Raw genomic sequence first — 115,343 nt, 5'->3', positions numbered from 1 at the left:
AGCAGGCGCGGCTTGACGTGATCGCGTTGCAGCGGTTTGCGCAGCAACGGGTTGTCCTTGAGGTAGATCTGACCCACGGCCAGGTAATTGGATGCGCGCCAATAGGCGTCAATGCCTTCCAATTGGTCGGGGCTGAGAAAATCGCTCATCACGTCCTCCGCAAAAAACAGGGTTGCCATGCCTGATTCTGGAACGCGGGAATAAGGGTGACTTGATTTACATCAGAACCAGGGACGCTAAGGTCATACAAGGTGCTTGCTCGATGCCCTGGCGCCGCTCACTGGCATGGCGAGCGCCCGTTCACACAGGAGAATGCTCATGCGCGCCATGGTCCTGCACACGATTGGCCAGCCCTTGCAACTGGAGGAACGTCCCCAACCGACGCCGGCCGCCGGGCAAATGCTGATCAAGGTGCACGCCTGCGGTGTGTGCCGCACTGACTTGCATCTGTTCGACGGTGAACTGCCCCAGGCCCGGTTGCCTCGCGTGCCGGGCCACGAAATTGTCGGAGAGGTCACCGCCGTTGGCGCGCAAGTAGCCTCGGACTGGATCGGCCAGCGGGTGGGTGTGCCCTGGCTGGGATGGACGTGTGGCGTGTGTGAGTTCTGCCGCTCGGGCCGGGAAAACCTCTGCGACCAGGCGCTGTTCACCGGTTGCCAGCTGGACGGTGGTTATGCCGACTACACCGTCGCCGATGCGCGGTTCTGCTTCCCTCTGCCCGATACACTGGAGGCCGCCGAAGCCGCCCCCCTGCTGTGTGCAGGGCTGATCGGTTTCCGGGCCTTGCAGATGGCGCAGAACGCCCCTCACTTGGGCCTCTATGGCTTCGGCGCCGCTGCGCACCTGGCGATCCAGGTCGCCGTGGGCCGGGGCCAGCAAGTCTATGCCTTCACTCGCCCCGGTGATGACAGCGGCCAGGACTATGCCCGCTCGCTGGGCGCGACCTGGGCCGGGGCATCGGATCGGGCGCCGCCACACCTGCTCGACGCCAGCCTGATCTTCGCCCCCGTCGGCGAACTGGTGCCGCTGGCCTTGCAAGCCACCGCCAAAGGCGGTTGCGTGGTGTGTGCAGGCATTCACATGAGCGATATTCCCACCTTCCCCTATCGCCTGTTGTGGCAGGAGCGCAGCGTGCGTTCAGTGGCCAACCTGACCCGCGCGGACGGCGTGGCATTTTTCGAGCAGATCCAGCGCACGCCCGTGCATTGCAACGTGACCTGCTACCCATTGGTCCAAGCCAACCAGGCCCTGGAGCGACTGAGGAGCGGACAGGTCAACGGGGCTATCGTACTTATCCCTTGACCGCCAGCACACTGCCCGGCACCGAATACAAGGCGCGTTCTGTCGTGCTGCCAATCAAACGCTCAAGGCCGGCGCGGTGCACAGTGCCCATCACCACCACGTCGGCCTCGAATTCGTCGATGAACTCACGGATGACCGGCACCGGCAGGCCAACGATAAAGTGCCGACGTTCCGCCGGTACGCCACAGCGCTCGGCCAGGCTGATAAACGCCGCATGCAGCGATTCGCGCAGGGCGTCGGCAAAGTCATCATCCCAGGCACCGGCCAGCAACGAGGCTTCGCCATTGAAGGCCGGCGACAGGTCGCAGGCGTACAACAGATGCAACGAGGCGTCGCATTGCCGGGCCAGCGCGGTGGCCGTCTGGACGATACGCTCGTTCAAGGCATCGGCCTCGGGGTCCGAGGGGTCCACCGCAGCCACGACCCGCTGCGGCAAGCCGTGTACCGCCTGGTTGACCAGATGCACCGGCACCGGACAGTCGCGCAACAAATGACAGTCAAGGGGCGTGGCGAACACGCGCTTGAGCAAAGGTTCGAGGGTGACGTCCTTGATCAGCAGATCAGGCTGGAACTGCTCGACATAGCGCAGGATGTCCAGCAACGGATGGAGGGTCCACACCACGTGAGTCGTCACATCCAGGCCTTCCTCCTTGAGCAACTCCGCCTCTTCTACCATCCAGCGACGATAGTGGTGCAAATAGCGCTGCACACTCGCTTCGTCGGTTTTTTCACCCCACAAGTGGGTACGCGCCGGCGGCTGGACGAAAGCGCACAAATGCAGCGCCGCGCCGCTGGCCCGGGCCAGGGCACAGGCCCTGCGCATCGCTGCGGAGGGGTGCAGATCAGGTTCGACGATCAATAGCAGACGCTGGTATTGCCCCATCGCACACCTCCATAGGATTGCCTACGCGAAATCCCGAAACTTGCACCGGCCTTTTCCGGCGCGATCTTCAGCGTGCGCCCATCAAGGCCCCGGACGGTTTGATCTGAATCAAAGGCGGGGCAATCGACGGACGGATACGCGGGCACTGATCCAGATCAGAATCGATCACCGTGGCGGGCGTAGAACAGTACCGAATGCGTAGATTTTTATCGCACCGCACGTGCACATCCGAGGGAGGATCGCACCATGCTCACTGTCAAAGACCACAACGAACGCGCCGCAGCGCTGTATGCCAGCATCAGTGGCAAGCACTGGATCCAGGCACTCAAGGACGGCCGGCATGTCTTGATCCGCCCGCTCAGGGAGCAGGACCGCCAGCGCGAATACGACTTCATCATGCGCCTGTCACCGGAGTCCCGGCACATGCGCTTCCTGGCGCAGATCAATGAGCCAGGCGCGGCGCTGCTCGATCAATTGATGGATGTCGACTGCAAGACCCACATGGCCTACATCGCCCTGGTCCATGACAACGGCGAACTGATCGAGATCGGGGTCAGTCGCTATTGCTCGACCCAGGAACACGAATGCGAGTGCGCAGTGACCGTCGCCGACCCTTGGCAACACCTGGGGCTGGGGACGTTATTGATGGAGCACCTGATCGACACCGCGCGTAAAAACGGCTATCGCCAGATGTACTCCGTGGATGCGGCCAGCAATGCCCCGATGCGAGAGCTCGCCCACAGCCTGGGTTTTGAAACCCACAGCGATCCCGACGACACCCGGCAGGTCATCCACCGGCTTTACCTTTAGCCCCGAACGCTGGCGCGAGGCCTTGGTATGGCCTCGCGCAGCGTTGCTCCAATCACGCTTGCGGCTTGATCGCCAACACGCTGCAAGGCGCCCGTTGCAGCAGTAGCTCGGCGGTGGTGCCCAGGCGCTTGTCCAGGCCACGATGCTCCGTGGTGCCCATGACGATGACATCGATCTGGTGATCGCTGGCGAACGTGCAAATGCTGTTCAGCGGCGCCCCTTCGATGAAGTGGCGCTGCTGCGGTGCAACCCCATGCCGCTCGGCCAGGGACTCGAACACCTCATGCTGTGCCTGGCCCAACGCTTCATAGAGCCCGGTGGCCAGGGGCAGCGCACCAATGCCCATGTCCGAAGCGTAGACAGCCGTCCAATCGAAGGCGTGCAGCAACTCGACCTGGGCGTTGCATTGTTCCGCCAGTTTGACCGCGGCGTCGACGATCTGGTCGTTGAATACCAGGTCCTGATCCTCGCTGCGCAGCACATCGACAATCGCCAGGACCCGCCGAGGCCGCGGGTTACGCGAATCCGTGACCAGATGCACCGGCACCGGGCAGTCACGCAGCAAGCGCCAGTCCAGGGGCGTGAAAAACACCCGCTTCATCGCCGGTTCCGGCTGCGCGTCCTTGATGATCAACGCCATCGGCATCTCCTTGACGTATTGCTGCAAGGCTTGGAAGGCATCCTTGCTCCAAACCACCTCGCAGGTCACCTCGATGCCGTGCCGGCGCGCCAGTTCGGCCTGTTGCCACAGCCAGTGCCGATGGGTTTCCAGATAGCCCTCACGCGCTTGCTTGACCTGCTCCGGGGCGAACAGACCGGCCACCGAGAGCAACTCCAGGTAGTCGAACGCCACGATGTGCAGGGGCAAGTCCAGCGCCAGGGCCAACTCGGTGGCGCGGTCGAACGCCGGCGTACGGATCATGGCGTCAGGCGCCACTAGCAATAAACGTTGAGTCTGGGACATGGAACACCTCGGCACGTGGCGATAGCCACTTAAAGGATTGAGGGTTCCAGAATGGACACCTGTCAGATAAAGGACTTGATCTTCATCAAACAGCCATCATTCACTCAGGCTGACAAACTCGGGAGCAACAGCCCCGCCCACATCGCCAGCGTGACCAGCACCTGGCCGGGAATCACATACCCGGCGAACCTTCGCCCGCCACTGAGCCAGGCGACGACGCATTTGCTCAGGGAGTTGCTGCTCAGCGCCATCAGGACCGGCACCGCGACGCCGTCGAAGGGCAACAACCCGCCCTTGGCCAGGGAGGCGATGGAGGCCGTCGAAGCATGGGCGTCGAGCAACCCGCTGAAAATCGCGGTGACGGTTACCCCGGCCTGGCCAAACGCATCGAGCATCGCCGACGAGAGGACGGTGATAGCGGCCATCGCCAGGACCATGGTCAACGCCAGCTTGAGGCTGAAGGCACCGCCATGCTTGATGGGCTCATCGGCCCGCGCCCTTGGCCGGGGAAACATCAGCACGCCGGCGTAGAGCAATACCATCAGCATCCCGCACACCAACGGCCCCCACATCCAACGCAGCAGCGCGGGGTCCACGGCCGTGAGAATCAGGCCCATTTGAACCACCGTCGCCAGGTTGGATAACATCGCCGCGGCGCTCACCACCTTGAGATTGGTCGGCTCCTTGGCCGCGATACCGCCCATGGTCGCGACAGTCGCCGTAGCGGAAGCAAACCCTGAGGCAATCGCACTGAGGGCATAGCCGTAGCGGGTTCCCAGGGTTCGAACCGCCACATGCCCCAGTGCACCCACCGCCATCAGCATGACGGTGAGCGTGCACAGATTACGCAGATTGATGGCGTCATAAGGTCCGAGGAAGCGATCCGGCGCCAGCGGTAGCACGACCAGCGCGGCGATCAACAGCACCAGGCCATCGCGCATCTCGGTGGCCGTCAACTGGTTGCGGGCAAAGTGGTGCAACGCCTGGCGGCTGGCGAGCAGCCCGGCCATCACCACGCCAATCGCGGTCGCCAGGCCCGGGGCGCTGGCACAGAGCGCACCCAGTGCCAATACCGCGAATAACGCCACCTCGCTGGTAATTCCAGGGTCCTTGTCGAGGTTTCGCCAATAGGCCACGGTCACCAAGGCGCCCAGGGCAAGGGTCATGCCCCCCAGCAACAAGGGACCGCCCGCCTGGACCGCCAGGTAGCCGAGCACGGACGTGATGGCGAAGGTACGCAGGCCGGCGAAGTCGCGCCGGTCGCCCTCGCCTTTGCGTCGTTCGCGCTCAAGCCCCACCAGCAGGCCGATTCCCAGCGCGGCGGCGGCATTGGCGAAGGCCAGGGTTTCAGTCATGGTTACGGCTCTCTGGCACTGCCTGCGGTTGTCACTCAATCCAGCGGTCCGAGCCGGCTGCGCTCGTGCCCTTGGGGCGACGGTTCATGCTCAAACATAGCGCGATTGCCTCGCCGCTGCCGCCTTCGATGCAACGCTTTGAAGCGTGTTTGATGCAAATCAAGTTAGCGGGCGCCATGGCGCTCATGATCGATGACAGACACCACGCCGCGCGAAACCTCGCCCGGCGCCAACAGGTCCTTGCCCGGGAGGTTTGTCATGTCTACACAATCACGCTTGATGCTGGTCGTCTCGCCACTGATGGAACACAGCCCGGCGTTCGACCGGGCTGCCGCACTGGCCAAGGCCGAAGGCGCGGCGCTGCACATCGTCGCTTTTGACTACCTCGAAGGCTTGGCCACGGCCGGCCTGGTCAACGAGCAGGCACTGGAGCAGATGCGCCTGGGCTACATAGAGCGCCATCGGCAGTGGCTGGAGGAACAGGCCAGGCCCCTGCGCAACCTCGGTATCGAGGTCACGACGGAAGTGACGTGGGTCGAGCGCCCCTTGCAGGAAATCCTGGTCCACCTCAAGGAAGCACCGATGGATGCGCTGATCAAGTCGGTGGACCCTGAGTCGTGGTTTTCCCGACTGATGTTCACGCCGCTGGACGTGCATCTGTTGCGCGAATGCGAAGTTCCGCTGCACTTCGTCAACAAGGTCACCCACGCCCGCCCGCGCAAGATCCTGGCCGCCATCGACCCGTTCCACCAGGACGGACGCTACGAAGGCCTCAATGATCGGATCCTGAGCGAAGCGAACAAGCTGGCCACCAGCTGCGACGCGACGCTGGACGTCATCTACGCCTATGACCTTTCGTCCATCACCGCCTCTGAATACGGTTTTGGCAACGGCTCGATGTTCTTCTCCTCGACCCTCGCCCGCCAGCTCTACGAGTCCCAGGGCGCCGCCTTCGATGCACTGGCCGAACGCAATGGCATCGCCCCGGACCAGCGACGCATGATCATGGGTGATCCGGCCAAGGTGTTGGCGAGCTACGCCGCGTCCCATGACATTGATGTCATCGTCATGGGGCGCGTGCGCTACGGCAGCCTGGACAAGCTGATCGGCAGCACCGTCGAAGGCCTGCTGTACAAGATGCCCTGCAGCCTGTGGGTGATTGCGCCGCAGCAGATGAGCTGAAGGCAGGCCTGTGCCGATGGCCTGTAGAACAACCGCTCCGTATCCACAGGAACGCGGCTGATGAACCGACCGATCGATGCACCTGCGGCGCACCCGCCAACGCCCTCGCAGGGCCTGGCCTGGCACTCGCTGCCCGCCGACCAGGCGCTCAAATACCTTGGTGTCGATGAGCAAGCCGGGCTGGACATTGCCGAAGTCCAGGCCCGGCTTGGGCATACGGGTTTCAACCGGTTGTCAGCGTCAGCCCGGCGACCAGCGTGGCGGCGATTTCTGCTGCAATTTCATAACATCCTGATTTATGTGCTGCTCGGTTCCGCTGCAATCACCGCAACGCTGCAGCACTTGTGGGACACGGTGGTCATTCTCGCTGTCGTGGTGGCCAATGCGATCATTGGCTATGTCCAGGAAGGCAAGGCCGAACAGGCCATGGACGCCATCCGCAACATGCTCGCGCCCCGCGCAACGGTGGTTCGTGCCGGCGAACGCCTGGGCATCGCCGGCGAGGAACTGGTACCCGGCGATATCGTCTTGCTGGAGGCTGGCGACAAAGTCCCGGCGGATCTGCGCCTGCTGCATGCCAATCGGCTCCAGATCCAGGAAGCCATCCTGACCGGAGAGTCCGCACCGTCTGAAAAAAATACCGAACCGGTGCGCATCGAAGCAGCCCTGGGTGATCGTGCCTGCATGGCCTTCAGTGGCACCCTGGTGACCTGCGGACAAGCGACAGGGGTCGTTGTCGCCACCGCGACATCGACTGAAATCGGGCACATCAGCAACCTGCTGTCGACAGTAGAGTCGCTGACGACGCCCCTGATACAGCAAATGGACGTCTTCGCGCGCTGGCTGACGCTATTGATTTTGCTGATCGCCGGCCTGTTACTCGCCTATGGCCACTTTGTCGGGCATTACGTCTTCACCGAGATATTCATGGTCGTGGTGGGCATGTCAGTCGCGGCCATACCCGAGGGGTTGCCCGCCGTACTCACCATCACCCTGGCGGTGGGCGTGCGGGCGATGGCCCATCGCAACGCCATCGTTCGGCGCCTGCCGGCCATCGAAACCCTGGGCTCGGTATCGGTCATCTGCACCGACAAGACCGGCACCCTCACCCGTAACGAGATGATGGTGGCGTCCGTCGTCACCAGTGACCTGACCTTCACGGTCGACGGTGTCGGCTACCAGCCTTCGGGCAACATGAACCTTGCCGATCAGTTGATCGATACCTCCCATCACCCGGTGCTGGCCGAACTGGGGCGCGCGACCAGCCTTTGCAATGACGCAAGCTTGAGGCAGCACGAAGACACCTGGAAGGTCGAAGGGGACCCCATGGAGGGTGCATTGCTGGTGTTTTGCGCCAAGGCCGGCATCAACGGCGAAGAGGAACGCGGCACCTGGCCGCGCACTGATGCCATTCCATTCGACGCCAAACACCGCTTCATGGCGACGCTGCATCACAACCATGACCGGCAAGCGGCGATTTATGTCAAAGGCGCGCCGGAGCAGATTTTGACCATGTGCACGTGCCAGCGTAGCAGCACGGGGGCAACGGCCCCGCTCGATGCCGACTATTGGCACGCGCAGGCCAATGCCATCGCCCGCAAAGGCCAACGCGTGTTGGCGCTCGCCGTCAGGCCTGTCCCGCCCGAACACGCCATCCTGGAATTTGCCGATGTGCAAGGGACACTGACCTTGCTTGGCCTGGTGGGGATGATCGACCCGCCCCGCCCGGAAACGATCCAGGCGATCAAGCAATGCCAGGCGGCCGGCATTGTCGTGAAGATGATCACAGGGGACCACGCCGGCACCGCCTGCGCCATCGGTGATCAGATCGGCCTGGACAACCCCGACAAGGTATTGACCGGCATTGACCTGGACGCAATGAACGATGCAACCCTCAGGGAATCGCTCAAGCAAGTGAACATCTTCGCGCGTACCAGCCCCGAACATAAGCTGCGGCTGGTGACGTTGCTGCAACTCAACGGCATGACCGTGGCCATGACCGGCGACGGCGTCAACGACGCGCCGGCGCTCAAACGCGCAGATGCCGGCATCGCCATGGGTTGCAAAGGCAGTGAGGCCGCCAAGGAAGCCGCAGACCTGGTACTGGCGGACGATAACTTCGCCTCCATCGTGGCCGCTGTGCGTGAAGGCCGGACGGTCTATGACAACATCAAGAAAGTCCTGAGCTGGACGTTACCCACCAACGCGGGCGAGACAATGACCCTGATTGTCGCGCTGCTGTTTGGCCTTACATTGCCAGTCACGGCGATACAGATTCTGTGGATCAACCTGATTACCGCTATCACGCTGGGTATCGCGCTGGCGTTCGAACCAACCGAAGACAACACCATGCGCAGGCCGCCGCGCTCACGACAGGCGCCGTTGATCAGCGGCGCACTGGTCTGGCACATGGTGCTCGTTTCCATTCTGTTCCTGTGCGGCGTCTACGGCATTTTTACCTATGCCCTGGACCGAGGCTACTCCATCGAACTGGCTCGCACCCTGGCGGTGAACACCTTGGTGGTGATGGAAATTTTCCACCTGTTCTTTATCCGCAATCTCTACGGCACGTCGCTGACCTGGAAGGGCCTTCGGGGTACGAAGGTTGTGTGGGCGACCATCGCGGTGGTGACCGTAGCCCAGTTCGCCATTACCTACGCGCCGCCGCTGCAAGCCGTGTTCGCGACCCAAGCGGTCCCCTTCAAGGACGGACTGCTGATCATCGCGGTGGGCATTGCGCTGTTCGCCATCATCGAAATTGAAAAACAGCTTCGACTGCGTTTAACCGAGTCCGATCGTCAACCGTGACGATCCCACTCCCCGCTCCACCAGCCTGCAAGGAACTGAACCATGAACGCACCCAGACTCGCCGCCCTCGCTCTGACCGCGGTGCTTTTCCCCACGCTGACCTTTGCCCAGCAAGCCACCGACGCCGCGAAGCCGACGCCGCCATCGATGAGCGTTGAGCAATTCGATCAGCAGATGGCGACGGCCCAGGAAAACCTGAAGAAAATGCAGGAGCAGATGACCCAGATCCAGAACACCAGCGATCCGGCGCAACGCCAGAAACTCATGCAAGAGCACCAGGCCTCGATGCGACAAAGCATGCAGATGATGAATGGGATGATGGGGTGTTGCGGGGGTGGCATGATGGGCGGCCACATGAAGGGAAACGGCCCGATGATGGGTTGGAAACAAATGGGCAACCACTATTCCCAGATGACGCCCGAGCAGATGAAGCAGCACCAGTACATGATGGACCGAAACATGGGCATGCAACAGATGATGATGGAGCAGATGATGCAGCACCAGCAGAATATGGGTACGCCAGCTCCCTAGACCTGTCTCCCAGGGCAGCGCCTGGCCTCCAAGTGCTGCCCACCCCACCTGCCGCGTCGGCAGGTGAGGTTTTCGATAACCGTGTAGTCATCGCGGGGCTTGTCATCAGGCCTCAGTGCAAGAACTTCAACCCGCCGGCAAGCGCAAGTGCGCCCAGGCAGGTCCAGCCTGAGAACATCCTTCGCCAGACAAGCCTGCGCGGAATGAACCCGACCCCTCTGACAAAGGCCACGCTCATGGCGATGAACAAGGCCGTTGCCAGCGCATGGTCGGCTTTCCCGTCCGGCGCCGTCATCAGTGGCGGGTAGAGCGAACAGGCCAACATGATCGTCACCGCAACGACCAGGCTCAGCCAGTGAAGCTGTGACGTGGGCTGGACACCCGCGACATTAGGCGTCATGGCTGCGCCTCGTCACGATCGCTCATGGCTCGACCGGCCTCGTTCTCACCCCACATTGCATTGAGTATCGCCAGCAGCAGTGCGAAACCGACTCCCAGCATCCAGGCGAAATACCACATATTGCTTTACTCCTCTGTCGACACTAGTACGCCGAATGTTCGTTGGCCTTGATCTGGGTGGCCGTGACCTTGCCGCGCATGACGCGATACGCCCAAGCGGTATAGATCACGATCAATGGCATGAAGAACAACGTGGCCCAGAACATGATGGCCAGGCTCAGGTGACTGGAAACACTGTCCCACACGGTCAGGCTTGCCGCTGGCATCGATGACGACGGCATGACAAAGGGGAACATCGATACCCCTGCCGTACTGATGACGCCCACCACTGCAAGCGATGACGCGACGAACGCGCAAAGGGTACGGCGCCTCATCAGCAACAGCGCCGCAGCGGCTGCGCCGGCCAGTCCGAGCGCGGGCAACAGCCACAGCCAAGGATAGCGGCCATAGTTGGCCATCCAGGCCCCCGCCTCCCTCACGACCGACTTGCCGAGAATGTCAGGCAACCCGGCGGTATCCACAAGCGAGGTGATGCGATACCCCTCGATCCATTGCAGCCAGATGCCCGCTACGACAAACGAACACACCAGTACGATGGCAGCGCCTACCGCGCCTTTTATCGCACGGGACTGAATGCTGCCCTCGGTGCGATGGGCCAGGTACGTGCCCCCCTGCAGCGTAATCATGGCGCTGCTGACCACGCCGGTCAGCAGCGCGAAAGGGTTGAGCAACTGCCAGAAGCTGCCGGTATACGTTGACACCAGGTACTCATTGAAGTGAAACGGGACGCCCTGCAACAGGTTGCCAAACGCGATGCCGAACACCAGCGGCGGCACGGCCCCCCCCACGAAAAGCCCCCAATCCCAGGTACTGCGCCACGTCGGATTGTGGATTTTGCTGCGGTAGTCGAAACCCACCGGGCGGAAGAACAACGCCCAGAGCACCAGGATCATCGCCCAGTAGAATCCGCTGAATGCCGTGGCATAGACCACCGGCCATGCGGCGAACAACGCGCCACCGGCCGTAATGAACCAGACCTGATTGCCGTCCCAGTGCGGGCCCACGGTGTTGATCACGACGCGGCGCTCCATGTCATTGCGCCCCACGAACGGCAGCAGCGTGCCGACGCCCATGTCGTGGCCGTCCATGATGGCGAAACCTATGAGCAGGACGCCGACCAGCGCCCACCAGATGATCTTGAGCGTGAAGTAATCAAGCATGGTGAAGCTCCTTCAACTTGGCGTCGTGGACATAACGACCGGTACCGAGACTGCCGGGCCCCTGGCGGGCGAACTTGACCATCAGGAACATTTCCACCGCCAGCAGCACGGTGTAGAAAACGACGAACCCAGCCAGCGAGCCGTACAGGTTATCGACGCTGAGGGTGGAAACGCTCATGTGGGTCGGCAACACACCGTAGATGGTCCAGGGTTGGCGGCCGTACTCGGCCACGAACCAGCCCAGTTCGCAGGCAAGCCATGGCGCAGGCAGCATCAACAGTGCGCAGCGCAGTAACCCGCGATGATGTGGGCCGCTCGACTTCAAGGTGCTCCAGAAGGCCAGCCCGAACAGCACGAGCATGGCAAAGCCCAGGCCAACCATGATCCGGAACCCCCAGAACATCGGGGTCACGCGCGGCACGGTATCGTTCACCGCTTTGTCGATGATGGCTGGCGTGGCCTGGTTGACATCCTCGACGTACTTTTTAAGCAGCAGGCCAAAGCCCAGGTCGGCCTTGTACGTTTCGAAGGTATCGAACGCGGCCTTATCGGTGCGATCGGCGCGCAGGGCTTCAAGCGCATTGACCGCAGTAATGCCCCGCAGAATGCGTGCGCGGTTTTTCGCCTTGATGTCATGGATGCCCGGAATCTGCTTGCTGACCGAGCGCGTGCCGATCAAGCCCATCATCCACGGCACATCGAGTTCCCAATTATTCCTGGACTCGGCTTCATTGATGCTGGCCACCAGGGTCAGGCCCGCTGGTGCGGGTTTGGTTTCCCACATGGCCTCCATGGCCGCCAGCTTGGTTTGCTGCGCCTCGCCCACCGTGTAACCCGACTCATCCCCCAGGACGATGACACTCAGCACCGAGGCCAGGCCGAAGGCGGCCGCCACCCGAAAACTACGCTTGGCGAACTCGACATCACGCCCCTTGAGCAAGTACCAACTGGAAATCGACAACACAAACATCGAGCCGGTGACATAGCCTGCAGACACCGTGTGGACAAACTTGGCCTGCGCCACCGGGTTGAAGACCACGGCCCAGAAATCCACCATTTCCATGCGCATGGTGATGTAACTGAATTCCGAGCCCACCGGGTTCTGCATCCAGCCATTGGCGATCAGAATCCACAGCGCCGACAGGTTTGTGCCAATGGCCATCAGCAGCGTGACCAGCAAATGATGTTCTTTCTTCAGGCGATCCCAACCGAAAAAGAATAACCCGATCATGGTCGATTCAAGAAAGAACGCCATCAGGCCCTCGATGGCCAGCGGAGCACCGAAGATGTCTCCTACGTAGTGCGAGTAGTACGCCCAGTTGGTGCCGAACTGAAACTCCAAGGTGATGCCGGTGGTCACGCCCAACGCGAAGTTGATACCGAACAATTTGCCCCAGAAGCGAGTCATGTCTTTCCAGATGACATTGCCGGTCATCACGTAGACGCTTTCCATGATGACCAGCAGCCACACCATCCCCACGGTGAGCGGCACAAATAGAAAGTGGTACAGCGCAGTGGCTGCGAATTGCAGCCGTGACAGATCCACCAGTTGTTCTGAGATCACTTGCTTGCCCCTTGAGCCGAGGTGGGTACGCCGAACCTGTCGCTGATGGTGTTCGAGTCGACGCTGACGCGCGAATCCTTGATGAACAGCCACCACAGCACTGTCAGCACGACCAGTTTGATCAGCACTGCTGTGAGCAGATGGCGACGCAATCGTTTATCGGAAATAGTCATGGGGCAAGCATTAGCACGGCGCATGCCAACGCCTGAATTTATTATTTATGCTTAAAAAACAATGAGTTATTAATAAACCCCAAAGCTCATCGCTTGGTTTGGAGGGAATAGAACCTGCCAAACTGCCAGGGCTGGCAGTCATTGGCAGTCAAGGCTCGATGGGGCTCAGGCCAGGCCTTGTTCTTTCAACCGCCGGTACAACGTGCGTTCACTCACGCCCAGGTGTCTGGCCAGTTCACTGCGGGTGCCTTTGAAAGTGGCCACGAGCTGTTCCAGGTCCCTGCTGTCGGGCGCAGGCGTCAAGGCCGGGGCGAACAACGCCACGGGGGCCGCGGGTAGATGCAAGGCGTGAATGACGCCGTCGTCGGCAAACAGCGCAGCTCTTTCCAGGACATTGCGCAGCTCGCGGATATTGCCCGGCCAGGAAAACCGCTGCAATTGCATCAGCGCCTCGGGATCGATGGTCAGCCGACGCTTACCGATCCCGGAACGTTGCAGGAACGAATCCACCAACAAGCCGATGTCTTCAAGGCGATGCCGCAAGGGCGGTAGATGGATGGGAAAAACGCTGATGCGGTAGTACAAGTCCTGCCTGAACTCGCCTTTCTCGAGCATTTTCTCCAACGGCTTATGGGTCGCGGCCACCAGCCTGAAATCCGCGTGCAGGGTTTCCACACTGCCGACACGGCGATAGGTTCCAGACTCGATCAGTCGCAACAGTTTCACCTGCATGGCCAGGGGAACGTCGCCTATCTCATCGAGAAACAGCGTACCGCCCTGGGCCGTCTCCACCAGGCCCACCTTGCGCACAGTGGCGCCGGTAAACGCGCCCTTTTCGTGGCCGAACAGTTCGCTCTCGAACAAGGTTTCGGTCAACCCGGAGCAATCGACCACGACAAAAGGCCCGGCTGCCCGCTCGCTGGTTTCATGGACGGCGCGGGCAAACAGCTCCTTGCCTGTGCCGGACTCTCCCAGCAGCAGGACCGGTAACATCGAGGGCGCGACCCGCTGCAGTTCCAACAGCGCCTGATTAAAGGCCGGCGAACTGCCCACCAGCCCCTCGTTACTGGGCCGTGCCGATGCGCTACGCACCTGGGTAAGACGTTCCACATAAGCGGTGATGACGCCCTGCTCATTGAGGATCGGGCGCAATTCCACATCGACGTGTTCGGGCCCGCGCGGGGTGTGATGAATGTGCAAGACCCGATCCGGACTGCGCATCTCCCTGGCCTTTTTCATCGGGCAGTTCTCACCGGCCTGGTCACAAGGCACATCGTAGTGGTGGGAAACCCGATAACACTTATGGCCAATGAACGGCTTGTTGGCGCTGCCGAACTGACGCAGGTAAGCCGTGTTCGCCGCCAGGATGTTGTAATCGGGATCGAGGACGATCATCGGCTGGGGCTCGTGCTCCAGAAACGAGACCAGGGACTGCACCTGGTCTGGATGCGGAAGCAGGTCTTGGGTGGGCGGCAGGCTGTGTGTCATCGCGACTCCAGTGATTCATCCAGCAAGGGTGACACTGCCACTATGCCAAAAAACGCTGCCAATGGCAGTTTAATTGTCTGGACATCGGAACAGGCCTTGTCGGCATCTATAAATTTAAATCAATAAAATCATATGGTTAGCGTTTTCAAGCAGCCCAGGATCGACATGGCAGCATTATTGCTGTGTCTGTTCTTCAAGCGGCTGAGAGCCCCGAAGGAGACCGTTCATGACCGTAAAACCGTACGTCGAAGGATTTTTCGATCCTGAGACTCACACTGTCAGCTATCTGGTGCTGGACGAAGCGACCCGCCAGTGCGCGTTGATCGACAGCGTCCTGGATTACGACCCCAAATCAGGCCGAACCACAACCACCTCGGCCGACAAGCTGATGACCCGGGTGATCGAGCTGGAGGCGAAGGTCGAATGGATTCTTGAAACCCACGTCCATGCCGACCACCTCACCGCCGCGCCGTACCTGAAGGAAAAACTCGGCGGCAAAATAGGGATCGGCAGCCAGATTGCGACTGTACAAGAAGTCTTTGGCACGCTGTTCAACACAGGTGGGCAGATGCCCCGCGATGGCAGTCAGTTCGACCACCTGTTCGTCAATGACGAGTCGTTCACAGTCGGCACGCTGCAATGCCGTGCGCTCCACACACCGGGCCACACCCCTGCCTGCATGACGTACGTCATCAGCGACGGCCAGGAAACGGCGGCATTCGTTGGCGACACCTTGTTCATGCCCGACTACGGTACCGCACGGTGTGACTTCCCCGGCGGCGACGCGCATACCTTGTTCCGATCCATCAACAAGGTCTTGAGCCTGCCGGCCAACACCCTCCTCTACACCTGTCACGATTACCAGCCCGGTGGCCGCGAGGTGCAATTTTCCGCCACCGTCGCCGAGCAACGTGCCGACAATGTCCACGTCCGTAACGGCATCAGTGAAGAAGCATTCGTAGCGATGCGCACCCAGCGCGATGCCTCGCTGGACATGCCGACGCTCATCCTGCCATCGGTCCAGGTCAACATGCGGGCCGGGCATTTCCCGGAGCCGGAGTCGAACGGCACGTGCTACCTGAAAATCCCACTCAATCGGCTCTGAAGACCCGCCCCCTCACATAAGAAAAACCGTCATCACGGAGACAGTCATGGACATCCGCCACCTTGCGTCCGGCCTCTCGATCTCAGGGCAGATTCATCCCGACCAAATGAGTGAGATCAAAACCAGCGGCTTTCGCGCCATCATCTGTAACCGCCCTGATGGTGAAGGCAGCGATCAACCTTTGTTTGCCGACATCCAGCGTGCCGCACAAGCGATGGGTATCGAGGCGCATTACCTTGCCGCAGAGTCCGGCAAGGTGACCGACGAACAGGGCGTTGCCTTCGGCAAATTGCTCGAGTCCTTGCCCAAGCCAGTGTTGGCGTATTGCCGCTCCGGCATGCGCTCGACGACGATGTGGGCACTGTCCCAGGCCGGCCAGCAACCCTTGCCAAAAATTGTCGAAGCCGCCAGGAAAGCCGGTTTCGACATGAAAGGCGTCATTCGCAGAATTGCCAACGAGGGACGCACCCCTGTTGCCGTGGCCGAAGCCCGGCATGCCGTGGTCATTGTCGGCGGCGGTGCGGCGGGCATCGCGGCAGCTTCAAGCCTATTGGCACGCGAGCCGGGCCTGGACATTGCCATTATCGACCCGGCGGATGTGCATTATTACCAGCCCGGCTGGACCCTCGTCGGCGGTGGCGTGTTCGAGGCACAGCAAACCGCCCACACGATGGGCGCGACCATTCCCCGGGGCGTGCACTGGATAAAAGCGGCTGTGGCTGCCTTCGAGCCTGAAAACGACGCCATTATTCTCGATGGATGCCGCGTGGTCCGCTACGAGCAGTTGATCGTATGCCCGGGCCTTAAACTGGATTGGCATGCCATTGAAGGCCTGCCGCAGACCCTGGGGCGCAACGGCGTCACCTCGAACTATCTGTACCACCTGGCCCCCTACACCTGGGAACAGGTGCAGCAACTGCGCAGTGGCCGGGCGATTTTCACGCAGCCCCCCATGCCGATCAAATGCGCCGGGGCCCCTCAAAAAGCGATGTACCTGTGCGCCGACCACTGGAGACGCCAAGGCGTACTCGGCGATATCGAAATCGACTTCTGCAGCGCCGGGGCAGTCTTGTTCGGCGTTCCCGACTACGTGCCGGCCCTGATGGAATACGTCCACGCCTATGGGATCGACCTGAATTTCGGCAGCACGCTGACGTCTGTCGATGGACCGGCACAGACGGCGACCTTCAGGTGCGTCAAGGCCGATGGCAGTACTCACCTGGTGACGCACGACTTCGACCTGCTGCATGTGGTACCTCCCCAGGTGGCGCCGGATTTTATCCGCGTAAGCCCTCTGGCCGATGGGGCGGGCTGGATCGATGTCGATCCCGACAGCTTGCGGCATAAGACCTGGGCGAATATTCACGCATTGGGCGATGCGACCAATACCAGCAACGCAAAAACCGCAGCGGCGGCGCGCAAGCAGGCGCCCGTGGTCGCCCATAACGTGCTGGTGGCCATGGGCAAGGCCAAGGGCAGCGCCCATTACGACGGCTACGGTTCCTGCCCGCTGACCGTGGAACGGGGCAAAGTCGTTCTCGCTGAATTCACCTATGGCGGCAAGCTCGCCCCCAGCTTCCCGTCCTGGCTGATCGACGGTACTCGGCCTTCGAGACTCGCCTGGCTACTTAAAGAGCGAATTCTTCCACCGCTGTACTGGAAAGCCATGCTCAAGGGCCGTGAATGGCTGGCAAAACCTGAACTGGCGGACCTATGAAATCAAACCTCTGCTCCAGGAGACCGAGATGATTACCGTCCTGGTACTGGGCTTTTCGGTGGGCGTGATCCTGGCCCTGACCGGCGCCGGCGGCGGCATACTCGCCGTCCCGTTCCTGGTTTTTGGCGTGGGCTTGAGCATGGCCGAAGCCGGGCCCATTGGTTTGCTGGCGGTGGGCCTGGCCGCCACGCTGGGCGCCGTGATGGGCCTGCGCAATGGCATCGTGCGCTACAAGGCTGCATTGCTGACGGCCAGTGCGGGAGTCATCTGCTCGCCGTTGGGCCTTTGGTTGGCGCAGCGCACGCCCAACCGCCCGCTGACGATCCTGTTTGCCTTGTTGCTGATGTACGTGGCGTTCCGGGCCTTGCAAAAATCACTGCCCACTCGCGTCGAGACAAAGGCATCCGCCGCGCGTAAACCACCGCCCTGTGTCCTGGACGAAAATCGCGGCAAGCTGAACTGGACCGGCCCTTGCGCGTGGGCGCTCACGGCTTCGGGCATGGTCGCCGGGGTGCTTTCCGGGCTGCTCGGCGTGGGCGGTGGTTTCGTCATGGTTCCGGCGCTCCAGCGGTACACCAATTTGACCACGCAGTCGGTGCTCGCCACGTCGCTGACCGTCATCGCTTTGGTTTCCATGTCAGGGGTGCTGGCGAGTTCAGCGATGGGCCACCTGCAATGGCCAATAGCGCTACCCTTTTCCATGGGGGCCATCGTCGGCATGCTCGGCGGGCGCCTGGTCGCCACGAGGTTGCCGGAACCCTATCTGCAAAGAGGCTTCGCCCTGGTGTCGACGCTGGTAGCGGTCGCCCTGCTGGTAAAGGTCCTGGGTTGAATAACCGGGTGGAAAATCATCGATGTGTAGCGGAGAACGCTGATGAATATTGACTGGCTCAACTTTACGCCGTGGGCATCCCTGGCCGGCGGCATGTTGATTGGCTTGGCGGCCAGCCTGTTCGTGGTTGCCAACGGCCGGATCGCCGGCATCAGCGGGCTGATCGGCAGCCTGCTGCAGCGTGGCAGTGAAGGGCTGGGCGAGAAGGCTCTGTTTCTCCTGGGCCTGCTCGTCGCGCCGCTGTTATGGGGCGTGTTTGCCACCTTGCCGTCGATCGAGTTCCAGAACGGCTGGTTCGGCCTCACCGTCGCGGGCCTATTGGTGGGGATCGGCACTCGTTACGGTTCGGGCTGCACCAGTGGCCATGGCGTGTGTGGCCTACCACGCCTTTCACCGCGCTCGATGGTCGCCACCGCGTGTTTCATGCTCAGCGGTTTCGCCACGGTATTTGTCCTGCGTCACGTGATAGGGGTTTGAACATGCGCAAACTGACGGCATTCATCGCCGGCCTGCTCTTTGGCCTAGGGCTGCTCCTGGCAGGCATGGCCAACCCGAAAAAAGTGTTGGGCTTCCTGGACCTGGCCGGCACCTGGGACCCATCCCTGGCGTTGGTGATGATCGGCGCGATTGGCACCGCCATTGTCCCGCTGGCCTGGGCGCGCCAACAGACTCAGTCGCTGCTGGGCAGCCCCATGCAGTTGCCGGTCAAGCGCGAACTGGACCCGCGCTTGATCGGTGGCAGCCTGGTGTTCGGCATCGGTTGGGGCATCGCCGGCATCTGCCCTGGCCCTGCCGTGGCCATCCTGCTGACCGGACACTGGCAAGCCTTTGTGTTCATGCTGGCCATGTTGGCGGGCATGTTGTTGTTCACCGCGCTGGAAACCCGGCGCGTCCATTGATCGGGAGATTGTCATGAAAGCCAACATTGGAACCATTGACCGGGGCGCACGTATTGCCGCGGGGCTTGTCCTCATCATCCTGAGCCTGACGGGCTTGATCGGCGCCTGGGGCTGGATCGGCCTGGTGCCATTGGCCACCGGTATCTTTCGCTTCTGCCCGCTCTATTCGTTGTTGGGCATCAAGACCTGCAAACGTTGCTGAGACGCGCAACGGCCCTTCTCCTGGAACGGCCATTGACCTTGCAAGCCCGCCTTGGAGTCTTGCAACAGACTCCCTCGACCCAAGGAGTCACCGCCATGCCCTGCCCACAGCCCGATACGTATGATGTTGTCATCATCGGTGGCGGCCAGGCGGCCTTGGCGGTGGCCTATTTCCTGCGGCGCACGCCTCTGTCGTACGTCATCCTCGACGCCCAGGAAGAACCCGGTGGCGCCTGGCGCCATGGCTGGAACTCGTTGCGACTGTTCTCCCCGGCGACCTGGAGTTCGATCCCCGGCTGGATGATGCCGCCCACACAAAATGGCTATCCGTCACGAGACCACGTGATCGACTACCTCAAGCAGTACGAACAGCGCTATCGACTCCCCGTGGTGCGGCCGGTACAGGTCACCCGCGTGGAACCCACCAAAACGGGCTTGCGCGTACACGCCCCGAACAGGCACTGGGACGCCCGGGTGGTGGTCAGCGCAACGGGCACCTGGAGCAACCCCTACCTCCCTCGCTACCCTGATGCGGCCTTGTTCGCCGGCCAGCAATTGCATTCGGCGGACTATGTCGAGGCGTCCCCGTTCGCCGGCAAGAAAGTCCTGGTGGTGGGCGGCGGCAATTCAGGGGCGCAGATTCTGGCCGAGGTGTCGAAAGTCGCCGAGACCACTTGGGTCACTCCCGTCGAACCGCTGTTCCTTCCTGACGAGGTCGATGGGCGGGTGTTGTTCGAGCGTGCCACCGAACGCTGGAAGGCCCAGCAGGAAGGTCGCGTCATCGACCAACCCGTGGGAGGGTTGGGCGACATCGTCATGGTGCCGCCGGTGGTCGAGGCCCGTGAACGCAACGTCCTTCAGGCCGTCAGGCCTTTCGAGCGCTTTACCCGCAACGGCGTGATCTGGGCCGACGGCCGCGAATCAGCGGTGGACGTGGTGATCTGGTGCACCGGATTCAGGCCCGCCCTGCGGCACCTGGATGCGCTGGGGGTGCTCAACAACGACGGCCGCGTGGAGGTCGAGGGCACTCGCGCGATACAAGAGCCCAGGCTGTGGCTGGTCGGCTACGGCGAGTGGACGGGGTCGGCTTCCGCCACCCTGATCGGCGTTACACGCACGGCACGCAGCACGGTCGACGAGATAGTTGCCTTTCTCGCCGGACAATCCACGGCCGATGCGCCTGCTTGAAGCACCGCATGGGGCCGGCCACCTGTCATGGTGTCGGGAAACCGCTTAGAAGCGCCCTATTTCCAAGGTCGCGCACAGCCCACCCTCGGTGCGATTCTCCAAGCGTATGCGCCCTCCCAGACGATCCGCGATGGTGCGCACGATCGTCAGGCCCAACCCCGCCCCCTGGTCATTGCCGCGGCTGTAGAACCGTTCGAAGAGCCGCTCACGCTCGGTCTCGTCGATACCCGGCCCCTGGTCTTCGACTGACAGCTCGTAGTGATCGCCCTTCCTGGCCAGGCGGACGGTGATCGTGCCGTTGGCCGGCGAAAAATTGGCCGCGTTGGTCACCAGGTTGTTCAAGGCGATGTCGATGGCCACCGGGTCGATTCGAACCGGGCCGATGTCATCGCTGACGTCCAGCACCGGCTCGAGCCCCTTGCTCAATAACCAGGGCGTCAGTTGAACCAGGCTCGCACGAACCGTGGCGGGCAGGTCGATGACCGCAGGCGTCGGAACACCTGCCTGCGGTTCGAGCCGCGCCATGGTGAGCAGTTGATTGACCAAACGCGTGGTGCGATCGACGCCAGCGATCAGGTGTTCCAGGGACTCGCGACGGCTTTGCTCGCTTCCCGCCTCCATCAGGTTCTGTGCATGCACCCGCAGCACAGCCAACGGCGTACGCATTTCATGGGCGGCGTCGGCAATGAAACGCCGCTCACGGCCCATCACCTCCTGGATCTGCGCCAAGACGCGGTTGAGGGCCGCCTGCATGGGCTCAAGCTCCGTAGGGAGCGGCATCATTTGCAGGGGTTCCAGTGAGCCGGGGTGCCTGGCGCGCAACTTCGCCGCCATATCGACCAAGGGCTTGAGGCCCCAGCCGATGGCCAGCCAGATCACTGCGGCAAGCACCACGCTGCCGATCAGGTTGGGCACGACAGTGTGACGAACAATGCGGTCGACCAGGTCGGCACGCACGTCGTCACGCTCCCCCACCCAGATCTTCAAACCGTATTGCGCGTCGTCCAGGACGAACGCCCGCCACTTACGGTTGTTCCGGTCCACGATGTCACTGAAGCCCGGCGCGCCAGGCGGTGAGGTGAACGACGGTGCGCTGGAGGTATGAACCAGCACCGAACCTTGTGAATTCCAGACTTGAAAAGCAATCTTGCTCTCATAAGGATGGCCATTGACCCTGGGAACCGCCTGCCCCAGCGCCGAATTGAACGCCTGATACAGCTCGGCGTGTTCCTTGCTCGCCATCGGCATGCGCATCACGCCCTGCAACAGCCGGGCATTCTGCGCCAACTGGGCATCGTAGACCTCGGCGATTTCGTGGTTGCTGTCATGCAGGTTGAACACGGTGATGATCAACAGGCCCAGGAACAGCAGGCCGAGGATCAACGTGAGGGTACGACGCCGGATCGAACTCATCGACGCTCCTCCACCAGGTAACCGACACCACGAATGGTGCGGATCAGGTCGGTGGAGAATTTCTTGCGCAGGTGATGGATGTGCACTTCCAGGGTGTTGCTCTCGGCCTCCTCGCTCCAGCCGTAGAGCAACTGCATCAGATGATCGCGAGTCATGACCCGGCCCGGCGGCGAGAGCAGTTCGTGGAGCAGCTGATATTCCTTGGGGGTCAGGGCCACCGGCTTGCCCTGGTAACTGACTTGCTGGGTGCCGGGGTTCAGGCTGATGCCGGCATGTTCGATCAACGCCTGGGCGCGGCCGGCGCTGCGGCGCAACAAGGCCCGTAGCCGGGCCTTGAGTTCCGCCAGATCGAAGGGCTTGACCAGATAATCATCGGCCCCGGCGTCCAACCCGGCGATGCGATCCTCGGTGGCGTCGCGGGCGGTGAGGATCAGCACCGGCAGGTTGGAGCCACTGTCACGCAAGCGCCGCAATACTTGCAGGCCGTCCATGCGTGGCAGGCCCAGGTCAAGCACCGCCAGGTCGAAGGTTTCACTGAGCAACGAATGCAAGGCGCTGCTGCCGTCCTGCACCCAGTCGACGGTATAGCCTTCGCGACTCAGGGCCTGATGGATGCCCTCGCCCAAGGCCACGTCATCCTCGATCAGTAATAAACGCACATACGCTCCTGTCAGTTCAGTTGCTTGTTCACATCCACCAGTAAAGCGTCGATCTCCTTGCGGCGCCCGGCATCGGCCGTTTCCCGACCTGGCCGCGGTGCTGCCTGCAAGGCTTTTTGCAACGCTGCCTTGGCTTCGCTATAGCGCTTCTGACGGTAGAGGTGATCGCCCCAAAAGTACAGGCTGTCGATGCCGTTCGGGTTGAGTTGCAACGCCTGTTGGAGCAATTGCTCGGCCTTGTCCGAGTCACCGAAACCCAGGGGCCAGCCCGGCACCCGGTCGTAGAGTGCGCCGAGGCTGGTGTAGGCCGAGCCTTGCAGGGCCTTGGGGTCCAGGGTCAGGGCTTTTTCCAGGTCACCCTTGGCATCCTTGACCTTGCCCAGCGCACCGATCCCACCCTTGGCACCGGCCCAACTGCTGTTGACGATGCCGGACCAGATCCACGCTTCGGCCACCGATTGGCGCTCCTGCTTGAACGCCGATGCCTGGACGGCGAGTTTTTCGAACGCATCGGCGCGTTGGCCTTCGGGCACTTCATATTGAATGTGGGCCCAGCTCTGCTGGATGTCGCTGAGACGTTGCTGGTCGGCCGCTTCCAAGGCCCAGACGCTTTGGCTCAGGGTGCCGATCAATAGGCAAGCGAGGATTTTTTTCATGGCTTGAGGTGCTCGTTTTCAGGTTTGTGACTGAGGCGGCGCACCAGTGGCAACTGCTTGCGCAGGCCACGGTCCACCAGGTTGGGCAGCAGGCTGTTGAGGCCGACAAAAAAGCGTTCGGGCCAGCCCAGATACAACTCGCGTCGGTCGCCGATAATCGCGTGGATCACCGCCGCCGCCACGGTTTTCGGGTCGTCGACGTTGGCCTTGAGGGCTTGGTTGAGCGCATCGGCCGCCGGGCTGTTCATCGAGGTACGGGTAGCCCGGGGCGCTACGTAGAGCACCCCGACACGGGTATCGGCCAACTCCCGGCGCAAGGCTTCGGAAAAACCGCGCAAGGCAAACTTGCTGGCGCAGTAGCTGGCATAGCCCGGGTAGCCGATCGAGCCATAGGTCGAGCCGACGTTGACCACCATCGCGCTGTCAGCCTGCTTGAGCAGTGGCAAGAGCAGTTTGGTCAGGCAGATCGGCGCGCTGATGTTCAGCGCCAGCATGGCGTTGATCTCGCTGTCGTCGAGTTGTTCGAGCATGGCGAAGTGGTTCACGCCGGCGGCATTGATCAGCAGGTTGATGCCGCCCTGGGCCTCGGCGGCGACCAGCACTTTGCGCCGGTCGGCGAGGAAGGTCAGGTCGGCTTCGACCCAGCTCAATTGCTGCGGATACTGCTCCAGCAACGGCTGCAAGGCTTCGCGATGCCTGGCCACGGCCAGCACCCGCGCACCACTGGCGCACAGGGCGGCGGCGATGGCCTGACCGATTCCGCCGCTGGCGCCGGTCAGTACGACACGCGCATCACACAAGCGCATGTTGATGCTCCCCGTCGCGCGGCAGGCCGCGGAACATGTCGGTGTACAACCGGTACACCACCTTGGAGGCATGGATCACCGCAGCCTGGTCCGCCGGATCGTCCAGCCGGTTCATCAAGCCGCGATAGGTCTGCATATGCCCGATGTCGAGCGATCCATGGGAGCTGAGGTAGCTGAACGCCGTGGGCGGCAACTCCAGGCGCTCGCGGATGCTGTCGGCGGCATGGGTCGCCAGGGCGATACTGGTGCCCTCCAGCACATTGACCATGCCGAACAGGCCGACCGGGTTGCCTCGGGCGATCAAGTCATAGAGGTAGCTGACCATCAGCTCGATGGGCAACGACGGCTGGCCGTTGCGCACCGCTTCCTTATCGCCACCGCACACGGCAATGTCATCCAGCACCCATTGCTCGTGGCCGTACTCTTCGTCGATGTATTCGCACACCGCCTTGCGCAGCCATTCCAGGTGCGTTGGCAGACGCGCCCCGCAAGCCATCATCAACGGTACGGTGTGGCGCACGTGGTAATACGCTTGGATCAGGAAGCCCCGGTAACTGGCCAGGCTGACCTGGCCGTCGAGGGCGTCACGAATGATCGGCAGATTGAACAGGGTCTGGCGTTCTTGCTGGGTGGCTTCTTGCAACGTGTCAAAAAAACTCATGATGGGGATTCCTCGGACAAGACAGATGAAGTGAGCTGCGCACGGTAATGCTCGACGATGGCCTCCCGGCGTGGCCGGCCATTAGCGGTGAGCATGCCGTTGGCAGCGCTGAAGGGTTGGTCCAGGCGCGTCCAGCGATGGACCCGTGCGTAATCGGGCAACGTGTCGTTGGCCTTGGCCACGGCCAGTTCCAACGCTTGATCGGTACAGTTGGCGCGGGCGGGCCAGAGCAGTGCATGGTTGTGCGGCATGGCTTCGCCATAAACGAAGGCCTGGGCAATGTCACCGCCCTGGGTGAGTTCGGCTTCAACCCATTCGGGGTTCACGTTGCGACCGAAACTGGTCACGAACTGGTGCTTCTTGCGCCCGCGCAGGTAAAGGAAACCGTCTTCGTCGAATTCACCCAGGTCGCCGCTGGGCCACCATTCGCTGGCGCGCGGAGGCTCACCCAGGTAACCGAGCAGCGTCGAGCCCTTGATCAGGACTTCGCCGTCATCGGCCAAGCGGATCTCCACATGGGGCAGCGGCTGGCCGACACTGCCGGCACGATGAGCCTGTGGCCGGTTAAGGCAGACCACCGAGGCGCACTCCGACAGCCCATAACCTTCAAACACCGGCAGGCCAACCCGCTGGGCCCGTTGCAACAAATCGTGGGACACCCGTGCCCCGCCAACGGCGGCGAAGCGCACGATGTGCGGGTTGAACATCTTCTGTTCGGCAGCCGTGACCAACATCAATAGCAACTGCGGAACCAGGATCAGGCTGTGCGCCCGACGCTCGGCCAGGCATCCCAACAGCCGCGTCGGGTCAACCCCGCTGGCGCCCTGGATGCCGAGGGTCTTCTGGCTGGGCAGGCTCAGCATGGCTCCGGCATACAACGCCGCGTAGCAGCCAAGGTTTTCCAGCAGAATCGCCAGGGGCAGTAACGCCAGGTGATGCCTGGCCTCGACCGGTTGGCTGGCCTGCTCCAGTTCACGGGCCACCCGCAACAAGCTGTCGGCGCTCAGGCAGACGCCTTTGGGCGTGCCGGTGGTGCCGGAGGTGAACGTCAGCTTGGCGGTGCCTGCCGGCAGACGGCTCGGTCCGTCGAAGTGCCGTCGCCAGAATTCGCCACTGTGCTGGTATCCGGCAGCTTGCAGTTCCGCCTCGAACGCGGGCTCGGCAATCACTCGCTCGGCCTGGCTCTGTTCCAGGCAGTGCCGACGTTGAGCCTGGCTGAAAAAACCGGGCAGGATGACGCAGGTCAGCCCTTCGAACAGTGCGGCAAGGTCCCAGAGCATCGCTTCGATGCCATTGTCCAGGGCCAGGGCGACAACGCTGATGTGCTCATCGCGCAGGCGTTGCTGGCGGTACACCACTTCGGAATAAAGTGTCGCGTAGTCGAGCTGCGAGCCATCGCCCCACAGTGCCACCGCATGGCCCCTGCGCTCGGCATGACCGCGCAGGGTGCGCTTGAAGCGTTCCATTTCAGGCGACATGGCTGGTTTCTCCGAGGTCCGTCGGCAGTCCCAGGCGATTGAACAGGCCGGTATTGCGCAGATGAATGAAACCGGCGCGGATGTTCCCGACATGAACCCACGGCTGGCTCTCGTAGTAGCGGCCCCAGAGATGACGGTCCTCGCCGAGGCGCTGCGGGTCGGCCGGGCACAGCGTCACAGGCTTGAGGCCCAGGCGATGGAAGCTGTTGACCAGGCCGATGTTGCCAGTGAACGCAACCCACTCCAGGCCGCCCATGGCCAACAGATAAGTGATCGCGATGATGCTCAGTCGGGCGCTGCCCGTGTCGCTGGCGGCCAGGTTGCCAACCTCGACGATGCCGGCGCGGTCCACCGGACGGTCGGCAGCGGCACTGATCAAGGGCTCGATGGGGCTGTCCAGATAATGTTCGAGGAACAGCGGCCCCTGTGCGGCGCGGCGCACGCCGGCGGCTGCGCAGAGCGTGCCGTGGACATCGTCGAGCCCGAACAGCTCCGGCATGAAGTGACGGATATCGGCACCGTGGACCTGGCGAAAACGCTGCTGGATGAACGCTTCGAACTCAGCTCGCCGAGGTTGTCCCGGCAAAGCCCGGTGCAAGTGGCGAACCGGCGGGTCGGCGTCGCCAAAGGCCAGCGGCAGGTGGATGTTCCAGTCAAAATCGGGCATGGGTCAACGTTCTCCCTCGGGCTATTGAGAGAAAGTATCGAGGCCGTTTCTTAACGAAGTCTGAAGGTGGAAAATTTTTGCCTCGTTCGAGAGACAGTCCGGTCAAACCTGAACTGCCCCTGATCGCGATTCCGTAGTACAGTGCGCAAGTCCGATAAATATCCACTTTGAGATGACCTGAAGTCTCAGGAGCAACTTCAATGGACCCGAACACCCCGCCATCCCTCTGCCGCGGCGCTAACAGCATGATCGAAATCACCGAAGCCTCCATTGCCCAATTGCGCGCTGCGCTGGAGTCGGGCCAGACAACGGCGGTAGCGCTTGTCCAGGCCTACCTCGCCAGGATCGATGCCTACGACGGTCCCGATACGTCCACAGCCCTCAACGCGGTGGTGGTGCGCAACCCCGATGCGTTGAAAGAGGCCCAGGCCTCCGATGCCCGTCGGGCGAGCGGCCAGACCCTGGGGCCGCTCGACGGCATTCCCTATACGGCCAAGGACAGTTACCTGGTCAAGGGGCTCACTGCCGCTTCCGGCAGCCCGGCGTTCAAGGACCTGGTTGCTTATCGCGATGCGTTCACCATCGAGCGGCTTCGCGCCGCCGGGGCGATCTGCCTGGGCAAGACCAACATGCCGCCCATGGCCAACGGCGGCATGCAGCGCGGGGTGTATGGCCGTGCCGAAAGCCCGTACAACGGCGACTACCTCACCGCTCCCTTTGCCTCGGGCTCTTCGAACGGCGCGGGCACGGCAACCGCCGCCAGTTTCGCGGCGTTCGGCCTTGCGGAAGAAACCTGGTCGAGCGGACGCGGTCCGGCGTCGAACAATGGCTTGTGCGCGTATACACCGTCGCGCGGCGTGATCTCGGTGCGTGGCAACTGGCCGTTGACGCCGACGATGGACGTCGTCGTGCCCTACGCCAGGACCATGGCCGACCTGCTCGAAGTGCTGGACGTGGTGGTCGCCGAGGACCTGGACACCCGTGGCGACCTGTGGCGCCTGCAACCCTGGGTGCCGATTCCGAGCGTCGACTCGGTTCGCCCGGCCTCGTATCCGAGCCTTGCCAGCCACCCAAGTGCGCTGGCAGGCGTTCGGTTCGGCGTTCCTCGGATGTACATCAACGCCGACCCTGAAGCAGGCACGGCCCCGGCCCCCGGCATCGGCGGCCCGACGGGGCAGCGAATCATCACCCGCGCCTCGGTGATCGAGCTCTGGGAGCAAGCGCGCAAGGCGCTTGAGGCCTGTGGCGCCGAAGTGGTCGAGGTGGATTTCCCCCTGGTGTCCAACTGCGAGGGTGATCGTCCTGGCGCACCCACGGTCTTCACCCGCGGCCTGGTTTCCAAAGAGTTCCTGCACCATGAGTTGTGGGACCTGTCGGCCTGGGCATTCGATGATTTCCTGCGGGCCAACGGTGATCCTAAGTTGAATCGCCTGGCCGACGTCGACGGACCGAAGATCTTCCCCCACGACCCGGGCACCCTGCCCAACCGAGAGGATGATCTGGCCGCCGGCATGGATGAGTACGTGAAGATGGCCCAGCGCGGCATCACGCCGTGGGACCAGATCCCGACCCTGCCCGACGGCCTGCGTGGGCTTGAAGAGACGCGTCGAATCGACCTGGAAGACTGGATGGCGCGGCTGGGCCTGGACGCGGTGATCTTCCCGACCGTCGCCGACGTCGGGCCGGCCGATGCGGACATCAACCCGGCGTCTGCCGATATCGCCTGGAGCAACGGGGTCTGGGTCGCCAATGGCAACCTCGCCATCCGCCATCTGGGCGTGCCGACTGTCACTGTGCCGATGGGCGTCATGGCGGACATCGGCATGCCCGTCGGGCTGACGTTCGCTGGGCGTGCCTATGATGATTCGACGCTGTTGCGACTGGCTTCGGCGTTTGAATCAATCGGTTCAAAACGCCTGATCCCGCCGCGGACGCCGCCGCTGTCGGCTTGATCGTTTAGCGAGTTTGGTCTTGGCGGCAAGTCTATCGTTCCCACGCTCCAGCGTGGGAACGCCGCCAGGGACGCTCCGCGTTCCGCTTCCGGAAGGTGACGCAGAGCGTCACGGGATGCGTTCCCACGCAGAGCGAGGGAACGATCAACCGTGGCTGGGTTACGCAGCAGCCCCCTGCCCCGGCTCTATAATCGGAAATACTGTTGCATGGCACGGGAAAGCAGGTCCACGGCCTCATCGCCGTGTGACGCCTGCGCTCGCATGAACACCACCTCATGCTCCTGAATAACCGGCAGGCCTTCGAGGATCTGCATGGCGTCCGTCACCCGCGCGCGGTCTATCAGGCTGACCGCCAACCCTGCCTCCACACACGCCTTGACGGCCTGGTTGGAGGGGCTTTCCAGGACGACTCGGGTCCTGCGGCCGCTTTGCCTGAGGGCCTCCATCATCGCTTGCCGATAAGGGCATTGCGCCGCATGAACCGCCAGCGGCAATGGCTCCATAGAGGCCATCGCCACGTGGGCCGGACCGACCCAGACCGGCGTGGTGGAAACCAGCACTTGCCCGCCTGCACTCGCCTGCCCCTTCGGCTGCGCAACCACCGCTGCCTGGAGCTTGCCGCGCTGGACCAGGTCACGTAGCGCGTAGCTGGGCGCGGTCTTGAGCTCCAACACCACGTTGGGCCACTCGGCGGCGAAGGTCGGGAGGATGTCGCGGATGACATGCTCGGCGTATTCATCCGGCACCCCCAAGGTGATGCGTCCCGCCAGCCGGGTTCCGTGCAGATCGGCCAGCACCCGGTCGTGGGTGCTCAGCAGTTCCGTCGTCGCCACGAGCAGACGCTTGCCCAACGCGGTGAGGGATACCGATTGATTGTCCCGATTGAGCAAACGCCCGCCAGCGACCGCTTCCAGGCGCTGAATATGCACGCTGACCGCCGCCGGGCTTTTGTGCAGCTGTTCTGCCGCCGCACTGAATTTGCCGATCCGTGCCACCGCATGAAAGGTACGTATCAAGTCGATATCGAGTATGGCCGTCATGATTCAATCTTCGTGAAGGACTGATGCATTACATTTTGATTTATTAGATTACGCGGGTTTCGTAGCCTGTGGTCATGAACCCGACCAAATCGATGAACTGCCCTTCACTGCCCAAGCCCGACTGGCACTGGCTGATTCCATTGCCAATACTCGAGGCCGCGTTGCTGCTGACGTGGAGCTCCGGTTTCGTCGGCGCACGTTTTTCCATTGATTACGCGCCAGCATTGCTGGTGGTGTTCTGGCGTTGCGTCGTGGTCACGCTCGTCCTGTTGCCCTTCGTCGCCAGAGCGCTGCGCCGAACCTCGCCCGTCGTGTTGTTGAAAAATGCCGGCATCGGCCTTCTGGCGATGGCGGGCTACCTGGCCGGTATCACCCAAGGCATTGCCCTGGGTGTGCCGGCGGGCCTGGCCGCGCTTGTCGCCGACCTGCTGCCGATGGGCCTGGCGCTGTTGGCCGCGGGCGTACTCCGGCAACGACTGGCCTGGCAGGTCTGGGCCGGGCTGCTCATCGGCCTGCTCGGCGTCATGCTAGTGACCCAAGGCGCGCTGGCGTGGGGCAACGCGCCCTGGTGGGCCTATGGCCTGCCGCTGCTTGGCATGCTCTCGCTCGCCGTCGCAACCTTGTGGCAGAAATATCTACCCCCCGCGCAATCACTGGGCCTGTTGCCTAACCTATGGCTGCAATGCTGCGTTTCGGGCCTGGCCTTCGCCCTGGTCGAAGCCGTCCATGGCAGCCTCGCCCCGATACCCAGCGCAGGCTTTGCACTGAGCGTCTTGTGGACCGCGGGCCTGTCGACGATGGGCGGCTATGGGCTCTACTGGCTGTGCCTGCGCCGCGCGACCGCCACCCGGGTCGCCAGCGTCCTGTACCTCAGCCCGCCCATTACGATGCTCTGGGCCTGGGCCATGTTCAACGAGCCGCTTTCATGGCAGATGGTGTCGGGCATGGCGGTGTCCGGGATTGGCATCTGGCTGGTCGTCGGCACCGAAGCCCGGCAGGCCAGGCGCCGAGCGTCTGAGCCGCAGCGCTAAGCGCCCGCACTTGGCAGCGCGATGATTCCTGTGGCAGCGTAGGGAGGAATTTCAAACACTCCTCGCGCCCATAGGCAAAACGGTAGCCATCATGATCTCGCATGTTTTTCTAGGTATCGCCGATTTTGATCGCGCCTTCGGGTTCTATTCAAAGGTCATGGCCGGGCTGGGCCTGACATTGAAATTTAGCGACGCCCGCAAAGGCTGGGCTGGCTGGATTGCCGAACATTCACCGCGCCCGATCTTCGTGATTGGAAAACCCTTTGACGGCAAGGTGCACGAACCCGGCAACGGACAGATGGTGGCTCTGCTTGCCCCCAGCCGGGAAGCCGTGAGGAACAGCTACGCAACAGCACTGGCATTGGGCGGGACGTGTGAGGGAGAACCCGGCTTGAGACCCCACTACCACCCTGATTATTACGGCGCCTACTTTCGGGATCTCGATGGCAACAAGCTTTGCGTCTGCTGCCATGATCCGGTGTTGACTTAGTCGATCGTAATGCATGGCCCGCTTTCGTTTCCTGCCTAGCCAACGTACGAATAAACAGCGAATTCAAACCCATTGAACGGAAAAGAAGCGACCTCTTTCATCCCCATTTTCAAGTGCGTTCGAAGCGACGCTTCATTGTTTGCTCCCTCGCCACGGGTTCTGCGTCAGCCGATCGGCGTTTGCTTCAGCACCTGCCTCACAAAGGCGCCAGTCTTCGCCAGAAATGTGCCGTGGGCGCGTTGCTGACACAGGTCGTTCGAAACGAAACCTGCGGACTCGCTTGCCAAGGCGCCCATCAATTGGGGCAACAGGAATCCGCTTTCGTGCTCCTGGTAAGTCGCAACGGAGGTATCGGGCCGAAAGTTGCCGGGGCAAGTCGTGTCGATCATGGGAATCTCCCGGTGAATGGAGAGCGCTGCGACGACCCGAAACGGTCAATCGCTTCTGGGATCAGTTTCACTGGCGGACGGTTTTTAGAGAATGCCCAGGAATTACATGACTTGATTGCGTAATCTGAAACAATCGCAGCTGACTGAACAAAAAAGGCTTACCGAGGTTTTGATATTTCGTTCCGAGAGGGTGTTTTTTTGGTGTGTATATCCGTTGTTGCGGTAATGGCGGCTGGCGGTTCCGCTCTTACGGCGGGGGCTTTTGGAAGAGCCGGGAGCCGGACCAGCCAACAATATCACTGCAAACTGAACCACCGCTATCGCGAGCAGGCTCGCTCCCACATGGGTTTGCGGGTGTTCATAGCATCTGCGCACAACACAAAAACCTGTGGGAGCGAGCTTGCTCGCGATGAGGCCGGCACATCCAACATCACCGCTCCCACAGGAGAAACGCGATCACCCTAAATCAGGTCGGCTGTTAGGCCGCCTCGCGGTGGACGTTGATCTCGGGCGCCCCGTTAACCACGCTGGCCGAATGCAGGTATTGCGCAGTGGGCACCTCGGCATGGATGCCTAGTGGTGGGGCAGAGCGTTTTTGGTTATTTTTGGCTGGTCCGGCTCCCGGCTCTTCCAAAAGTGACCCGCTGCAAGAGCGGAACCGCCAGCCGCCATTACCGCAGCAACGGATATGCCCCCCATACAAATCACACCGGCGCCTTCAGCATGTCATACGCCTCAAGCGACCGCAGCGAGTAGATATAGGCAGCCCCCGCATTCAACGAAATCGCAGTTGCCAGGGCCGCGGCGACCTCCTCGCGACTCGCGCCGGACTTGATCGCCGCGTCCGTGTGGGCGGCGATACAGCCGTCGCAGCGGGTGGTGACGGCGATGGCGATCGAGATCAGCTCGCGGGTCTTGGCATCGAGTACATTGTTTTCGCTGGCGGCTTCTCCTAGCGCCATATAGGCCTTGACCATTTTCGGGTTGCTGCGGCCCAGCGCGCCAAAGGCTTTCTGAATGGTGGGCAACAATTCGGACCAGTTATTGAACATGGCATTAACTCCTGAGTGGGTTGGGTGTACTGTTTTGACGCCCTCAGTTTTTCACCCTGGCGCCCCTCGGGTTTGCTCAATGCGCTCAGGTTTTTTGGCGAAACGCTCAAATGAATGCGATCGATAAACTCATCAGCCTGGCCAACGTGCGCGGCAGCCTGGACCTGCGCTGTCAGTTCCAGGGCGATTGGGCCCTGGATCACGGGCAGCAAGCCCTGGGCATAGCGCCCTATCACATCGTGTTGGCCGGCGAATGCCGCGTCGAGTTTGCCGATGGGCAGCGCTTGCCCATGCGTGCCGGTGACATCCTGCTGTTGCCGCGCGGTGCCCCTCACGTCATGCACAGCCCTGGCAAAACGGTAACGCCGACCTCCCCCCGGGTCGTGACCGGAGGCACCTTGCCGATTCATCGCATTGGCGGCGCCAGCGCGGAGCTGGACATGCTTTGCGGAGGCTTTCACTTCAACCGGGCTTCGTTGCTGTTCGGTGCCTTGCCCGAATACCTGGTGATTCCCAGCGGCGCATTACCGGCCAATGGGCCGTTGCCGGCGCTGGTGGCGGTCATGCGCGCAGAAGCGGAGGGGGATAAGGTCGGCGCGCGCTTCTTGCTCGATGCCCTGTCACAGGCGCTGTTCACCCTGATTCTGCGTGCGCATCTGGCCAGCCAGGGTCAGGACAGCGGCTCGCTGGCCCTGCTCGGCGATAAGCGTCTGGGCCGGGCCTGGCAGGCCATGTTGGCAGACCCGGCGCACGAATGGACCATCCAAGGCCTGGCGGACATCGCGAGCATGTCCCGGGCCAATTTCATGCGCGCATTCGTCAAGGTGGCCGGCGTCTCGCCGTGGGTGCTGTTGACGCAAGTACGCATGGAATTAGCCTTCAGCCTGCTCAGTCACTCACACTTGGGGCTGAGCGATATTGCCGTACAGGTCGGCTACCAATCCCAGGCCGCGTTCAGCAAGAAATTCAAGGAAGTCTTCGGCGAGGCGCCAGGACGCGTACGCCGCGGGATCCTGGGCCCAAGCGCGAGCTGATACTCAAGAAGCATCCGCTCGCAGCGCCGGGTGCTCGCGCAGGTGCTCGACGATGTAATCCACGAAGCTGCGCACGCGCATCGGCGCCTTGCGTCTTTCGCGGTAGACCACATGAACCGGTATCGAGGGCGGCTCATAGGGTTGCAGGACCCGACGCAAGCGCCCGCTGTTCAGATAGTCGTACAGCGGATAGTTCAAGCAGCGCATCAACCCAGCCCCATGAGCCGCCGCGTCGATGGCCGCCTGCAGCGTGGCGCAGCTGAGCCGCGTGCGGGCCTTGAGGCCGTTGGCCTGCTGCTGGAAAGGCCACTGGACCCAATCCTGGTTGGCTTGCGTGGCGATCAATCGATGATTGTGCAGATCCTGCGGCACAACCGGCTCACCATGAATCGCCAGGTAGCCAGGACTGGCGCAGACGAGCGAACGAACGCTGCCGACCGGTCGTGCGATCAATGAGCAATTGGGCAGATGCCCCACCAGCACCGCCACATCCAGCCCTTCCTCATGCATGTTCGGAAAACGATCATGGTAGTGGGCGAATATCCTGATCTCGGGGTACTGATCCATGTAGCCGGCCAGCACCGGGGCCATGACATAGCGGCTGAACAGCAAGGGCAACAGGATCGTCAGGTTGCCTTGGGCCTGGACATGCCGCCCCTTGGCCGACGCCTCGGCCTCGTCAATCGCCTTGAGGATCCGTGAACAATCGGCCATGAAGCCGACCCCGGCTTCAGTCAGCACGACCCCACGCGTGCTGCGCGACAGTAACTGCACACCCAGTCGCGCCTCCAGCCGAGCGATGGCACGCATCACGGTCGGTCCGGAAACGTTGAGGCGCTGGGCTGCCGAGGCGAGACTGGGGCACTGCGACAGCGCATGGAACATCAGCATTTCATGGTGGCGAGCCATCAGGCGATGCCTTTTACGACAGGCTTGAGCGTGACGTCGTCCCCCAACCGATCAGCGAGGAAGTCCACGAACGTGCGCACCTTGGCCGGCACGCGATTGCTCTTCTGATACACCACGTGAATCGGCAACGCTGGCGGCTCGAACGCCTTGAGCACCACCTCAAGTTCGCCGTCGGCGACCTGCCGGGCCACTTGATAGGACAAGACCCGGGTCACGCCCCAACCCTGGCAGGCGATGTTGATCGCCGCCTGATTCGCGGTCACCACCAGGCGTGGATCAAAGCGCAGGCTCAGCGAATTGGCCTCGTCCATGAACTGCCAATGACTCAGCAAATGACTGGCCGAAGACATCACGATATTGGCCTTGCTCAACTCGCCAGGATGGGTTGGTCGTCCATGTCGCTGGAAATAGGCCGGGGCGCCACAAATCACCTGGCGCACTTCACCCACCTTGATCGCGTGCTGATTGTTTTCCTGCAAATGACCGATGCGGATCGCCACGTCGATGCCTTCGTCGGCGATGTTCACCACGCGGTCGACCAACAAGGCGTTGAGGTGTACCGAGGGAAATTGATCCAGGTAATCCGTCAGCAAAGGCGCGATGTACAGCTCGCCAAACAGCACCGGAGCGGTGACCGTCAGATACCCGCAGGGGATCGAATAACTGCCGGCAGCGGCCTCCTCGGCTTCATCGAGCTCACTCAGGATCCGTCGGCAATCTTCCAGGTAGCGTTGCCCCGCTTCAGTCAGGTACACATTGCGGGTAGTGCGCGACAACAGCTGGGTGCCAATCCGCTCCTCCATCGCCGCAATGGCGCGCGTCACGCTTGGCGGTGAAATACGCAGTCGACGGGCAGCAGCGGCGAACCCTTCCTCCTCGGCCACCGCCATGAAAACCTGCATTTCCTGAAAGCGATCCATGGGCGATCCAGCCTTGAGGGCACGTGGCTTGAATGTACTTGCCGGAAAATGCCCCCGGCAAGCACCTGCGGTGTGAATCACGCTTGCTGCAAGCCCTTGGCGGTACGTTGCATGCCGACGAAATTCGGCAAGGCTTCGATGCTGCCCAGCCAGGCCCGGACGTTCGGGTAGTCGGTCAGCGCGACGTTGCCTTCCGGCGCATGGGACACGTAGGTGTACGCGGCCACGTCTGCGATGGTCGGTTGCTCACCGGCCAGGAATCGGCTCTGCCCCAACTCCGTCTCCATCACCTTCAACAGGGCATGGGAACGCTTGATGGCGTCTTCGGCGTCATAGCCGGCGCCGAACACGGTGATCAACCGGGCGTTGGCCGGCCCCTGGTTGATCTGGCCCGCCGCCACCGACAGCCAGCGCTGCACCCGCGCCTGGGCAAGCGGATCGGTCGGCAGCCATTGCCCCTTGCCATACTTGGCCGCGAGGTAGACCAGGATTGCGTTCGAATCGGCCAGGACGGTGCCGTTGTCGTCGATCACCGGCACCTGGCCAAAGCTGTTGATGGCGAGGAACTCCGGGGTCTTGTGCTCACCTTTCATCAAGTCCACGAATATCAACTCGGTTGGCAGGCCAAGCAGCGAGAGCATCAGCTCGACACGATGGGCGTGCCCCGACAGCGGGTGGCGATAAAGTTTGATCGCGTTCTCAGACATGACGTACTCCATGTTGTTTTGGGCTCGAAGCGCTGATCGCGTCGATGGCGCTATCCTCTGCTCCTCTCCCGGACAGCGGAATAACCAGCTTCTACAATCCAGCATTTCATCCGGTGAAACAGTCAGGCGGTCAGCCTAGACCTCGAGCACCAACGGCTCGCTCCCCTGGGCCGGCACCGCGCAACAGATCAGCACCTCACCTTCGCCAACCGGTTCGGCCGGCTGGCTCAGGTAATGCACCTGGCCGCGGCTCAAGCGAGTTTTGCAGGTGCCGCAGGAACCGCCACGGCAACTGAATTCCGGGTTAAGGCCGCGCGCTTCGGCCAGCTCCAGCAACGTCCCACTGCCCGGCTCCCAACGTGCCTCCTTGCCGGAACTGGAGAACAAGACCTTCACCGCTTCATTCGCGGCCGGCACTTGCTCTGGCGCCGGCATGCTCACTTCAAGATCCCGCACAAGCGTCGAGGGTCCGAAGGTTTCCGCGTGGATGCGATCGTCAGGGATGCGCAGTTTGCGCAGCCCGTCGTACAGCGCCTGGGTAAAGCTGCCCGGCCCGCACAAATAGAAATCGTAGTCGTTGAGCGGCAGCAGCTTCTTGAGCAGTTCCACATCGATCCTGCCGGTCAGGTCATAACCCTCAGCGCCCCCGCCATCAGTGGGTGGCTGGCTGACCATGCGCAGAACCTGCAGCTTGTCGCCGGCACGGGCGGCCAGTTCGTCGATCTCGTCACGGAAAGCCAGGTCCGCTACCGAACGAGCGCTTTGCACCAGCCAGACCGGGCGCATGCGGCTGATGCGTTGGCCCTGGTAAACCACCTCGCGCAACATCGACAACAACGGTGTGATGCCCACACCCGCTGCCAGCAAGACCAACGGACGCCGCTCGGTGGCCTGGATGGTGAAATGGCCCTGGGGCGCCCGCGCCTCAAGCTCGTGCAGCGCCTGCACCTGATCATGCAGGTGAGACGACACCGAGCCATCGCGCTTGACGCTGATGCGCAAAAAATCATCCGACGGCGCACTGGATACGCTGTAGGTCCGGATCGATGGTGCGTTCTGTCCTTCCAGCAAGATCCTCACCGGCAGATGTTGCCCGGCTTCAAACCGGGGCAAACCCAAGCCATCGCTCGCCTGCAAGTAGAACGAGCGAATGTTGTGGCTCTCATCCACCACCCGTGCGACCCGCAATGCACGCCAGCGGCTACGCAACGCCTCGGCCTGCAAGCGCTCGGCGGCCTGCTCCCAGCTGCCGGTCATCATTGAATTGGGCGAGTCGCCTTCGTCCTGGTCCTGCCAACGCAGGGCAATGGCCGCCGGGCGATACACGATGCGTTGCGGGGTAAAGCGCAACAGCCGCTCGGCGCCCTGGAACGCGCTGATCTCGGGGTCGTCCAGCAGCACTTGCGCCGAGCCGCTCATTTGCAGCAGATCGCCCGTCTGGAAATCGACGAACACCAGCCCGGCCCGTGGGTTGAGCAAGATGTTGCCCAGCGTGTTGAAAAACAGGTTGCCGGAGAAGTCCGGAATGGTCAGCGATCCGTCTTCGTCCATGCGCACAAACCCCGGCTTGCCGCCACGGTGGGAAGCATCGACCTGCCGCTCGCCATCGCGCACCACGTAGGTGGCGATATAGAACGAATCGGCCGCCGTCACCAGGCGCCGCACCAGCGGGTCCGACACGGTCAGTTGACGCGGCGCAACGGCCTGCGCGTCGACAAGGTGGTACTGGCGCAGGTTGATGTAGCGAGGGCAGTTGCCATACGCCTGGCTCACTGAAATCTCGAGCCCCGGGTCGAGTTGACGACGCACGACACCGTTCATGCGGTTGCGCCGGCGGGTGTGCAACTCGATCCCCAGCATCCCGATCGCATCGCCCTCGCCCATGCCCTCCTGGGCCGGGTCGTTCGGCTCAGGCTCGAGGTTGATGTGCAGGGTCTGCGGATCGGGCGAGTTCATGAAGCCCGGTTGCCCCGCGCGCAGGGTCGCCCAGACATCGCCTCGCCGATCCACCGCCCCCAGCACCACGAAAGGCAGTTGGGCGTAGAACTCCCGATGCTGGTCCGGCATCCAGGTGCGCGCCAGTTGCCGTTGACCGACACCGGCCATCATGTCGACTGCCCCGACGGAGCGCTGCAAGGCCAGCTCTCCTTCGTGCCAGGGCGAGGTTTTTGCTTGCAAGGCTTCGTCCATCAGCTACTCCTCGCGCTCGCAGCATGAACGCCTGCGCCAGTGCGCTACGGTTAGGGATTCTCCGCCAGCGTTTGCACGGCTGTGCAAGTGGCTGGAGTCATCTTCTGCCCAAAGCGACGGCGCAGGAATACGCACAAACTGCAATCCACCGTTTCATAAAATGGAATGGTGGAAGCACGAGGAATGGCCCGGAACGGCGATCACGTCCTGACGCGGGCAAAGTTCTTGGTCAGCTCGAGCAAGGTCGCCCGCAACTCCGGCGGTCGCACAGGCTTGGCCAGGATCGAAATGTTCATGTGGTGCAGCGCATGGCGGATTCTTTCGATTTCATGGCCGGTCATGATCATGGCAGGGACTTCCCAGCCCCGTTGCTCGCGAATCGCGGCGATGCATTCGGAACCGGAGACCTTCGTGCCCAGGTCGAAGTCGGCAATGATGATGTCGCAGTCACTGGTCACGCCCACCCCGTCGCTGTGGGTTTCCACTTCGCACCCCCACTTCTCCAATAGCGCGGATGTCGCCATCAGCACGTTGGCGTCATCCTCGACCAGGCACACCCGCAAGCCTTGCAAACGGCTATGGGTGGACACTGGCCTGTTCACCATAGTCCTTGGCGCGACCGTTTCCAGCCCCTGGATCATGGCGCGCGTGCCCCTGCCGAGCCGGGAGTCCAGCTGGATGTCCAGATTGATCAGGTGGCTGATTCGCTTGACGATGGACAACCCCAGGCCCAGCCCCTCGACGTCCTTGTCACGAACGTGGCGCACCCGATAGAACTCCTTGAACACCTCGGGCAGGTGTTCGGCGGCAATGCCCCGGCCCTTGTCATAGATGACGATGGCCAGGCCACTGCCTTTCGGCCGCACGCCGATCAACACTGGTTGGCCGGAGGCATATTTGAGCGTGTTGGAGATCAGGTTCTGCACCATGGTCGCCAACAGGCCGGCGTTGACATTGACCCAGTGCCGGCAAGGCCGCAGGCGCAACTCGACACCGGCCCAGCGGGCGGCTTCGGTGTTCTGCTTGACCACATCTTGAAGCAACGCGCCCAGGTGTACGGGTTCGGCCTGCGGTTCAAGCTGCCCGTTATCGAGGGTGTAGATGTCCAGGATCGAACGAAACAGCTGTGACACGATGTGCAACGAGCGGTCGATGTTGTCCACCAATCGCAACTCTTCCTGGCCCAACCGGGCATCGCGCAGGCAGGCGGTGAACAGGCCGATCGAGTGAATCGGCTGGCGCAAGTCATGGCTGGCCTGGGCCAGGAAGCGGGACTTCTCCTGGTTCGCGGCAATCGCCTCTTCCGAAGCGATGCGGGTTCGGGTCAGCAGAATATGCGCGTAGGCGGGCACCACGATGGTGGTGACGATCAGCATCAGGAACAGGTAGGGCTGGCCACGCCAGAACGGCGTGAGCAGGAAAATCACCACCAGGGTCGACAGCGCGATAACGGTTGCCAGCGCCAGGTAGCGCGAGCCGAAGCGCATGCCATTGCCCAACGTGACCCAGAGCAGCGCAGCGTACACCGGTAGCAAGCCCTCCCCACCCACGATCATGGCGAAGGCGAGGCTTGCATAGTCGAGGGTCATGGCAAAGAGACGACGCAGGAAGAAGTGCCCGGGCCAGCGCTTGATCGCCATGCGCAGCGGGACAGCGGCGCCAAAGAAAAAGGTCATGTACCACAGGATCGGTACATAGGTTTCGAAGTCACTGGCCAGACAGGCCACCACAATGATGTAGAGCGCAGTACAGGCCCCGACTGTCAATCTCAACGTCGCCTGATCAAGCTCGCTATTCTTTTCCGTCATATTCACAGGATTATTCCAACATGAAAGTTGTTTCAACCTTGAAACCCGAGGGGGGAGTTTAGGTTACGATGCGTGGACTTGGAGTCAGAAGGATCTGAAGCATGACGTGCAGAGTAATTGTGGCAGACGACCATCCTTTGTTTCGCGAAGGCATGCTGAGGACCATTGAACGACTCATGCCGACAGCCTCCATAGAACAGGCTGGAAATCTGGACGAAGTATTGGCGCTGGCACGTTCCGGAATGGAAGTGGACTCCCTGATACTCGACTTGCGCTTTCCCGGGATCAAATCGTTGCAAGTCATCGGCCAGTTGCGCAATGAGTTCAAGCGCACCTCGATCATTGTGGTTTCAATGGTGGATGATGTCGATGTTATTTCCCAAGTGATGGCGCTGGGTGCCGACGGATTCATCGGCAAGAATATCGACCCCGCCGGTATTGCCGACGCCATCATGGCAATACGCGAAGGCGAAGTGGTGGTGAAGTATCAAGCCGAAAACGCGATCCTGGACGATGCACTTTCCCAACTGACCGCGCGCCAACGGCAAGTGCTTGGCTTGATTGCCGCCGGCAAGACCAACAAGGAGATAGCCCGGGACTTGGGTATTTCCCCGTTCACGGTGCGCATCCATGTCTCAAGCCTGCTCAAATCCCTGGGTGTGCCCACCCGCGCGGCGGCTGCGGCGCAGTTTTCCAACTTCCCAGGCAATGGTGGATGGCCGGGAAAACAAGACAATTAAATGTATAACGGCCGCGCATATTAATTGAGCATCACCCTCCCTGCCTGCCCATCTCCGAGGCCATAGCACACTTGTACTATAGCTTCGCCCAGTACTCTCCCCCTAAGCTGTGGACGCTCCATAAAAAGGCTGTTCGAACAGCCAAACATAAAGAAAGCCAACATGCCATGCGCCGTGCAGTATCACTGTACCTATTGAAACGTTATGACGTGCGAAGCCTATGGATTTAATAATCGACAGGCGGCGCAATGCTGGGTCAACTTCACCGTCTGCACGGTTGAAATGGAATGGTCCTGACATTAACTCAAGGTAAGTCATCATGTCCTTCGAATATGGAAAAACACTTAGAAATGGAATGGCGCTGTGCGCGCTGGCGGGCGTACTGAACGGTTGTGCAAACACCGGCGACTTGGGCAACTTGATGAGCACCTTGAATCAGGGCGCCAAGAAATACGACGTCTCTTACCTCAAGCAAACGATCATTCCGGGCAAGACGACAAAAGGCCAGATCACTCAAATGTTCGGCGCGCCGACGAATGAAGAGCTCAATTCGACGAGCTCCAGCAACGAGTCGAACTGGACCTATGAAAAGACTGATGAGGGCCTGGATAAGTACATGAAGCTGGCCCATAAGTACGTGTCGACCGAAACCAGCCTGAAGATGTATGAAACCTCGGCGCAACTGTCCAAGGCCCAAACCGTAGCCAATGACGTCAGCAGCGTGACCGGCACGAAAACAGGCCTAAGCCAGACCCAGGGTTCGGTATTGACCATCTATTTCGTCGATGACGTCGTGAAGTACTACAGGGTCTATTGACGCAATGGCATCGCCCGTTGGGGACAGCATGACGTCTGTTCCCAACCTTCACCGAGACTAGCCGCTACGCTTGGTGGCATCAAAGGTCATGCGGTGCCAAAGCCAGTGGAAAAGAACAGCGAACTCGACCAGGCCACGTTACGCCTGACCGTCAGCGCCTGTGCGCTGTTGTATATCGTCATCCTCGCCGGCCTCTATCCAGAAGAGGCCGCGAGCTACGTACCCATCATTATCTACATCTGTACGTTCATCGTCGTCTCGGTGTTCCTGCGCATGATCATCAAGCGCTGGCCTGGACACTTCTTCTGGCGGCGCCTGTTCACGATGCTGCATGACTATGCCGGCATCGCATTTGCCATGATCGTGGGTGGAGAGGACACGCTCCCGGTGTACGCTGCATTACTCTGGGTCACGCTGGGCAATGGCATGCGCTTCGGCTCGCGCTACCTGGCGCTGGCGACCATTATCGCGCTGTCGACCCTGGTACTGGTTTTCTGGCTGACCCCGTTCTGGCATACGCAGCCCTACATGTTCCTGATGCTGATCGTCACCACCATCGTGGTGCCCGCCTACGCGCACATTTTGCTCAAGCGCACACGCATTGCCTCCGAAGAAGCCATTTTGGCCAATCAGGAGAAATCGCGATTCCTGGCACAGGCCAGTCATGACCTGCGCCAACCAATCCACTCCATCGGTCTGTTTACGGCCTGCCTGCGTGACGCCAGGCTGGGGCTGGAAGAATTGCGGCTGGTGGACAACATCGACCGTTCGCTGCACACCGTCTCGCAGCTGTTCCGCTCGATCCTCGATATCTACACCCTCGATCACGGCCAACTGATGCCGAAGGCCGACACCGTACACCTGGGCCAGTTGCTCCAGGACGTCGTCAAGCAGAACACCGAAGCGGCCCGCTGGGCCGGCGTCGAGCTGCGTCTACGCGCCTGTCCTTACTGGGTCAGCGTCAATCCCGGCCTGCTGACCACGATGGTCCAGAACCTGCTGTCCAACGCCCTCAAATACGCACCCGGCCAACCCGTGCTGATCGGCGTGCGGCGCCAGGGCCAGCGCCTGGCCGTGGTGATCTACGACAAGGGGCGCGGCATCGCCGCCGAACATTTGCCCGAGGTGTTCAAGGAGTTCTACCGCGTTCGCCATGCGCGCGACAAGGATGTCGAGGGGCTCGGCCTCGGCCTGTCCATCGTCAAGCGCATCAGCCAGATGCTCAATGTCGATATACACATCCGTTCCAAGGTCGGACAAGGTACCCGGGTGACGATCAGCGGCCTGGAACCGGCGGCACCACGTGTCATGGCGCCCAAGGTGGTGCCCGTCCAGAATCGCCTGGACGGGTTGCGGGTATGCTTGGTTGAAGACGACGCCAACGTACTGATGGCGACCTCGGCGCTGCTGGAAAAATGGGGATGCGAGGTTGAGGCTCACAGCGACGGCGAAGGGCTGACCAGCGATTGCGACATTGTCATCGCCGATTTCGACCTGGGCACAAAAGTCTCGGGCGCCGAATGCATTGCCGCGCTACGCGAGCAGCGCGGCTGGCAAGTCCCGGCGCTGGTCATCACCGGGCATGAAATCGAGCGGATACGCCAATCGCTGCAAAGCCTGAGTATCTCGGTGCTGGCCAAGCCCGTGCGACCGCCGGAACTGCGAGCGGTATTGCTTGATTTGGTCAAGCGCATGGATCGCTGGGGCGAGGACTCAGCTCACCTCAACCCACCCAGCCGATAGCGGTCTTGGGAATCACCTCGGATTCGTCGAGCTTGGACGCAAACATACTCACGGCCTCAAGTGCATCCGTGGTCCCGTTCCTGATTTGCACGATGACCGAGCCGGCCTGGTCTGCCAGGGTTACACCGCGCAATGCGCCTTCATGGGTCACGTTCATGCTGGCGACGGCATCGCGGGTTTCGGAGAGGATCATGCCGATCATTTCGGCAATCTCCGAGGTGGAGCGACTGGTGCGCCCGGCCAGTTGCCGGACCTCGTCGGCCACCACCGCGAATCCCCTCCCCTGATCCCCGGCCCGCGCGGCCTCGATGGCCGCGTTGAGGGCCAGCAGGTTGGTCTGGTCGGCAATGCCGCGAATGGTGTTGACGATGGCCGTAATCTCTTCCGAACGCGCGCCCAACTGCCCAACCAGACGCGCGGAAGAGCCAATGTTGTCGGCGATCTCGCGCATCTCCTTGGCAGTCTGATGGATCACCAGGGCGCCCTGCTCAGCCACTCGTTCGGTCTCGGCGGAGATATGGTACGCACGGGAAGCGCCACGCGAATCCTCTTCGAATTTCTCCACCCGTTCGCTGATGTCACTGGCGAACTTCACGATCTTGCACAACTTGCCTTCGGCGTCGTAGACCGGGTTGTAGCTGGCTTCCAGCCAGACGACTTTGCCGTTTTTGCCGAGGCGCTTGAACTGGCCGCTGAAAAACTCGCCGGCGTTGAGACGACGCCAGAAATCACTGTACTCCGAACTGCCCACCAGGCTCGGTTCGCAGAACATCCGGTGGTGCTTGCCCTTGAGTTCAGCCAGTGAGTAATTCATGACACTCATGAAGTTGTCGTTGGCGGTCAGGATATTGCCGTCCAGGTCGAACTCGATCACTGCCATGGCCCGGTCGAGTGCCGCCAGCCGGCCACGTGTTTCTGCCTCGCTGGCAACCTTGGCGGTGACATCAAGTGCGTACTTGACCACCTTCACGACGCGGCCTTGCTCGTCCACTATCGGGTTATAGCTGGCTTCCAGCCACACGTTCTGCCCTTGCGCGCTACGGCGCTGAAACGTGCCGGAAACGAATTGACCGGCACGCAACTGGTTCCAGAATTCACGGTACTCGGCGCTGCCCACCAGCGCTGGGGTGCAAAAATCCCGATGGGACAAGCCGGCCAATTGATCCGCGCGGTAGCCCATCGCACCAAGAAAATTTTCGTTCGCCCGAAGGACCTTGCCATCGGGGCTGAACTCGATGACAGCCATCGACCGCTCCAGGGAGCCTACCAGTCCTTTGTATGTTGCCAATTCGGCCGTCCTAGCCGTCAGTTCATTTTTTAGTGCTTTATTAAACATGACGTCCCCTCAATGAACCCTGAAAGTAACCGGACCTTCTATTCATATCGGCTCGCTGGCTGGGGGCTGAACGGTACGACGTAATTATGTTTTGGCGACAAAACTCACCGAATCCTTCAACCAGGTTCTAAAGGCCTGCACTTTTGCGGTGTCGGCTGTTTCGTGGGGGCTCACGAAATAAAAGCCGAGGTCAGATTTCAAGCGCAGATCGAAGGGGGCAACCAATCGCCCGGCCTTCAGGTCATCCTCGACATAGGTTGAACGCCCGATGCACACCCCCAGGCCGTCAACCGCAGCCTGAACAGCCATCATGGCCAGGTCGAATGTCAACCGGCTGCCTTCGGCCAGTTTTTTCGGTTGGCCGGCGGCACTCAACCAGGCACCCCAGTCGTCGCGGGTCACCCCACTGACCTGCAACAAGGTGTGCTGGGCCAGATCGCGCGGATTCTCCAAGGCTGTCGGACCTTGCAGCAGCCTGGGGCTGCACACCGGAAAGATCTCATCGGCCATCAGCCAGTCGGCCCGCAAGCCCTTCCAGTCCCCGGAACCGTAACGAATGGCCGCATCGACGCCGCCCTTACGAAAATCCACCCGTTCGGTGGAGGCCGTAACGCGCACGTCAATGTTGGGAAACGCCTGCTGGAAAGACGCCAGTCGTGGCAACAACCATTTGGAAGCAAATGAAACCAGGGTACTGATGGTCAAGACACAGTTGTTGCGGCTCTGCAGCAACGTCTCGGTGCAATAGCGCAACTCATGGAACGCCGCGCGAACGCCTGGAAAATAGGCATGGCCTTCGTCTGTCAGGGTCAGGCCGTCCTTGAGACGCAAGAACAGGCGCACGCCCAGCTCTTCTTCGAGCCGGCGAATTTGATGACTGATGGCTGTTTGAGTGACGTTAAGCTCTAGCGCGGCCTTGGTAAAACTCATGTGGCGAGCGGCCGATTCGAATGCTTTCAGACCATTTAGAGATGGGATTCGTGTGGCCACTGGGTTTGGCTCGCTCATGAGATTTTGTCATACGCTAGCACTGAAGATGTCCTTTGAAAATGTTCCGGCCCTCGCGGATTCTGGCGGCACGTCCCCCGACCTTGAGGAAACCATGAAACTGTACTTCGCCCCCATGACCTGCTCATTGTCCCCGCACATCGTGCTGCGGGAATTGGGCCTGCCCTTTGAATTGATCCGGGTCGACAACAAGACCAAGCGAACCGCCGACGGGCTCGATTTCCTGACCATCAACCCCAAGGGCTACGTGGCAGCCTTGGTGCTGGATAACGGTGATGTCCTGACCGAGGGGCCCGCCATCGTCCAGTACCTGGCTGACCTGGTCCCCGCAAACACGCTGGCGCCGGCCAATGGCAGCTGGGAGCGGGTCCGCCTGCAGGAATGGTTGAACTTCATCACCTCCGAGATTCACAGCGGATGTGCACCACTGTTCAACGCCGATATTGCAGAGCCGACCAAGGCCATCTTCAGGGCAAAACTGTTCAAGCGCCTGGATTACCTCAGCCAGGCCCTTGAACAACAGGATTACCTGATGGGAACCTTTGGCCTGGCAGACGGCTATTTGTTTACCGTCTTGAACTGGCTGCCGTTGTTCAATATCCAGATCAAGGACTGGCCGGCGCTGGCGGCGTTCATGGCGCGAATAGCCGCACGCCCCAGCGTCCGGGCGGCCATGGCCGCAGAGGCGGCATCCAATCTCGGTGCGATCTGACCCACCGCTATCGCGAGCAGGCTCGCTCCCACAGGGAATCCAGGGTGTAGCTCGAATCATGATCACCCCGGAAAACTGTGGGAGCGAGCCTGCTCGCGATGCGGCAAGCCCAACCTCAGCCAATCAGATTCGCATACACCGGCCGGTCGATATTCCCACCGGACAGGATCACCGCCACCCTTTTCCCCCGCATCGTTTCACGCTCCTGCATCAGCGCTGCCAAGGCGGCGGCGCCGGCACCTTCGGCGAGGTTGTGGGTGTCGGTGTAATACGCCCGCATGGCCCCGGCAATTTCAGCGTCGCTGACCGCGACGATCCGCGCCGCCCCGGCCCCATAGATGGCAAAGGCCTCGGGAACGGGTCTGCGCACGGCCAGGCCGTCGGCAAAGGTATTCGCCGAAGCGGTCTCGCATAGCTTGCCCGTTTCAAACGACAACTTCGCCGCGACGGCCTCGGTGGACACCACGCCCACCACGTGGGTCTTCAGGCCCAAGGCATCACGGGCGGCGATGACCGCGCAGATTCCCGAGCCGCAGCCTATCGGTACATAGACGGTGTCCAGGTCCGGCACCGCGTTGAACAGCTCAAGCCCATAGGTCGCCACGCCCTTGACCAACTCGGGATGGAACGGCGGCACCAGGTAGAAGCCATGCGCTTGGGCCAGGCGTGCGGCCTCTTCACGGGCCTCATCGAAATCGCGGCCATACTCGACCACCTCGCCGCCAAAACCGCGCATGGCGTTGTTCTTCTCCACCGAGTTACCGTGCGGCACGACGATCAACGCTTTCAAACCCAATGCGCTGGCCGCCAGCGCCAGGCTCTGGCCGTGGTTGCCGCGAGTCGCCGTGACGATGCCTTTTGCCTCTGGGTGCTCGCGCATGAGCCAGCGCACGAAGGTCAGGCCGCCGCGCACCTTGAAGGCCCCCGTCGGGGTGTGATTCTCGTGCTTGACCCACACCGTGCAACCCAACCGCTCAGCCAGCAAGGGCCAGGCGTACTGGGCGGTGGCGGGCATGACTTCGTATAAGTGGCGGGCAGCTTGTTCGATATCGTCGCGAGTCAGTGTGTGCATGATGGGCCTCCGGGTTTTGCCCAGTCTAATCAGGGCACCACCGGCGGGCTTTCAGAAAACTGACCTGACTTTCAGGCCCTCTCTTCACTACTATGCTGTTCATGAACCCTCGAAACCGCCACCAGCCGCCCCAGTCCGAACCGGTCCGTCGCATCGAGGTTGGGCCGTGGGCGATCGAATTGCTGCCCGGCTGCGCCTACGCCACCCGCTATGTCGCCAGCCAGTCGGCGATCGGCTTCGCCTTCGACAGCCAGCGCGGCCTGCACGCCATCGGCAGCGATCGCGTGCAGCCCTTCGAGGCGATCCCCAACGGCCTGGCATTCGTCCCCGCCGAATGCGATGTGTTCTCCGAATCCCCCAGCGGCGGTGAATACCTGCGGGTCGTGCGCACCGACGGTTTGGCGTTGCCGGGGGAGCATGCGTTCAACAACCGTATTGACCCGCAGGCCATCACCCTGGCCCTGAGAATGCGCAGCGCATTGCTGCGTGCCAGCGCAGAGGATGACTGGGAGGCCTGGACGCTCGGATTGGCTGACCGGGTGAAGGACCCCAAGACGTTTTCGGCCCCCATACAAGGGTCCATCACCGGCGGGCGAATGCGCCTGCTCGACGAGTTCATCGACGCCGGTCTCGACGGTCCGCTGGGGGTCAGGGAAATGGCCGGGCTGCTTGGCTTGTCCGAAGGGTATTTCATGCGGGCATTCAAGAATGCCACCGGCAAAAGCCCACACAGCTACCTGATCGACCGGCGCCTGGCCAAGGCACGGGCGCTGATGCGCGACTCAACCGCCCGTCTGACCGATATCGCCCACACCTGCGGCTTCAACTCCCAGGCGCACATGACCACGCTGTTCAAGCAACGCCTTGGCGTCAGCCCGGCGCAGTTGCGCGGGTCTTCGAGGCCCTGAACAAGCGGGACAAGCGGCTGCTACGGGTTACCTGAAACGCGCAGTGGCAGCCCAAATCAAATTGCCATCAGATGGCCTTGCAAAAACACCCGGGCCGTCTAGATTCAAACCTGTCTCCAACCACATCATCAACCACACCTGACAGCCCTTCGGGCGAGAGCATCTATTGGCCTAAAACACACACTTGGCGTTGCTTTCAATTACTGACACGGAATCAGTCAATAACAACAAGAGGGATGCTTGATGAAGCATGGCCGTGGGTATCGTTTGCTCTCGCAAAAAAGTGCAGCCGGACATTTCTGGCTGTCATTGGTTTGCTTTTCAGCCCTGGTGATCGCCAGCTTCTTGCTGTTCGAGCAACAGATCCAGGACTTCCTGACCCATCTCAACCTGTACCAGCCCTCGACGCCCACGCAGAAACTCTACCTGGCGTTGCTGCTGATCGCCCTGCTGGCGCTGGACGTGGTGCTGCCGGTGCCGTCGAGTATGGTCGCGCTGCTGGCCGTGGCGATGCTTGGCAGCGTGGGGGGTTACCTGGCGATTTTCGTCGGCCTGTGCCTGGGCGCCGGGCTGGGCTATGCCCTGGGCGCCGGCTATTTGCGCCTGCTGTCCGGCCGCCTCGGCCTGCATCAGCGCCAGCCGGGGCAACTGGCTTACCGGTTGGGCACGCTGTCGTTGATCTGCCTGCGCGGGGTCCCGGTGCTGGCGGAAACCTCGGTCGTCGCCGCCGGGATGCAACGCTACCCACTGCGCGCGTTCATCCTGGTCACCACCCTGGCCAATGCTGGCCTGGCATTGGCCTACAGCGCCATTGGCACCTTTCTCGTCGAGCAGAACGCGCTGTTGGTGACCCTGCTCGCCAGCATGGTATTGCCCGGGCTGTTCATCGCCGGGTACAGCCTGTTCAAGAGCCATCGCCGCAACGACGCGGAGCAACCGTTGCACGGGCGCTTCAAGGTCAGCTACGACTACCCGGTGGTGTTCACCGATCATGTATTCGATCCGCTCAATCCCTGCCTGCACCGCCAGCTCATGGCCGGCCACAGAGGCCCGGTCACGGTGTTGATATTCGCCGATGAACAACTGCTGCACAGCGCCCCGCACCTGCTGGAACAGATCAACGCCTACTTCACCAGCCACTTTCCAGACCTGCATCTACAGGCGCCGCCGATCGCGGTCCCGGCCGGCGAGTCGAGCAAGGATTCTAAGGTGTTGCAGCGGCTGTACACCGACATGCTGAAACATGGCTTGGACCGGCATTGCCATGTGCTGGCCCTCGGTGGCGGCGCGGTGCTGGATGCGGTGGGCTACGCCTGCGCCACCTTCCACCGCGGCATTCGCCTGATTCGCATCCCAAGCACCGTGCTCGCCCAGAACGACGCCGGTATCGGTGTGAAAAACGGCATCAACGCCTTCGGCCAGAAAAACCTGCTGGGCGCCTTCTATCCCGCCACCGCGGTCATCAATGACTTTCAATTGCTGACCAGCCTGACCCGGCGCGACCAGATCGCCGGGCTGGCCGAGGCGGTCAAGGTGGCGCTGATCAAGGACCAGGCGTTTTTCCAGTGGATGGAGCAACAGGCCGACGCCCTCGCACACTTCGAACATGGGGCCAGCCGCTATGCGATCCGCCGCTGCGCCGAATTGCACCTGGCGCACATCACCGGTGCTGGCGACCCCTTCGAACGCGGTAACGGGCGGCCCTTGGACTACGGGCACTGGGCCGCCCACAAACTGGAAAATCTCAGTCAGCACCGACTGCGCCATGGTGAAGCCGTCGCAGTGGGCATGGCCCTGGATGGGCTTTATGCCAATGCCCTGGGGCTGTTGAGCGACAGCGACACCGAACGGGTGCTGAACCTGCTGCTCAGGCTCGGCTTCTGCCTGAACCCGCCGGAACTGACCTTGAAAGATGCACTGGGCCGCTCGCAGGTTTTGCTGGGGCTGGAGGAGTTCCGCCAGCATTTGGGTGGGCAACTTTCCATCCCCATGCTCAGCCGGATCGGCGAGTCGGTGGACTTGCATGACATCGATACCGCGCGAATGGAGCAGGCATTGCAGCGGCTGTCCACCCAGGTCGAGCTTGCGCTACCCCTGAACGAGCGCTGTGCGCAATGAACCAGACCGCGCCGAACCTCAAGACCTGGCTGACCCTCGGCCGTGTGTCCAACCTGCCCACGGTGTGGACCAACACCCTGGCCGCCGCCCTGCTCGCCAGCAGCGCCGGGGCCCTGGCACCGCCGTCGTCCCTGGTGTGGATCCTGCTGCTGGCGGCACTGTCGCTGCTGTACCTGGCCGGCATGCTGTTGAACGACCTGTTGGACGCCGACTGGGACCAACAACACCACAACCCCCGCCCCATTACCCTGGGCCTGGTCAGCCGCCAGCAAGTGCGGCTGGCCACCGCGTTGTTGCTGGTGCTGGCCGCGACCTCGCTGCTGGGCCTGAGCCGGCTGATCGAGCAGCCGCACTGGCTGCTGGGCAGCGCCACCCTGTTGGTGGGCTGCATTCTCGGTTACAACCTGCTGCACAAGAAATACGCCCACAGCGTCTGGCTGATGGGTGCCTGCCGCTCGGCGCTCTACCTCACCGCAGCGGCCAGTCTGGCGCTGCCACCGGGACCGATCTGGCTCTGCGCCATTTTGCTCGGTGTCTACATCAGCGGCCTGACCTACCTGGCTCGCCAGGAACACCGCAACCAACTGATCAGCCGCCTCCCCCTGCTCCTGATGCTGAGCCCACTGGCCCTGGCGATCTACGCAGGCAGTGCCTGGTTTTGGCCGGTGCTGCTGTTATGGCTTGGCTGGTTGGGCTGGCATTACTGGCACAACCTGGCCAACCCTCGGCAACGGCAGGTCCGCGCCTTTATCGGCGCTGGCCTGGCAGCCCTGCCGCTGTTCGATGCCCTGGTGCTGGCCGTGGCTAACCAGCCCTTGGGCAGCCTGTTATGTGTCCTGGTGTTTTTCCTGCTTCCCCATTTCCAGCGCTGGATCAAACCAACATGAACACGGACGTTACAGCACCGGCATCGGCGACCCTCGACATGCGCCACGACTGCCTGAACGAACAACGGCAAAATTTCATTCGTCAACTCGAAGAAACCGAGCGGCAATGGTGGCGTCAGGCACAGGAGCAACTGGCCCAACACCCGGACGCCACTACCTCGGCGCTCTTGAGCAGCCAGTGCAAGCGCAACCTCAAGGAGCGAGCACTGCCCGATATCGCCGGCTGGAGTAACGTCCAGATGGCGCGCGCGTTGCTGCTGGCCCAAGTGCTGGAGCAGCAGCCCGCCGCCGGACAAGCCGCCCTGCTGCACCAGTTGTTCCTGTGGGGCGACGACCAGGAAAAGGTCGCCACCTTGAAGGCCCTCGATTGGCTCGATAGCCGCGGGGCGTGCGTGGAGCTTGCACGCCAGGCCGGGCGCACCAGCAACAGCCAGGTGTTCGCCGCCCTCGCCCTGGACACCGCCTACCCGTCGCGTCACTACAACGAACAGGCCTTCAACCAACTGGTGTTGAAAGCGCTGGGCATGGGCCTCGATGTACGACGCCTGATCGGCCTGGCGCAACGACAAAGCGTCACCCTCAACCAGTTGGCCCTCGACCTGCTGGACGAACAACTCGCCGCCGAACGAACGGTGTCCGCCGGACTGCCCCACGTGATTGCCTTCGACCTGCTGAGCCCGGCGCAACGTCAGCGCCTGGCCGGCCTGGGTCAGCAACGACGCTTGCCGGCGCAATGGCACGAGCACCTGGGCGGCGTTTCGCCGAACTGATGCCCCACCGTCCCCCGCTTTTTTTGACGAGGATTCACCATGCTCAAGTACTTCGACCCGCATATCCACATGGTCAGCCGCACCACCGACGATTACCAGAACATGGCGGCCGCCGGCATCACCGGGGTGATCGAGCCGGCCTTCTGGCAGGGCCAGGCCAGGACCAGCGTCGGTAGCTTCATTGACTACTTCGACACACTGTTGGGCTGGGAGCGCTTTCGCGCCAGCATGTTCGGCATCCATCATTTCTGCACCATTGGCCTGAACCCCAAGGAGGCCAATGACCTGTCGGTGGCCAATGAGGTGCTGGAGATTCTGCCGCGCTACCTGGTGAAGGACGGCGTGGTGGCGGTGGGTGAAATCGGCTACGACGACATCACCCCGGAAGAGGATCGCTTTCTCGCCGCGCAATTGGAGCTGGCCAAGCAATTCAACCTGCCGGTGCTGGTGCACACCCCGCACCGCGACAAGATCGGTGGCACCAAACGCACGCTCGCGGTCATTCGCGAGGTCGGCATTGCCGAACATCTGGTGATCATTGACCACCTCAACGAACTGACCCTGCCCCTGGTGCTGGACAGCGACTGCTGGCGTGGCCACTCCATCTACCCCAACACCAAGATGTCGGAACAGCGCATGGTCGCGCTGCTGCAGCAGTACGGCACGGAAAAAATGGTGGTCAACAGCGCCGCCGACTGGGGCATCAGCGACCCGCTCAAGGTGCCCAAGACCGGCCAGGCAATGTTGGCCGCAGGCTTCAGTGAAGCCCAGGTCGAACAAGTTCTGTTCCACAACCCGGTGGACTTTTTTGCCCAGAGCGGCCAGTTGGACAAAGCCCTGGTCAGTACGCCCCTGCCCATCGATCAGCGGCGGCAATGGCAGGACAACTCCGCCCTGCGCGGCCAGGAACCGGTGATCAAATGAGCGCCCGCACGGGTTGGACGGCCACGCAGATCGGCTATTGCAGCAACGTGCACCCGACCCATGACCTGGGCGGGCTGCGCGCATCCATCGAACGGCATTTCCACACCGTGCGCACACTGCGCGGGCTCGACACGCAGGACAGTGGATTGTGGATCAGCGCCCTCGCCGCCGCCGAACTGCAACAAGCACCGACCCGTGCGGATTTCCTCGACCTGCTGCAACGCAGCGGCCTACGCCTGACCTCGCTCAATGGGTTTCCCTACGGCCAATTTCACCAGGGCGCGGTGAAAGCCGACGTCTACCTGCCCAGCTGGGCCGATCCGCAGCGGCTGGCGTACAGCCTGGACCTGGCTCGATTTCTCGCCCAGGCCCTGCCAGCGGATTGTGCCCAGGGGGTGATCTCCAGCCTGCCGCTGGGCTATGCCGCCCACTGGAGCCCGACGCTACAGCAACGCGCCGAGCAGCAACTGCGCGAGCTCACCGCCGGGCTGGCCCGGCTGCAACGGGAGACGGGCAAGAAGATCGTGGTCTGCCTGGAAATGGAGCCCGATTGCGTGCTGGAAAACACCGACCAGGCCATCGCCTTCTTCCGCCATTGGCAAGCCACGGACCCGCACCATGAACACCTGGCGCTGTGCTTTGACGTTTGCCACCAGGCCGTGATGTTCGAAGACTGCTATCAATCACTGGACCGATTGCGTCAGGCCCGGGTCCCCATCGGCAAGATCCAGTTATCCAATGCACTGATTTGTCGCCTGCCTGAGGACGAGCACCGGCGCGAACAGGTGCTCAAGACATTGAGCGGTTTTGCCGAACCCACCTACCTGCATCAAGTGAAGGCCCGCGATGGGCACGATCGGTTATCGGCCTGGGCCGACCTCCCCGCGGCCCTGGATGATTGTGAGCAGAACCGCGTCTCTCATCCCGAACTGAGGATTCACTTCCACATTCCGCTGTTCAGCGAACACCTGCTGCTGCCCGAACTCAGCGGCAGCCAGCTTGCCCTGTCGCAGACGTTCGACTTTTTGGCCGACCATGGGGATTTTCGCCCCGTACTGGAAGTGGAAACCTACAGCTGGGGCGTCCTGCCCAGCCAACTGCGGCCCACGACCGAGCACGCCCAACTCCAGGGTATCGCGGCGGAGTTGCATTGGGTCGAGGACCAGTTGCAGCAGCGCCGCCTGCTGCAACCTCAAGCGCTGGAGGCCCGTGCCCATGCACTCTGATCCTGTGCGCCAGCCGCTGCTGCTGATCAATGTGGTCGGCCTGACGCCCGCGCTGTTGGGTGCCGCGACGCCCTGCATCAATGCCCTGTTGAAAACGGCCAAGATGGCCACGCTGCAACCGGTGTTCCCGGCGGTCACCTCGACCGTGCAGGCCTCGATCCTCACCGGACAGCCGCCGTCGGAACACGGCATCGTCGGCAACGGCTGGTACTTTCGCGATCAGGCCGAAGTGCGTTTCTGGCTGCAACCCAATGCTCTGATCCAGGGGGAAAAGGTCTGGCAGGCACTCAAGCGTCAGTACCCCGGGTTTCGCTGCAGCCAGTTGTTCTGGTGGTACAACATGTATGCCGACGTAGACGCCGCCATTACCCCACGACCGCATTACCCGGCTGATGGTCGCAAAATGTTCGGCCTGTATTCGGCGCCGGCCTCGTTGCATGAGCGTATCGAACAGCAGATCGGCGAGTTTCCCTTTCCGAGCTTCTGGGGACCGGCGGCTGGCATCGCCTCGAGCCGCTGGATCGTCGATTGCGCCATCGCCGAATTCCAGCTCAACCACCCCGACCTGCAATTGATCTACCTGCCCCACCTCGACTACAGCCTGCAACGCCTGGGGCCCGATCACCCGTCGATTGCCGACGAGGTACGCGCCATCGACAGTGAAGTCGGGCGTCTGCTGGACTTTGCCCAAGCGCAAGGCGCGGCGGTGATGCTGTTGTCCGAATACGGGATCGAAGCCGTCACCCAATCCGTTTCCATCAACCGGTTGTTACGTGCCGAGGGCTTGTTGCAGGTACGCCAATCGCTGACCTGGGAGTTGCTCGACCCCGGTGCCAGTGCAGCGTTTGCCGTGGTCGATCATCAGGTCGCGCACATCTACGTGAAGCATGCGCGCGACATCCCCCGCGTCAAGGCGCTGTTGCAACGCCAGGCCGGCATCGAACAGGTACTGGATAAAACCGAACAACAGGCCTGGCAACTGGATCATCCCCGCAGCGGCGAGCTGGTGGCCGTGGCCGCCGCCGGTTACTGGTTCGATTACTACTACTGGTTCGACGAGGGCAAGGCTCCCGACTTTGCCCGCACCGTGGACATCCATCGCAAGCCAGGCTACGACCCGCTCGAGCTGTTCATCGACCCGGCCATTCGCTTCCCGAAATTGAAAGTGGCGCGCCGCCTGCTCCAGAAAAAGCTCGGCTTTCGCTACTACATGGACCTGATTCCACTGGACACCCGCCTGGTCCGCGGCAGCCACGGACGGCTGCCCACGAGCGAGAAGACCGGCCCGCTGCTCATCACCAATTGTGATCTGCCGTTACCGCAGCACCTTGCGGCCACGGCGGTGAAGCAACTGCTCCTGGAACACTTCCGGGGGCACCCTCATGCCGATACGGCGAATGCCAAGGAGCTTCCATGCGGCGAGCCATTTCCATAACCGTTCTCAGTGCCCTGGCCGGTTTGGCCCAGGCACAGGACACCAACAACTTCGATTGCAGCAACTTCCTGCAATTTGGAGCAGACATCAACCAGACTCGGACCGCGTTTGCCCAGAGTCCCGAGACCATGGCCTGGAACTGGTTCGTCTGCTTGAACCAACCCAGCACCGCGCAAAGCAGCAATCTGGTGTGGGAGATGATGAAGCCCTCGGACCAGGTCTACCTGCCCAACGGCGCACCGCCGGGCGCCTATGACAGCTCCGCGCCGCTCCCAGCCGCTGTAGTGACGCAAGCCAAGGCACAAGGCATGGACCTGTCCCGATCCTTCCATAACATCAATGCCACCCAACAGGTCGATGGCCTGATCCTGCAAATGGGGGGTGCCGTGCCCGATGCCCAACAAGGCCACCCCGTACGCTTTCAGTTACTGATGGGCAAGGACACGTTCGATTACATCGTGCAGAAGCAGGTCTACAACGTGAATGGCCAGGCCGCCCTGGCCAACGACCTCAACTTCCCCCCCACCGCCTGGGAGTTGAAAGCCGCGTGGCTGTGGATCGGCACAGACACGACCTACCGACAAACCCTGGTGAACGACGGCTACTACATTGCCCAGGCCTACTACCAGCAGGACGACGGTACTTACCAGGTCGGCTATGTGGCATTGAGCGGTCTGCATGTCGTCAACAAACTGAACGCCGACTGGGTCTGGACCACCTTCGAAAACATCAACAACAGCAAGTACACCGTCACCAATGCCGCCCCGCCTGCGCCGATGACCAACACCACCGGACCGACACCGGCCGCCAAGCCGGTCAATGCCAGCTTCCAGGCCAATAACCGGAGCTTGTCAAAGTACGAATTGATCGGGGTCGAATTCCAACCCATCACCCAGGTACTGGCCAACTCGCAACTGGAGTCGGCGTTCCAGAACACCTCGTCCTGCCTGGCCTGCCACGGCACCGCCGCTTACTCGAACGACAAAGGCTACTTCAATTTCGCTCTGAACCAAGGGGGCGGCATCGTCTATCCCACCACCCCGCTGCCGCCCTCGGCATTCGATGGCTACAAAAAACTGGACTTTGTCTGGTCGCTGAAACGCGCCCAGTGGCAACGCTAAGGAGCATGACATGAGCGTATTGAATTTCCCCCGTATCTACCTCAACGGCCATATGTTCTGGAACCCACCAACGGCCAACAACAACGACGTGTATCCGCTGTATGACGCGGTCAACGCTGACATCAACTGGCCGTTCATGAGCCACTTCGACATCAACGCCACGAACGCCCCCACCCAGTTGATGCCCTGGGCCATCAAGCCCCTGACAATGGAAGAGCTGCCGGCCTATATGCTGCAGGTACCGACCAATGCCAACCCGGATAACTACCCGTACATGCCCGCCGAATGGGATCTGTTTGGCGACAATGCCTGCGGCACGGTGAGCTACAAAGGTACTCGCTCAACGATCATTGGCGGCGAGCTGCAGGCCAACACCTACATCACCGAGGATGCGCTGGTTGGCCGGGACTACCAATTGCTCGGCAATCCCTTTGGCAGCAACGCCCCGACAGCCGCGCGTTTCGTGGACGTCAGTCCGTGGCAGAACACCTTCACCGCGTTGTATTTCGACAAGTTGATGCTGGGGGATGCCACGTGTGGCCTGACCCTCAATCGCCAGCATCGGATGATGGATCGCTTCCTGAATTTCAATTGGGCCAGCACCTTCCATGGCCTGGTGTATGTCACCACAACCTGGCAGACCTGCTTTCCCCAGGAAAACCTGGAATGGGTCATCGGCGATTCGGCGCTGCTGAGTAACCTCCAGCAGCAGATGAAGCTACAAGGGGCAAAGGGCCTGATGTTCAGGTTCTCCACCTACCTGACCTGCTACGACAGGAACGGTGTTTTCAACGACTTTCCGTACGTCAACACCCGTTCCAATGCCCCCTCGGATACGGCTCGTCTGCAAGCGATGTATCAGAAGGGCCTGGACAACGTTTCCGGTATTTTCTTCAACCCCGCCTACAGCCGCACCGCCGCGACCCTGGGCCTCTGGTTCGCCGACGAATACCCGACCGCCCCCGCCGGCCTGCGCCTGGTGCCCACGCAGGCCGTATCTGTTGCCAAACCAGGAGGGGCTGCCCAAAACGCCACACTGGGCGTGACTTCGGTGCAGATTACCGGCAACACCCTGTCGCTGGATCTGGCCAACACGTTCCCGTTCTATCCGGTAGAGCCCAATGCTCCCATCCTGACCGCCGAAAAGTTCCAGGCCGGCGACTATCAACTGGGTGTATGCGAGGGTGATCAATTCACGCCGATCGTGGACTTGGGTTTCGACCGGTATAACCAGGCAGCCTTCGACAAACGCTCCGGCCTGCAGGACTTCCCGCTCAGCGACGCGGACCTGACGAAACTACAACCAGGTCATCCATTGGAGCTGCGACTCAAGGCCACGGCTGCCCCGACACCCGTGATCGCCGCCACCCAGCAAACCTGGACCGCCGAAGTGGTGGAGAGCGGCAGTTTCATCGACGTGGGCGACCACAAGACACTGACCATCATGGTGCAGAAAAATGGTCAACCGGCGGCCAATACCACGCTGTGGGTGGCGGAATATGGCAACCCCTACATGGTGACCACCAGCGACTACTACCTGGCCTCCAGCAACGCGGCCAATTTCACGCTGTTCTTCGACCACCCAGACGACCCCAACCAGAACAAGGCCAATCTGCCGAATTTCAATAACGCACCGCCCGTACAAAACTATCTGGCCAAAGGCAGCGGCCGCCGACTGACAGCGCTGCAGAATACGGATCTGCCCAGTGGAGACCCGATCGGTTATCAGCAATTCCTGCAGGGCGACGGCAAACCGGTCACGATCGACTTGCACCCTTGCCTGGCATTCGATGCCGGCGTCTACGCCACCGGAACCCTGATCGACGACGTCCACGCCACTCCGGTGGATTACTCTTATGTCACCACCACTACCGACGCCAACGGCATCGCCCAGGTGAGCTTCAGGGCTGTCGCCCCGGGCTTCCCGACCTTGCGTTTTTTCGTCAAGGACGGCGACAGCGATCCGGTCATTCCCTTCAGCTTCCCACTGCCCCAAGCCTACATCGACTTCCTCGCCCCGCTCCGCGTCCTGCCCTTGGACGTGCAGCTGCAACAGGACTTCATCAACTACTGGAACACCGTCTACAAGGATCAGAACGCCGCGACGCAGCTGTGGGAGGGTTTCCTCTACCCACGCATCCTGCAGACCTTCTATTACCTGTACCCCATCATGAACAAGTACATGCCGCTCAACTCCCAGGCGCGCGTCGAAGGCGCCATCGACCAGTTGATTGTGCTGATCAGCAAGCCCTACCAGGAGGAAAGCACGCTCTCGATGCCTATCACCCGTGACATGTCCCAGAGCCGCCGCGCGGTATTGGAGCTGTGGGCCCAGAAGCTGGTGAAGCGCAACTATCCGCCACAACAACTCAAGATGAGCGATTACGACAACCTCTGAGCTTGTGTGGGAGCTGAGCTTGCTCGCGATGAAGGCACCTCGGTCTTTCGAATGACCGCGTTATCGTTCATCGCGAGCAAGCTTTGCTCCCACAGGCTCCCACAGTGTCACTCGGTACTTTTCAAAGGAATGACCTATGAAAACCAGTATCTTGAACCGGTTATTGCTGTTGATCCTGCTGTTCAGCCCGCCTCTGTTCGCCCAGGACAGCGGTGCCGTGTACTTCACCATGGGCGTGCACAACACCGAGGGCTGCAACGAACAGAACGGCAACTGCATCGCCAAACGCCTCCCAGGCGAGCCTTCCGATCCGTTTTTCCCGGCGTTCTGGATCAGCGATTGGACCATGTACCGGGTGATGCACAACTATGAAAAAAACCCGCCGCCCTACAGCAATCCGCCCTCCACCCTGACCCCGGCGGACTACACCGTCTCCCGAGGAACCAGCTACTACGACACGGCCTATATCCCGGCCGATGGCGACGGTTTCGGTGCGATGATGGAGCACTATGAGAAGTACTGCCTGCCGATCTTCCCGATCAAGAACAACAACTACACCTGCTCCTTCGTTTCCCTGGGCAACAAGGCCTACTTCCTGACCTACCCGCAGGATCGCCCCAAGGACATGCCGGCCTGCTGCATGTTTTCGCCGATGAATCATCCACCGCGACAAGACTTCATCCAGCACCTGCCTTACAGCGCCGAGCGCAGCCAAAACCTCAATGGCAGCGTGCAGGCCTACGCGCTGGACCTTCAATCGCCGCAGGGACCGATCCTGTTCGGCTATGCCTTCTACAAAAAAATGTCGGGGCAACCGCCCTACCGGCAGCCCCAATCGTTCTTTTTCTCCGGTGACACCAGCGTCGCCAATGCCCCCATCGTCAGCCAGAACTACACCAACTTCCGCATCGCCAAACCGGACCCGGCCCAGACCTGGGCGCAGGTGGCCGCGATGTGCCCGGCGAATCCGCCGCCCTGCCAGCTGTTCGAGCCACCGGCTTCACAGAGCAACGGGCAAAAGGCGCAGTGGAACAAGCTCATGCAGCGCAAACCCTGACCAATGACGAAGGATCGCCATGAATACTTCACTCCGTTTCATCCTGGTACTGCTGGGTTTGGCCAGTCTTCCGGCCCTGGCCTTGGAGCAATCCCAGGAACACGCCTTGCGACAGGCGCAGGCCACCAACCTGAATTGCCAACCCCCCAGCACCGCGCCGGCGGCCAACGCCAGCCAGGAGCTGTTCGATCAATACAGCTGGCAGCTGTTCATTGCCGTGAACTGGCCCGCCCAGGCGGGGCAGCGCGGTGATCCCGACTGCAGCAAACAACCGGGAGACCCTGGCTACACGGTCTGGCAGACCTACAAGACCGTGGAAGAAACCTTCCTGCCACTGGGGGCCGATCCAGGGCCCTGGAACACCCCACAGCTTGCCAAGAGCCTGGGCATCATCAACATCGCCGCCCTGAAGAACAGCTCCCAGGTGAATGCCGTCGACCAGGCCGTCGGCGGCTGGCTGATCGACCAGGCCGGCAATCCGACCTACTACGACATCTCGGCCAACGAGACCTCCTACAACTACATCGTCGCCAACCAGTTCTATAACGCCGATGTGGTTTCCAGAGCCAACAACATCAACTTTCCCTATGGGGTCATCGAGGTCAAATCGAGCTGGCGCATCCTCACCCCCAACGACAATGCCAGCCGCTACCTGACCATGCTTGCGCGCGTGGCCACGTTCGACGACCAAGGCCAGCGCACCGGCGTCACCGAGGCCTACCTGGGCCTGGTGGGGCTGCACGTCATCACCAAGGTGAACGGCTATCCGCAGTGGATCTGGTCGACCTTCGAGCAGATCGACAACGTTCCGCCCAAGACACTGGTGAACGGTGTATGGGTCGACCAGCCGACCTCCGGCACGACCTATTCCTACTTCAACGCCAGCGCCCCGCCAGCCACGCTCAACCAGTCGCCCTGCGATTGGCAGACCCAGGGCGCGCACCTGGTCTGCGTGCCCAAACCTGGCACCACCTTCCAGACCCCGAACCCGTTGAACCGCTTCACCCCGATCGCCGAGATCACCAACGAGGTCAACGCCCGTTACCGCAGCGACCCGGACCTGCAACGCAGCGTGTTGAAGTACTACCAACTCATCACCACCCAGCGCCCGCTGATGCCGGACAACCCCAGTAACCCGCTGGGCCAGCCGACCCCCGCCCTTTCGGCCAACGTGACCATGGAAAGCTACATCCAGCCCAACAGCAGTTGCATGAATTGCCACTCCATGGCGACACCGGTCAAGAGTCCCTACAAATCCGACTACTCCTACCTGTTCAAATTCGCCAATTCACCTGTCGGCAAAACCATCAAGGACGAGGAATAACTCATGAGCATCCTGAACGGACCACGGCTGAACTTCTGGGGCGGCATCCGCACCGACGTCAGCCTGCCGAACAACTCCCCGACCATTCCCTACGATGGCAACGATGACTGGCCGCTCTTCGACCTGACCACCTCGACCCTGGCACCGGGCGCCGAGCCCTACACCGACGACCAGTTGAACAACATGATCAATGCCCCCGCCGGCAACTACTACACCGCCGGTGGCTGGAATCACTACGGGCAGCATGTCGTCGACATGCAGAACGCCTTGATCAGCTCCCAGGGCATCCCCGGCAGCATCAACACCACCGGCGACCTGGTGGGCCAGGCCGTCTATTTGCTCGGTTCGGTGGACCCGGTGACCGGCCAGGGGCCCGTTTCCGGCCCAATGATGGTGGACCTGGACCCCACCTCCTCGACGACCACCCAAATCTTCGTCGGCGGCCTGCAAATCGGTGGCAACGACAACATCCAACTGCTGATCCGCAGCAACACCGTGTGCAGCAGTTTCGACGTGGCGGGACGTGTGTTGCTGCCGAAAAAGATGGACGCACCGGGCTCTTTCCACGCCAGCGGCACGTTTCAACTGACCTTCCCCTTGAGCAGCATTGTCAGTTGGAACCAGAACAGCAGCGGCCTGCGCTCGATCATCCAGGCACCCGGGGCGACAGGCATCGTCCTGCGTTTCGTCATGTTCGAAATGTGCCCGACGATGACCACCGAACAACTGGACGCCGACTATGCCGCCGGCCGGTACACGCCCAACCCGAGCATCGGCCGGGTCATCGGCACACTGGCCCCGGCCTTCGCCGACGAGCCGCTGAACTGCCAGCCTGGCCGGCAACTGGTCAACCAGAGTACGGGCAATGCCGGCTATGCCGACCTGGACAACACCGGTTACCTGAGCATCGACATGGTGAACGTCATTCCGAAGGAAACCTTCCGGGCCGTCAGGGACGACATCACCAGCCCGATCGGACCCAACGCCGATTACGGGACCGTGACCATCAGCGCCGGCTCCACCACCCTGACGACCCTGGAGCCGACCAGCCGCTTTTTATTCGACTACTACGTGTATGGCGGCATCGTCGACCTGCCCCTGACCGCCGACCAGCTACAGGCCGTACGGACCTCTGCCTTGGCGATCAACGCACCTGGCAAGGTCGCCGGTACCACGTTGCAAGCCACTGAGTCGACCTATCGGATCTATGCCGACCAGCGCAACGTCTACTTGGAGGACTACCCCAACGGTCTGTCGATCACCTTGCAGGTCAGGTACCTGGGTGGGGCGGTCCCCAGCCCCACCGAAATCGGCCTGAAGGCAATCCCGGCAGCGGATCCTCCCACGTACAAAGAACCGCAGTACTGGGACTTCCTCGACTACCCTGACTCGCTGACGGTCAGCGCCGGCCAGCTTTCAGTCAGCTTCCCCGTCACCGTCAAACCGGGCAGCGCCGCCCAGGCCGGTTTCGTCGCCCTGACCTGCACGGCCAATGGCCTCGACAGCAGCGCTTACTTCACCAACTTTCGCAAATACGCCCAGACCGACTTCGGCATTCCCCAGGGCACCACCATCACCTGGCCGCTGATGTACCCCAACGTCCTGCGCTTTCACTACCTGGCCTTCCCTGCCATGTCGCGCTATATCCCACTGAACCAACCCGATGCAATCAAGGGCGCCAAGAACCCTATCCTCGCCCGCACCTCGGACGCCTACAAAGGCACCACGTTGTTCATGCCGGTGGTGCGCTCGATGTCGCCCTGCCAACGGGCGTTGCTGCGGGCCTATCTCACCGGTGAACCGTGGCAGCCGCCGCAATGACCGTATCCCCTGCTCATTCACGGAGAGAGCCTATGCCCGTTCCCCTTCAGATCCCCGTACACCCCGGGGAAAACCTGCGCCCCAGCACCCTGGTGGCCGAGGACCTGCTGAACCCTCGCGGCCTCTGCCTGCAAGCCGATGGCAGCCTGCTGCTGACCGAAGCAGGCTCGGGGTTGCCCGACCAACCCTTCAGCGGCCGTATCAGTCGACTGCGACCGGATCCGCAGCGGCCCGGCGCCTACCTGCCCCGCGAAACCCTGGCGCAAGGGTTTCGCGCCATGAACATGCAGGCGCGCATGCTGCGTGATGAAATCATGGGGGTGTCGGACATCGCCTGTGGTGACGGACGCTGCCTGGTCAGCCAGACCGATTACGTCGCCGGCTCCAAACTGCTGGACCTGCAATTCACACCGCCCGAACCGGTCTTTCATAGCCGTGGCAACCTGAATGCGCTGTGCTACCACCCGACCCGCCGCAGTTGGCTGGCCGTCAAGCCCGATACCAATCAGTTGGTGGAGTTCGTCACAGGCCAGGAAGAGCGCGTATTGGCGCAACTGCCCGAACTGGATCAAGGCCAGGAAGCCGTTCCCGTGACCCTGGTGTACGAACCGGCGACAGACGCCGTGCTGATCAGCCTGTTCTCGGGCGAACTGCACGGCGACCCGAGCCGCAAGGGCATCGACTTTGCCGAGAAGGCCGGCCAGGTGATCCGGGTCTGGCCGGACAGCGCCAGGATCGACATCCTGATTCGCGGCCTGCAACTGCCCACCGGGCTGGCGCTACGCCCCAACGGCCAGCTGCTGGTGCTGGAACTCTGCGAGCGCCTGCAACAACCGCTGCTCCCCGACTGGAACGGCGAACCCCTGCATGGCGGCTTTACCCGGTTCAGTGGACGACTGCTGGGCTGCGACTTGCAAACCGCCCAAGTCACGGTGCTCGCCCGCGACCTGGATACCCCCTCCAACCTGTGCCTGTTACCCGACGCGGTACTGGTCAGCGAAGGCATGGGGCTGGTCGGGCGGCCACTGCCTGCGCCAGATGGAAGCGTAGTGCCGTTAAACGGCAGACTTCGTCGGGTGCAACTCTGAACGAACACTCAAGGCCGCAGGCAAAAACGGCGCTTACCCTTCATGGGATAGGCGCCGTTTTTCCTTGATTCAGCCAGCAGTGACCGTCATGCCACCGTCCGCCATGACCACCGAACCGACGATAAAGCTGGCACGGTCCGACGCCAGGAACGCAACCACCTCGGCAATTTCTTCCGGCTGTGCGGCTCGGCCGATAGGCGCGGCTTCGCCATGCTGGGCAAGGAACGCCGGGCCGTCCTCGACCACGTCATTGAGGATGTTGGTGACCACATCGCCAACCCCGACCGCATTGACACGAATACCATGCCCGATGGCTTCCAGCGCCAGGGTCCGCGTCAGTTGCGCCAGGGCGCCCTTGGAGGCGGTGTAGGCAGCAATGGTCGGGAAGGCAAAATAGGACGCGTAGGACGCAATGTTGACGATGGCCCCCGACTTGTTGGGCATCATTGCCTTGACCGCTTCGCGTGAATGCAGGAAGGCCGCGGTGGCGTTGACCGCCTGGATGCGCTCCCAGTCCTGGCGCGTCATGTCGATCACCAGCTTGTTGATGATGATCCCGGCATTGTTGACCAGGATGTCCAACCGGCCGAACTGTTCGACGGCCAGGCCGACGGCGTGCTCGGCAGCGCCATCCTCGGTGATGTCGGCCACCAGCGGCACCAACCCGGGACGGGCCAGCTCATGGACGGCGGGGTTGATGTCTTCCGCGACCACCTTGGCGCCGCGGGCATGCAGCAACAACGCGATGGCCTTGCCGATGCCACTGGCGGCTCCAGTGACCAGTGCAACCTTGCCTTCGACTTCGTGGGGAATGCTGTGTTGGATATCGGTCATGATCGCTCTCCTGCGTGAGCGGGCCGACGAGGCATTCGCCAGCCCGGCGCCCGTGGGCGCTGTCGTTATCGACGGCTTCACTTTCTCGCAACGGGGACTAGCGGGCTTTCGCAGGTTTGCCGGGACTGTCGGGATTTTGCGCGAATCTGCCTCGCCGCCTCCCTGCCGTTGCCGGTGGCATAGGCCGAAACTCCCACCCCGCCTGGGAGTATCAGCCGATACGCAATCACTCCAGGCTTCCCCATAGTTGCGCTCATAAGGTCAACGGTCAGGCCTCGATGACCGCATGCTCTGGAGAAAGTCATGACTATTCGCGAGCAAGACTCAGCGCTGCTGAGCGATCCGGCCTCGCTATTCACTGCAACCGCCAGCACCGGCCTGGGGGTCGTGGCAACCGGCGTCAACGTAACGCTGGATGAAACCGCCAATTTGCAGAACGGCACCGCCACGCCGAGCCCTGCAACAGACGCGGATGACAACGACATTCTGGTCGCATCCCTCCCCACGGCCTTCGCCAGTCGCCTGACCGCGCTTGGCACAGGGACCGCGACGGGAGCAGCCTTGAGCGGCTATACCGGCGCCGTGGGCAACACCGGCAGCGATGCGTTCACGGTCAACGCCGCGCCTGGAGCTACCATTACCAATATCAGTTTCGTCGGCAGCACCGGTGCGCCGCTCGACGGTGTCGACAGCGGGCTGGATACGCTCAATGGCACCAGCATCCTTCTGTACACGGACACCAACGACAATATCGTCCTCGGCCGGGCCGGCGGCCCAGCCGGTGCAATCGTTTTTGCCGCCTACATTGAAGAAACCGCCACCGGCGGCAAGATCTGGACCGTGCTCTACGAACCGCTCCAGCAACCCGTCAATACCAACCCAGACGATGCCGTCAACCTGCTGGACAAAGTCTTCATCGGCGCGAGCCAGGACCTTGAGTTCAGCCTGGCCAACGCGCCCTCCGGCCAGAACCTGTTCCTGATGTTCACCACGGCGAACCCGACGACGGAGCTGGTCGACGGGGTCCTGCGGATCACCGAGCCCACCATCATCGCCACCGGCAGGGACCCGGCCGACCAATCCAGTGGCGCCAATATCACCACGGGTGACACGATCAACACCAGCCAGGCCGGTGGGCCGACGACCTTCGGTACCAATAACCAGATGATCGTGGAGCAGGAAGGCATCCGTTTCACCTTCGTCACCGGTGCCAGGCAGGATGTGACCATTCCCAACCTGGACCAGACCGAAGCGGACGTGGAATCCAACATCGACTTTACCGACGTCTTCAATACGAAGATGGCCAACTTCGATGTCGTGCAGTTGCAGGCCGGCAAGACCGCCGTGGTAAAAATCAGCGCGTTCAGCACCGCGGCTGAATCCGGGGTGAATTTCATCAACGGCTATGTCGGTGACACATCGGTTGCGATCAGCAACGTGCGGGTCATCAACATCAGCACCGGGGCGGTCATCGAGAACTCCGACGGCTCCGCCAATGATGCGGGCATCGTCATCAGCTTCGCTTCCGGGGTCGCCACCATCACCGGGGTCAAGGCCGGCTACCAGATCGAATACACCACCACGTCAGATCACAACCGCGTGCTCATCGAGAACGGCGCAGCCCTCGACGCCAAGGGCACCAACCACGCCGACTTTGACATTGGCGGCTTCACCCTGGTCCAGGCATCCGTTGCCAAGACCGAAATCGGCTCCCAGATGATCTTCGAAGACGACGGGCCGAGCATCAGCACCACCGGCACCGAGCCAACCCTGACGGTGGACGAGACGCTACTGGGCACCAACGCCACGCAGAACTTCGCCGCCAATTTCGTCTCCGCCTACGGCGCCGACGGCGCTGGCACGCAGACTTACGCCCTCGGCGTCGTGGCCGGCGCCTCCGGCCTGACTGACACGGCCACGGGCGAGGTGGTCAACCTGTCACTCAATGGCACAACGGTAGAAGGTCGCACGGCCACCACCAACCTCCTGGTGTTCACCGTCAGCGTGGCGGCCAATGGCGATGTCACGCTTGATCAGATCCGCGCCGTGGTACACCCCGACACCACCGATCCCGATGACGCCAAGAGCCTGACCTCGGACGATCTGGTCACGCTCACCGCGACCAAGACCGACAGGGACGGTGACAGCGTCCAGGCGACACTCAACATCGGCCAGAACCTGGTGTTCGAAGATGACGGACCGAGTATCAGCACCACCGGCATCGAGCCAGCCCTGACCGTGGATGAAACGCTACTGGGCACCAACGCCACGCAGAACTTCGCCGCCAATTTCACCTCCTCGTTCGGCGCCGACGGTGCCGGCACGCTGACCTACGCCCTCGGCGTGGTGGCCGGCGCTTCCGGGCTCACCGACACCGCCACGGGCGAAGTGGTCAACCTGTCGCTCAACGGCGCGGTCGTGGAGGGTCGCACCGCCACCACCAACCTGTTGGTGTTCACCGTCAGCGTGGCCGCCAATGGTGATGTCACCCTCGACCAGATCCGCGCCGTGGTGCACCCCGACACCAGCAATCCCGACGACGCCAAGAGCCTGACTTCGGACAACCTGGTCACGCTGACCGCGACCAAGACCGATAAGGAGGGTGACAGCGCCCAGGCGGTACTTAACATCGGGCAGAACCTGGTGTTCGAAGATGACGGGCCGAGCATCAGCACCACTGGCACCGAACCAACGCTGACGGTGGACGAGACGGTATTGGCGACCAACGCCATGCAAAACTTCGCCGCCAACTTCGTCTCCACCTACGGTGCCGATGATGCCGGCACACTGACCTACAGCCTCGGCGTGGTGGCCGGCGCGTCCGGGCTCATCGACACGGCCACCGGCGAGACCGTCAACCTCTCGTCCAACGGCACAACGGTAGAAGGTCGCACGGCCACCACCAATCTGCTGGTGTTCACGGTCAGCGTCGCCACCAATGGCGATGTCACGCTCGACCAGATCCGGGCGCTGGTGCATCCCGACGCCACCAATCCCGATGATGCCAAGAGCCTGGCGGACAACCTGATCACGCTGATCGCGACCAAGACCGACAAGGACGGCGACAGCCTCCAGGCGACGCTCAACATCGGCCAGAACCTGGTGTTCGAGGACGACGGCCCTTCGGTCGCGTTCGGCAACCTGATCGGCACCGGCAGCGTGCTTGCGCAATACGGATTCTGGGATAAATCGGCCGGGGCCGACGGCCTGGATATCTCGCTGGTCAATGGCCAGTTCACCCTGGTCAGGCCCGACGACACCACCACGACCGGGACCGGTACGCTCACCGAACAGGCGCCCTCGCCGGACGGCGACGGTGCGTACCATTTTGCCGGGACACTGACCGGTGACTTCGACAACAACGCCACCACCGCCGATACCAGCGTCGACTACACGCTGACCGCCTATGCCAATGGCAGCTATGCATTGGACCTGGTGCAAGGCTTCAGCTCGACCATCGTGCGCAGCAGCGCCGACGGCTCCCTCGATGCCGGCGGCCCTGATCCGGTGCGTACCTTGTTGATCCCTGAGACGAACAATCCGGCCATCCCTTCGGCGTCCGAAGAAATCGTGTTCTTCTCCGCGAAGGCACTCGCCTCAACCACGGATATCCTCGCCGGCATCGGACTCGGCGCCCCCGACCCTACCGAGGCCACGCTGCAAACCACGCCCCTGCCTTCCTACATCGATCCGACAGCCATGAACGTCAGCACGTCCGGTATCGGGGTCGGCAACAACCTGCTGCAAGGGGACAACCTGGTGGCAATCGGCGCTGCCGACGAAAGCTTCGTCATCAACCCGGAGAGCCTGGTAACAGGCATGAAAATCTTCATCGACAACTCGGTAGCAGGCTACAACACCGCGACTGAAGACCTGTACTTCCGGATCTACTACGAAGACGGCACGTTCTCCAACCTCACCGAGGTCAACACCCTGACGCCCGAGGCTGGGGGCCAAGTGTCCTTCGAGGTCGAACGCGAGGGCACGGCGATGATCGATGCCGTCCAGCTCACGATGGGCCGAGGCGCAATCAAGATTCCGGTCATCCAGTTCATCCAGGAAACCGAGAACCTGGCCAGCGATGTGCAACTGTCGTTCAACGCAACGCTGACGGACAAGGACGGCGATACCGCGACCAGTGCGTTCGACGCCAACCTGTTCGCCAACAACACAGCCGATGCGCTGTTCGACTACACGTTGGTGGGCACGGGCGGCGAGCGAGACGCCTTCAACGTCGACCTGACATTCACCGAGAACCAGTACCAGGTCACGGGCTTTGATGTGAGCCAGAACCTGCGGGACACCCTGGTGCTCAATGGCGATCAGAGCGCCGTTGTCCAATCGATCGATAACGCTGGCGCAGACAGCATCGTGACGGTCGCCGAGTCTGGCGGGCAAATAACAACCATTACGTTGGTGGGCGTCGATCTGCTGGGTAGCGACGTGGTTTTTGGCAATGCCTGAAGCATGGCGTGCGTGAAAGATGCGGGGATGGCCTGGAAACCATCCTCGCATCGCTTTTTATGCCTTCCCTGATCACGACGAAATCCAGCTCACCCTCATTGGTTTCTCGGTTGGATGCGAACTCCATGTTCACCGCCATTTTCCTGTGGGAGCGAGCTTGCTCGCGATAGCGGTGGATCAGTTGGCATCACCGCTGTATTTGCCGCCGTCATCGCGAGCAAGCTTTGCTCCCACAGGTGGTCCACGACATGGGTGTTAACACCCCCCTTTAACGGCAGGCATCGAGTCTTACAGACAAATACGCAGTAACAAGGAGCGTTAGTCCTGAGGCTACGTCGCCTTGCGCCTTTGCCTACAACTAAGCCAGAATCCGCCCGCTTGTGCGCTTTGGGGTCGGACTCTATCGTTACCTGGTCGCTGACAAATCAGCGGTCGGGTTTAGCGACCCGAACCATAGGCACATAAGCAACCATGCTTCATTGCGGGATCTAACCGCAATTGCGTCATGGCGGCTGTATGTAGGAGACCTTCGGGTCTACCGGGTGCCTATGTCCGGTTCGCTAACCTGCGTGCAGTCGCCACCATTCTGTTTAGCGACAGGTCTTGGCGGCTCCCATTCCCCATAGGAGCGTCATCATGTTCAAAGCCACACCCAATCCACCGGAATCAGCCCCCACCTCTTCCTACTCCAGCCTCGATCCGGAAAAATTCCACGAAGCCACCGAGCGGGCGCTCGATTATTACTTGAAGCCGGAACAGGCCAACCCCAAGAAAGACCGGCCAACGGCTCAGCTCTTCACCGTAGTCGATGACATCGACACTGAAAGCCTGCTCGCCAACCTCAGCGAAAACCTGGCCTCAGCCAACGCCATGATCAGCGACTTGGCATTCGATCTTGAGGGTTCTCACCGGCATATTGCGATGGGTATCCAGCAAGTGATTGAAGTGAGTGAGCTGCTGGCGAATCGGGCGCTGGATATCGCCGATCCACGTTAACAACTCGCCCCAAACCGAAAGGGCTGGCTGGCACTTGTAGACGCCTCGACTACAAGGCCGCCAGCTCGCCCCATGCAAACTGACCCGCCGCTATCGCGAGCAAGCTCGCTCCCACACTGGATCTTCAGAGGGCAAAAAACTTGTGTTCGGCACAAATCCCTCTGTGGGAGCGAGCTTGCTCGCGAAAGCGGTGGGTCAGCCTGCATCAATGGTGCATGTGCTGCCGTCTTCGCGAGCAAGCTTTGCTCCCACAGATCTGAGAGGTGTACGACCGGGAGAGCCAGGTCGGCTACTAGGCCGCCTCGCGGTGGACGTTGATCTCGGCGTCCCGTTAACCACGCTGGCCGAACACAGGCATTGTGGGGGCCAAGTGGTGGGGCAGGAGCGTTTTGCTTGCTTTTGACTGGGCCGGCTTCCGGGCTTCTCAAAAGTGAGCCGCCGTCAGGGCGGAATCCTAAGCAGCCGTTACCGCAGCAATGGATATGTACTCAATCAACAAAATCCTAGCCAGTTCCAACAAGGTCAATCCAATTCCACCCAAGTGGACTCCGGCGGCTCTTCACTGTTGGTAAGCCCATGCTTGAGCGCATACATCAACAGGTCGATGCGGTTAATAAGATCAAGCTTCTGATAGATGTTACTGAGGTGATTGTGCACCGTGTGTTCGCTGATACCCAGGCGCCCAGCGATGCTGATGTATTTGGCAGACGGGTCCCCCACGATGACACGAATCAATTCCTTCTCGCGCAACGTCAACCGAGCCTGTTTCGCCTGCTCCAGATTGCACTGGGTGGTTGCATGGCCGATGGCGGCATAGCCGGAAAGCCCACCGGCCCAGGCCCTGTCCATTCCGATATCGCGATGGTGCACCTTGACGATGGCCTGGATGATCGACTCCGTCGGGTCTTCGGCCAACACAATGCCCCGTGCGCCCGCCTCTATCGCCTGGGCGACAGGAACGGCCTCATACAATCCCTTGAGCACCAGCACTTTCATCTGCGCGCTGCGGGTCAGCCCCGCGACAACTTCCAGCGGGTTCAACGCATCGGGAAAGAAACTGAAAAAAATCACGTTGGGCCGCAACTGATCGGCAAGGTCCAGCGCATGGGTATAGGTCGAAGCCTGGCCGCTCACTTCCATCTGCGGCTTTCTGGCGTTGATCAAGTCATGAAGCCCCCGGAGAACGAGGGGGCGACAATCGACCAACATCACGCGGATCGGTGCTCTATGATCCGGTCTCATATCGATAACCCCCTCGCAAGGCAAACCAGGACGTCCACTGGATGTTCTGCTGGTGGGGGTAGTGTGCATTTCAAGAAGCCGGGCGAAACCATCGAGACAACCTGAATAGGAATAATTATCAACAACTTACACATGATAATGTGCCCCTTTCGAGCTCGTAGGCTGAGTCTAGGCCAGCCCAGCGCGCCACTGGCGGCCCATCAGCCAGTCGTCGACCGAGGCTTGGCACCGCCCCGTCTGCCCAACCTTCCCGAAAGGTGAAAAAACACTCGCTAAATCAGCTCGTTAAGCCAGGTGCGAGGCATTGGCGGCCTGTATGAGGCCGAGAGAAAATCGTCAATTAATCGACGAGCGGCATGCACTTACAGCGCCTAATAAACATGAAGTCAACATATCGTCAAAAATCTGCTCCGAATCAGCCAACGGAATGTCCCATGGGCCTATCCCGATCAGCGAAAGTCCTGGCCAACGCTGCCGGAACTTAACCAGCTATTTAAATTTTCGATACCCTCGGCCGGTGGTTTCCCCGCCCAGCGGTTCAGGATCAGCACGTTGCTGAGAAAGTCGTATTGGGTTTTAAGCAAGTCACGCCGAGCGCGGAACTCATTGCGTACGCTGGCCAGGACATCGACGGAATTGACCATCCCGTAACTCAGCGCTTTCTCGGCGGCTACCCTGGATAACTGTGCCGATTCCAGGGCCAGCCGGTTCGCACCGATTTTTTCGCCATTGGAATTGGCGGTCAGGTAGGCGTTGGTGATCTCCTTGACCACCCGGCGCCGGGTTGCTTCGAACTGCTGCTCGGCGACCACTTGATCCTGGTAGAGCCCACGGACCCGCGCCGAGGTCGAGCCGCCGCTGTACAGCGGTACCTGGATACCTATCCCGGCGACATAACTGTCGGTGCGGGGGGCCTGGGAGTTGTTGTAGCCCTCATTGGTCTGTTGCGTGCTCAGGTTCAGGCTCAGGGTCGGATAGTGCCCGCCCTTGCCGCTGCGCAACGCTGCGCCCGCCGCTTCGACGCCGCTCTCGTTGGCCTTGAGCGCCGGGTTGAGTGCCATGCCATCGCGGACCCAGGTCTCCAGGCTGTGTGCCGAGACTTGCAACTGAAGGTCTTCACGAATCCGGTTGAGTCGCTCTTTGACGGGCCGGCCGACGATCTCCGCCAGCGCCTCGCGACTGAGGCTGACCTGGTTGCGAGCGTCCAGTTCCTGGGCCGTGAGCAGATCCACCCGGGCCTTGAGATCGAGTTGATCGGTGATCAATGCCAGCTGTTTTTCGTACAACGCATTGATTCGGTCCAGGCTCCTTTGGGTGGTTCGACGCTCTGCCCGCACCAATTGCAATTCATCCTCGGCCGCCAGCGCGGTGAAGTAACGCTGGGCCAGTTCCACCGAGGCTTCGGCCTGGGTTTCCAGGGCCTGGGATTCGGACTGCCGGGCCAGGCTCTTGAACTTCTGATAGTTCTCCCACGCAGCTTTGTTGTAGAGGTACTGACGCAGCACCAGGCCGTAGCTTTCGCTATCGAAACTGCGCTGCACCAGATCGCTTTCCTGGTGAATCCGGTTCGACCCGGCGTTGAACGACAACTGCGGCAAGAGCGCGCCCATGGCCTCGCGCTGATGCTCCTGACCCGCCTGCGCTTGCGCATAGGACGCCAGTATCTGCGGATCCTCCAGCCGTGCCTCGCGATACAACTGCATGAGGTCGGTGGAGAACGTCGAGGCGTTGATTCCGGTGGGCGCTACAGCCTCGGTCTGCGCCAGGGCGGCACCTGCTGCGAGCATCAAGACACAGCCTAGCCAAGCTGTCGACGCGACCATGGTCATTCCTCGATCATTGATTGAGAAAGTGCATTGCGAGCGGGCTGCATCAAATACTGCAGTAGCGTGCGTTGCCCGGTGATAATCAAAACGTCCGCCGGCATGCCCGGCAACAATTTGCGCTCACCCAATGTGCGTGCCCCCTTCTCGGTCACCCGTACTCGCGCCAGGTAATAGGCCGTCCCGGTCTTTTCGTTAGTCATTCGATCTGCGGACACGCTGCTGACCTGTCCTTCGATCACCGGCGTAGTGTCGCTATTGAATGCGCCGAAACGGATATCGGCACGCTTGCCGATGGCGATGCGATCGATGTCCACCGGTGCCACCTGCGCCTCGATGATCAGATCGGACACCGAGGGCACGATATCGAGCAGTGGCGTCGCCGGACGCACGATCCCGCCAATGGTGTGCACCGTCATGTCGATCACCATGCCCGCCTCGGGCGCCCGGATGACGATACGAGCGAGCCGGTCTTCCAGCGCCGAGGTTTTCTCGTGCAGGTCGTAGATCCGGGTCTGGACCTCGGCCAATTGCTTGACGACGTCAGCATTGAAATCCTTGTCGACTTGCAGGATCTGCAGCTGCGTTTCGTTGATCTGCAGGCGTGTCCGGTCAATGGCGGAGCGGTGATCGGCAACCTCTGAACGCAGCAGCCCCAACTTGCGCTCCTGTTCAAGCAGGCGCTGCTTGTCAACGAACCCCTGCTTGAGAAGGTCGGTCAACTCAGCGATTTCGCCGCTGTAGGATCTCTCCAGATGAACCTTGGAACCCACCATCGATTCCAGTCCCTTGATCTGCTGGCGGAACTGGCCAACACGCTCGCGCAGCACCGCGATCTGACCCAGTCGTGAACCTTGTCGAGCGCTGAATACCCGGGTCTCGCCCTGGCGCGCCTCCACGCCCCGCACACTGTCGGGCTCGGCAATGTCTCCAAAAACGATCGCTGGCAAACTGTCGCGTTCGGCAACAAGCCTCGCCTCCATGGCCCTGGCCGCAATCAGTTGGCCTCGAGCCATCTCGTATTCAGAGCGAAGTTGGGCGTCATCCAGAATGATCAGCGGATCATCACGCTTGACGATGTCGCCATCGTGGGCAAGCAGCGCTTTGACAATGCCGCCTTCAAGGTGCTGGACGGTTTTTCGATAAGCCTGCACGGTAACCACGCCTGGCGCATACGCGGCACCGTCGAGGGGGGCGACGGCCGCCCAGGTGCCGAACACACCGAAGATCACCGCGATGATGACAACGCCCAGGCGACGAATCTTGTGATCGGATGTAGGCAGGTCGGCGAAGCTCTCAATGTGACGACTGGGCACCATGGGGTTCATCGGAATCACCCTTGCCGGTATCGACCGAAGCCGTGCCGGTGCTTGCGGGCACGGCTGGCATCTGTGCCTGCTGTCGCTGCGCGTTAAGTTCGGCCAGGACATGCTCGCGTGGCCCGTAGAGACTGATAACCCCAGCGTTCATCACCATGAGCCGGTCAAGCTGCGACACGATGTTGGTCCGATGGGTAATGACAAACAGCGTCGCGCCGGTTTGCCTCAGTTGCTGGATCGCTGCCGCCAGGGCGCGGTCACCGACGTCGTCAAGATTGGAGTTGGGCTCGTCGAGAACGATCAGCCGTGGACTGCCATACAAGGCCCGGGCCAGTCCGATGCGTTGGCGCTGCCCCGCCGAAAGCATGAGGCCCTCGCTGCCAATGACGGTGTCGTAGCCGTCTGGCAACTGCAAAATCATTTCGTGAACGCCAGCGATCCTGGCCGCCTGGATCACCTTTACCGAATCGACTGCGGCGAAGCGAGCGATGTTTTCGCCGATGGTGCCTTCGAACAGTTCAATGTCCTGGGGCAAGTAACCGATATAGGGCCCAAGCTCATGCTTGTCCCAAGTGCTGATGTCGGCGCCATCGAGCCGAACCACCCCGTGCTGCGCGGCCCAGACGCCCAGCAACGCCCTGGCCAGGGTCGACTTTCCCGCCGCACTGGGACCGATGATGCCCACCATGCAGCCGGCAGGTGCGCTGAAGCTGATGTTCTTGAGGATCGGCGTCCTGGACCCGGGGGCCGCGACAATCAGGTTCTCGACCTGGACATGCCCTTGGGGCGCCGGCAAAGACATACGCTCAGGTTGCGCCTGTTGCTTGTCGAGGATGTCATTCAGACGGCTGTATTGAGAACGAGCAGCGATAAACCCCTTCCAACTGCCGATGATCAGGTCGATGGGGGCCAGCGCACGTCCCAGCAACACGGACCCGGCGAACACCAGGCCGGCCCCAACCTGATTGTCCACGGCCAGGTAGGCCCCCAACCCCAGCACCAGCGATTGCACCAGGATGCGGAAGGTGCGCGACAACGTGGTGATGATCGCCCCGCTGTCGCTCGCCGTCGATTGCAGCAACAGCACGTTGCGTTGCCGCCGTCCCCAGCGATCCATCAGGGTTTCAAGCATGCCCATGGACTCGATGACTTCGGCGTTGCGCAGGTTCTTGGTGGTGTAGAGCGTCGCGCCGATGTGCTCCTTGTTGGCCTGGTCCAGCGCCGGCCCTGTCAGTCGTTCGTTGACGAAGGCGAGCGCGAGCAGCAACAGCGCGCTGCCCGTCGCTACCCAGCCAAACCAGGGATGAAACAGGAACATCACCGCGATATAGATCGGCAACCAGGGCGCATCGAAAAACGCGAACAAGCCGTTACCCGAGAGGAACTGCCGCAAGCCGGTCAAGTCATTGAGCGACTGGGCCGAGGCGTCCATGCCGCCACTTTCCAGGGCCCGTCTGAAACTGGCCTTGTAGACCTGGCGACTGAGCATCACATCCAGTCGGGTGCTGACCCGAACCATGACGCGCGAACGGATCCATTCCAGTGAACCGAGGGTCACCAGCAATACGGTCGTGATCAGCGTCAGCATGGTCAGGGTCGTGAGACTTCCGCTGGTGATCACTCGCCCATAGACCTGGAGCATGTAAAACGTGGGGACGAGCATCAGCGCATTGATGAAAAAGCTGAAAAACCCGACAGAAATGAAGCTGTCCCGGCAGGCTTTCAGAGCCTTTTTCAGGCTGTTTTCAGGTGCGCTTCGCATTGAAACCCCCTGCTCGGGTAACCCTCCTCTGGAGCTTAGATCATGCCTGACAACGGCGTGTAGCAATTGGCCAGATTGTTTGTGAGGGCATCCAACACCGCCGACCGATACGATTTCAAATTGGCGAGGCGGCTGGGCCCGGTCGTACAAAACATTGCTCCATAACAGGCCGCCCCCATTGCTGCCCTTCTTGCTCCCGTTCCAACTTGAAACCGAAAGCCTCGTACAGCTTGCGGGCAGCATCGAGCCCCTGGAACGTCCAGAGGCTCGTTGAACTGAAGCCCCACTCGTCACAGAACTTCATCGCTTCAGCCAACAAGCGTCTGCCAGCGCCCTGGCCTCGCGCCGCATCATCCAGGATGAAACAACGCAGCACCGCACTGCCGCCCTCTCCTTCGCCGTCGATGGCAATTGAACCGACCACTCGTTCGCCATCCAGGGCCACCCAGACTTCGTTGCGCGGGTTGTGCAAACGCCCCATCAGTTCCGCCATGTCCGATGCCACCAGGCTTTCGAACGACTGGCCGAAGTTTGAATGCCTGGCGTAATAGTCCGCATGCATTTGCACAATGCGGCCAATGACGCCAGGCCGGTAGCCTCGGGCAATCTCCAACTGCGCCGGCGCAGGTGGCTCTGCACCGAGCCGATGAGCGTGCAATGCGACGGCATAGCTGGCAATCCCCTCACTCACGGTCTGACATTGCTCGCTGGGTAAATAAGACATGGCCGCGACAACCTGTTGGGTGGCGAAAGCATCGATGGCTCGAAGGGTGTCTTGCCCCTGTGCGGTGAGTCGTAGTCGTTTGGCGCGGGCATCTTGCTCATGGGCAATTTCTTCAATCTCACCGGCCTCGACGAGCTTGCGAACCATCCGGCTTACGCTGGACTTTTCCAGGCCAAGCAGCTCGACAAGCTCGCCTGCCGTCAGGGATTGACGATTGCCCAGTTCGACTATGGTGTGCACCGACGACGGCGGATAACCCGTCGCAGCCAGCGTGGTGTGCATGAACCCCAGCTCCCGCACCATGAGGCGCGACGCCGAACGGATTTTTTCAATCAGATCTGGTGGACACTGGTTCACGGGGGACCTCGGACGCAATGAGTTATTAGTTGTGCCGTGCAACTAAATACCCATCAATGCGTTCAGTCAAGCTTTGCGGCCCAAATCCCAGGATAACGTCAAGACCCTTCCAGGCCTGTGGCATTGCCGCTCTGCTCTAGAGGACAGGTTGCTGGCCTATCAGCGATAACGCCAAGGGCTTATAGAGGCTCTGCGGTCTGGATGAGCGAGTTCAACACCAGCTTGATTTCAACAGCCGGGTCTTTATGCCCTTGCAATATCAGGCCTTCCGCCAGGGCGGTGAAGGTCTTGGCAAGCGCGGCGTAGGCCAGCGGCGGCTTCTTGCCAGCGTGATTGAATATGATGGTAATCAACTTGCCCAAGGCCTCGCTATTTTCCTCATGCAAGTCGTAGTAATGCGGCGAGAATTCTTCATCGCGCAAGGCGATCAATTGCAACTCGGCATCGAGGATTGCACAGCGGGTATTGTTCTTCAGCGTGTCGATATAGGCATTCAAGCCGTGACTCAACTGCTCCGCCGAATATCCCGATGCCAGGGTCGTACTCAGTCGGTCGATCTCAACTCGCTTGAAGCGTTGAGTCAATTGCAGGAGCAAGTCCGATTTACTTGAAAAATTTGAGAAAAAGGCGCCTTTGGAAAAGCCCGCCTCTTCGGCGATAACGTTGACGCTGGCGGCATGAAAGCCCTTTCGGATCATCAGCTCAGTGGCTGTGTCGAACAATCTGTCTCTTGTTACTTGCTGGCTCTCTTCTCGACCTAGTCTCTTCTTAATCACGCCCTCGGCTCCTTTGGCCAAATAAGATAGCTATGTGTAACTGGATGCAACGAATCGACTACTCACTGTACGTAACCCGTTTTCGCCATCATATCTTATACGCGCCTTGTTCAATCATTTACATTTTAACTTTCAAAAAGTGCCATGTATGTGCCATGTAGTTGGAACAGCCGGAAAGGCACGCTAGATGGGCTACCCGCCACACTTTTGCTCGGATATGAAGCAATCAAAATCTTCGTTTCGCCCCGTTTGATGAGTCCCTGACATCCCTCGAACCGGATATTTTCCTGTCCGACACCCCACGCTGGATCGTGAAAAAACGCGCATGAAGCCCGGTGCAGAGCCGTCAGCTCGTCAATCCGACGAAATACCACTTGATTTTCAGATACCGAATGGTTTTTACTTGCGCCGTTGGTGGAGCCCAACGCCTGATCAGCGCATCGAGTCAGTGACACCGCTTTCGATGCAATGCCAGGTCACCTCACAGGAGCGGGATTTTAATGGAATATGCCTTCGTTACAGGCGCTACTGGCCTGCTCGGGAATAATGTCGTTCGTGCGCTGTTAAAGCGGAACATCAAAGTAAAAGCGCTGGTTCGTTCCGTAGAGAAAGCCAGGAAACAGTTCGGCAGCCTGCCTGTGGAGTTTGTCGAAGGCGACATGCTTAATGTCGAGGCCTTCGCCCACGCCCTGCAAGGCTGTGATGCCCTGTTTCATACGGCGGCCTATTTCCGCGACAGTTACAAAGGCGGGAAACATTGGCAAAAACTGTATGACACCAATGTGACCGGCACCGAGCGCTTGTTGCAAGCCGCTTATGACGCCGGTATCCGTCGTGCAGTCCACACCTCTTCCATTGCCGTATTGAAGGGCAATCGGGATCAAGTGATCGATGAAACCATGTCTCGCAGTGAACTGGAGGCTGACGATTACTACTTGAGCAAAATATTGTCCGAACAGAAGGTCCAGCAATTCCTGACCCAGCACCCGGACATGTTTATCGCCATGGTCCTGCCAGGGTGGATGTTCGGCCCCGGCGATATCGGCCCTACTTCCTCAGGACAGTTTCTGCTCGACTTTGTCGGACAAAAATTGCCCGGTGTACTGCCCGGCAGCTTTTCCGTTGTCGATGCCCGGGATGTGGCCGAGCATCAAATCGCGGCCATCACCCGCGGCAGGTCAGGAGAACGCTACCTGGCCGCCGGCAATCACATGGACATGAAGAGCATTTTCCAGGCGCTGTCCAGCGTCAGTGGCGTGAAAGCCCCAGAGCGAAAAGTGCCCCTGTTCATGCTGAGAATCATCGCGCTTATTTATGAAGGTTATTACCGGATCACAAAAAAACCGGTGCTCATCAGTACCTCCACGGTCAAGCTCATGGAGCAAGAACAAGGCCGTACTCATTTCAGCCATAACAAAAGTTCAAGGGAGTTGGAGTGCAAGTTCCGCCCTGTTGCTGAGACCCTGACCGATACCCTGGACTGGTATCGGAATAACAACTACACAGATGCTTAATTGAAACAATTCATATATAGCCTGCCTCTGTAGTACTTTTTTTGACTAGCCATACATCCAAGGATTGAGAGAGGTTGGTAAATGAAAAGCCTTTCATATAAAGAAGGTTTTCTGCATCGCTTTGTCGGTTTTTCGGAATCGTTCCCCGAACAAGTTGCTATTCGGCATCTGGACACGGAAGAAGATACCGTTACTTATCGCGAGTTGCGTATCAAGGCTGAACAATGCAATGGCGCTCTTACAGCGCTCGGTGTATTGCCTGGCGACAAAGTAGCGCTGGTGCTGCCCAATGGTGTGGCGTTTATCGCTTACTACTTGGCGATCATCGGGCGCGGTGCCATTCCGGTCATCCTCAACTACAAGTTGACCCCCTTCGAAATGGCCAGTGTCGTCAGCCTCGCCAGGCCGACGCTCGTGGTCACGACCGAAACGCTATGGGTGCAACACAGTGAGGTTTTCCAGGCTGGCAACGGTGTCAGCCACTCCCTGGTGCTGGACGGTGGGAGCGAACCGTCATCGCCCCTGCCCGCCAACGCAACGGCCATCTCTCAACTGCCTTGCCAGATCGAACCCTTGTTGTTGCCCGAGGGCAATCCGATCGTCTCGGTACAATTCACCTATCGTGGCATCGGCAGGCCCCTGGCTGTTTCTCACCGTTATCTCGACCTGACGCAATCGAGCGACGGGCTGCATGAGCACTTTCATCTACAGGGCGTCGGATCCGTTCATCTGGTGACGCTGCCGCTGTATGCCATCTTCGGCCTGTCCGTGATGATGGTGTTTCCCTTGAGCATTGGCGCCACCCTGCTGATGACCAACACCCTGCTCAATCGAGACCTCGCTGAAGTGCTGTCCGAACATCAGGTCACCTTTGCCTGCCTGGTGCCCGACGTCATTCGCTATTTCAATACGCGCCTGGCCAAGCGCAAAGGCGCGCTCCTGCCGTTGCACCCGCAGTTGATGATTTACTCGGGCGGCAGCCACCTGCCGGCCGACGAAGCCGAGAAACTGGGAAGGCTGCTGGGATGCAATCCGGTGCTGCAGGGCTATGGCTTGACCGAAAGCATGCCCGTGATCGTCCAGAGCTCGATTGGTCCGGTCCACCGTGGCGCCATGGGCCAGCCGATCAGCGGTGTGCAGCTGCGCATCGTCGATGCCCAGGGCCAGGACGTCGCGCCTGGGCGTATCGGCGAATTGCTGATACGCGGTTCGATGGTGATCGACGGCTATAACGATGCCGAGGACACCAACGCGCGGTTCTTCCGCGATGGCTGGTTCCACAGCGGTGACCTGGTCTGGCAGGACGACGATGGGCATGTGTTTTTCTATTGCCAACGCCTGCGAATCTCGAAGATCAAGGCGCAGATGGTCGACCTGGTGGAAATCGAATCCGTCGCCCTCAAGCACCCCGACGTGGTGCGCGCCAAAGCCTATATCGTCCCGGACCACAAGGAAGTCAACGTGCTGCACCTGTGCGTCGAAGGAACCGGCGAGCTGACCCAGAACGCGCTGTCCACCCTGCTTTCGCGCTACCTATCGGGCTTCAAGCTGCCCAAGACCATCGAGATTACTTCTCTCAAGGAAGAGGCACATGCACGCTAACAGCACACAACCGGTCCTGGCCGTTTTCGACTTCGACGGCACGTTGACCGACCGGCACACGTTCTGGCGCTACATGCGCTTTATCGTGGGCACCCGTTCGTTCTGGCTGCGGATCATTCCCCTGCTACCCAAGATGCTCAGCGTGATCGTCGGCATCACCCCGCTGATGCAAGCGCGCCTGGCGTTCATTGCCTGTTACCTGGGCGGCCTGTCGGTGGAGCAAGAGCGCGAGCATGCCAAGTATTTCATCAGCGAGCTGCTGCCGCTCTGGCTCAGGCCCGAGGCGTTGCGGCGACTGCAATGGCATCAGTCCATGGGGCACGTCACCGCGCTGGTGAGCAATTCGCCGGAAAACTACCTGATCCCCTGGGGCCAGGCCGCCGGTTTTGACTATGTGTGCGGCACCCGCCTGGCAACGGCAAAGAACAAGCTGACCGGCGGGATATCCGGTACCAACTGTGTAGAGCGAGAGAAAGTCACGCGGCTCAAAGGCTGCTTGAGCAACCTTGATGATTTTTACATTTATGCCTACGGCGATTCATCAGGCGACGATGCCCTGCTCGGCATTGCCAACTCTCCCTTCTACAGAAACTGGTACTGATCGATGAACACTCTGAGCACGTTGGCCCCCAAGCATTTCCAGCGACCTGGCAGCGCCCCGACCGTGATGATCGTAGGTGCCGGTCCTGTTGGCCTGTCCCTGGCAATCCTGTTGAAGAAATGGGGCGTGTCGTTCCGCATCATTGAAAGGAACGCCGGCCCCTCGACGGCGACCAAGGCGATGGCTATCCATTCCCGGACCCTGGAAATCTTTCGGGACCTGGGCGTTGCCGAGCAAGCCATCAGCGACGGCTTCACGATCAACCAGTTTTCGGTGCAGTCGAATGCCAAGCGGGTACTGAACTACAACTTCTCCTACCTGGACGCGCCCTATCCCCTGCTCCTGAGCCTGCCACAGCCGCAAACGGAGAAGATTCTCCTGGAGCGGCTCAGGGAGCTGGGTGCCGAGGTGGAGTGGAATACCGAACTGATGGACATCGAAAACCTGCCGGGCTCGGTGCGCATGACGCTCAAGCATGCCGACGGCAGCGACGAACACTTCACCAGTCGTTGGGTGGCCGCGTGCGACGGTGCTCGCAGCAACATCAGAAAACGCCTGGACATGACCTTCGAAGGCTCGTCCTACGACCGCTTCTTCATGCTCGCCGATGCCGATATCGAGTGGTCCGGAAGCAAGGACGAGGGCGCATTTTTCCTGGGTGCGCAGGACGGTTATGTGGCCGTTGCACCAATCAGCGCCCAATCGCGTTATCGGCTGTTCATCGAAATGCCCTACAACCTGCCGCCAGAAGGCGAGCGCCCGTCCTTGAGCCTGGAGAACTTCCAGCGCTTGTGCGAAGGGCGCGGGCAAAAGATGACGCTGTCCAACATTTCATCGACCACCATCGCCTCTTTCCAGCATCGCCGCGTGCAATCGATGCAACAAGGCTCCGTGTTTCTGCTGGGGGACTCGGCGCATATCGGCAGCCCCATCGGTGGGCAGTGGATGAACCTGGGGGTTTCCGAGGCCTATAACCTGGCCTGGAAAATGGCCTATGTCGATCAGGGCCTGGCGAATCCATCCTTGCTCGACAGCTACAACGAAGAGCGCTACCCGGTTGCCCTGGAAGTCGAGAACACCGCACACCGGCTGACGGGGCTGATTACGGTCCGGCGTCGCGCCCTGGTCTGGCTGCGCGACAATGTCCTGCCGCTGTTGAGCAACCGCAAAAAGGTCCAGCGCAAACTGCCGTCGATGATTTCCGGCCATCAATATCACTATGAGAAAAGTGACTACATTCAAGAATCGCTGACGAAGAAGCAGCGCAAGAACTGGAACAAGAAAGGGAAAAAACCCGAGTTCCAGAGCGCAGCGCCTCGCGCCGGGCAACTGGCGCCCGATGTCGAGTTGTGGCAACTGCAAGGGATGCCAGCAAAACGCTTGATCGACTTGTTCCACGGGACATTCACGCTATTGATTTTCAGCGCGGCCGATCAGTTTTCGCCGTTGCTGCCAGGCTACTACACGCTGGCCAAGTCGGTGGAAAAGGACTTCCCAGGTATCAAGGCCTACTGCGTGATCGACGCCCTGAGCAGCGCCGGCCTGCCGGCTTGGCACTCGACCTTGCTGGACCCCGATTGGCGGCTGCACAAACGCTACCACGCCAAAGAAGGCACGATGATGCTGATTCGTCCTGACGGCTATATCGCTTTCCTCGGCGCCGATGCAATAACGCTGATGACGTATCTGAATGTAAGGTCCGGGTTACTCAAGGGTGCCAAAAAAACAATATCTTGCGAGACCGACGCAGTGGAACTCCAACTTTAAGTCGCTCCATGGCTACTGCCAGTTTGATGAACTGATATAAACAAGGCCCTGCCCTGGGCCATGATTTTTGATCTTTCTTACTTATAGAAATATCGACCGACTTGGTTAGGAGAATCTTATGCGCTTGCAACTTAACGATGTTGTGCAGGAATTCATCGTGTCCAATGGGAGAATAGCCCATAGCTATTTCTCTCTTTCCGAAAAGATCATTGATTCACTGTGCGAATCCAATATCGCCAAAGAATCAATATTGCTGCGACTCTTGGAACAGGCTGAAACGGTCACTGCGCATTACTTCAATGCTCATCAACAAGTCCTTGAAGGCGTTTATGCCAATGGGACCGAAGCGGCGGTCAACAAGAGTGTTCCCGTACTCGAACCGGTTCATTCAAACCCGACCATACTGGCGCCGACGCCTGTCGTCGAAGCCGCCGCAGCCGTCGAAGAGACAAATGCACTCAGCTACGGGCAATGGTTGCGTACCGAAATCAGCACGGTCACCGGCTTCCAGGCGCAACAGATCGACTTTGATCAGAGCTTCGAGAGCCTGGGGATCGACTCCCTGGGGCTGGTCGATATTTTCGAATCCCTGGCCCAGCACTTCCCGGAAAAGAAAGACCTGACCTCGCAACTCTTCGATGCCCCTACCCCAACGGCCTTGCTGGCGCGGCTTGAAGCCGATCCGCAGGCGCCAGCGGTGGATGTCCAAGCGTGGGTACTCGAGCAATTGGCGACCATCACCGGCTTTACGGTCGAGCAGCTCGACCCGACACAAAGCTATGAAAGCCTGGGCCTGGATTCGCTGGTGCAGCTGGACTTCCTGGAGTCGGTAGTCGCCATGTGGCCACAGCTCAAGGCCCACAGCTCCGAACTGGCCAACGCCAAGTTCCCGCAGGCAACCATCGCCCTGATTCAAGCCGCCCTGGCCGATCCCCAGCCGCAGGCGGCGCCTGGCGACGAGCCTTCAGCGGCCACGACGGGCACTCAAGGGCAGGGAGAAAACCTGCTGCTCAACGCCCTCTCTCCGTTGATCCCGGACACCGCGCAGTCGATCGACATCCAGACGCCGTTCGCACAACTGGGCCTCAACGGCTTTGCCCGAGAGGCGCTCTGCCAATCCATGGCGCAACAGTGCTCTGCCAGCGAGTTCGCCGGTGAAGCGCTGATGTCCCGTCGCACGCCTGAGGATGCCTTGTCGCTGCTGGCCAGGCTGAGCTGAGCCCGGCAGCAACAGGAATGGAATCCGGGTGATCGAACAGGTCACCCAGCATTTTGGCGATCAGGGAGACAGGTATGAGTGGCGCAGTCACAACAAAGGGCGATTTTTGCTTCAGCGCAATGGCGGGCGAGTTTCCAGGGGCGCCGTCCACGGATGCGCTGTGGCAGTTGCTCTCGCAAGGGCAGATCGCACCGATCGAATCAATGCCGACACGCTGGGAATTGGACAAGGCGTCGATCTATTCAACCAAGGCCGGCGAGAGGGATCGCACGTACCTGGACAGCGCTTTTTGCCTGGCCGATGACGTCTCGACCCCGTCACGGCACGAAGGACGACAGGTCGCCATCGGCAAGAAAGTGCTCCGGACATTGCTCACCCAACTCGCCGGACAAGGCTCGGCGCTGAACAGGGAGCGCACCGCGCTGGTGGTCGCGACCTCCTGGAGTGACGAGAGCTATTTCGTCACCGGCGTGTCCGGAAAAACCGACACACCGGCGGGCTTCACACCGGGTGAACAAGTTGCAGAACTGGCGGCGGCCTTTGCCTTGGGTGGGCCGGCGTTATCGGTAGACACCGCGTGCAGTTCGTTCCCCTACGCCCTGGATATGGCCCAGGCGCTGGTCAACAGTGGCCAGGCCGACAACGCGATTGTCATGGCCCTCAACACCGTGCTGCCACCCGCGCTGTTCCTGGGTTTCTCGCAATTGACGGCTTTTTCCGCCCGCGCGCGGATGGAAGCGTTCGGCCAGGACGCCGACGGCATCGTGCCAGGCGAATGTGCCGTGGCCTTTCTGGTCGAACCGCTCGCCCAGGCCCTGACGGCGCAGCGTCATCCCCTGGGCGTTCTGCGCGCCTTGGGCATGTCCGCCGACGGCGCCGAAGGCTCGGTGTTTGCACCAGGCAAGCAGGCCCAGTACTCGGCCTACCAACGTGCCTATCGCGGCCTTGATCCACGCGATGTGGACTACATCGAGACCCACGGCACCGGGACACCGCTGGGGGACGCAACGGAGCTGGCCTCGCTGAACAGCTTCTTTGCCCCCCATCGCCCGGACGGCAAGAAAATCACCATCGGTTCGATCAAGTCGGTCATCGGCCATCCCCTGGCCGCTGCCGGCGGTGCCTCGCTCGCCAAGGCCTTGATGATACTGCGCCATAAAGGCATTCCCCCCCAGCCCGGTTACCGCCCCAGCACCAAGGTCGACGAGACCTGCCTGCGGCTCGCCACCCAGCAAGTACACCCGCTGGATGAGCGTCAGTCTGCGATCCGCATTGGCATCTCCAGCTTTGGTTTCGGCGGCGCCAACGCGCACCTGGTGGTGGACGAATACATTCCCGCCGACCGCCCTGCCGCGCCCCCGGCGAGCGCCAGCGGCGTGGTGATGCTGGACCTTGCCATTGTCGAGGCTGAAGCGGCGCTGGGCAGCCACCGTTCCTTGCAGTCATTCCAGCAGCAACTCGATCAACCCGCCGCCCCATCCGTCATGTTCCCTTATGGGCGCTTCGTTGATTACACCCCGGCGCCCGGTCAACCGTTGCTGGGCAAATTCCTCGCGCAAGACCACGTCATCGATATCGATGGCTATGGCATGGGCCCCAAGCCATTGGCTCATGTCGATCCGTTCAAGCTGTTGATCACCGATCGCGTCAATCATTTGCTGCGGCGTTTGCCAGGCGTGGCCGGTTCGCCCGGCACAGCGATGGTCATGTGCTGCAACATGGGTGGCGAGCGCTTCAGCAATGCCTATAGCAGCGCCCACAACTTCTACTCCCGGGCACAAGGTGCGGCACCGGGCGTCGAGGTGACGGACGTGGCAACCATGCTGCCGAACATGTTGTCCGGCTACCCGGCGCAGATTTTTGACTTCAAGGGTTTCCACCAGACCCTGGTCGGCACGGCGGGCCTGTTCTGGCAAACCTTGCTGGCCTCGCCGCAATGGTTCAATGACGGTATCACCACGCTGCTGCTCGGCGCAGGGCGTTTTTTCAGCGGTGAAATCGAGGTCGAGCGCGCCCGGTGCAGCACGATCACGCAAGGGGAAGGACTGGGGCTGATCGCGCTGCGTCGCTATCAACCGGAGGCCGCTGACAAACCCTTGTTGGTGATCCGTGCGGCGGTCCTCGCCCACGCTGCCGACTCGCTGGAAGAAGCTTGCCGACAGCTGGGCAAAGCGCCGAGCGACTATGCAGACGTTGAGGTCTGTCAGTTGCAGCCTGCTGCGACGCCTGCCAGCGGATCACTGCAGGAGATGACCGGTTTCCTGGCTGAAGCCAGTGGCATCGAGACCCTGTTGGCGGTGATGTTGAAGGGCGCGACCCATTCCGTGATCGAGGTACGCGACGCCGGCAAGACGGTGATGTGGCTGTTTACCGAAAAGCTTCGCCAATGGAGCCCGACGGCGGCCGAAGCCAGCTCGCCCATCAAGCATCCCTTCATGTTGCGCTTTGCCCATTCGTCATCCCACGAACTGCAGCAGGTCATCACGCCTGCCCGGCCTGTCAGCCTGGTCCGCGAACCGCAGAACGATGGCGTCGACGTACAGCAACTCAGCGACTTGCTCACCAGTACCCTGCTCTCCGGGCTGCGGGTGCGGGTTCGCGCCATGGAAAGCCTGTTCGCCCTGCACCGTGGCGACACAACCCAGCGCCCGACGCACTGGCAGCGCAGCGCGGAACATATCGTGATCGCCAACGCCCAACGCAGCCCACAATCGCTGCACGCCCAGCTCGTGGTGGATGAAGCGCACCCGTACTTCTTCGATCATCCCCTGGATCACGTCCCGGGCATTTTGCTGCTCGAGGGCGTGCTGCAACTGATCGAACTGGCCATGCCGCCTCTGAGCGGACGGGTCGCCTACATCAAGAGCCTGACGATCAAGTTCCAGCAATACGTACAGAAGCAAGGCGTGATCGATCTGCACGTCGAGCAAGGCCAGGATCCCCAAATGTTCAATGCCAAGGTCATGCAAGACGGGAAAGTGATGTGCACCTGCGTCCTCGGGATGGCCTACAGCTCGGCGTTCGAGACATCGCCAGCCGGCGAATTCACCGCCAGGCCCTGCCGTAACAAGGCCCTGTTGCACAAGGCCAGGGAGGAGAATGTCATCGTCAGTGACATGAGCGGCGTCGCCCAGGGCCTTAGCGTGGACACGGTGAAACTGCCGCAGGAACACTTCTTCCAGGCAGGTGATCCCGAGCACTATTCGATGGTGTATTTCCTCGAAGTCGCTCGCCAGTGCTACATGCAGATCGCCCACAGCCATCTGCGGATTCCACTCAATACCCCGATGAATCTGCTGGCCTTGAGCTTCACCCTGGATCGCCCCATCCCCAGGAACAGCCCGCTGTCATTGGCGCCGCAAGCCGGCTTTGATGCGGCGCTCCAGGCATTCAAGACCAACCGCATCTATATCGACCTGTTCAACCGGGGCGAAAAAATCGGTCAAGCGAGCATTACCGCCCAGGTGCTGAGTCAATCCGCGCCGGCGGCCTGAGCATTGAATGGATCTGCCCTCCTGCATGACCGTGCCCCCCACAACCAAGGTGTCGCCGTGAACGATGTCAAAGTGCAAGTCATAGTCAAATCGCCCCCTTCTGAAATCTGGAAGATCTGGAGCAACTTTGCAGAAGCGCCGCTATGGGATACCGACGTTCGCCAGTGTCAACTCGACGGCCCTTTCCAGGCGGGGACACGCGGCAAATGTGTACTCAAGAATGGCTTGAACATGCCACTGAAACTGGAAGCCGTGAGCCTGCACGAAAGCTATCGCAACAGTGCACGGCTGCTGTGGATCGACCTCGAGTTCGATCATCAGATGCGCAGGCTTTCTCCCGATGAAACCCATGTCATCCATAGCGCGAAAATTTCCGGGCCGTTGAGTTTCCTGTATCGCGCACTGCTGCGCAAAGCGTTGACCGCAGCGATGACCACGGCACTGGACAACCTGTGCCGACTGGCTGAACAACGGGCCATCGGTGCCCCAGGACACGAGAAAACCGCGACGCCTTTGCACCTCGTGTGAATGCCTCCCGGAAGCACGCGTGCAGAACGCGCCTTCCCGGACTCGCTTTGCTTACTTATCGATAACAGCCCATTTCGGATCTAGCATGAACCTACAGAAAAACAGCCAATATCTGCTCATGGCCATCGCTGGCCTGGGGGCTATTGCCCCAGCATCGAGTTTCGCCGACAACCTCGGCCCCTATATCAGCGGCATGGGTGGCGTGAACTGGGTCTCTAAACAGGACCTGACCCAGAACAGCAATGATTTCGTCGAGATGGAATACAATCAACCGCTGCACTCGGGCTACGCCACCGGGCTGGCACTGGGCTGGCGGTTCCCGGTCGGGCTACGGCCCGAGGTGGAGCTGAGCTACCGCCGCAACACCCTGGACCAATTCAATAACCGGGTCTACGAGGGCGGAAGCAGCATCGAGGGCAAAGGCGAAGAGGAAGCCAGCAGCCTGATGGCCAACCTCTGGTATGACGTCTCGAACCTGCCGGCCCCCTTCAGCCGCTTCACACCTTATGTAGGCGGTGGCCTGGGCTACGCGGTGCTGACCATCAAGGGCCTGGAAGCGGGTGGCGTCGAGTTCGGCGGCACCCACCGCGACACCGTCTCGGCCTGGCAACTCGGCGCAGGCGTCGCTTACGAGCTGAGCGAGCATTGGTCCATGTCCCTGGATTACCGCTACTTCAAGACCGGCGAAGCGAACTACGGCAACATCCAGGGCCTGGTCCCGGCCGATGTGAAAACCGAATACAACGCCCAGTCCTTGATGCTTGGCCTGCGGTACTGGCTGTAAGCGCTAGACGGATCGGCGCCTTGCCTTGGCCAGGCGTCGATTTATCATCCCGACTAACGCAAAGTACCAGACGCCTGACGCCCGGCAAAACGCGCCGCAGCCACCGCCCTGTTGGGGACGTTCAGCGCACGGATCAACGAAGAGACATGAATGCGCACGGTGAAGGGAGAAATCTCAAGCGCTGCGGCGATTTCCTTGTTGGTCTTGCCTTCGGCAATCAATTGCCAGACCTCTCGCTGCCGGGACGTGAGCTTGTTCATGTCATCGCTGGAGCCAAGCGGCAGCGGGTCCGAAGGCTCGTACCTGACCAGTACTTCGCCACGACGAATAGCGCCGATGGCCTTGCCGACCTGGTCGGGAGAAAGGCTCTTGCCGACAAAACCGTCGACACCGGTCTCCATGACACGCCCAATGACATCGCCGTCATCCAGGGTCGAAACCACAATCATCACGGTGTGCTTGAGCGCCTGGCGCAACTGCGCAAGCTCGCTGACGGAACCCAGGCCGGGAAGACGTATATCAAGAATCAGCGTATCGAGCGCTTGTCCATTCGTTGCGAGCGTCCGTACTTCTTCCAGGCTCCCTGCTTGATCGATCATTGCCTCAGGTACCAGGCGTTCCAGTAACAGCGTCATCCCCTCTCGGAACAGCGGGTGTTCGTCTGCCACGATGATCCGGCACATCTTCTGGCCCGAAACGCGTCGCTCATCGCGCCTCATACTGCATCTTGATGACTTCACTGACTCTCTGCGCAACGCCATTGGCCGGCGGCGTGACGGATCGGATCGACTGCCCACGGTAGGGTCCGTCCGCGGGAAACCAGTTCTGGACAACGACGACGTTTTTCGGCTGGTTGGCGGAAGCCGAGCCCGTGGAGATTTCATTGGTGAACTTGCAGGTATCGAACGTACCGAGGGCCGTCTTGATCGTTTCACGACCGTTGTAAGTCAGCTTCTCGACGACATCGAACTCGATGGTTGCCCCGGCGCTCACGGCTTTGTTTTTGTAGCTGACGGTGACGGTCTGCCCAGGTTGCAGATCAATCGGTGTGGAAGCGGGAGGCTGGTAGACGGTGGTCACCAACGATGCTCCGGCGCCATGGCGATCGCCGTAACGAATCAGTCGACCGTCCTTGATCTCGGCGAAGGTTGTCGTCAGAAAGAACGGCGCATTATTCAAGAACGAGGTGTGCGCCGAAGCCACCGGATTGGCGTCGGCAAATGCCTCGCGCCCCAACGTCTCGGTTTTGCCGCGACTGATGGCCGACGACAGGTTGTCGCGGCTTTCGTACTCCACCACTGTCCCGGCCTGAAAGTCCGCTTCGTTGGTGCAAGCGGCTGAAGACGTTGCACTGGCGGTCGAGGCCGACGCATCGGCGATAAAACAACCCCAGCCACTGACGGCAAGGGTCGAGGCGGTGAACGCCGTTGCCAGGCGTTTGCGCCAAGTCGGATTGACGTTGGACTTTCTGGCAGGTGTACTTTTCAAAAAACAGATCCTTGTCCCGATGTGCTCGTTGCGATCGATCGAAAAACCGATAACGCTCATAGGTTAGGGACGAGCGCCGAGCGGCGCTATAGCGCAAGTGTGCTATAGGCTTTGCCCTCATCCTGGATGGGGGGATGATCGAGACTACCGATACGCGCCAGACCATGACATCATAAAGCCACCACCTTGATCGAGCCTGGACGCGCTTCATTCTTCAGCCTTGAAACCCTATGAGAGGCTCGTATGACCGAATCACTGGAGCGCTTTGTCCAGGCGCAAGCCTCAACCTATGACCACGCCTTGCTTGAGCTAAGGCGCGGACATAAGGAAGGCCACTGGATGTGGTTCATCTTTCCCCAGTTACGCGGCCTGGGTGCCAGCGAGAACGCCACCTACTACGGCCTGCACGACCTGGAAGAGGCGCGCGACTATGTGCATCACCCACTTCTGGGACCACGACTCGAGCGCGTAACCCGCGCCGTCCTGGACTCGGAAGTCTCGTTAGCGAAACTCCTGGGAACAGTCGACGCCATGAAATTCGCGTCCTGCCTGACGCTTTTTGCAGCGGCCGCGGGCGAGCATTCCGTGTATGCCCAGGCGCTAAAGGATGGGGTGAGTGTCGACTCAAGAACACTGGAATTACTTAAGGAGCAAGAGAGAAAAAATGTCTGATTACGAAACATGGACGTTGGTGGTACAGGTGGCCGTGGCCTTGGTGGCCCTGCTGTCGATGTACCTGGTTGTTCGCCAGGTGGTCATCCTGACGGCACAACTAAAGGCGACTCAACAGGCTTCCGAGGCCCAGAGCATCATTTCGATTGTCGAGTTCCTGCAAACCAGCCAGGCCCGCGATGCCCGGCATGCGGTTCGCGCCACGCTGTCGACCCTGCATCATGACCAATGGAACGCCACCCATGTCCAGCACGCCTCGCTGACCTGTGCGAACTACGACGTCGTCGCAGCGTTATTGCGTGCCGGCTTGATCAAGAACAAGCACATCATCATCGAAAACTGGGCGCCAAGCATCAAGCACTGCCACCAGATACTTGCCCCTTTCATTGAGACAAAACGCGCCCAGCCTGGCGGGGACCGAAAGTACTGGAGCAACTTTGATTGGCTGCGCGAGCAATGCTCTCAGGTCTGACGAGGGGATGAGACGGTGAATTCAGAAGTCATTTTCGCTGAAACGGTGACACGCCTGCGAGCCGCCAGGCACCTTGCCATTTTTACCGGGGCCGGCATTTCCGCACAAAGCGGTATCTCCACGTTCCGTGACCCCTCGACCGGCCTCTGGGCGCGTTACGACCCTAAGAAACTGGCCACCCCCGCCGCCTTCGCCAAAGACCCTGCGTTGGTATGGGCATGGTACAGCTGGCGCCGAACGCTGGTTAACGAGGCGCAACCCAATGACGCGCACCGGGCAGTCGCCAGGCTGACGCAGAACTTGCCCCGCGTGACCGTCATCACACAGAACGTCGACGACCTGCTTGAGCGAGCCGGATCCAAGGAGGTGATTCACCTTCACGGTGAACTGGCCAGCGCCCGTTGCTTCCAGTGCAACCGTTCCTACCTGGGCGCGTTGCCCATGGATGTCGGGCCCGAATGCGACAACCTGGAACCCCCGCGTTGCCCGCACTGCAACGGCCTGATCCGCCCCAATGTGGTCTGGTTCGGCGAGGGGATGCCGGAACAGGAACTGGCCCAGGCCTTCAGCGCTGCCCGCGACTGCGACGTCATGCTCTCCATTGGCACCTCCGGAAACGTCTACCCGGCGGCACGGATTCCGACCTTGGCAACTGAGCATGGCGCCTGGCTGGTGCATATCAATATCGAACTGATGGGGGCCGCCTCCGACAAAACGCTGGTGGGCGATGCGACCCACTGGTTGCCGAGGCTGGTCGACGCGCTGGACTGGTCCGCCATGTAAAACTCGCCCGTGATCCCCAAGAATTTCCACGAATACGCCGATACAGGCTTGATAAACTGACCGGCTCGAAGGTAGCCCCTTGCGAAGCAACGATTAAGGAGATCCAACGGACATGATTGTCGGCATTGACCTGGGCACCACCCATAGCCTGATCGCGGCATGGCGCGACGGCGCGGCGCAACTGGTACCCAACGCATTGGGCGAGTGGCTGACACCGAGCGTGGTCGGCCTGGACGACGAAGGCCGCGTCATGGTCGGCCGCACGGCCCTGGAGCGCCTACAAACCCACCCCCAGGTCACCGCCTCGCTTTTCAAGCGCTATATGGGTAGCGCTCGTCTCACCACGCTTGGTAATCGACAGTTCCGGGCCGAGGAGCTCTCGGCCATGGTGCTGCGCAGCTTGCGCGAAGATGCCGAGCGGCATTTCGGCGAACCGGTGGAAGAGGCCGTCATCAGCGTCCCCGCCTATTTCAGCGATGCCCAGCGCAAGGCCACGCGAATCGCCGGCGAGCTGGCCGGTTTCAAGGTCGAACGCCTGATCAATGAACCCACCGCGGCCGCACTCGCCTATGGCTTGCACCAGCGCGATAACGCCAGCACTTTCCTGGTGTTCGATCTCGGCGGCGGGACTTTCGACGTGTCTATCCTGGAGCTGTTCGAAGGAATCATGGAAGTACGCGCCAGCGCCGGCGACAACTACCTGGGCGGGGAAGATTTCGACACGCTGCTGCTCCAGGATTTCGTTGCCGCACAGGCGGGCAACACCGAGGGGCCACTGGCCCTTGAAGACGCGCAGCTCTACGGTCGGCTGCGCCGTGAAGCCGAACGCGTGCGCAAATCCCTGGGCCAGGAGTCAAGCGCAACATTCGCAGTACGCCAGGGCGAACGCGAATGGCGTCGTGAATACACCCAGGCCGGCCTGACCGATCTGTATGCCCCCCTGTTCAGCCGCCTTCGAGCCCCTATCGAAACCGCTTTGCGCGATGCCCGTATTCGCGCCAGTGAACTGGACGAAGTGTTGCTGGTGGGCGGCACCACCCGCATGCCCCTCGTGCGTAAATTGGCCGCCAGCCTGTTCGGACGCTTCCCCTCGATCCAGCTCAACCCCGATGAAGCCGTGGCATTGGGCGCCGCCGTGCAGGCAGGGCTGAAAAGCCGCGACGCGGCACTTGAAGAAGTCGTGCTCACCGACGTCTGCCCTTATTCCCTGGGTATCGAAATTGCGGTCGAGTACGGCGGCAAGCTCGAAAACGGCCATTACCTACCGATCATCGAACGCAACTGCGTGGTGCCCGTGAGCAAGGTCAAGCGCGTGTTCACACTCCGAGATCAGCAAAAGGTCGTATTGCTGAAGGTCTATCAGGGCGAAAGCCGTCGGATCAGTGAAAACATTCCCCTGGGCGAACTGGAAATTCCCGTGCCGACCATGCCTGCCGGGGAAGTGGGGATCGACGTGCGCTTCACTTACGATACCAACGGCCTCCTGGAAGCCGATGCGCAGATTGTCCAGACTGGAGAACGACGCAACCTGGTGATCGCCAATAACGCCGGCGTGCTGAATAGCGAAGAGATCAGCCAGCGCCTCAAGGCCCTGGAAGCGTTGAAGATCCATCCACGGGACGAACAACCCAATACCTTGCTGATCGCCCGGCTGGAACGTCTTTACCAGGAAAGCCGCGGTGATCTGCGCCAACGGATCGATGAGCTGGCTACCCGTTTCGCCCAGATGCTCGAGACCCAGGAACTGCACGACATCCGCGCACTCCGGCTACAGATCAGCGCCCAGCTGGACAGCCTCGAAGAAGGTGTCTGGCGATGACCTGCTGGGTGGTACTCGGGCTGCCGGAAGACGCCGATAAGCGCAGCATCAAGCGCCAGTATGCAAGCCTGCTCAAACAGCATCGCCCAGACGAAGATCCCGAAGGGTTCCAGCGCCTGCGTGAGGCTTACGAGCAGGCATTGGAATGGGCTGACTGGCAGCAGGAAGTAGCGGTCGACGACGAACAGCCCATGCCCATCGAGCTGCCCCTAGTGGAACTGCCAGCCCCGAGGCCGGCACCGTCGGGGCCCTCTCCAAGCCAACGTCTGGCGACACAATGCCTGGAAGCGATAAACGCCGCCAACCTGCGCGACCGTCTGGCACAGGTACGTCTTTATGGATGCGAGCGTGAATTCGAACACGGTCTGCTGGAGCTTTGCCTGACGCAGGAAGATACCTACGACCTTGCCGAAGCGGCCATTGCGCAGTTGCACTGGCTGACTCCTTGGCAGCGCGAGGACCTGCCCGGCGGCGCCACCGAGCAACTGCGCGGCAGGCTCATGGATCTGGCATGGTCTCGCCTGACCGAGGCCTGGCACGATAGCCAACGCTTTCTCGATCTCGCCCACAAGCTCGATGCCAGTGCGTGGCTACAGACCCTGGACGCTCGGCAATGGCTGAACCGCTGCCTGGCCATGGCCCTCCTGCAAGCACCGACTTGGTCGGAGCAGTTGTTTGATGCCATCTGCGCAAAACAGGGCTGGAAGCAGACCGGCCACCATAGCCCGTGTCCAGAACCCTGGTGGAGTCAACTGCTTGCCCGCAGCCATTGCGCTACGTTCCTTGAGCAGCAGGCTCGCCTCGCCCAGGGTTCCGACAGCAGCGAATCCCAGGCTGCACGCATGCTGTTTGGATCGGCCGATGAAAATGCCCGGATGCACTTGAGCATGAGCTTCAGCGCCGAAGATTGGGCAGCTGGCGAAACGCTGTATCGCAACGTCCAGCTTCGCTACCCCCATTTGCTGGACGAAATGCCTCAACTGGCCCCCGAGCTATGGCGCCCGTTGCGTCGCGAACCGCCTATCCTGGCCGTGCCGCTAGCCCTGCTCGGCACCTCAACCTACATGAGCTGGGCCTTCGAGTATCAGCTTGGCGGCGCGTTCCTCACCAGTTTGATCGACATGCTGCTGCGTGCGCTGCTGCTTGGTGTCGTCGCCTGGGGTCTGCATGCATTCTGCAAAGTACTGGGCCGCGGTGCCTGGCGCCTCGACCGATCGATCCAGACGCGCTTTGGCCATTGGCTGAGCCTGCGACGTCCTGCACCCTTGCCGATTCGTGAAAGTCTCTGGGTTGGATTGCTGGGTGTTCCCATCTACCTGGCCGGAGGTGCTCTCGCCGCTGCAACTTATTTCGGGATCCTCGCTGCGCTCGCCGCCTTGAGCCGACGCACCGCCGCCCGACCCGGCAAGTCCTTTATGGCACGCGCCTATGAGCGCGTGCCCGGAGACGTACTGGTCGGCCTGTTCCTGGGAATGCTCGTGCCCCTCGTCATGCTGGGCAATGCCTTGGCCAACCACTCGAGTCTTGCCGCGAATCAAGGCCTCCAGGCTTGGCCACAGCGTACCTGCGCCGCCCGCCAACTGACGGACTCGCCATGTCCCTCCAAACTTTCAGCCACCCAGTGGCATAAGCCCGACACCTCACAGGCGAAACAGCCATGATCAGCACCCGCGCCTTTATCACGGCGGTTGTCGTCCTGTTAACGATGGCTTGGCTGGTGCAGCGAGTGTCCAGTTCGGAAACCGTCGACAAAGCGACCCTTTCATCCTGGACCGACATCCAGGCCATTAGCACTTGCCTGGTGGAAGGTGCGGAGCTGCTGGAACAACGCTACGCCGACTATCACGCCGTTCTTGTGCCTTCCAAGGATGTATGGCCGACCCGGCGGGGCTTTGTCGGATTCGGCATGGGCTCCGACGATATCCTGAGGACCCAGGCCCCCTGCAAACCCTGGTTCCATAGCGACGATGCCAACCTGAACACCCAGGCCAAGAACTACGTCAAGGCCTATGACCGCCTACGGCCTGACGCCCTGGCCATCGAGCGTTGGTTGGGGGACCGGTCGAACGAACTGCCTTCCCCCGAACTCGACCGACTCGAACAGGCCTTCAACCTGAACCTGCAAGACGTACGTACCCAAGCGATACCGTTGCGCCAGGCGCTGGAGCAACCGCAATTGCACGTTCGCGAGCAACAGTTGACGGCCATCGAAACACGCCTGGGCCATGACCAGCATTGGCAGACCCTGCGCTTCATGATCCTGGCACGCCAGACCATCAATGCACTCGACGCCATGACCGAAGGCGCACCGCTTAGCCCGGAACACCTGCTTGCCGCGCAGCAGACACTCACGATCCGTTGGACGGAGGCTGAAACCTTAGTGCAGGCCCTGCCCCGCTTGCGCTCGGCCAACGGCACCCGGCCCGTGTGGACCCACATCAGCTTCGCCGCCAAGGAATGGCTCACCACTCTGGAGCGATTGCAGCAACATTGGGTTTCAGGAGCCGACGCCGATGAACTGAACCAGGACCTCGCCGCCGCCAGGGCCGGTTATGACGAATTGCAGTCGCGCTATAACACGGCGGTGAAGGCTCAGTATTGAGGATTTAAAACGTACAAGCCACGCCTGACCCTGTCCGGCGTGGATCGAGTTCTAGATCGACAGCACAAAGCGGCCTCCATCCTCGATTTCCTCGCTACCCGACAGCGCTTCAGGCACAAACCCGCACCGTTCAAGGACCTTCCTTGAGCCGACGTTGCTCTCATAGACATAAGCCACCAGTTGCGTAAGCGCCCAACGCACCCGTGCCGCCTCGATCAGGTGTTTCAGGGCCTGCGTTGCCAACCCTTGCCCACAAACGCGTTGATCAATGCGATAGCCCACCTCGACACAACCGTGTGGTGAATGGATGCTTTTCAGATTCGCTCGCCCGACTATTCTCCCGCTGGAATCTTCGATGACAAACGGGTGCCAGACGCCCTCGGCAAAATCGGCCAAATAGCTTTCAATGTGATCGGTGGCGCCCGCCCTTGAATAAAAGGCTGGGTCGCGGGCGTCGATATGCGACTCGAACCATTCACGGTTGTGGATCTCGAAGGCCAGCAGCGCTTCGACGTCGGTATTCTCCAGCTCGCGAATCCTGAATGGTGTCACTGATTGCTTCTCCTGGGTCTTGAAGCGCAATCGTAAGGTCGAGCGTTCGTCCATGGCCAGGGTTTCTGCTTGAGCGGTCTTGTGTTGGGGGGCTGCGTCGTAGGAGCTGTCGAGTGCAACGAGGCTGCGATCTTGCTCCAGCCAATTGAGTCGTGAGCGAAAAATCAAGGGATCGCAGCCTTCGGCAGCTCCTACGCATGACCCAGCGAGAACAAGCGCTCATCGATCGTTCCCACGCTCCTGCGTGGGAATGTCGCCAGGGACGCTCGGCGTTCCGCTTCTGGAAGGTGACGCAGAGCGTCACGGGATGCATTCCCACACAGAATAGGTATATCCAGGGACTTATGTGGCGAGGGGATTCATTTGACGCGGCCATAAACGAAAAATGCCCCGTACCTTTCGATACGGAGCATTTTTTCAAGGCTTCCCACGGATTGTGGAGCCGGAACGCAACCCGCCGCTATCCTTAGGCGTTTTGGTTCCAGGGACGGTCTCCATGCTCGTCCTTGATGCGCGTCGGCAAGCCCATCACATCCAACGCCTCGAGGAACGCCTCGGCAGGCAGCTCCTCGACGTTGACCATGCGCTGCACATCCCACTCGCCACGGGCCACCAGCAAGGCTGCGGCCACGGGTGGCACGCCTGCGGTATAGGAAATGCCCTGGCTGTCGGTTTCGGCGTAGGCGTCCTCGTGGTCGGCCACGTTGTAGATGAACATCTCGCGCGGCTGGCCATCCTTGACGCCCTTGACCAGGTCGCCGATGCAGGTCTTGCCGGTGTAGCCCGGCGCCAGCGAACTCGGGTCAGGCAGCACGGCCTTGACCACTTTCAGCGGCACCACTTCCAGGCCTTCGGCGGTCATGACCGGTTGCTCGGAGAGCAGGCCGAGATTCCTCAGTACGGTGAACACGTTGATGTAGTGCTCACCGAAGCTCATCCAGAAACGCACGTTGGGCACGTCGAGGTTCTTCGACAGCGAGTGCACTTCGTCATGGCCGGTGAGGTACAGGTTCTGCGAGCCCACGACCGGCAGGTCGTCGGTGCGCTTGACCTCGAACATGGTGTTGCTGGTCCACTGGCTGTCCTGCCAGCTCCACACCTGTCCGGTGAATTCGCGGAAATTGATTTCCGGGTCGAAATTGGTGGCGAAATATTTGCCATGGGAGCCGGCATTGACGTCGAGAATATCGATCGAATCAATGCGGTCGAAATGCTGTTGCTGCGCCAGTGCCGCATAGGCATTGACCACACCCGGGTCGAAGCCCACGCCGAGAATGGCGGTGATGTTCTTTTCCTGGCACTCCTGGAGGTGGTTCCACTCGTAGTTGCCGTACCAGGGCGGCGTCTCGCAGACCTTGCCCGGTTCTTCGTGGATGGCGGTGTCCAGGTAGGCCACGCCGGTATCGATGCAGGCACGCAGCACCGACATGTTGAGAAAGGCAGAGCCGACGTTGATGACAATCTGCGACTCGGTTTCGCGAATCAGCGCCTTGGTCGCTTCGACATCCAGAGCGTTCAGTGCAAAGGCCTTGATGTCGGCGGGTTGCTTGAGGCTACCCTTGGCCTTGACGCTGTCGATGATGGCCTGGCATTTGGAGATGTTGCGCGACGCGATAGCAATACGACCGAGTTCGTCGTTGTGCTGCGCGCACTTGTGGGCCACCACCTTGGCGACACCTCCTGCACCAATGATAAGTACGTTCTTCTTCAATTTCTTCATTTCTCCTTCCGCCAGCTCAAGACAGGCTGGACAGATAGTCGTCGTAAACAAACTCGCGAACCACCTCGACGCTGCCGTCGAGTTGCTTCACTACGATGGACGGCATTTTCAGGCCGTTGAACCAGTTTTTCTTGACCATGGTGTAGCCCGCTGCGTCGATGAACGACAGCCGATCGCCGATGGACAGCGGACGATCGAATTGGTACTCGCCGAAGATGTCTCCGGCCAGGCAGGATTTGCCGCACACCATGTAGGTGTGTTCGCCCTCGCTCGGTGCCATCTTGGCGTCCAGGCGATAGATCAGCAGATCGAGCATGTGTGCCTCGATGGAGCTGTCCACCACGGCCAGGTGCTTGCCGTTGTAGAGCGTGTCGAGCACGGTGACTTCCAGCGACGCGCTCTGGGTGATCGCGGCCTCGCCCGGCTCCAGGTAGACCTGCACGCCATATTTTTGCGAGAAGGCCTTGAGCCGTGCGCAGAAGGCGTCCAGGGCATAGCCTTCGCCGGTGAAGTGAATGCCGCCACCGAGGCTGACCCACTCGACCTTATGCAGCAAGTGACCAAAGCGCTCTTCGATAGTGCCCAGCATCTGGTCGAACAAACCGAAATCGCCGTTCTCGCAGTTGTTGTGGAACATGAAGCCGGAGATATGCTCGATGACTTGCTCGATTTTCACCGGATCCCATTCGCCCAGACGGCTGAAAGGGCGCGCCGGGTCAGCCAGCAGGTAATCGGAGCTGCTCACTTGCGGATTGACCCGCAGGCCACGGACCTTGCCGGCCGACGCTTCGGTATAGCGCTGCAACTGGCCGATGGAGTTGAAGATGATCTTGTCGCAGTTGGCGAGCATCTCCTCGATCTCATCGTCAGCCCAGGCGACGCTGTAGGCATGGGTCTCGCCAGCGAATTTCTGCCGGCCGAGCTTGAGCTCATAGAGCGACGACGACGTGGTGCCGTCCATGTACTGCTGCATCAGGTCGAACACCGACCAGGTGGCGAAGCACTTGAGCGCCAACAAGGCCTTGGCCCCGGACTGCTCACGCACATAGGCGATCTTCTGCATGTTCGCCAGCAGCTTTTGTTTGTCGATGAGGTAGTACGGCGTTTTGATCATTTTCGAGGCCTCCGGGCAAGGCGAGCCAAAAAAGGATGCGCATTGTGCCTTCACTGACTGCAGATCGAAAGAGCGAAAAGCCCCGTTCACGCAATCATCCTGATCCAGGCCCACGCTTTGCGATAACCGGACGTACCGACTGCCCAGGCGATGAAATGCTGGATGATCTGGTAAGGAAGGGGTCACCGAAGAGGCGCTGATGCTCGAAATTGAGCCATCGCTGATAGACGGCAATGGGCAACAACCGCCCGTGATCAGTGCTGATGCATCAGGCCATGCAGAACGCCGAACCTCAGGCCCGGCTCGGAAGCAATCATCTGCGAGATACCAAAGACCTTGAATGCCGCCAGCATGATCGCCAGGCCACCGGGCAGGATGCCCAGGCGATGGCTTTGCAAGCCGGCCAATCTGAGCTGGTTGACGTGGCCGACCTCCAACAGTCGCAACGACAAACGCAATAATCCACTGTAGGTAATGCCGCCTTTACCCAAGTCGTTGAGGCCGTTGGCCTTGAGCACTTTGGCCAACATCCGCGCGGTTCCGGAGGAACCGATTGCCTGCTGCCAGCCCTGGGCGCGATAACCTGCCGCCACTTTTTCAAACTGCAGCACAGCCACTCGCTCAGCCTCCAACAAGGCCTGAGCGGTGATGCATCCACCCGGAAAGTAACGCGCGCCAAAGGTGCCACTGCCAATAGCGATGCTTTCCGTCACTAGCGGTTGAGCGCCCTGCCCCAGAATCAGTTCGGTCGAGCCGCCGCCGATGTCCACCACCAGCCGCGTGTGCTCGACACCGGGCACCGTGTGGGCAACACCGGCGTACACCAGCCGGGCTTCTTCATGCCCGGACAGCACGTCGATCCGAAACCCCAGGTGCCGCTCGGCACTGGCCAGGAACAGTTGGGCATTCGCCGCTTCGCGCACGGCACTGGTCGCCACCGCCCGCACCCGTCCGGCTTCAAAGCCACGCAGTTTTTTGCCGAATCGGGCCAGAGCCTGCCAACCCCGATCCAGCGCCAGCTCGTCCAACGCCCCGGCCTGCAGGCCCTCGGCCAATCGGACCGGCTCACGCAGGGTCTTCACTTCCTGGATCACCAACTGTCGATTGCGCTTGACCGACTGGCCAATCATCAAGCGGAAGGCGTTAGAGCCCAGGTCAATGGCCGCGAACAGGGGGGCGTCGCCTTTCATAGCGGTGTTCCTTGATTCATCAGCCAGCAGGCACGAGCGCTGCCGGACTTCCCACGATGGTTTGCGAGGATCCTGCCATGGCTTCGATGACACCTGGATGACACGCCTGGCGCTCGGCCATGAAAAACAGACGCGTGCCGGCGAAATTTCGGGCGAACCCCGCGCCTTCGAACGTAATCGATAAAACCTGATCGTGCGGGCATCCTCCACAGATAAACGTTTTAGCCAGGGACAAGCGCGTGAAGCACAGATGACGGTCACCACTATGTAACAAAATGCAACTAGCGTGGATGGCGCCTCCACGACCGAGTTTTCCATCATGCTTTCAATCCAGGACACCTTGGTACAGCGCATCCACCGCGAACTGCTCGATCACAGTGACGAAGAACTGGAGCTGGAGTTATCCGAAGACGGGCATGACTTGAACGACTTGTTCGATGAACACTCCCCGGATAGCGAGAAGGAAATCCGCCGACGGTATTTCAGCGAACTGTTCCGCCTGCAAGGCGAATTGGTGAAGCTGCAAAGCTGGGTGGTCAAGACCGGGCACAAGGTCGTGATTCTCTTCGAAGGACGCGATGCCGCCGGCAAGGGTGGCGTGATCAAGCGCATCACCCAGCGACTCAATCCCCGGGTCTGTCGCGTCGCCGCCCTGCCCGCCCCCAATGACCGCGAACGGACCCAATGGTACTTCCAGCGCTACGTTTCGCATCTGCCGGCGGCGGGTGAAATCGTGCTGTTCGACCGCAGCTGGTACAACCGCGCCGGCGTCGAACAAGTCATGGGGTTCTGCACCGCCGACCAGTACGAAGAGTTCTTTCGTACCGTGCCGGAATTCGAGCGGATGCTCGCCCGCTCCGGCATCCAGTTGATCAAGTACTGGTTCTCCATTTCCGACCAGGAACAGCACCTGCGCTTTCTCAGTCGCATCCATGACCCGCTCAAGCAATGGAAGCTCAGCCCCATGGACCTGGAGTCCCGTCGGCGCTGGGAGGCCTACACCAAGGCCAAGGAAATCATGCTCGAACGCACCCACATCGCCGAGGCTCCCTGGTGGGTGGTGCACGCCGACGACAAGAAAAAAGCCCGGCTCAACTGCATCCATCACCTGCTTGGGCAAATGCCCTATGAAGAGGTGGAACTGCCGGCCATCGAACTGCCGCAGCGGGTACGACAGCAAGACTACTCCCGCAGTCCGACGCCACCGGAGCTCATCGTGCCCCGGGTCTATTAAGGCCAGCCTGGCAGGGACGCCCGGCACCGAGCCTCTCACTTCCACCGCTCACTGAATCGGATTTCATCATGACAAACCAGACCCTGGTCATGGACTCATCGAGTGCCATCGCCTCCAGCTCAAGACCGCAACTCACCGGCAAGCCGAGCGTGATCACCCTGGTGGTGTTTTTCGCCGTACTGGGCAGCGGTTTGCTGTTTACCGCCTACAGCCTGATGCACGACATGAGCGAACTCGGCACCGTGGTGACCACCTGGACGCCGTTCCTGCTGTTGGGCGTGGCGCTGCTGATTGCCCTTGGCTTCGAATTCGTCAACGGTTTCCACGACACCGCCAACGCCGTGGCCACGGTCATTTATACCAATTCCATGGCACCGAACTTCGCCGTGGCCTGGTCAGGCTTCTTCAACTTCCTCGGAGTGCTGCTCTCCAGCGGCGCAGTGGCCTTCGGCATCATCGCCCTGCTGCCGGTGGAACTGATCCTGCAAGTCGGCTCCTCTGCCGGTTTCGCGATGATCTTCGCCCTGCTGATCGCCGCCATCCTGTGGAACCTGGGCACCTGGTGGCTGGGTTTGCCGGCGTCGTCGTCCCACACGCTGATCGGCTCGATCATCGGCGTGGGCGTCGCCAATGCCCTGATGCACGGGCGTGACGGCACCAGCGGTGTGGACTGGGCCCAGGCGACCAAGATCGGCTATGCGTTGTTGTTGTCACCGCTGGTGGGCTTCGGTTGCGCTGCATTGCTGCTGCTGGCGCTGCGGGCCTTCGTCAAGAACCGCTCGCTGTACAAGGCCCCGGAAGGCAATACTCCGCCGCCCTGGTGGATTCGCGGCATGCTGATCCTGACCTGCACCGGCGTGTCATTCGCCCACGGCTCCAACGACGGCCAGAAAGGCATGGGCCTGATCATGCTGATTCTGGTCGGCACCCTGCCGATGGCGTATGCACTGAACCGCACCATGCCGGCCGACCAGGCGCTGCAATTCGCCGCCGTGGCGCAAGTCACCCAGCAAGCCTTGGCCAAGCACTCGCCGCTGCCGGCCCCGGCAAATCCGCGAGCGATCCTTTCCACCTACGTGGGCAGCAAGGAGGCGACGCCGCAATTGGTTCCGGCCCTGGCCGCCATGACCGGCAGCATTGGTGCCGAGGTCAAGGGCTACGGCTCGCTGGCCAAGGTCCCCGCCGAAGCCGTGGGCAACGTGCGCAACGACATGTACCTGACCAGCGAAACCATTCGCCTGATGGACAAGAACAAGGTCGGCAACTTCGACGCCGACACCAGCGCCCAGCTGCAACTGTTCAAGCAGCAGATCGACAACTCCACGCGGTTCATTCCACTGTGGGTGAAAATCGCCGTGGCCATCGCCCTCGGCCTGGGCACCATGGTCGGCTGGAAGCGCATCGTGGTGACGGTGGGTGAGAAAATCGGCAAGTCCCACCTGACCTACGCCCAAGGTGCCTCGGCCGAAACCGTCGCCATGCTGACCATCGGCGCCGCCGACATGTTCGGTTTGCCGGTGTCCACGACCCACGTGTTGTCCTCCGGCGTGGCCGGCACCATGGTCGCCAACGGCTCCGGCTTGCAGATGCGCACCATCCGCAACCTGGTGATGGCCTGGGTACTGACGTTGCCTGCTGCCATCCTCCTTTCCGGCAGCCTTTACTGGTTGTTCACCAAGCTGTTCTGACCTCTCGTTCGCCGAGGCCTCATGACTGAGGCCTCGATTCTCCCGCTCGCCACAGCCCACTGTGGGAGCTTGCTCCCGCTCGGCTGCACTGTAGGAGCTGCCGAGCGAAGCGAGGCTGCGATCTTTCCAGAGCCGGTTGAGTATCAAGCGAACGATCAAAGATCGCAGCCTTCGGCAGCTCCTACAGAGGCCAGCGGGAGCAAGCTCCCTCGCCACAGGGGAATGAGTGAGTTCACAGCCAGAAACGGTTAATATCGCGCTCCTTCGTCTACCCTCACAGAGCGGCGTACCGCCCTCGTGGGCGTGATGCTTCACCATTCCTTGCCTTCATGTACCGGAGATCCTCCATGCTCAAGCGTTCCCTGGCATTGGCCGTCGGCGTTGCCCTGTCTTTTTGCAGCCTGCTGACCCAGGCCGCTGACACCCTGAAAGTCAGTGCGATTCCCGATGAGGCCCCGACCGAACTGCTGCGCAAGTTCAAGCCGCTGGGTGCTTATCTGGAGCAGCAAACCGGCATGAAAGTCGAGTTCGTACCCGTCAGCGACTACCCTGCCGTGGTCGAAGCGCTGGCCACCGACCGGATCGACATGGCCTGGCTGGGCGGCTTCACCTTCGTCCAGGCACGCCTGAAAACCGGCAACGCCATCCCCCTGGTCCAGCGCGAACAGGACGCCCAGTTCACCAGTAAATTCATCACCGCCGACCCGGCCGTCAAATCCCTCGCCGACCTCAAGGGCAAGACCTTTGCCTTCGGTTCGGTGTCGTCGACGTCCGGTAGCCTCATGCCGCGCTATTTCATGCTCAAGGACGGCATCAAGCCGGAAAGCTACTTCAGTCGCGTGGGCTACTCGGGCGCCCATGACGCCACCGTCGCCTGGGTCCAGGCCGGCAAGGTCGACGCCGGCGTGCTGAACGCCAGTGTCTGGGAAAAACTGGTCGCTGCCGGCAAGGTCGACACGACCAAGGTCAAGGTCTTCGCCACCACCCCAGCCTACTTCGACTACAACTGGACGGTGCGCGGTACCCTCGACCCAGCGCTGGCGGCGAAGATAAAGGCAGCGTTCCTGGCACTCGATCCGGCCAACCCGAAGGACAAGGAAATCCTCGATCTGCAGGCCGCCAGCCGCTTCATCGAAACCAAGCCTGAGAACTACAAGGGCATCGAGGAAGCCGCACGCGCCGCCGAACTGCTGAAATGACCCTGCAACTGACCCAGGTCAGCGTTACCCATGCCAACGGCGTCCAGGCGCTGCGAGGCATCGACCTGCACATCAACGCCGGCGAACAGGTCGCCATCATCGGCCCGTCCGGCGCGGGCAAATCAAGCCTGCTCAACCTGCTGGCCACCGCCCTGCGCCCGGGTAACGGCGAGCTGCAGTTGCTCGGCGAACGCGCCTGGCAGTTGTCTGCCCGCCAGCGTCAACGCCTGCGCGCGCGCATCGGCCTGATCCACCAATCGCCGCCGCTGCCGCCGCGTCAACGCGTGATCACGGCGGTCCTGGCCGGAAAGCTCGGTCAGTGGGGCATCGGCAAAAGCCTGTTGAACCTGCTGCATCCGCTGGATATTCCAGGCGCCAGGGCGGCGTTGGCCCGACTGGACCTGGGCGACAAATTGTTCGCGCAATGCCAGCAACTGTCGGGCGGGCAGCTGCAACGCGTAGGCATTGCCCGGGTGTTGTACCAGGCGCCAGAAGTGCTGCTGGCCGATGAACCGGTTTCGGCCATGGACCCGGTATTGGCCCAGCACACGCTTTCGGTGCTGTGCCGCCATGCACGAGAGCACAACGTCACCCTGGTCGCCAGCCTGCACGCGGTGGAACTGGCCCTGGCACACTTTTCCCGGGTCATTGGCCTGCGTGAGGGACAGATCCTGTTCGACCTGCCAACCGATGCGGTAGACCGCCAGTTGCTCGACACGCTCTATGCCAACGAACAGCTACAGTCTTCGCCAACACCCCCCTCTTCCTTGAGCGTGCAGATCCCCCGATGCTGACACGCGATACCCGAGACCCCGCCGCCCGCCCGCGCCTGCTGCTCACTCTGCTGGCCCTCGTCCTGCTGTGGCCGGGCATCCAGTTCAGCGAACTGGACCTTCGCGTGCTGGTGGCGAGGGACAGCCAGAGTGAAATGGGCCGGTTTGTAGCGGCCTTCTGGCCTCCAGCCCATGGCGACGAGTTTGTCGAACTGCTGTGGCAAGCCACCTTGCAGACGCTGGCGATCGCCACGGCCGGCATGGCCCTGGCGTTGCTGTTGGCGGTGCCCGCAAGCCTGCTGGCCAGCCGCGCCCTGTCGCTGTCGGCGGCCTCCCGTGCCGGGCATCCGGGTTATTGGGGGCAACTGCTGCGCTGGCCGGTGCGCGGCCTGCTGATCTTCCTACGCAGCGTCCCGGAAATCGTCTGGGCCTTGCTCTTCGTGCGTGCCGTCGGCCTCGGCCCCACGGCCGGCGTACTGGCGATCGCCATTACCTACAGCGGCATGCTGGGCAAGGTCTATGCGGAAATCTACGAGTCGGTCGACCAGCGTCCGGCCCATGCGCTCTTGCAATCCGGCAGCAGCCGGCTCGCCGCTTTCTGCTATGGGATCCTGCCCAATGTCGCGGCGGAACTGTTGTCGTACACGGTGTATCGCTGGGAGTGCGCCATCCGCGCCTCGGTAGTGATGGGCTTCGTCGGTGCCGGGGGCCTGGGCCAGCAAATGGACCTGTCGCTGCGAATGTTCGCCGGCGGTGAAGTGGCCAGCCTGCTGCTGACGTTCCTGGTGCTGGTGCTGCTCGCCGATCAACTCAGCCGCCTGCTGCGCTGGAGGCTGGCATGAATCGCCTGATCAACGCGGTCATTGTCCTGGGCATCGGTGCGGCAGTCGTCGCCTCGTTCGTCTACCTGGGCATCGACCTGGGCGAGCTCGGCGACAGCGGCAACCTGCATCAGATGGGCGCTTATGCGCAGCGCTTTCTCAGCCCGGACCTGAGCCTGGGCCATCTGAAGGCGATCGGCCACGGCGCCCTGGAAACCCTCGCCATGTCGGCCATTGGCACCTTGCTCGCGGCAGTCTTCGGCCTGCTATTGGCCTTGCCAGCGGCCGGGCGCTTCGGCTGGCCCCTGCAGAGCGCTTCGCGGCTGGTGCTCAATGCCTTGCGCGCGGTTCCAGAATTGGTGTGGGCGGCGCTGATGGTCCTGGCCGCCGGGCTCGGCCCCAATGCCGGCACCCTGGCCTTGGCCCTGCACACCACCGGCGTGCTCGGCCGGCTGTTCGCCGAAGCCCTGGAAAATACCCCGTCCGAACCGGCCGACGCCATCCGCCTGCAAGGTGGCAATGCGGTATTGGCGTTCTGCTACGGCACGCTGCCCAACCTCCTGCCCCAGCTACTGGCCTATGTCTTGTACCGCTGGGAAAACAATATCCGCATGGCCAGCGTGCTCGGCTTCGTCGGCGCCGGAGGCTTGGGGCAAATGCTCTACGTCAGCCTCAGCCTGTTCCAGGAAGCCCAGGGCAGCACGGTGATCCTGGCGATGTTGCTACTGGTTTTCGCGGTCGATACGTTGAGCGGTTGGAGTCGTCAACGCTGGGTCAAGGCTTGAGGTCCTATTGACTGACAGGGCCCTATCGCGAGCAAGCTCGCTCCCACATTGATCGTTCCCACGCTCTGCGTGGGAATGCAGCCATGGACGCTCTGCGTCCACTCAAGAGCCGAACGCGGAGCGTCCGTAGAGGCATTCCCACGCGGAGCGTGGGAACGATCAACAGCTCGGCCTACACCCTCTCCATCAGCGTCCGCTGGGCATCCGCCTCGCCGTGCAACAGCTCGATCATCCAGTCGATAAAAACCCGCACCCTGGGCGACAACTGTCGATGGGGCGGGTACACCGCTGAGATCGGCCACGTGGGCACGTTGTAATCCTCAAGTACCTGAACCAACCGGCCCTCGGCCAATTGCCGTTGCACGTGATAACGCGGCACCTGGATCAAGCCAAATCCCGCTTCACAGGCCGTCACGTAGGCGTCGGCATTGTTGACGTTCAAGTCACTGGGCAATTGCATTTCGCGCACCCGCCCCGCTACCTCGAATTCGAACGGGAAGAACCGCCCGTTGCCGGACGCAAACCCGATGGCCCGGTGGGCCGCCAAATCCTCCAACCGCCCGGGCGTGCCGGCGCGGGCCAGATAGCCTGGGCTGGCGCACGTCAGTTGATGCAGGCGCACGATGGGACGCGCCACCAGCGCCTGGTCGACGATGTTGCCGGCGCGGATTGCGCAATCCACGCCCTCGCGCTGCAGATGGACCTGGCGGTCATGGAAACCGATGTCCAGTTGCAACGCCGGGTAGCGGCGATAGAAATCCGTCAGGCACGGCACGATCCAGGTGCAACCAAAGGCGATGGGCATGTCCACTTTCAAGGTGCCGCGCGGCTGGCTGCGTTGCGCCGATAACGAACTTTCGAGGTCATCGAGGTCGTCCAGCAACTGGCCGCTGCGCTGGTAATACGCTTGCCCATCGAGCGTTGCGCGCACCTGCCGGGTGGTGCGTTGCAACAGTTGCACGCCCAGATGGGCTTCCAACTGCTGGATCAGCAGGCTGACGGTGGCCCGAGGCAACCCAAGGTCATCGGCCGCCTTGCCAAAACCGCCCAGTTCAACGATGCGTCGGAACACCTGCATGGCCTGTAATCGGTCCAATCTCGCGCCCCATTATTTAGATATCACGAATAGTTAAACCAATAATTGTGGATTTATCCAGGAAACCCCTTGATAGAGACTGCACAGGTCGTTCATTTCCAGGAGCTATCAGCATGAAGACTCGCCAACTCGGCCATCGCGGCCCTCACGTTTCCTCCATCGGCCTGGGTTGCATGGGCATGTCGGATTTCTACACCACGGGCGTGGACGAGCGCGAAGCGATTGCCACGCTGCACCGCGCCGTGGAACTGGGCGTGACGCTGTTCGACACCGCCGACATGTACGGGCCGCATACCAACGAAGAACTGCTCGGACGGGCCCTGCGCGGCAAGCGTGACAGCCTTTACCTGGCGAGCAAGTTCGGCCTGGTGCGCAGCAGCGATCCCCATGCCCGCGGCGTCAATGGTCGCCCCGACTACGTCCGGCAATCTGTCGAGGGCAGCCTCAAGCGTCTCGATACCGATTACCTCGACCTCTACTACCAGCACCGCATCGATCCTGAAGTGCCCGTCGAAGAAACCATCGGCGCCATGGCCGAGCTGGTCAAGGCCGGCAAGGTCCGCCACATCGGGATCTCGGAAGCCAGCGCCGAGACCATCCAGCGGGCCCACGCCGTGCATCCCCTGGCAGCGGTACAAAGCGAATATTCGCTGTGGTCCCGTGAGCCTGAACACAATGACGTGCTCGATACTTGCCGGCGCCTGGGCATTGCATTCGTCGCCTACAGTCCCTTGGGCCGGGGTTTTTTGACCGGCGAGCTGAAATCACCGGAGGACTTCGCCGTCGATGACTATCGTCGCTTCAATCCGCGCTTCCAGGCCGACAACTTCAATCGCAACCTGGCGCTGGTAGAGCGGGTCAAGGCATTGGCCTTGGACAAGGGCATCAGCGCTGCGCAATTGGCCTTGGCCTGGGTATTGGCCCAGGGCGAGCATGTCATCCCGATCCCGGGCACCAAGCAGCGCAAGTACCTGGAAAGCAATGTGGCAGCAGCTTCGGTGATGTTGAGCGCTGACGAATTGGCCCAGCTGGATGGGATTTTCGCAGGCGAAGGTGCCGTGGCGGGCGACCGATACCAGGCGCACACGATGACGTTGTTGAACGGTTGATCCTGCGGCTGGGCTGGTGTCTTCGACAGGCCGGATTCAAGCAAGCGTCAGCCCAGCCGATAACCCTATCAATAATAGCCCCAGGCCCCGCCGGGCTCTGCCAGTTGCATAGGGTAATAATCGATGGGTTTGCCGCTGAATCGCCTGCTGGTGTGGGGCGTCCTGATGTTCCTCGCTGCAAGCGCTTGCGCGGCAGAGGCACCGCTGCGCATCGTGACCGAGGAACTGCCGCCCTACAACATGACGCAGAACGGCCGAATGACCGGCATGAGCACCGAGGTGGTCCAGGCCGTGCTCAAGGAGGTCGGCATGGACGCACCTATCCATTCCATGCCCTGGGCCCGGGCCTACGAACTGGCGCTCAATGAAAGCAATGTGTTGATCTACTCGATCGTCCGCACGCCTGCACGCGAACCGCTATTCCAGTGGGTCGGCAGCATCGGCCCGACGCAGTGGTACATCTACTCGCTGGCGGACCGGCCGGTGAAGCTCGACTCGCTGGCCGATGCCCATGGGCACCAGATCGCTACGGTCAATCAGGACGTGGGTGAGCAATACCTGGTCTCGAAGGGCTTTCGCATCGGCGAGGAATTGCAGTCGAGCACCAAGTACGAACACAACTACCGCAAGCTCAAGGTCGATCACGTGGAGCTGTGGATTTCCAACGAGCTCAACGCGCTGTACCTGACGCGCCAGAATGGCGAAGACCCGGACAAATTGCTGATCCGCTCGCTGGCGCTGCCCGAGCTGAGCAGCGCCGACGGCCTGAGCATGGCATTCAGCCGCAAGACGCCGGCCGATACGGTGGCGAAGTTCCGTGCGGGTCTGGAGACCATCCGGCGCAATGGCGTCTACGATGCCATCCTGCGCAAATGGTTGTGACATGGATGCCAATTTCCGTAGGGCCTCCTCCTTGCAACCACAGACCAAGGCGTTCAGCTCCCTAGGGCGCCGCCTGGTACTGGCAACGCTGTTGTTCTGCCTGCTCTTTACCCTGGCGATGGTCACCTGGCGTACCTGGTTGGCCTGGGAAAACAATCTGGCGGAAATGAATTCGGAGCTGGCCCTGATCGACCAGGTGTTCCAGAACACCCTGGCCCATGCCATTTGGGAACTGGACCGTGAATCCCTCGACCAGCAAATCACCAGCGTCGCCAAGGCAGCGCCCGTGGGACGCCTGGAATTGAACATCCTGCGCCCCGGGCAAGCGCCTGAAGTCATCGAACTCAATCGATACCCCGCCGGTCAATCGGGCGTGGTGCCGGTGCTGCATCGCCAGCTCATCGCACAGCCCTACGCCGGGGCCCATGAAAAAGTCGGCGAGCTGACCATCGAAGGCGACAATAACCTGCTGTGGGAGCGCCTCTGGGGCGAAGCACGCAGCATCGTCATCACCCAGCTCATCCAGTCCTTGCTGCTGGCCGGGTTGATCATGACCGTGTTCAACCGCCTGGTGACCGTGCATGTGGTGCATATCGCCCGGCACCTGGGCGAACTGGCGCCGCAAACCCTCATGCGTCACCTCAAGCTGCAACGGGCGGTGCAACGCCAGGACGAGCTGAGCCTGCTCGAATTCCAGGTCAATACACTCCAGGACAATCTGCGCGCCCATTTGGAACGCCAGCATTCGGACGAACTGGCCCTTGCCGCCAGTCGCGACCAGATGGCCGAACTGGTCGAGGCCCGCACCGCGGAATTGAAGGCGGCCAACCAGGCCCTTGAAGCACTGTCACGTCACGACGATTTGACGGGACTGGCCAACCGTCGCTATTTCGACGAGTTGAAGGACATCGAGTTTCGCCGGGCGATCCGCCACAAGACCCCGCTGGCGGTGCTCATGTGCGATGTCGATTTCTTCAAGATCTACAACGACACCTACGGCCACATGCAGGGCGACTTGTGCTTGAAAGAGATCGCCGAGACCCTGCGCAGCGTGTTCGGCCGCTCTGGCGAACTGACCGCGCGCGTAGGCGGCGAAGAGTTCGTCGTGGTCCTGCCCAACATCGACGCCGCCCAGGCCTGCGAGGCCGCCCAACGTTTCCGTGCAAGCCTGGCGGAACGTGAACTGCCCCACAGCGGTTCCAAGGTCTCGTCGTTTGTCACCGTGAGCATCGGCGTCGCCGAGCTGGACCCGGAGACCATGGACCATTTCGATCAACTGCTGCAACGCGCCGACCAGGCGCTGTACCGGGCCAAACACAAGGGACGCGATTGCGTCGCCCTGTAAACCATCGCGTGCCATGAGGTCTGTATATGCACTATCGCCTGATACTCTGCTCGTGCCTGCTTCTCACCTCGATCAGCCTGCAAAGCCACGCCGAGACGATCGAAGTCGTGACCGAAGATTCCCTCTATGCCTACCAGCGTGACGACAAGGTCGCCGGGCCGGGCATTCGCATCGCCGAACAAACGCTGAAGAACGCGCAGCTCACCGACTACAGCCTGTCGCTGTACCCGTGGGCCCGGGCCTACGAAAAGGCGCTGCACGAGCCTAACGTGTTGATTTTCCCCCTGGACCGCACCCCGGCCCGCGAGCAATTGTTCAAATGGGTCGGTGAGATACACCGCGTGGCGAGCCGGCTCTACAAGATGCGAGACAGTGAAGGCATCACCGTCAATAACCTCGAGGATGCCAAGCAGTACAGCATCGGCGTGGTGCGAAATGACGCCAAGCAGATTTACCTGCAACAGCGTGGGTTTACCCGGCTGGTCATCTCGGCCAACAACCACGACAACTTTCAAAAGCTGCTGAATCACCAGATCCAAATGCTGCCGATGCCGGAGAACACCGCGCGCCTGATGAGCAAGGATGCCCAAGTGGATTTCACTTCCCTGGAAGAGGTCTATACCCTCGACGAGCAACCCCATAGGGTCCACCTGGCGTTCAGCCTGAGCACACCTGACGAAGTCGTCGCCAAGGCCCAGCGCGCTTTCGAGCAGCTCAAGGCTTCTGGTGAAGTGGCGCGGATCATGAACGAACAGCGGTAGACTCTGGGGGATCACACCACAAGCAAACGATGAGGTATGTCCCGATGAGCCAAGCGTCCTACGTTCCGCCCAAGGTCTGGAAAAACGACGCCCCGTCTGGCGGCCAGTTCGCCAGCATCAACCGCCCTATCGCTGGGCCGACTCACGAAAAAACCTTGCCGATTGGCAAGCACCCGTTGCAGCTCTATTCCCTGGCCACGCCCAATGGCGTGAAGGTGACCATCCTGCTGGAGGAACTGCTGGCGCTGGGTCATACGGGCGCGGAATACGACGCCTGGCTGATCCGCATCAGCGAAGGCGACCAGTTCTCCAGCGGTTTTGTCGAGGTCAACCCCAACTCCAAGATCCCGGCCCTGCTGGACCGCAGCGTGGAACCTGGCATCC

At 61.1% G+C, this 115,343-nt stretch carries 101 protein-coding genes and 2 pseudogenes (2 of these 103 only partly in view); 60 read left to right on the top strand and 43 right to left on the bottom strand.

The window, feature by feature from the left end; translation table 11 throughout:
• Positions 1-149 carry the start of a phosphoketolase family protein gene (locus tag ASC85_RS02575; protein ID WP_057448238.1) on the bottom strand. It extends 2,224 nt beyond the left edge of the window, so only the first 149 of its 2,373 coding nucleotides appear in the window; its start codon is at positions 147-149; the stop codon falls past the left edge of the window.
• 169 nt (positions 150-318) lie between these two features.
• Here ASC85_RS02575 and ASC85_RS02570 point away from each other — a divergent pair, with 169 nt between their 5' ends.
• The gene (locus ASC85_RS02570) at positions 319-1,302 is read left to right on the top strand and encodes a zinc-dependent alcohol dehydrogenase family protein (protein WP_057448124.1); all 984 of its coding nucleotides are present in this window, start codon (positions 319-321) and stop codon (positions 1,300-1,302) included.
• Here ASC85_RS02570 and ASC85_RS02565 read toward each other — a convergent pair.
• The gene (locus ASC85_RS02565; RefSeq protein ID WP_057448123.1) at positions 1,292-2,185 is read right to left on the bottom strand and encodes a universal stress protein; all 894 of its coding nucleotides are present in this window, start codon (positions 2,183-2,185) and stop codon (positions 1,292-1,294) included. The genes ASC85_RS02570 and ASC85_RS02565 overlap by 11 nt on opposite strands.
• Before the next feature lie 246 nt (positions 2,186-2,431).
• Here ASC85_RS02565 and ASC85_RS02560 point away from each other — a divergent pair, with 246 nt between their 5' ends.
• The gene (locus ASC85_RS02560) at positions 2,432-2,995 is read left to right on the top strand and encodes a GNAT family N-acetyltransferase (RefSeq protein ID WP_057448122.1); all 564 of its coding nucleotides are present in this window, start codon (positions 2,432-2,434) and stop codon (positions 2,993-2,995) included.
• A 52-nt stretch (positions 2,996-3,047) separates the two neighbouring features.
• On the opposite strand, the gene ASC85_RS02555 is transcribed toward ASC85_RS02560, so the two are convergent.
• Both ASC85_RS02555 and ASC85_RS02550 read right to left on the bottom strand, forming a co-directional pair.
• Complete coding sequence (locus ASC85_RS02555) at positions 3,048-3,959, bottom strand: universal stress protein (protein WP_057448121.1); 912 nt, start codon at positions 3,957-3,959, stop codon at positions 3,048-3,050.
• Positions 3,960-4,063: 104 nt separating this feature from the next.
• Positions 4,064-5,314, bottom strand: coding sequence for an MgtC/SapB family protein (locus tag ASC85_RS02550; RefSeq protein ID WP_057448120.1), 1,251 nt, complete (start codon positions 5,312-5,314; stop codon positions 4,064-4,066).
• Between the two features lie 258 nt (positions 5,315-5,572).
• Here ASC85_RS02550 and ASC85_RS02545 point away from each other — a divergent pair, with 258 nt between their 5' ends.
• Genes ASC85_RS02545 through ASC85_RS02535 form a run of 3 tightly spaced genes read left to right on the top strand, consistent with a single transcriptional unit; the run spans position 5,573 to position 9,835 of the window.
• The gene (locus ASC85_RS02545) at positions 5,573-6,496 is read left to right on the top strand and encodes a universal stress protein (RefSeq protein WP_057448119.1); all 924 of its coding nucleotides are present in this window, start codon (positions 5,573-5,575) and stop codon (positions 6,494-6,496) included.
• 60 nt (positions 6,497-6,556) lie between these two features.
• Positions 6,557-9,304 carry a cation-transporting P-type ATPase gene (locus ASC85_RS02540; protein ID WP_057448118.1) on the top strand — a complete coding sequence of 916 codons (2,748 nt, stop codon included), beginning with the start codon at positions 6,557-6,559 and terminating at the stop codon, positions 9,302-9,304.
• 42 nt (positions 9,305-9,346) lie between these two features.
• A complete protein-coding gene (locus tag ASC85_RS02535; RefSeq protein WP_057448117.1) occupies positions 9,347-9,835 on the top strand; it encodes a hypothetical protein in 489 nt (162 codons plus the stop codon).
• A gap of 112 nt (positions 9,836-9,947) precedes the next feature.
• Here ASC85_RS02535 and ASC85_RS02530 read toward each other — a convergent pair whose 3' ends face one another.
• From ASC85_RS02530 to ASC85_RS02515, 6 genes are all read right to left on the bottom strand, one after another.
• The gene (locus ASC85_RS02530; protein ID WP_057448116.1) at positions 9,948-10,235 is read right to left on the bottom strand and encodes a cyd operon YbgE family protein; all 288 of its coding nucleotides are present in this window, start codon (positions 10,233-10,235) and stop codon (positions 9,948-9,950) included.
• A complete protein-coding gene (cydX, locus tag ASC85_RS30725) occupies positions 10,232-10,354 on the bottom strand; it encodes a cytochrome bd-I oxidase subunit CydX (protein ID WP_003201151.1) in 123 nt (40 codons plus the stop codon). Before cydX ends, ASC85_RS02530 begins: the two co-directional genes overlap by 4 nt.
• Before the next feature lie 23 nt (positions 10,355-10,377).
• Complete coding sequence (gene cydB, locus ASC85_RS02525; protein WP_057448115.1) at positions 10,378-11,514, bottom strand: cytochrome d ubiquinol oxidase subunit II; 1,137 nt, start codon at positions 11,512-11,514, stop codon at positions 10,378-10,380.
• On the bottom strand, positions 11,507-13,078 hold the full coding sequence (locus tag ASC85_RS02520; RefSeq protein ID WP_057448114.1) for a cytochrome ubiquinol oxidase subunit I: 1,572 nt from the start codon (positions 13,076-13,078) through the stop codon (positions 11,507-11,509). The genes cydB and ASC85_RS02520 overlap by 8 nt, the downstream gene beginning before the upstream one ends.
• Entirely contained in the window at positions 13,075-13,275 is a 201-nt protein-coding gene (cydP, locus tag ASC85_RS32035) for a cytochrome oxidase putative small subunit CydP (RefSeq protein ID WP_133247205.1), read from the bottom strand. The genes ASC85_RS02520 and cydP overlap by 4 nt, the downstream gene beginning before the upstream one ends.
• Before the next feature lie 141 nt (positions 13,276-13,416).
• Complete coding sequence (locus ASC85_RS02515; protein ID WP_057448113.1) at positions 13,417-14,739, bottom strand: sigma-54 interaction domain-containing protein; 1,323 nt, start codon at positions 14,737-14,739, stop codon at positions 13,417-13,419.
• Between the two features lie 226 nt (positions 14,740-14,965).
• Between ASC85_RS02515 and ASC85_RS02510 the strand changes: the two genes are divergently transcribed.
• The 7 genes from ASC85_RS02510 to ASC85_RS02480 all read left to right on the top strand — a co-directional run bounded on the left by ASC85_RS02510 (position 14,966) and on the right by ASC85_RS02480 (position 20,681).
• A complete protein-coding gene (locus tag ASC85_RS02510) occupies positions 14,966-15,844 on the top strand; it encodes an MBL fold metallo-hydrolase (RefSeq protein ID WP_057448112.1) in 879 nt (292 codons plus the stop codon).
• Positions 15,845-15,890: 46 nt separating this feature from the next.
• Positions 15,891-17,561 (top strand): bifunctional protein tyrosine phosphatase family protein/NAD(P)/FAD-dependent oxidoreductase, encoded by a 1,671-nt coding sequence (locus ASC85_RS02505; protein WP_057448111.1) that lies wholly within the window; start codon positions 15,891-15,893, stop codon positions 17,559-17,561.
• Between the two features lie 28 nt (positions 17,562-17,589).
• On the top strand, positions 17,590-18,393 hold the full coding sequence (locus ASC85_RS02500) for a sulfite exporter TauE/SafE family protein (protein ID WP_057448237.1): 804 nt from the start codon (positions 17,590-17,592) through the stop codon (positions 18,391-18,393).
• A 42-nt stretch (positions 18,394-18,435) separates the two neighbouring features.
• Positions 18,436-18,870 (top strand): YeeE/YedE family protein, encoded by a 435-nt coding sequence (locus ASC85_RS02495; protein ID WP_057448110.1) that lies wholly within the window; start codon positions 18,436-18,438, stop codon positions 18,868-18,870.
• A gap of 2 nt (positions 18,871-18,872) precedes the next feature.
• Positions 18,873-19,292 carry a DUF6691 family protein gene (locus ASC85_RS02490; protein WP_057448109.1) on the top strand — a complete coding sequence of 140 codons (420 nt, stop codon included), beginning with the start codon at positions 18,873-18,875 and terminating at the stop codon, positions 19,290-19,292.
• 13 nt (positions 19,293-19,305) lie between these two features.
• Positions 19,306-19,494 carry a YgaP family membrane protein gene (locus ASC85_RS02485; protein WP_057448108.1) on the top strand — a complete coding sequence of 63 codons (189 nt, stop codon included), beginning with the start codon at positions 19,306-19,308 and terminating at the stop codon, positions 19,492-19,494.
• A 95-nt stretch (positions 19,495-19,589) separates the two neighbouring features.
• A complete protein-coding gene (locus ASC85_RS02480; protein WP_057448107.1) occupies positions 19,590-20,681 on the top strand; it encodes an ArsO family NAD(P)H-dependent flavin-containing monooxygenase in 1,092 nt (363 codons plus the stop codon).
• 45 nt (positions 20,682-20,726) lie between these two features.
• Here the strand turns inward: ASC85_RS02480 and ASC85_RS02475 are convergent, their stop codons facing one another.
• From ASC85_RS02475 to ASC85_RS02445, 7 genes are read right to left on the bottom strand one after another with little or no spacing between them, the layout of a single operon-like run.
• A complete protein-coding gene (locus ASC85_RS02475) occupies positions 20,727-22,094 on the bottom strand; it encodes a sensor histidine kinase (protein WP_057448106.1) in 1,368 nt (455 codons plus the stop codon).
• Complete coding sequence (locus tag ASC85_RS02470) at positions 22,091-22,753, bottom strand: response regulator (RefSeq protein WP_003201124.1); 663 nt, start codon at positions 22,751-22,753, stop codon at positions 22,091-22,093. The genes ASC85_RS02475 and ASC85_RS02470 overlap by 4 nt, the downstream gene beginning before the upstream one ends.
• A gap of 11 nt (positions 22,754-22,764) precedes the next feature.
• The gene (locus ASC85_RS02465; protein WP_057448105.1) at positions 22,765-23,409 is read right to left on the bottom strand and encodes a tetratricopeptide repeat protein; all 645 of its coding nucleotides are present in this window, start codon (positions 23,407-23,409) and stop codon (positions 22,765-22,767) included.
• On the bottom strand, positions 23,406-24,215 hold the full coding sequence (locus ASC85_RS02460) for an SDR family oxidoreductase (protein WP_057448104.1): 810 nt from the start codon (positions 24,213-24,215) through the stop codon (positions 23,406-23,408). Before ASC85_RS02460 ends, ASC85_RS02465 begins: the two co-directional genes overlap by 4 nt.
• Positions 24,202-24,876, bottom strand: coding sequence for a TenA family transcriptional regulator (locus tag ASC85_RS02455; protein ID WP_057448103.1), 675 nt, complete (start codon positions 24,874-24,876; stop codon positions 24,202-24,204). The genes ASC85_RS02460 and ASC85_RS02455 overlap by 14 nt, the downstream gene beginning before the upstream one ends.
• Positions 24,873-26,354 carry an AMP-binding protein gene (locus ASC85_RS02450; RefSeq protein ID WP_057448102.1) on the bottom strand — a complete coding sequence of 494 codons (1,482 nt, stop codon included), beginning with the start codon at positions 26,352-26,354 and terminating at the stop codon, positions 24,873-24,875. The genes ASC85_RS02455 and ASC85_RS02450 overlap by 4 nt, the downstream gene beginning before the upstream one ends.
• Positions 26,344-27,021, bottom strand: coding sequence for a thermostable hemolysin (locus ASC85_RS02445; RefSeq protein ID WP_057448101.1), 678 nt, complete (start codon positions 27,019-27,021; stop codon positions 26,344-26,346). The genes ASC85_RS02450 and ASC85_RS02445 overlap by 11 nt, the downstream gene beginning before the upstream one ends.
• 245 nt (positions 27,022-27,266) lie before the next feature.
• On the opposite strand from ASC85_RS02445, the gene ASC85_RS02440 reads away from it, so the two are divergent.
• Positions 27,267-28,973 carry an amidase gene (locus ASC85_RS02440; protein WP_057448236.1) on the top strand — a complete coding sequence of 569 codons (1,707 nt, stop codon included), beginning with the start codon at positions 27,267-27,269 and terminating at the stop codon, positions 28,971-28,973.
• Positions 28,974-29,158: 185 nt separating this feature from the next.
• Here ASC85_RS02440 and ASC85_RS02435 read toward each other — a convergent pair whose 3' ends face one another.
• Positions 29,159-30,013 (bottom strand): LysR family transcriptional regulator, encoded by an 855-nt coding sequence (locus ASC85_RS02435; RefSeq protein WP_057448100.1) that lies wholly within the window; start codon positions 30,011-30,013, stop codon positions 29,159-29,161.
• A 74-nt stretch (positions 30,014-30,087) separates the two neighbouring features.
• Between ASC85_RS02435 and ASC85_RS02430 the strand changes: the two genes are divergently transcribed.
• Both ASC85_RS02430 and ASC85_RS02425 read left to right on the top strand, forming a co-directional pair.
• The gene (locus tag ASC85_RS02430) at positions 30,088-31,044 is read left to right on the top strand and encodes a DMT family transporter (RefSeq protein ID WP_057448099.1); all 957 of its coding nucleotides are present in this window, start codon (positions 30,088-30,090) and stop codon (positions 31,042-31,044) included.
• Between the two features lie 91 nt (positions 31,045-31,135).
• On the top strand, positions 31,136-31,534 hold the full coding sequence (locus ASC85_RS02425) for a VOC family protein (RefSeq protein WP_057448098.1): 399 nt from the start codon (positions 31,136-31,138) through the stop codon (positions 31,532-31,534).
• 164 nt (positions 31,535-31,698) lie between these two features.
• Here the strand turns inward: ASC85_RS02425 and ASC85_RS02420 are convergent, their stop codons facing one another.
• Together ASC85_RS02420 and ASC85_RS02415 are read right to left on the bottom strand one after the other, a co-directional pair.
• Complete coding sequence (locus ASC85_RS02420) at positions 31,699-31,923, bottom strand: hypothetical protein (protein ID WP_057448097.1); 225 nt, start codon at positions 31,921-31,923, stop codon at positions 31,699-31,701.
• A gap of 704 nt (positions 31,924-32,627) precedes the next feature.
• Positions 32,628-32,975 carry a carboxymuconolactone decarboxylase family protein gene (locus tag ASC85_RS02415; RefSeq protein ID WP_057448096.1) on the bottom strand — a complete coding sequence of 116 codons (348 nt, stop codon included), beginning with the start codon at positions 32,973-32,975 and terminating at the stop codon, positions 32,628-32,630.
• A 110-nt stretch (positions 32,976-33,085) separates the two neighbouring features.
• Between ASC85_RS02415 and ASC85_RS02410 the strand changes: the two genes are divergently transcribed.
• Complete coding sequence (locus ASC85_RS02410; protein ID WP_057448095.1) at positions 33,086-34,009, top strand: AraC family transcriptional regulator; 924 nt, start codon at positions 33,086-33,088, stop codon at positions 34,007-34,009.
• A gap of 3 nt (positions 34,010-34,012) precedes the next feature.
• Here the strand turns inward: ASC85_RS02410 and ASC85_RS02405 are convergent, their stop codons facing one another.
• The 5 genes from ASC85_RS02405 to ASC85_RS02385 form a co-directional block, all read right to left on the bottom strand.
• Complete coding sequence (locus ASC85_RS02405) at positions 34,013-34,918, bottom strand: LysR family transcriptional regulator (protein WP_057448094.1); 906 nt, start codon at positions 34,916-34,918, stop codon at positions 34,013-34,015.
• On the bottom strand, positions 34,918-35,838 hold the full coding sequence (locus ASC85_RS02400) for a LysR family transcriptional regulator (RefSeq protein ID WP_014338514.1): 921 nt from the start codon (positions 35,836-35,838) through the stop codon (positions 34,918-34,920). Before ASC85_RS02400 ends, ASC85_RS02405 begins: the two co-directional genes overlap by 1 nt.
• Positions 35,839-35,915: 77 nt before the next feature.
• Positions 35,916-36,545, bottom strand: a complete 630-nt coding sequence (locus tag ASC85_RS02395) for a glutathione S-transferase family protein (RefSeq protein WP_014338513.1) — start codon at positions 36,543-36,545, stop codon at positions 35,916-35,918.
• A gap of 135 nt (positions 36,546-36,680) precedes the next feature.
• The gene (locus tag ASC85_RS02390) at positions 36,681-38,735 is read right to left on the bottom strand and encodes a 2Fe-2S iron-sulfur cluster-binding protein (protein WP_057448093.1); all 2,055 of its coding nucleotides are present in this window, start codon (positions 38,733-38,735) and stop codon (positions 36,681-36,683) included.
• A 200-nt stretch (positions 38,736-38,935) separates the two neighbouring features.
• Positions 38,936-40,543 carry an ATP-binding response regulator gene (locus tag ASC85_RS02385; RefSeq protein ID WP_057448092.1) on the bottom strand — a complete coding sequence of 536 codons (1,608 nt, stop codon included), beginning with the start codon at positions 40,541-40,543 and terminating at the stop codon, positions 38,936-38,938.
• A 101-nt stretch (positions 40,544-40,644) separates the two neighbouring features.
• On the opposite strand from ASC85_RS02385, the gene ASC85_RS02380 reads away from it, so the two are divergent.
• From ASC85_RS02380 to ASC85_RS02370, 3 genes are all read left to right on the top strand, one after another.
• Positions 40,645-41,283, top strand: a complete 639-nt coding sequence (locus tag ASC85_RS02380) for a response regulator (protein ID WP_057448091.1) — start codon at positions 40,645-40,647, stop codon at positions 41,281-41,283.
• 319 nt (positions 41,284-41,602) lie between these two features.
• A complete protein-coding gene (locus ASC85_RS02375) occupies positions 41,603-42,100 on the top strand; it encodes a hypothetical protein (protein ID WP_082534295.1) in 498 nt (165 codons plus the stop codon).
• Positions 42,101-42,205: 105 nt separating this feature from the next.
• Positions 42,206-43,843: an ATP-binding response regulator gene (locus ASC85_RS02370; RefSeq protein ID WP_057448090.1), complete on the top strand. Its 1,638-nt coding sequence runs from the start codon at positions 42,206-42,208 to the stop codon at positions 43,841-43,843.
• Here the strand turns inward: ASC85_RS02370 and ASC85_RS33705 are convergent.
• The 3 genes and pseudogenes from ASC85_RS33705 to ASC85_RS02360 all read right to left on the bottom strand — a co-directional run.
• Positions 43,824-44,297: pseudogene (locus tag ASC85_RS33705) on the bottom strand (methyl-accepting chemotaxis protein); the annotation flags it as partial. The gene ASC85_RS02370 and the pseudogene ASC85_RS33705 sit on opposite strands and share 20 nt — an antisense overlap.
• Positions 44,298-44,411: 114 nt before the next feature.
• Positions 44,412-45,089 (bottom strand): annotated as a pseudogene (locus ASC85_RS33700) (PAS domain-containing protein); the annotation flags it as partial.
• Between the two features lie 174 nt (positions 45,090-45,263).
• Complete coding sequence (locus tag ASC85_RS02360; RefSeq protein ID WP_156395611.1) at positions 45,264-46,169, bottom strand: transcriptional regulator GcvA; 906 nt, start codon at positions 46,167-46,169, stop codon at positions 45,264-45,266.
• 112 nt (positions 46,170-46,281) lie between these two features.
• Here ASC85_RS02360 and gstA point away from each other — a divergent pair, with 112 nt between their 5' ends.
• Entirely contained in the window at positions 46,282-46,899 is a 618-nt protein-coding gene (gstA, locus tag ASC85_RS02355; RefSeq protein WP_057448087.1) for a glutathione transferase GstA, read from the top strand.
• Between the two features lie 115 nt (positions 46,900-47,014).
• On the opposite strand, the gene ASC85_RS02350 is transcribed toward gstA, so the two are convergent.
• Complete coding sequence (locus tag ASC85_RS02350) at positions 47,015-47,971, bottom strand: threonine dehydratase (RefSeq protein WP_057448086.1); 957 nt, start codon at positions 47,969-47,971, stop codon at positions 47,015-47,017.
• A gap of 92 nt (positions 47,972-48,063) precedes the next feature.
• Here ASC85_RS02350 and ASC85_RS02345 point away from each other — a divergent pair, with 92 nt between their 5' ends.
• The 13 genes from ASC85_RS02345 to ASC85_RS02285 all read left to right on the top strand — a co-directional run bounded on the left by ASC85_RS02345 (position 48,064) and on the right by ASC85_RS02285 (position 65,048).
• Complete coding sequence (locus ASC85_RS02345) at positions 48,064-48,879, top strand: helix-turn-helix transcriptional regulator (RefSeq protein ID WP_057448085.1); 816 nt, start codon at positions 48,064-48,066, stop codon at positions 48,877-48,879.
• A gap of 243 nt (positions 48,880-49,122) precedes the next feature.
• Entirely contained in the window at positions 49,123-50,997 is a 1,875-nt protein-coding gene (locus tag ASC85_RS02340; protein ID WP_057448084.1) for a 3-dehydroquinate synthase, read from the top strand.
• On the top strand, positions 50,994-51,884 hold the full coding sequence (locus ASC85_RS02335; protein WP_057448083.1) for a UbiA family prenyltransferase: 891 nt from the start codon (positions 50,994-50,996) through the stop codon (positions 51,882-51,884). The genes ASC85_RS02340 and ASC85_RS02335 overlap by 4 nt, the downstream gene beginning before the upstream one ends.
• Positions 51,881-52,654 carry an EboA domain-containing protein gene (locus ASC85_RS02330; RefSeq protein WP_057448082.1) on the top strand — a complete coding sequence of 258 codons (774 nt, stop codon included), beginning with the start codon at positions 51,881-51,883 and terminating at the stop codon, positions 52,652-52,654. The genes ASC85_RS02335 and ASC85_RS02330 overlap by 4 nt, the downstream gene beginning before the upstream one ends.
• 39 nt (positions 52,655-52,693) lie before the next feature.
• Positions 52,694-53,578, top strand: a complete 885-nt coding sequence (locus ASC85_RS02325) for a TatD family hydrolase (protein ID WP_018603866.1) — start codon at positions 52,694-52,696, stop codon at positions 53,576-53,578.
• Positions 53,575-54,804, top strand: coding sequence for a metabolite traffic protein EboE (gene eboE, locus ASC85_RS02320; RefSeq protein WP_057448081.1), 1,230 nt, complete (start codon positions 53,575-53,577; stop codon positions 54,802-54,804). Before ASC85_RS02325 ends, eboE begins: the two co-directional genes overlap by 4 nt.
• Complete coding sequence (locus ASC85_RS02315) at positions 54,794-56,239, top strand: alkaline phosphatase family protein (protein ID WP_057448080.1); 1,446 nt, start codon at positions 54,794-54,796, stop codon at positions 56,237-56,239. The genes eboE and ASC85_RS02315 overlap by 11 nt, the downstream gene beginning before the upstream one ends.
• Entirely contained in the window at positions 56,218-57,360 is a 1,143-nt protein-coding gene (locus tag ASC85_RS02310) for a hypothetical protein (RefSeq protein ID WP_057448079.1), read from the top strand. The genes ASC85_RS02315 and ASC85_RS02310 overlap by 22 nt, the downstream gene beginning before the upstream one ends.
• Before the next feature lie 10 nt (positions 57,361-57,370).
• Positions 57,371-59,758, top strand: a complete 2,388-nt coding sequence (locus ASC85_RS02305) for a hypothetical protein (RefSeq protein WP_057448078.1) — start codon at positions 57,371-57,373, stop codon at positions 59,756-59,758.
• A 136-nt stretch (positions 59,759-59,894) separates the two neighbouring features.
• Positions 59,895-60,815 carry a hypothetical protein gene (locus tag ASC85_RS02300; protein ID WP_057448077.1) on the top strand — a complete coding sequence of 307 codons (921 nt, stop codon included), beginning with the start codon at positions 59,895-59,897 and terminating at the stop codon, positions 60,813-60,815.
• Positions 60,816-60,834: 19 nt separating this feature from the next.
• Positions 60,835-62,139, top strand: a complete 1,305-nt coding sequence (locus ASC85_RS02295) for a hypothetical protein (RefSeq protein WP_057448076.1) — start codon at positions 60,835-60,837, stop codon at positions 62,137-62,139.
• A 3-nt stretch (positions 62,140-62,142) separates the two neighbouring features.
• The gene (locus ASC85_RS02290; RefSeq protein WP_057448075.1) at positions 62,143-63,960 is read left to right on the top strand and encodes a hypothetical protein; all 1,818 of its coding nucleotides are present in this window, start codon (positions 62,143-62,145) and stop codon (positions 63,958-63,960) included.
• A 32-nt stretch (positions 63,961-63,992) separates the two neighbouring features.
• Positions 63,993-65,048, top strand: coding sequence for a hypothetical protein (locus ASC85_RS02285; RefSeq protein WP_057448074.1), 1,056 nt, complete (start codon positions 63,993-63,995; stop codon positions 65,046-65,048).
• Between the two features lie 69 nt (positions 65,049-65,117).
• Here ASC85_RS02285 and ASC85_RS02280 read toward each other — a convergent pair whose 3' ends face one another.
• The gene (locus ASC85_RS02280; protein WP_057448073.1) at positions 65,118-65,882 is read right to left on the bottom strand and encodes an SDR family NAD(P)-dependent oxidoreductase; all 765 of its coding nucleotides are present in this window, start codon (positions 65,880-65,882) and stop codon (positions 65,118-65,120) included.
• A gap of 303 nt (positions 65,883-66,185) precedes the next feature.
• Between ASC85_RS02280 and ASC85_RS02275 the strand changes: the two genes are divergently transcribed.
• Together ASC85_RS02275 and ASC85_RS02270 are read left to right on the top strand one after the other, a co-directional pair.
• Positions 66,186-70,346 carry a DUF5801 repeats-in-toxin domain-containing protein gene (locus tag ASC85_RS02275; RefSeq protein WP_057448072.1) on the top strand — a complete coding sequence of 1,387 codons (4,161 nt, stop codon included), beginning with the start codon at positions 66,186-66,188 and terminating at the stop codon, positions 70,344-70,346.
• Positions 70,347-70,982: 636 nt separating this feature from the next.
• Positions 70,983-71,342, top strand: coding sequence for a DUF6124 family protein (locus tag ASC85_RS02270; RefSeq protein ID WP_057448071.1), 360 nt, complete (start codon positions 70,983-70,985; stop codon positions 71,340-71,342).
• 522 nt (positions 71,343-71,864) lie between these two features.
• On the opposite strand, the gene ASC85_RS02265 is transcribed toward ASC85_RS02270, so the two are convergent.
• From ASC85_RS02265 to ASC85_RS02240, 6 genes are all read right to left on the bottom strand, one after another.
• Complete coding sequence (locus tag ASC85_RS02265) at positions 71,865-72,551, bottom strand: response regulator transcription factor (protein ID WP_156395610.1); 687 nt, start codon at positions 72,549-72,551, stop codon at positions 71,865-71,867.
• A 482-nt stretch (positions 72,552-73,033) separates the two neighbouring features.
• A complete protein-coding gene (locus ASC85_RS02260; protein ID WP_057448234.1) occupies positions 73,034-74,407 on the bottom strand; it encodes a TolC family outer membrane protein in 1,374 nt (457 codons plus the stop codon).
• Positions 74,408-74,409: 2 nt separating this feature from the next.
• Positions 74,410-75,735, bottom strand: coding sequence for an HlyD family type I secretion periplasmic adaptor subunit (locus tag ASC85_RS02255; protein ID WP_177343149.1), 1,326 nt, complete (start codon positions 75,733-75,735; stop codon positions 74,410-74,412).
• A complete protein-coding gene (locus ASC85_RS02250) occupies positions 75,704-77,488 on the bottom strand; it encodes a type I secretion system permease/ATPase (RefSeq protein ID WP_057448069.1) in 1,785 nt (594 codons plus the stop codon). Before ASC85_RS02250 ends, ASC85_RS02255 begins: the two co-directional genes overlap by 32 nt.
• A 115-nt stretch (positions 77,489-77,603) precedes the next feature.
• Positions 77,604-78,515: a bifunctional helix-turn-helix transcriptional regulator/GNAT family N-acetyltransferase gene (locus tag ASC85_RS02245; RefSeq protein WP_057448068.1), complete on the bottom strand. Its 912-nt coding sequence runs from the start codon at positions 78,513-78,515 to the stop codon at positions 77,604-77,606.
• A 233-nt stretch (positions 78,516-78,748) separates the two neighbouring features.
• Entirely contained in the window at positions 78,749-79,345 is a 597-nt protein-coding gene (locus ASC85_RS02240; RefSeq protein ID WP_003201023.1) for a TetR/AcrR family transcriptional regulator, read from the bottom strand.
• A 500-nt stretch (positions 79,346-79,845) separates the two neighbouring features.
• Between ASC85_RS02240 and ASC85_RS02235 the strand changes: the two genes are divergently transcribed.
• From ASC85_RS02235 to ASC85_RS02200, 8 genes are all read left to right on the top strand, one after another.
• Entirely contained in the window at positions 79,846-80,859 is a 1,014-nt protein-coding gene (locus ASC85_RS02235; protein WP_057448067.1) for an SDR family oxidoreductase, read from the top strand.
• 81 nt (positions 80,860-80,940) lie between these two features.
• On the top strand, positions 80,941-82,461 hold the full coding sequence (locus tag ASC85_RS02230; RefSeq protein WP_057448066.1) for a class I adenylate-forming enzyme family protein: 1,521 nt from the start codon (positions 80,941-80,943) through the stop codon (positions 82,459-82,461).
• Positions 82,451-83,062 (top strand): HAD-IB family hydrolase, encoded by a 612-nt coding sequence (locus tag ASC85_RS02225; protein ID WP_003201018.1) that lies wholly within the window; start codon positions 82,451-82,453, stop codon positions 83,060-83,062. The genes ASC85_RS02230 and ASC85_RS02225 overlap by 11 nt, the downstream gene beginning before the upstream one ends.
• 3 nt (positions 83,063-83,065) lie before the next feature.
• Complete coding sequence (locus tag ASC85_RS02220) at positions 83,066-84,829, top strand: FAD-dependent monooxygenase (protein WP_057448065.1); 1,764 nt, start codon at positions 83,066-83,068, stop codon at positions 84,827-84,829.
• 118 nt (positions 84,830-84,947) lie between these two features.
• Complete coding sequence (locus ASC85_RS02215) at positions 84,948-86,048, top strand: acyl carrier protein (protein WP_057448064.1); 1,101 nt, start codon at positions 84,948-84,950, stop codon at positions 86,046-86,048.
• 74 nt (positions 86,049-86,122) lie between these two features.
• The gene (locus ASC85_RS02210) at positions 86,123-89,542 is read left to right on the top strand and encodes a polyketide synthase family protein (protein ID WP_057448063.1); all 3,420 of its coding nucleotides are present in this window, start codon (positions 86,123-86,125) and stop codon (positions 89,540-89,542) included.
• A gap of 57 nt (positions 89,543-89,599) precedes the next feature.
• Complete coding sequence (locus ASC85_RS33695) at positions 89,600-90,070, top strand: SRPBCC family protein (protein WP_057448062.1); 471 nt, start codon at positions 89,600-89,602, stop codon at positions 90,068-90,070.
• 85 nt (positions 90,071-90,155) lie between these two features.
• Positions 90,156-90,854, top strand: coding sequence for an outer membrane protein (locus ASC85_RS02200; protein ID WP_057448061.1), 699 nt, complete (start codon positions 90,156-90,158; stop codon positions 90,852-90,854).
• Positions 90,855-90,907: 53 nt separating this feature from the next.
• Here the strand turns inward: ASC85_RS02200 and ASC85_RS02195 are convergent, their stop codons facing one another.
• Both ASC85_RS02195 and ASC85_RS02190 read right to left on the bottom strand, forming a co-directional pair.
• On the bottom strand, positions 90,908-91,573 hold the full coding sequence (locus ASC85_RS02195; RefSeq protein ID WP_082534294.1) for a LuxR C-terminal-related transcriptional regulator: 666 nt from the start codon (positions 91,571-91,573) through the stop codon (positions 90,908-90,910).
• On the bottom strand, positions 91,560-92,402 hold the full coding sequence (locus tag ASC85_RS02190) for a hypothetical protein (protein WP_057448060.1): 843 nt from the start codon (positions 92,400-92,402) through the stop codon (positions 91,560-91,562). The genes ASC85_RS02195 and ASC85_RS02190 overlap by 14 nt, the downstream gene beginning before the upstream one ends.
• Before the next feature lie 183 nt (positions 92,403-92,585).
• Here ASC85_RS02190 and ASC85_RS02185 point away from each other — a divergent pair, with 183 nt between their 5' ends.
• From ASC85_RS02185 to ASC85_RS02160, 6 genes are all read left to right on the top strand, one after another.
• Complete coding sequence (locus ASC85_RS02185) at positions 92,586-93,014, top strand: DUF1810 domain-containing protein (protein WP_057448059.1); 429 nt, start codon at positions 92,586-92,588, stop codon at positions 93,012-93,014.
• A complete protein-coding gene (locus ASC85_RS02180; protein ID WP_057448058.1) occupies positions 93,007-93,486 on the top strand; it encodes a DUF4760 domain-containing protein in 480 nt (159 codons plus the stop codon). The genes ASC85_RS02185 and ASC85_RS02180 overlap by 8 nt, the downstream gene beginning before the upstream one ends.
• Before the next feature lie 15 nt (positions 93,487-93,501).
• Entirely contained in the window at positions 93,502-94,269 is a 768-nt protein-coding gene (locus ASC85_RS02175) for an SIR2 family NAD-dependent protein deacylase (protein WP_082534293.1), read from the top strand.
• Positions 94,270-94,381: 112 nt separating this feature from the next.
• On the top strand, positions 94,382-96,088 hold the full coding sequence (locus ASC85_RS02170; protein WP_057448057.1) for a molecular chaperone HscC: 1,707 nt from the start codon (positions 94,382-94,384) through the stop codon (positions 96,086-96,088).
• On the top strand, positions 96,085-97,749 hold the full coding sequence (locus tag ASC85_RS02165; protein WP_057448056.1) for a J domain-containing protein: 1,665 nt from the start codon (positions 96,085-96,087) through the stop codon (positions 97,747-97,749). The genes ASC85_RS02170 and ASC85_RS02165 overlap by 4 nt, the downstream gene beginning before the upstream one ends.
• On the top strand, positions 97,746-98,690 hold the full coding sequence (locus ASC85_RS02160) for a DUF3829 domain-containing protein (protein ID WP_057448055.1): 945 nt from the start codon (positions 97,746-97,748) through the stop codon (positions 98,688-98,690). The genes ASC85_RS02165 and ASC85_RS02160 overlap by 4 nt, the downstream gene beginning before the upstream one ends.
• A gap of 51 nt (positions 98,691-98,741) precedes the next feature.
• Here ASC85_RS02160 and ASC85_RS02155 read toward each other — a convergent pair whose 3' ends face one another.
• From ASC85_RS02155 to ASC85_RS02140, 4 genes are all read right to left on the bottom strand, one after another.
• Entirely contained in the window at positions 98,742-99,242 is a 501-nt protein-coding gene (locus ASC85_RS02155) for a GNAT family N-acetyltransferase (RefSeq protein WP_057448230.1), read from the bottom strand.
• A 466-nt stretch (positions 99,243-99,708) separates the two neighbouring features.
• Positions 99,709-100,953: a saccharopine dehydrogenase family protein gene (locus tag ASC85_RS02150; RefSeq protein ID WP_057448229.1), complete on the bottom strand. Its 1,245-nt coding sequence runs from the start codon at positions 100,951-100,953 to the stop codon at positions 99,709-99,711.
• Positions 100,954-100,978: 25 nt separating this feature from the next.
• The gene (locus tag ASC85_RS02145; RefSeq protein ID WP_003201000.1) at positions 100,979-102,076 is read right to left on the bottom strand and encodes a carboxynorspermidine decarboxylase; all 1,098 of its coding nucleotides are present in this window, start codon (positions 102,074-102,076) and stop codon (positions 100,979-100,981) included.
• Positions 102,077-102,330: 254 nt separating this feature from the next.
• Positions 102,331-103,266, bottom strand: coding sequence for a Ppx/GppA family phosphatase (locus ASC85_RS02140; protein WP_057448054.1), 936 nt, complete (start codon positions 103,264-103,266; stop codon positions 102,331-102,333).
• Between the two features lie 319 nt (positions 103,267-103,585).
• On the opposite strand from ASC85_RS02140, the gene ppk2 reads away from it, so the two are divergent.
• From ppk2 to phnE (ASC85_RS02110), 6 genes are all read left to right on the top strand, one after another.
• Positions 103,586-104,500 carry a polyphosphate kinase 2 gene (gene ppk2, locus ASC85_RS02135; protein ID WP_057448228.1) on the top strand — a complete coding sequence of 305 codons (915 nt, stop codon included), beginning with the start codon at positions 103,586-103,588 and terminating at the stop codon, positions 104,498-104,500.
• 68 nt (positions 104,501-104,568) lie between these two features.
• On the top strand, positions 104,569-106,188 hold the full coding sequence (locus tag ASC85_RS02130; protein WP_057448053.1) for an inorganic phosphate transporter: 1,620 nt from the start codon (positions 104,569-104,571) through the stop codon (positions 106,186-106,188).
• A gap of 347 nt (positions 106,189-106,535) precedes the next feature.
• The gene (locus ASC85_RS02125; protein ID WP_003200995.1) at positions 106,536-107,387 is read left to right on the top strand and encodes a putative selenate ABC transporter substrate-binding protein; all 852 of its coding nucleotides are present in this window, start codon (positions 106,536-106,538) and stop codon (positions 107,385-107,387) included.
• Positions 107,384-108,181 carry a phosphonate ABC transporter ATP-binding protein gene (locus tag ASC85_RS02120; protein ID WP_057448052.1) on the top strand — a complete coding sequence of 266 codons (798 nt, stop codon included), beginning with the start codon at positions 107,384-107,386 and terminating at the stop codon, positions 108,179-108,181. Before ASC85_RS02125 ends, ASC85_RS02120 begins: the two co-directional genes overlap by 4 nt.
• Complete coding sequence (gene phnE / locus ASC85_RS02115) at positions 108,175-109,002, top strand: phosphonate ABC transporter, permease protein PhnE (RefSeq protein ID WP_057448051.1); 828 nt, start codon at positions 108,175-108,177, stop codon at positions 109,000-109,002. Before ASC85_RS02120 ends, phnE (ASC85_RS02115) begins: the two co-directional genes overlap by 7 nt.
• Positions 108,999-109,766, top strand: a complete 768-nt coding sequence (gene phnE / locus ASC85_RS02110) for a phosphonate ABC transporter, permease protein PhnE (protein ID WP_057448050.1) — start codon at positions 108,999-109,001, stop codon at positions 109,764-109,766. Before phnE (ASC85_RS02115) ends, phnE (ASC85_RS02110) begins: the two co-directional genes overlap by 4 nt.
• A gap of 172 nt (positions 109,767-109,938) precedes the next feature.
• On the opposite strand, the gene ASC85_RS02105 is transcribed toward phnE (ASC85_RS02110), so the two are convergent.
• On the bottom strand, positions 109,939-110,862 hold the full coding sequence (locus tag ASC85_RS02105) for a LysR family transcriptional regulator (RefSeq protein WP_057448049.1): 924 nt from the start codon (positions 110,860-110,862) through the stop codon (positions 109,939-109,941).
• 113 nt (positions 110,863-110,975) lie between these two features.
• Here ASC85_RS02105 and ASC85_RS02100 point away from each other — a divergent pair, with 113 nt between their 5' ends.
• The 5 genes from ASC85_RS02100 to yghU form a co-directional block, all read left to right on the top strand.
• On the top strand, positions 110,976-111,971 hold the full coding sequence (locus tag ASC85_RS02100) for an aldo/keto reductase (RefSeq protein WP_057448048.1): 996 nt from the start codon (positions 110,976-110,978) through the stop codon (positions 111,969-111,971).
• 123 nt (positions 111,972-112,094) lie between these two features.
• Positions 112,095-112,853, top strand: a complete 759-nt coding sequence (locus tag ASC85_RS02095; RefSeq protein WP_057448047.1) for a substrate-binding periplasmic protein — start codon at positions 112,095-112,097, stop codon at positions 112,851-112,853.
• A gap of 1 nt (position 112,854) precedes the next feature.
• On the top strand, positions 112,855-114,198 hold the full coding sequence (locus ASC85_RS02090) for a diguanylate cyclase (RefSeq protein WP_057448046.1): 1,344 nt from the start codon (positions 112,855-112,857) through the stop codon (positions 114,196-114,198).
• Positions 114,199-114,224: 26 nt separating this feature from the next.
• Positions 114,225-114,959: a substrate-binding periplasmic protein gene (locus ASC85_RS02085; RefSeq protein ID WP_057448045.1), complete on the top strand. Its 735-nt coding sequence runs from the start codon at positions 114,225-114,227 to the stop codon at positions 114,957-114,959.
• A gap of 44 nt (positions 114,960-115,003) precedes the next feature.
• Positions 115,004-115,343: the 5' end (the start) of a glutathione-dependent disulfide-bond oxidoreductase gene (yghU, locus tag ASC85_RS02080; RefSeq protein ID WP_057448044.1), read on the top strand. 500 nt of this gene lie beyond the right edge of the window; the window shows 340 of its 840 coding nt (coding positions 1-340); the start codon lies at positions 115,004-115,006; its stop codon lies beyond the right edge, outside the window.

This window comes from Pseudomonas sp. Root401 (assembly GCF_001425105.1).
GTDB lineage: Bacteria > Pseudomonadota > Gammaproteobacteria > Pseudomonadales > Pseudomonadaceae > Aquipseudomonas > Aquipseudomonas brassicacearum.
The sequence above is the reverse complement of the archived record's forward strand: the minus strand, read 5'-3'. Positions and strand labels throughout refer to the sequence as shown.

Bases quoted from the DNA above. Each gene is read 5' to 3' on its own strand.
- ASC85_RS02570 (WP_057448124.1), top strand. From the start codon at position 319: ATGCGCGCCATGGTCCTGCACACGATTGGCCAGCCCTTGCAACTGGAG.
- ASC85_RS02565 (WP_057448123.1), bottom strand. From the start codon at position 2,185: ATGGGGCAATACCAGCGTCTGCTATTGATCGTCGAACCTGATCTGCAC.
- ASC85_RS02560 (WP_057448122.1), top strand. From the start codon at position 2,432: ATGCTCACTGTCAAAGACCACAACGAACGCGCCGCAGCGCTGTATGCC.
- ASC85_RS02555 (WP_057448121.1), bottom strand. From the start codon at position 3,959: ATGTCCCAGACTCAACGTTTATTGCTAGTGGCGCCTGACGCCATGATC.
- ASC85_RS02550 (WP_057448120.1), bottom strand. From the start codon at position 5,314: ATGACTGAAACCCTGGCCTTCGCCAATGCCGCCGCCGCGCTGGGAATC.
- ASC85_RS02545 (WP_057448119.1), top strand. From the start codon at position 5,573: ATGTCTACACAATCACGCTTGATGCTGGTCGTCTCGCCACTGATGGAA.
- ASC85_RS02540 (WP_057448118.1), top strand. From the start codon at position 6,557: ATGAACCGACCGATCGATGCACCTGCGGCGCACCCGCCAACGCCCTCG.
- ASC85_RS02535 (WP_057448117.1), top strand. From the start codon at position 9,347: ATGAACGCACCCAGACTCGCCGCCCTCGCTCTGACCGCGGTGCTTTTC.
- ASC85_RS02530 (WP_057448116.1), bottom strand. From the start codon at position 10,235: ATGACGCCTAATGTCGCGGGTGTCCAGCCCACGTCACAGCTTCACTGG.
- cydX (WP_003201151.1), bottom strand. From the start codon at position 10,354: ATGTGGTATTTCGCCTGGATGCTGGGAGTCGGTTTCGCACTGCTGCTG.
- cydB (WP_057448115.1), bottom strand. From the start codon at position 11,514: ATGCTTGATTACTTCACGCTCAAGATCATCTGGTGGGCGCTGGTCGGC.
- cydP (WP_133247205.1), bottom strand. From the start codon at position 13,275: ATGCGCCGTGCTAATGCTTGCCCCATGACTATTTCCGATAAACGATTG.
- ASC85_RS02515 (WP_057448113.1), bottom strand. From the start codon at position 14,739: ATGACACACAGCCTGCCGCCCACCCAAGACCTGCTTCCGCATCCAGAC.
- ASC85_RS02510 (WP_057448112.1), top strand. From the start codon at position 14,966: ATGACCGTAAAACCGTACGTCGAAGGATTTTTCGATCCTGAGACTCAC.
- ASC85_RS02505 (WP_057448111.1), top strand. From the start codon at position 15,891: ATGGACATCCGCCACCTTGCGTCCGGCCTCTCGATCTCAGGGCAGATT.
- ASC85_RS02500 (WP_057448237.1), top strand. From the start codon at position 17,590: ATGATTACCGTCCTGGTACTGGGCTTTTCGGTGGGCGTGATCCTGGCC.
- ASC85_RS02495 (WP_057448110.1), top strand. From the start codon at position 18,436: ATGAATATTGACTGGCTCAACTTTACGCCGTGGGCATCCCTGGCCGGC.
- ASC85_RS02490 (WP_057448109.1), top strand. From the start codon at position 18,873: ATGCGCAAACTGACGGCATTCATCGCCGGCCTGCTCTTTGGCCTAGGG.
- ASC85_RS02485 (WP_057448108.1), top strand. From the start codon at position 19,306: ATGAAAGCCAACATTGGAACCATTGACCGGGGCGCACGTATTGCCGCG.
- ASC85_RS02480 (WP_057448107.1), top strand. From the start codon at position 19,590: ATGCCCTGCCCACAGCCCGATACGTATGATGTTGTCATCATCGGTGGC.
- ASC85_RS02475 (WP_057448106.1), bottom strand. From the start codon at position 22,094: ATGAGTTCGATCCGGCGTCGTACCCTCACGTTGATCCTCGGCCTGCTG.
- ASC85_RS02465 (WP_057448105.1), bottom strand. From the start codon at position 23,409: ATGAAAAAAATCCTCGCTTGCCTATTGATCGGCACCCTGAGCCAAAGC.
- ASC85_RS02460 (WP_057448104.1), bottom strand. From the start codon at position 24,215: ATGCGCTTGTGTGATGCGCGTGTCGTACTGACCGGCGCCAGCGGCGGA.
- ASC85_RS02455 (WP_057448103.1), bottom strand. From the start codon at position 24,876: ATGAGTTTTTTTGACACGTTGCAAGAAGCCACCCAGCAAGAACGCCAG.
- ASC85_RS02450 (WP_057448102.1), bottom strand. From the start codon at position 26,354: ATGTCGCCTGAAATGGAACGCTTCAAGCGCACCCTGCGCGGTCATGCC.
- ASC85_RS02445 (WP_057448101.1), bottom strand. From the start codon at position 27,021: ATGCCCGATTTTGACTGGAACATCCACCTGCCGCTGGCCTTTGGCGAC.
- ASC85_RS02440 (WP_057448236.1), top strand. From the start codon at position 27,267: ATGATCGAAATCACCGAAGCCTCCATTGCCCAATTGCGCGCTGCGCTG.
- ASC85_RS02435 (WP_057448100.1), bottom strand. From the start codon at position 30,013: ATGACGGCCATACTCGATATCGACTTGATACGTACCTTTCATGCGGTG.
- ASC85_RS02430 (WP_057448099.1), top strand. From the start codon at position 30,088: ATGAACCCGACCAAATCGATGAACTGCCCTTCACTGCCCAAGCCCGAC.
- ASC85_RS02425 (WP_057448098.1), top strand. From the start codon at position 31,136: ATGATCTCGCATGTTTTTCTAGGTATCGCCGATTTTGATCGCGCCTTC.
- ASC85_RS02420 (WP_057448097.1), bottom strand. From the start codon at position 31,923: ATGATCGACACGACTTGCCCCGGCAACTTTCGGCCCGATACCTCCGTT.
- ASC85_RS02415 (WP_057448096.1), bottom strand. From the start codon at position 32,975: ATGTTCAATAACTGGTCCGAATTGTTGCCCACCATTCAGAAAGCCTTT.
- ASC85_RS02410 (WP_057448095.1), top strand. From the start codon at position 33,086: ATGAATGCGATCGATAAACTCATCAGCCTGGCCAACGTGCGCGGCAGC.
- ASC85_RS02405 (WP_057448094.1), bottom strand. From the start codon at position 34,918: ATGGCTCGCCACCATGAAATGCTGATGTTCCATGCGCTGTCGCAGTGC.
- ASC85_RS02400 (WP_014338514.1), bottom strand. From the start codon at position 35,838: ATGGATCGCTTTCAGGAAATGCAGGTTTTCATGGCGGTGGCCGAGGAG.
- ASC85_RS02395 (WP_014338513.1), bottom strand. From the start codon at position 36,545: ATGTCTGAGAACGCGATCAAACTTTATCGCCACCCGCTGTCGGGGCAC.
- ASC85_RS02390 (WP_057448093.1), bottom strand. From the start codon at position 38,735: ATGGACGAAGCCTTGCAAGCAAAAACCTCGCCCTGGCACGAAGGAGAG.
- ASC85_RS02385 (WP_057448092.1), bottom strand. From the start codon at position 40,543: ATGACGGAAAAGAATAGCGAGCTTGATCAGGCGACGTTGAGATTGACA.
- ASC85_RS02380 (WP_057448091.1), top strand. From the start codon at position 40,645: ATGACGTGCAGAGTAATTGTGGCAGACGACCATCCTTTGTTTCGCGAA.
- ASC85_RS02375 (WP_082534295.1), top strand. From the start codon at position 41,603: ATGTCCTTCGAATATGGAAAAACACTTAGAAATGGAATGGCGCTGTGC.
- gstA (WP_057448087.1), top strand. From the start codon at position 46,282: ATGAAACTGTACTTCGCCCCCATGACCTGCTCATTGTCCCCGCACATC.
- ASC85_RS02350 (WP_057448086.1), bottom strand. From the start codon at position 47,971: ATGCACACACTGACTCGCGACGATATCGAACAAGCTGCCCGCCACTTA.
- ASC85_RS02345 (WP_057448085.1), top strand. From the start codon at position 48,064: ATGCTGTTCATGAACCCTCGAAACCGCCACCAGCCGCCCCAGTCCGAA.
- ASC85_RS02340 (WP_057448084.1), top strand. From the start codon at position 49,123: ATGAAGCATGGCCGTGGGTATCGTTTGCTCTCGCAAAAAAGTGCAGCC.
- ASC85_RS02335 (WP_057448083.1), top strand. From the start codon at position 50,994: ATGAACCAGACCGCGCCGAACCTCAAGACCTGGCTGACCCTCGGCCGT.
- ASC85_RS02330 (WP_057448082.1), top strand. From the start codon at position 51,881: ATGAACACGGACGTTACAGCACCGGCATCGGCGACCCTCGACATGCGC.
- ASC85_RS02325 (WP_018603866.1), top strand. From the start codon at position 52,694: ATGCTCAAGTACTTCGACCCGCATATCCACATGGTCAGCCGCACCACC.
- eboE (WP_057448081.1), top strand. From the start codon at position 53,575: ATGAGCGCCCGCACGGGTTGGACGGCCACGCAGATCGGCTATTGCAGC.
- ASC85_RS02315 (WP_057448080.1), top strand. From the start codon at position 54,794: ATGCACTCTGATCCTGTGCGCCAGCCGCTGCTGCTGATCAATGTGGTC.
- ASC85_RS02310 (WP_057448079.1), top strand. From the start codon at position 56,218: ATGCGGCGAGCCATTTCCATAACCGTTCTCAGTGCCCTGGCCGGTTTG.
- ASC85_RS02305 (WP_057448078.1), top strand. From the start codon at position 57,371: ATGAGCGTATTGAATTTCCCCCGTATCTACCTCAACGGCCATATGTTC.
- ASC85_RS02300 (WP_057448077.1), top strand. From the start codon at position 59,895: ATGAAAACCAGTATCTTGAACCGGTTATTGCTGTTGATCCTGCTGTTC.
- ASC85_RS02295 (WP_057448076.1), top strand. From the start codon at position 60,835: ATGAATACTTCACTCCGTTTCATCCTGGTACTGCTGGGTTTGGCCAGT.
- ASC85_RS02290 (WP_057448075.1), top strand. From the start codon at position 62,143: ATGAGCATCCTGAACGGACCACGGCTGAACTTCTGGGGCGGCATCCGC.
- ASC85_RS02285 (WP_057448074.1), top strand. From the start codon at position 63,993: ATGCCCGTTCCCCTTCAGATCCCCGTACACCCCGGGGAAAACCTGCGC.
- ASC85_RS02280 (WP_057448073.1), bottom strand. From the start codon at position 65,882: ATGACCGATATCCAACACAGCATTCCCCACGAAGTCGAAGGCAAGGTT.
- ASC85_RS02275 (WP_057448072.1), top strand. From the start codon at position 66,186: ATGACTATTCGCGAGCAAGACTCAGCGCTGCTGAGCGATCCGGCCTCG.
- ASC85_RS02270 (WP_057448071.1), top strand. From the start codon at position 70,983: ATGTTCAAAGCCACACCCAATCCACCGGAATCAGCCCCCACCTCTTCC.
- ASC85_RS02265 (WP_156395610.1), bottom strand. From the start codon at position 72,551: ATGTTGGTCGATTGTCGCCCCCTCGTTCTCCGGGGGCTTCATGACTTG.
- ASC85_RS02260 (WP_057448234.1), bottom strand. From the start codon at position 74,407: ATGGTCGCGTCGACAGCTTGGCTAGGCTGTGTCTTGATGCTCGCAGCA.
- ASC85_RS02255 (WP_177343149.1), bottom strand. From the start codon at position 75,735: ATGAACCCCATGGTGCCCAGTCGTCACATTGAGAGCTTCGCCGACCTG.
- ASC85_RS02250 (WP_057448069.1), bottom strand. From the start codon at position 77,488: ATGCGAAGCGCACCTGAAAACAGCCTGAAAAAGGCTCTGAAAGCCTGC.
- ASC85_RS02245 (WP_057448068.1), bottom strand. From the start codon at position 78,515: ATGGTGCGGGAGCTGGGGTTCATGCACACCACGCTGGCTGCGACGGGT.
- ASC85_RS02235 (WP_057448067.1), top strand. From the start codon at position 79,846: ATGGAATATGCCTTCGTTACAGGCGCTACTGGCCTGCTCGGGAATAAT.
- ASC85_RS02230 (WP_057448066.1), top strand. From the start codon at position 80,941: ATGAAAAGCCTTTCATATAAAGAAGGTTTTCTGCATCGCTTTGTCGGT.
- ASC85_RS02225 (WP_003201018.1), top strand. From the start codon at position 82,451: ATGCACGCTAACAGCACACAACCGGTCCTGGCCGTTTTCGACTTCGAC.
- ASC85_RS02220 (WP_057448065.1), top strand. From the start codon at position 83,066: ATGAACACTCTGAGCACGTTGGCCCCCAAGCATTTCCAGCGACCTGGC.
- ASC85_RS02215 (WP_057448064.1), top strand. From the start codon at position 84,948: ATGCGCTTGCAACTTAACGATGTTGTGCAGGAATTCATCGTGTCCAAT.
- ASC85_RS02210 (WP_057448063.1), top strand. From the start codon at position 86,123: ATGAGTGGCGCAGTCACAACAAAGGGCGATTTTTGCTTCAGCGCAATG.
- ASC85_RS02200 (WP_057448061.1), top strand. From the start codon at position 90,156: ATGAACCTACAGAAAAACAGCCAATATCTGCTCATGGCCATCGCTGGC.
- ASC85_RS02195 (WP_082534294.1), bottom strand. From the start codon at position 91,573: ATGAGGCGCGATGAGCGACGCGTTTCGGGCCAGAAGATGTGCCGGATC.
- ASC85_RS02190 (WP_057448060.1), bottom strand. From the start codon at position 92,402: ATGAGCGTTATCGGTTTTTCGATCGATCGCAACGAGCACATCGGGACA.
- ASC85_RS02185 (WP_057448059.1), top strand. From the start codon at position 92,586: ATGACCGAATCACTGGAGCGCTTTGTCCAGGCGCAAGCCTCAACCTAT.
- ASC85_RS02180 (WP_057448058.1), top strand. From the start codon at position 93,007: ATGTCTGATTACGAAACATGGACGTTGGTGGTACAGGTGGCCGTGGCC.
- ASC85_RS02170 (WP_057448057.1), top strand. From the start codon at position 94,382: ATGATTGTCGGCATTGACCTGGGCACCACCCATAGCCTGATCGCGGCA.
- ASC85_RS02165 (WP_057448056.1), top strand. From the start codon at position 96,085: ATGACCTGCTGGGTGGTACTCGGGCTGCCGGAAGACGCCGATAAGCGC.
- ASC85_RS02160 (WP_057448055.1), top strand. From the start codon at position 97,746: ATGATCAGCACCCGCGCCTTTATCACGGCGGTTGTCGTCCTGTTAACG.
- ASC85_RS02145 (WP_003201000.1), bottom strand. From the start codon at position 102,076: ATGATCAAAACGCCGTACTACCTCATCGACAAACAAAAGCTGCTGGCG.
- ASC85_RS02140 (WP_057448054.1), bottom strand. From the start codon at position 103,266: ATGAAAGGCGACGCCCCCCTGTTCGCGGCCATTGACCTGGGCTCTAAC.
- ppk2 (WP_057448228.1), top strand. From the start codon at position 103,586: ATGCTTTCAATCCAGGACACCTTGGTACAGCGCATCCACCGCGAACTG.
- ASC85_RS02130 (WP_057448053.1), top strand. From the start codon at position 104,569: ATGACAAACCAGACCCTGGTCATGGACTCATCGAGTGCCATCGCCTCC.
- ASC85_RS02125 (WP_003200995.1), top strand. From the start codon at position 106,536: ATGCTCAAGCGTTCCCTGGCATTGGCCGTCGGCGTTGCCCTGTCTTTT.
- ASC85_RS02120 (WP_057448052.1), top strand. From the start codon at position 107,384: ATGACCCTGCAACTGACCCAGGTCAGCGTTACCCATGCCAACGGCGTC.
- phnE (WP_057448051.1), top strand. From the start codon at position 108,175: ATGCTGACACGCGATACCCGAGACCCCGCCGCCCGCCCGCGCCTGCTG.
- phnE (WP_057448050.1), top strand. From the start codon at position 108,999: ATGAATCGCCTGATCAACGCGGTCATTGTCCTGGGCATCGGTGCGGCA.
- ASC85_RS02100 (WP_057448048.1), top strand. From the start codon at position 110,976: ATGAAGACTCGCCAACTCGGCCATCGCGGCCCTCACGTTTCCTCCATC.
- ASC85_RS02095 (WP_057448047.1), top strand. From the start codon at position 112,095: ATGGGTTTGCCGCTGAATCGCCTGCTGGTGTGGGGCGTCCTGATGTTC.
- ASC85_RS02090 (WP_057448046.1), top strand. From the start codon at position 112,855: ATGGATGCCAATTTCCGTAGGGCCTCCTCCTTGCAACCACAGACCAAG.
- ASC85_RS02085 (WP_057448045.1), top strand. From the start codon at position 114,225: ATGCACTATCGCCTGATACTCTGCTCGTGCCTGCTTCTCACCTCGATC.